Annotated in this window: 110 protein-coding genes and 5 pseudogenes (2 of these 115 only partly in view); 75 read left to right on the top strand and 40 right to left on the bottom strand. The window is 54.1% G+C overall.

Going from position 1 to position 114,692, the window contains the following annotated elements; all coding sequences use genetic code 11:
- The 18 genes from ACMVME_RS02460 to ACMVME_RS02375 form a co-directional block, all read left to right on the top strand.
- Positions 1-711 carry the 3' portion of a DUF4055 domain-containing protein gene (locus ACMVME_RS02460; RefSeq protein ID WP_414743358.1) on the top strand. 678 nt of this gene lie to the left of the window's left edge, so 711 of the gene's 1,389 nt are visible here — the last part of the coding sequence; its start codon lies beyond the left edge, outside the window; the stop codon is at positions 709-711.
- Between the two features lies 1 nt (position 712).
- Positions 713-1,810 carry a phage minor head protein gene (locus ACMVME_RS02455; RefSeq protein ID WP_414743357.1) on the top strand — a complete coding sequence of 366 codons (1,098 nt, stop codon included), beginning with the start codon at positions 713-715 and terminating at the stop codon, positions 1,808-1,810.
- 80 nt (positions 1,811-1,890) lie between these two features.
- Positions 1,891-2,667 (top strand): hypothetical protein, encoded by a 777-nt coding sequence (locus tag ACMVME_RS02450; RefSeq protein WP_414743356.1) that lies wholly within the window; start codon positions 1,891-1,893, stop codon positions 2,665-2,667.
- An 11-nt stretch (positions 2,668-2,678) separates the two neighbouring features.
- Positions 2,679-3,632, top strand: coding sequence for a major capsid protein (locus ACMVME_RS02445; protein WP_176261238.1), 954 nt, complete (start codon positions 2,679-2,681; stop codon positions 3,630-3,632).
- A 53-nt stretch (positions 3,633-3,685) separates the two neighbouring features.
- Positions 3,686-3,913, top strand: a complete 228-nt coding sequence (locus tag ACMVME_RS02440; RefSeq protein ID WP_079230969.1) for an Ig-like domain-containing protein — start codon at positions 3,686-3,688, stop codon at positions 3,911-3,913.
- Positions 3,914-3,949: 36 nt separating this feature from the next.
- Positions 3,950-4,432 (top strand): DnaT-like ssDNA-binding protein, encoded by a 483-nt coding sequence (locus tag ACMVME_RS02435; protein WP_232947137.1) that lies wholly within the window; start codon positions 3,950-3,952, stop codon positions 4,430-4,432.
- A gap of 1 nt (position 4,433) precedes the next feature.
- On the top strand, positions 4,434-4,694 hold the full coding sequence (locus ACMVME_RS02430; RefSeq protein ID WP_044856976.1) for a hypothetical protein: 261 nt from the start codon (positions 4,434-4,436) through the stop codon (positions 4,692-4,694).
- 3 nt (positions 4,695-4,697) lie between these two features.
- Positions 4,698-5,048, top strand: coding sequence for a hypothetical protein (locus ACMVME_RS02425; protein ID WP_279256170.1), 351 nt, complete (start codon positions 4,698-4,700; stop codon positions 5,046-5,048).
- 1 nt (position 5,049) lies between these two features.
- Complete coding sequence (locus ACMVME_RS02420) at positions 5,050-5,634, top strand: hypothetical protein (RefSeq protein WP_410379002.1); 585 nt, start codon at positions 5,050-5,052, stop codon at positions 5,632-5,634.
- Positions 5,631-6,041 carry a DUF4128 domain-containing protein gene (locus tag ACMVME_RS02415; protein ID WP_044856973.1) on the top strand — a complete coding sequence of 137 codons (411 nt, stop codon included), beginning with the start codon at positions 5,631-5,633 and terminating at the stop codon, positions 6,039-6,041. The genes ACMVME_RS02420 and ACMVME_RS02415 overlap by 4 nt, the downstream gene beginning before the upstream one ends.
- A 69-nt stretch (positions 6,042-6,110) precedes the next feature.
- Positions 6,111-6,782: a phage tail protein gene (locus ACMVME_RS02410; protein ID WP_414743355.1), complete on the top strand. Its 672-nt coding sequence runs from the start codon at positions 6,111-6,113 to the stop codon at positions 6,780-6,782.
- A 61-nt stretch (positions 6,783-6,843) separates the two neighbouring features.
- Positions 6,844-7,155, top strand: coding sequence for a phage tail assembly chaperone (locus ACMVME_RS02405; protein WP_044856971.1), 312 nt, complete (start codon positions 6,844-6,846; stop codon positions 7,153-7,155).
- A complete protein-coding gene (locus tag ACMVME_RS02400; protein ID WP_079230976.1) occupies positions 7,152-7,466 on the top strand; it encodes a DUF1799 domain-containing protein in 315 nt (104 codons plus the stop codon). The genes ACMVME_RS02405 and ACMVME_RS02400 overlap by 4 nt, the downstream gene beginning before the upstream one ends.
- Complete coding sequence (locus tag ACMVME_RS02395) at positions 7,463-10,375, top strand: phage tail tape measure protein (protein WP_414743354.1); 2,913 nt, start codon at positions 7,463-7,465, stop codon at positions 10,373-10,375. Before ACMVME_RS02400 ends, ACMVME_RS02395 begins: the two co-directional genes overlap by 4 nt.
- A gap of 76 nt (positions 10,376-10,451) precedes the next feature.
- Positions 10,452-10,805: a hypothetical protein gene (locus ACMVME_RS02390; protein ID WP_210870750.1), complete on the top strand. Its 354-nt coding sequence runs from the start codon at positions 10,452-10,454 to the stop codon at positions 10,803-10,805.
- Between the two features lie 54 nt (positions 10,806-10,859).
- Positions 10,860-11,207, top strand: coding sequence for a phage tail protein (locus ACMVME_RS02385; protein ID WP_363358827.1), 348 nt, complete (start codon positions 10,860-10,862; stop codon positions 11,205-11,207).
- The gene (locus ACMVME_RS02380; protein WP_414743353.1) at positions 11,204-11,959 is read left to right on the top strand and encodes a phage minor tail protein L; all 756 of its coding nucleotides are present in this window, start codon (positions 11,204-11,206) and stop codon (positions 11,957-11,959) included. The genes ACMVME_RS02385 and ACMVME_RS02380 overlap by 4 nt, the downstream gene beginning before the upstream one ends.
- Position 11,960: 1 nt before the next feature.
- Complete coding sequence (locus ACMVME_RS02375) at positions 11,961-12,671, top strand: C40 family peptidase (protein WP_414743352.1); 711 nt, start codon at positions 11,961-11,963, stop codon at positions 12,669-12,671.
- A gap of 19 nt (positions 12,672-12,690) precedes the next feature.
- On the opposite strand, the gene ACMVME_RS02370 is transcribed toward ACMVME_RS02375, so the two are convergent.
- Positions 12,691-12,879 (bottom strand): hypothetical protein, encoded by a 189-nt coding sequence (locus ACMVME_RS02370; protein ID WP_050861240.1) that lies wholly within the window; start codon positions 12,877-12,879, stop codon positions 12,691-12,693.
- A 146-nt stretch (positions 12,880-13,025) separates the two neighbouring features.
- On the opposite strand from ACMVME_RS02370, the gene ACMVME_RS02365 reads away from it, so the two are divergent.
- Genes ACMVME_RS02365 through ACMVME_RS02355 form a run of 3 tightly spaced genes read left to right on the top strand, consistent with a single transcriptional unit; the run spans position 13,026 to position 18,437 of the window.
- Positions 13,026-13,652 (top strand): tail assembly protein, encoded by a 627-nt coding sequence (locus ACMVME_RS02365; protein ID WP_414743351.1) that lies wholly within the window; start codon positions 13,026-13,028, stop codon positions 13,650-13,652.
- 52 nt (positions 13,653-13,704) lie between these two features.
- Entirely contained in the window at positions 13,705-14,421 is a 717-nt protein-coding gene (locus tag ACMVME_RS02360; RefSeq protein WP_414743350.1) for a YnfC family lipoprotein, read from the top strand.
- A gap of 53 nt (positions 14,422-14,474) precedes the next feature.
- Positions 14,475-18,437, top strand: coding sequence for a DUF1983 domain-containing protein (locus ACMVME_RS02355; RefSeq protein ID WP_414743349.1), 3,963 nt, complete (start codon positions 14,475-14,477; stop codon positions 18,435-18,437).
- Positions 18,438-18,468: 31 nt separating this feature from the next.
- Here the strand turns inward: ACMVME_RS02355 and ACMVME_RS02350 are convergent, their stop codons facing one another.
- On the bottom strand, positions 18,469-18,738 hold the full coding sequence (locus ACMVME_RS02350; protein WP_176261259.1) for a hypothetical protein: 270 nt from the start codon (positions 18,736-18,738) through the stop codon (positions 18,469-18,471).
- Between the two features lie 125 nt (positions 18,739-18,863).
- Here ACMVME_RS02350 and ACMVME_RS02345 point away from each other — a divergent pair, with 125 nt between their 5' ends.
- The 5 genes and pseudogenes from ACMVME_RS02345 to ACMVME_RS02325 all read left to right on the top strand — a co-directional run bounded on the left by ACMVME_RS02345 (position 18,864) and on the right by ACMVME_RS02325 (position 23,465).
- Positions 18,864-20,186 carry a phage tail protein gene (locus ACMVME_RS02345; RefSeq protein ID WP_121340157.1) on the top strand — a complete coding sequence of 441 codons (1,323 nt, stop codon included), beginning with the start codon at positions 18,864-18,866 and terminating at the stop codon, positions 20,184-20,186.
- 196 nt (positions 20,187-20,382) lie between these two features.
- Positions 20,383-20,655 (top strand): hypothetical protein, encoded by a 273-nt coding sequence (locus ACMVME_RS02340; protein WP_121340158.1) that lies wholly within the window; start codon positions 20,383-20,385, stop codon positions 20,653-20,655.
- Positions 20,656-21,270: 615 nt separating this feature from the next.
- Positions 21,271-21,602, top strand: a pseudogene (locus tag ACMVME_RS02335) (recombinase family protein); the annotation flags it as partial.
- Positions 21,603-21,774: 172 nt separating this feature from the next.
- Positions 21,775-22,194: a translesion error-prone DNA polymerase V autoproteolytic subunit gene (locus ACMVME_RS02330; RefSeq protein ID WP_062935978.1), complete on the top strand. Its 420-nt coding sequence runs from the start codon at positions 21,775-21,777 to the stop codon at positions 22,192-22,194.
- A gap of 2 nt (positions 22,195-22,196) precedes the next feature.
- The gene (locus ACMVME_RS02325; protein WP_121340159.1) at positions 22,197-23,465 is read left to right on the top strand and encodes a Y-family DNA polymerase; all 1,269 of its coding nucleotides are present in this window, start codon (positions 22,197-22,199) and stop codon (positions 23,463-23,465) included.
- A 225-nt stretch (positions 23,466-23,690) separates the two neighbouring features.
- Here the strand turns inward: ACMVME_RS02325 and ACMVME_RS02320 are convergent, their stop codons facing one another.
- Both ACMVME_RS02320 and ACMVME_RS02315 read right to left on the bottom strand, forming a co-directional pair.
- Positions 23,691-24,734 (bottom strand): hypothetical protein, encoded by a 1,044-nt coding sequence (locus ACMVME_RS02320; protein ID WP_121340160.1) that lies wholly within the window; start codon positions 24,732-24,734, stop codon positions 23,691-23,693.
- 288 nt (positions 24,735-25,022) lie between these two features.
- Positions 25,023-25,694 carry an SOS response-associated peptidase gene (locus tag ACMVME_RS02315; RefSeq protein WP_121340161.1) on the bottom strand — a complete coding sequence of 224 codons (672 nt, stop codon included), beginning with the start codon at positions 25,692-25,694 and terminating at the stop codon, positions 25,023-25,025.
- Positions 25,695-26,043: 349 nt separating this feature from the next.
- Here ACMVME_RS02315 and ACMVME_RS02310 point away from each other — a divergent pair, with 349 nt between their 5' ends.
- The 3 genes and pseudogenes from ACMVME_RS02310 (at position 26,044) to ACMVME_RS02300 (ending at position 29,379) form a co-directional block, all read left to right on the top strand.
- Positions 26,044-26,331, top strand: a complete 288-nt coding sequence (locus ACMVME_RS02310; RefSeq protein WP_414743348.1) for a M3 family metallopeptidase — start codon at positions 26,044-26,046, stop codon at positions 26,329-26,331.
- Positions 26,332-26,416: 85 nt separating this feature from the next.
- Positions 26,417-26,669, top strand: a pseudogene (locus tag ACMVME_RS02305) (DUF4113 domain-containing protein); the annotation flags it as partial.
- Between the two features lie 313 nt (positions 26,670-26,982).
- Positions 26,983-29,379, top strand: coding sequence for an AAA family ATPase (locus tag ACMVME_RS02300; protein ID WP_068794578.1), 2,397 nt, complete (start codon positions 26,983-26,985; stop codon positions 29,377-29,379).
- A 218-nt stretch (positions 29,380-29,597) separates the two neighbouring features.
- On the opposite strand, the gene ACMVME_RS02295 is transcribed toward ACMVME_RS02300, so the two are convergent.
- The gene (locus ACMVME_RS02295; protein WP_068794579.1) at positions 29,598-30,104 is read right to left on the bottom strand and encodes an AAA family ATPase; all 507 of its coding nucleotides are present in this window, start codon (positions 30,102-30,104) and stop codon (positions 29,598-29,600) included.
- Positions 30,105-30,392: 288 nt separating this feature from the next.
- Positions 30,393-31,295 (bottom strand): LysR family transcriptional regulator, encoded by a 903-nt coding sequence (locus ACMVME_RS02290; RefSeq protein WP_040017377.1) that lies wholly within the window; start codon positions 31,293-31,295, stop codon positions 30,393-30,395.
- A 136-nt stretch (positions 31,296-31,431) separates the two neighbouring features.
- Between ACMVME_RS02290 and ACMVME_RS02285 the strand changes: the two genes are divergently transcribed.
- Positions 31,432-32,178, top strand: a complete 747-nt coding sequence (locus tag ACMVME_RS02285) for an SDR family oxidoreductase (protein WP_068794580.1) — start codon at positions 31,432-31,434, stop codon at positions 32,176-32,178.
- Between the two features lie 79 nt (positions 32,179-32,257).
- Entirely contained in the window at positions 32,258-32,932 is a 675-nt protein-coding gene (locus tag ACMVME_RS02280; RefSeq protein WP_251859098.1) for a glutathione S-transferase family protein, read from the top strand.
- A gap of 283 nt (positions 32,933-33,215) precedes the next feature.
- Here the strand turns inward: ACMVME_RS02280 and ACMVME_RS02275 are convergent, their stop codons facing one another.
- Both ACMVME_RS02275 and ACMVME_RS02270 read right to left on the bottom strand, forming a co-directional pair.
- Complete coding sequence (locus ACMVME_RS02275; protein WP_032681105.1) at positions 33,216-33,962, bottom strand: SDR family oxidoreductase; 747 nt, start codon at positions 33,960-33,962, stop codon at positions 33,216-33,218.
- Between the two features lie 172 nt (positions 33,963-34,134).
- Positions 34,135-34,311, bottom strand: a pseudogene (locus ACMVME_RS02270) (LysR family transcriptional regulator); the annotation flags it as partial.
- 225 nt (positions 34,312-34,536) lie between these two features.
- Here ACMVME_RS02270 and ACMVME_RS02265 point away from each other — a divergent pair.
- The 3 genes and pseudogenes from ACMVME_RS02265 to asd all read left to right on the top strand — a co-directional run bounded on the left by ACMVME_RS02265 (position 34,537) and on the right by asd (position 36,574).
- Positions 34,537-34,989 (top strand): cyclophilin-like fold protein, encoded by a 453-nt coding sequence (locus ACMVME_RS02265; RefSeq protein WP_068794582.1) that lies wholly within the window; start codon positions 34,537-34,539, stop codon positions 34,987-34,989.
- A 37-nt stretch (positions 34,990-35,026) separates the two neighbouring features.
- Positions 35,027-35,221 (top strand): annotated as a pseudogene (locus ACMVME_RS02260) (M3 family metallopeptidase); the annotation flags it as partial.
- Between the two features lie 234 nt (positions 35,222-35,455).
- A complete protein-coding gene (asd, locus tag ACMVME_RS02255; RefSeq protein WP_068794583.1) occupies positions 35,456-36,574 on the top strand; it encodes an aspartate-semialdehyde dehydrogenase in 1,119 nt (372 codons plus the stop codon).
- Positions 36,575-36,662: 88 nt separating this feature from the next.
- Here asd and iraP read toward each other — a convergent pair whose 3' ends face one another.
- The 3 genes from iraP to ACMVME_RS02240 all read right to left on the bottom strand — a co-directional run bounded on the left by iraP (position 36,663) and on the right by ACMVME_RS02240 (position 38,699).
- Positions 36,663-36,998, bottom strand: a complete 336-nt coding sequence (gene iraP / locus ACMVME_RS02250; protein ID WP_014169912.1) for an anti-adapter protein IraP — start codon at positions 36,996-36,998, stop codon at positions 36,663-36,665.
- 135 nt (positions 36,999-37,133) lie between these two features.
- Complete coding sequence (locus ACMVME_RS02245) at positions 37,134-38,039, bottom strand: alpha/beta fold hydrolase (RefSeq protein WP_014169913.1); 906 nt, start codon at positions 38,037-38,039, stop codon at positions 37,134-37,136.
- A 51-nt stretch (positions 38,040-38,090) separates the two neighbouring features.
- A complete protein-coding gene (locus ACMVME_RS02240; protein WP_074439227.1) occupies positions 38,091-38,699 on the bottom strand; it encodes a TetR/AcrR family transcriptional regulator in 609 nt (202 codons plus the stop codon).
- Positions 38,700-38,918: 219 nt separating this feature from the next.
- Between ACMVME_RS02240 and ACMVME_RS02235 the strand changes: the two genes are divergently transcribed.
- Positions 38,919-40,115, top strand: a complete 1,197-nt coding sequence (locus ACMVME_RS02235) for an MFS transporter (protein ID WP_068794585.1) — start codon at positions 38,919-38,921, stop codon at positions 40,113-40,115.
- A gap of 33 nt (positions 40,116-40,148) precedes the next feature.
- Here the strand turns inward: ACMVME_RS02235 and ACMVME_RS02230 are convergent, their stop codons facing one another.
- Positions 40,149-41,138 carry a 2-hydroxyacid dehydrogenase gene (locus ACMVME_RS02230; RefSeq protein ID WP_014169916.1) on the bottom strand — a complete coding sequence of 330 codons (990 nt, stop codon included), beginning with the start codon at positions 41,136-41,138 and terminating at the stop codon, positions 40,149-40,151.
- Positions 41,139-41,348: 210 nt separating this feature from the next.
- Here ACMVME_RS02230 and ACMVME_RS02225 point away from each other — a divergent pair, with 210 nt between their 5' ends.
- Genes ACMVME_RS02225 through ACMVME_RS02215 form a run of 3 tightly spaced genes read left to right on the top strand, consistent with a single transcriptional unit; the run spans position 41,349 to position 44,501 of the window.
- Positions 41,349-43,988, top strand: a complete 2,640-nt coding sequence (locus ACMVME_RS02225) for a YdbH family protein (RefSeq protein WP_068794586.1) — start codon at positions 41,349-41,351, stop codon at positions 43,986-43,988.
- Positions 43,985-44,176 (top strand): YnbE family lipoprotein, encoded by a 192-nt coding sequence (locus ACMVME_RS02220; RefSeq protein ID WP_014169918.1) that lies wholly within the window; start codon positions 43,985-43,987, stop codon positions 44,174-44,176. The genes ACMVME_RS02225 and ACMVME_RS02220 overlap by 4 nt, the downstream gene beginning before the upstream one ends.
- Before the next feature lie 7 nt (positions 44,177-44,183).
- A complete protein-coding gene (locus ACMVME_RS02215) occupies positions 44,184-44,501 on the top strand; it encodes a YdbL family protein (protein WP_014169919.1) in 318 nt (105 codons plus the stop codon).
- Here the strand turns inward: ACMVME_RS02215 and feaR are convergent, their stop codons facing one another.
- Entirely contained in the window at positions 44,502-45,410 is a 909-nt protein-coding gene (gene feaR / locus ACMVME_RS02210; protein ID WP_014169920.1) for a transcriptional regulator FeaR, read from the bottom strand.
- A gap of 241 nt (positions 45,411-45,651) precedes the next feature.
- Between feaR and ACMVME_RS02205 the strand changes: the two genes are divergently transcribed.
- Positions 45,652-47,151, top strand: a complete 1,500-nt coding sequence (locus ACMVME_RS02205) for an aldehyde dehydrogenase family protein (RefSeq protein WP_014169921.1) — start codon at positions 45,652-45,654, stop codon at positions 47,149-47,151.
- A gap of 41 nt (positions 47,152-47,192) precedes the next feature.
- Here ACMVME_RS02205 and ACMVME_RS02200 read toward each other — a convergent pair whose 3' ends face one another.
- From ACMVME_RS02200 to paaZ, 3 genes are all read right to left on the bottom strand, one after another.
- Complete coding sequence (locus ACMVME_RS02200) at positions 47,193-48,299, bottom strand: GGDEF domain-containing protein (protein ID WP_193162037.1); 1,107 nt, start codon at positions 48,297-48,299, stop codon at positions 47,193-47,195.
- 261 nt (positions 48,300-48,560) lie between these two features.
- Positions 48,561-50,837 carry a primary-amine oxidase gene (tynA, locus tag ACMVME_RS02195; protein WP_251859099.1) on the bottom strand — a complete coding sequence of 759 codons (2,277 nt, stop codon included), beginning with the start codon at positions 50,835-50,837 and terminating at the stop codon, positions 48,561-48,563.
- A 165-nt stretch (positions 50,838-51,002) separates the two neighbouring features.
- Positions 51,003-53,042, bottom strand: a complete 2,040-nt coding sequence (gene paaZ / locus ACMVME_RS02190) for a phenylacetic acid degradation bifunctional protein PaaZ (RefSeq protein ID WP_251859100.1) — start codon at positions 53,040-53,042, stop codon at positions 51,003-51,005.
- A 284-nt stretch (positions 53,043-53,326) separates the two neighbouring features.
- Between paaZ and paaA the strand changes: the two genes are divergently transcribed.
- The 13 genes from paaA to paaY all read left to right on the top strand — a co-directional run bounded on the left by paaA (position 53,327) and on the right by paaY (position 64,513).
- On the top strand, positions 53,327-54,256 hold the full coding sequence (gene paaA, locus ACMVME_RS02185) for a 1,2-phenylacetyl-CoA epoxidase subunit PaaA (protein ID WP_014169925.1): 930 nt from the start codon (positions 53,327-53,329) through the stop codon (positions 54,254-54,256).
- A gap of 11 nt (positions 54,257-54,267) precedes the next feature.
- A complete protein-coding gene (gene paaB / locus ACMVME_RS02180) occupies positions 54,268-54,555 on the top strand; it encodes a 1,2-phenylacetyl-CoA epoxidase subunit PaaB (protein WP_003857353.1) in 288 nt (95 codons plus the stop codon).
- A gap of 8 nt (positions 54,556-54,563) precedes the next feature.
- Complete coding sequence (paaC, locus tag ACMVME_RS02175) at positions 54,564-55,310, top strand: 1,2-phenylacetyl-CoA epoxidase subunit PaaC (RefSeq protein WP_025204284.1); 747 nt, start codon at positions 54,564-54,566, stop codon at positions 55,308-55,310.
- 14 nt (positions 55,311-55,324) lie between these two features.
- Positions 55,325-55,822, top strand: coding sequence for a 1,2-phenylacetyl-CoA epoxidase subunit PaaD (gene paaD, locus ACMVME_RS02170; protein ID WP_020884244.1), 498 nt, complete (start codon positions 55,325-55,327; stop codon positions 55,820-55,822).
- Positions 55,823-55,829: 7 nt separating this feature from the next.
- Entirely contained in the window at positions 55,830-56,900 is a 1,071-nt protein-coding gene (gene paaE / locus ACMVME_RS02165; protein ID WP_193162040.1) for a 1,2-phenylacetyl-CoA epoxidase subunit PaaE, read from the top strand.
- Positions 56,897-57,664, top strand: a complete 768-nt coding sequence (gene paaF, locus ACMVME_RS02160; protein ID WP_193162042.1) for a 2,3-dehydroadipyl-CoA hydratase PaaF — start codon at positions 56,897-56,899, stop codon at positions 57,662-57,664. Before paaE ends, paaF begins: the two co-directional genes overlap by 4 nt.
- A complete protein-coding gene (gene paaG / locus ACMVME_RS02155; protein ID WP_025204280.1) occupies positions 57,664-58,452 on the top strand; it encodes a 2-(1,2-epoxy-1,2-dihydrophenyl)acetyl-CoA isomerase PaaG in 789 nt (262 codons plus the stop codon). The genes paaF and paaG overlap by 1 nt, the downstream gene beginning before the upstream one ends.
- 1 nt (position 58,453) lies before the next feature.
- Positions 58,454-59,881, top strand: coding sequence for a 3-hydroxyacyl-CoA dehydrogenase PaaH (paaH, locus tag ACMVME_RS02150; RefSeq protein WP_251859101.1), 1,428 nt, complete (start codon positions 58,454-58,456; stop codon positions 59,879-59,881).
- Positions 59,871-60,293, top strand: a complete 423-nt coding sequence (gene paaI, locus ACMVME_RS02145; protein WP_020884240.1) for a hydroxyphenylacetyl-CoA thioesterase PaaI — start codon at positions 59,871-59,873, stop codon at positions 60,291-60,293. The genes paaH and paaI overlap by 11 nt, the downstream gene beginning before the upstream one ends.
- Positions 60,293-61,498 (top strand): 3-oxoadipyl-CoA thiolase, encoded by a 1,206-nt coding sequence (pcaF, locus tag ACMVME_RS02140; protein WP_078774003.1) that lies wholly within the window; start codon positions 60,293-60,295, stop codon positions 61,496-61,498. Before paaI ends, pcaF begins: the two co-directional genes overlap by 1 nt.
- Before the next feature lie 26 nt (positions 61,499-61,524).
- Positions 61,525-62,841 (top strand): phenylacetate--CoA ligase PaaK, encoded by a 1,317-nt coding sequence (paaK, locus tag ACMVME_RS02135; RefSeq protein WP_078774004.1) that lies wholly within the window; start codon positions 61,525-61,527, stop codon positions 62,839-62,841.
- A 130-nt stretch (positions 62,842-62,971) separates the two neighbouring features.
- A complete protein-coding gene (gene paaX, locus ACMVME_RS02130) occupies positions 62,972-63,907 on the top strand; it encodes a phenylacetic acid degradation operon negative regulatory protein PaaX (RefSeq protein ID WP_014169935.1) in 936 nt (311 codons plus the stop codon).
- A gap of 9 nt (positions 63,908-63,916) precedes the next feature.
- Positions 63,917-64,513, top strand: coding sequence for a phenylacetic acid degradation protein PaaY (gene paaY / locus ACMVME_RS02125; RefSeq protein ID WP_020884237.1), 597 nt, complete (start codon positions 63,917-63,919; stop codon positions 64,511-64,513).
- Positions 64,514-64,606: 93 nt separating this feature from the next.
- Here paaY and ACMVME_RS02120 read toward each other — a convergent pair whose 3' ends face one another.
- Entirely contained in the window at positions 64,607-65,545 is a 939-nt protein-coding gene (locus tag ACMVME_RS02120) for an omptin family outer membrane protease (protein ID WP_414743347.1), read from the bottom strand.
- Between the two features lie 193 nt (positions 65,546-65,738).
- Positions 65,739-66,644: a LysR family transcriptional regulator gene (locus ACMVME_RS02115; RefSeq protein ID WP_068794593.1), complete on the bottom strand. Its 906-nt coding sequence runs from the start codon at positions 66,642-66,644 to the stop codon at positions 65,739-65,741.
- Between the two features lie 149 nt (positions 66,645-66,793).
- Between ACMVME_RS02115 and ACMVME_RS02110 the strand changes: the two genes are divergently transcribed.
- Positions 66,794-67,081, top strand: a complete 288-nt coding sequence (locus ACMVME_RS02110) for a DUF1330 domain-containing protein (RefSeq protein WP_014169939.1) — start codon at positions 66,794-66,796, stop codon at positions 67,079-67,081.
- Here ACMVME_RS02110 and ACMVME_RS02105 read toward each other — a convergent pair.
- Entirely contained in the window at positions 67,078-68,472 is a 1,395-nt protein-coding gene (locus tag ACMVME_RS02105) for an amidohydrolase family protein (RefSeq protein WP_068794594.1), read from the bottom strand. The two genes, ACMVME_RS02110 and ACMVME_RS02105, sit on opposite strands and share 4 nt — an antisense overlap.
- Before the next feature lie 128 nt (positions 68,473-68,600).
- Between ACMVME_RS02105 and ACMVME_RS02100 the strand changes: the two genes are divergently transcribed.
- Complete coding sequence (locus tag ACMVME_RS02100; RefSeq protein ID WP_414743346.1) at positions 68,601-69,581, top strand: LysR family transcriptional regulator; 981 nt, start codon at positions 68,601-68,603, stop codon at positions 69,579-69,581.
- On the opposite strand, the gene ACMVME_RS02095 is transcribed toward ACMVME_RS02100, so the two are convergent.
- The 4 genes from ACMVME_RS02095 to ACMVME_RS02080 form a co-directional block, all read right to left on the bottom strand.
- Positions 69,504-72,563 carry an efflux RND transporter permease subunit gene (locus tag ACMVME_RS02095; RefSeq protein WP_068794596.1) on the bottom strand — a complete coding sequence of 1,020 codons (3,060 nt, stop codon included), beginning with the start codon at positions 72,561-72,563 and terminating at the stop codon, positions 69,504-69,506. The genes ACMVME_RS02100 and ACMVME_RS02095 overlap by 78 nt on opposite strands.
- Positions 72,560-73,669 carry an efflux RND transporter periplasmic adaptor subunit gene (locus tag ACMVME_RS02090; RefSeq protein ID WP_414743345.1) on the bottom strand — a complete coding sequence of 370 codons (1,110 nt, stop codon included), beginning with the start codon at positions 73,667-73,669 and terminating at the stop codon, positions 72,560-72,562. The genes ACMVME_RS02095 and ACMVME_RS02090 overlap by 4 nt, the downstream gene beginning before the upstream one ends.
- A 74-nt stretch (positions 73,670-73,743) precedes the next feature.
- Positions 73,744-74,358 (bottom strand): TetR/AcrR family transcriptional regulator, encoded by a 615-nt coding sequence (locus ACMVME_RS02085; protein WP_014169944.1) that lies wholly within the window; start codon positions 74,356-74,358, stop codon positions 73,744-73,746.
- A gap of 273 nt (positions 74,359-74,631) precedes the next feature.
- Entirely contained in the window at positions 74,632-75,450 is an 819-nt protein-coding gene (locus ACMVME_RS02080; RefSeq protein ID WP_032681083.1) for an SDR family NAD(P)-dependent oxidoreductase, read from the bottom strand.
- A gap of 96 nt (positions 75,451-75,546) precedes the next feature.
- Here ACMVME_RS02080 and ACMVME_RS02075 point away from each other — a divergent pair, with 96 nt between their 5' ends.
- A complete protein-coding gene (locus ACMVME_RS02075) occupies positions 75,547-75,915 on the top strand; it encodes a MerR family transcriptional regulator (protein ID WP_068794597.1) in 369 nt (122 codons plus the stop codon).
- A 36-nt stretch (positions 75,916-75,951) separates the two neighbouring features.
- Here the strand turns inward: ACMVME_RS02075 and ACMVME_RS02070 are convergent, their stop codons facing one another.
- Positions 75,952-76,887 (bottom strand): LysR family transcriptional regulator, encoded by a 936-nt coding sequence (locus ACMVME_RS02070; RefSeq protein ID WP_014169947.1) that lies wholly within the window; start codon positions 76,885-76,887, stop codon positions 75,952-75,954.
- A 99-nt stretch (positions 76,888-76,986) separates the two neighbouring features.
- Here ACMVME_RS02070 and ACMVME_RS02065 point away from each other — a divergent pair, with 99 nt between their 5' ends.
- The 3 genes from ACMVME_RS02065 (at position 76,987) to ACMVME_RS02055 (ending at position 79,431) form a co-directional block, all read left to right on the top strand.
- Complete coding sequence (locus tag ACMVME_RS02065) at positions 76,987-78,099, top strand: alkene reductase (RefSeq protein ID WP_251859102.1); 1,113 nt, start codon at positions 76,987-76,989, stop codon at positions 78,097-78,099.
- Entirely contained in the window at positions 78,096-78,818 is a 723-nt protein-coding gene (locus ACMVME_RS02060) for an SDR family oxidoreductase (RefSeq protein WP_251859103.1), read from the top strand. Before ACMVME_RS02065 ends, ACMVME_RS02060 begins: the two co-directional genes overlap by 4 nt.
- A gap of 73 nt (positions 78,819-78,891) precedes the next feature.
- Positions 78,892-79,431 carry an ester cyclase gene (locus ACMVME_RS02055; RefSeq protein WP_251859104.1) on the top strand — a complete coding sequence of 180 codons (540 nt, stop codon included), beginning with the start codon at positions 78,892-78,894 and terminating at the stop codon, positions 79,429-79,431.
- Between the two features lie 110 nt (positions 79,432-79,541).
- On the opposite strand, the gene ACMVME_RS02050 is transcribed toward ACMVME_RS02055, so the two are convergent.
- On the bottom strand, positions 79,542-80,009 hold the full coding sequence (locus ACMVME_RS02050) for a DUF1348 family protein (protein WP_014169951.1): 468 nt from the start codon (positions 80,007-80,009) through the stop codon (positions 79,542-79,544).
- Positions 80,010-80,112: 103 nt separating this feature from the next.
- On the opposite strand from ACMVME_RS02050, the gene ACMVME_RS02045 reads away from it, so the two are divergent.
- Positions 80,113-80,697, top strand: a complete 585-nt coding sequence (locus ACMVME_RS02045) for a TetR/AcrR family transcriptional regulator (protein WP_148575715.1) — start codon at positions 80,113-80,115, stop codon at positions 80,695-80,697.
- Between the two features lie 86 nt (positions 80,698-80,783).
- Here the strand turns inward: ACMVME_RS02045 and ACMVME_RS02040 are convergent, their stop codons facing one another.
- Entirely contained in the window at positions 80,784-81,554 is a 771-nt protein-coding gene (locus ACMVME_RS02040) for a hypothetical protein (protein ID WP_047744605.1), read from the bottom strand.
- 1 nt (position 81,555) lies between these two features.
- Positions 81,556-81,753, bottom strand: coding sequence for a hypothetical protein (locus ACMVME_RS02035; RefSeq protein ID WP_008502331.1), 198 nt, complete (start codon positions 81,751-81,753; stop codon positions 81,556-81,558).
- A gap of 263 nt (positions 81,754-82,016) precedes the next feature.
- Between ACMVME_RS02035 and ACMVME_RS02030 the strand changes: the two genes are divergently transcribed.
- Genes ACMVME_RS02030 through ACMVME_RS01995 form a run of 8 tightly spaced genes read left to right on the top strand, consistent with a single transcriptional unit; the run spans position 82,017 to position 87,891 of the window.
- A complete protein-coding gene (locus tag ACMVME_RS02030) occupies positions 82,017-82,451 on the top strand; it encodes a nuclear transport factor 2 family protein (protein ID WP_251859105.1) in 435 nt (144 codons plus the stop codon).
- Complete coding sequence (locus tag ACMVME_RS02025; RefSeq protein WP_047744606.1) at positions 82,448-83,167, top strand: SDR family NAD(P)-dependent oxidoreductase; 720 nt, start codon at positions 82,448-82,450, stop codon at positions 83,165-83,167. The genes ACMVME_RS02030 and ACMVME_RS02025 overlap by 4 nt, the downstream gene beginning before the upstream one ends.
- Complete coding sequence (locus ACMVME_RS02020; protein WP_251859106.1) at positions 83,164-84,423, top strand: NAD(P)/FAD-dependent oxidoreductase; 1,260 nt, start codon at positions 83,164-83,166, stop codon at positions 84,421-84,423. The genes ACMVME_RS02025 and ACMVME_RS02020 overlap by 4 nt, the downstream gene beginning before the upstream one ends.
- Position 84,424: 1 nt before the next feature.
- Positions 84,425-85,147 carry a DUF1365 domain-containing protein gene (locus tag ACMVME_RS02015; RefSeq protein ID WP_251859107.1) on the top strand — a complete coding sequence of 241 codons (723 nt, stop codon included), beginning with the start codon at positions 84,425-84,427 and terminating at the stop codon, positions 85,145-85,147.
- Entirely contained in the window at positions 85,144-86,364 is a 1,221-nt protein-coding gene (locus ACMVME_RS02010; protein WP_333051664.1) for a cyclopropane-fatty-acyl-phospholipid synthase family protein, read from the top strand. Before ACMVME_RS02015 ends, ACMVME_RS02010 begins: the two co-directional genes overlap by 4 nt.
- Positions 86,361-86,846, top strand: a complete 486-nt coding sequence (locus tag ACMVME_RS02005; RefSeq protein WP_333051662.1) for a DUF2878 domain-containing protein — start codon at positions 86,361-86,363, stop codon at positions 86,844-86,846. The genes ACMVME_RS02010 and ACMVME_RS02005 overlap by 4 nt, the downstream gene beginning before the upstream one ends.
- Positions 86,843-87,367, top strand: a complete 525-nt coding sequence (locus ACMVME_RS02000; protein ID WP_153852405.1) for a hypothetical protein — start codon at positions 86,843-86,845, stop codon at positions 87,365-87,367. The genes ACMVME_RS02005 and ACMVME_RS02000 overlap by 4 nt, the downstream gene beginning before the upstream one ends.
- A complete protein-coding gene (locus ACMVME_RS01995) occupies positions 87,364-87,891 on the top strand; it encodes a DUF3833 domain-containing protein (RefSeq protein ID WP_333051660.1) in 528 nt (175 codons plus the stop codon). The genes ACMVME_RS02000 and ACMVME_RS01995 overlap by 4 nt, the downstream gene beginning before the upstream one ends.
- A 2-nt stretch (positions 87,892-87,893) precedes the next feature.
- On the opposite strand, the gene ACMVME_RS01990 is transcribed toward ACMVME_RS01995, so the two are convergent.
- Together ACMVME_RS01990 and ACMVME_RS01985 are read right to left on the bottom strand one after the other, a co-directional pair.
- The gene (locus ACMVME_RS01990; protein ID WP_032681070.1) at positions 87,894-88,364 is read right to left on the bottom strand and encodes a DMT family transporter; all 471 of its coding nucleotides are present in this window, start codon (positions 88,362-88,364) and stop codon (positions 87,894-87,896) included.
- Positions 88,365-88,368: 4 nt separating this feature from the next.
- Complete coding sequence (locus ACMVME_RS01985) at positions 88,369-88,803, bottom strand: DMT family transporter (protein ID WP_025204258.1); 435 nt, start codon at positions 88,801-88,803, stop codon at positions 88,369-88,371.
- A 99-nt stretch (positions 88,804-88,902) separates the two neighbouring features.
- On the opposite strand from ACMVME_RS01985, the gene ACMVME_RS01980 reads away from it, so the two are divergent.
- Positions 88,903-89,835, top strand: a complete 933-nt coding sequence (locus ACMVME_RS01980) for a LysR family transcriptional regulator (protein ID WP_025204257.1) — start codon at positions 88,903-88,905, stop codon at positions 89,833-89,835.
- Positions 89,836-89,838: 3 nt separating this feature from the next.
- Here ACMVME_RS01980 and ACMVME_RS01975 read toward each other — a convergent pair whose 3' ends face one another.
- The gene (locus tag ACMVME_RS01975) at positions 89,839-90,867 is read right to left on the bottom strand and encodes a methionine synthase (RefSeq protein ID WP_025204256.1); all 1,029 of its coding nucleotides are present in this window, start codon (positions 90,865-90,867) and stop codon (positions 89,839-89,841) included.
- Between the two features lie 26 nt (positions 90,868-90,893).
- Positions 90,894-91,868, bottom strand: coding sequence for a DUF1852 domain-containing protein (locus tag ACMVME_RS01970; protein ID WP_068794608.1), 975 nt, complete (start codon positions 91,866-91,868; stop codon positions 90,894-90,896).
- Between the two features lie 171 nt (positions 91,869-92,039).
- Between ACMVME_RS01970 and ACMVME_RS01965 the strand changes: the two genes are divergently transcribed.
- Complete coding sequence (locus tag ACMVME_RS01965) at positions 92,040-92,579, top strand: DUF2058 domain-containing protein (protein WP_014169968.1); 540 nt, start codon at positions 92,040-92,042, stop codon at positions 92,577-92,579.
- Positions 92,580-92,586: 7 nt separating this feature from the next.
- Here ACMVME_RS01965 and ACMVME_RS01960 read toward each other — a convergent pair whose 3' ends face one another.
- A complete protein-coding gene (locus ACMVME_RS01960; protein WP_414743344.1) occupies positions 92,587-93,270 on the bottom strand; it encodes an RluA family pseudouridine synthase in 684 nt (227 codons plus the stop codon).
- A 96-nt stretch (positions 93,271-93,366) separates the two neighbouring features.
- Complete coding sequence (azoR, locus tag ACMVME_RS01955) at positions 93,367-93,972, bottom strand: FMN-dependent NADH-azoreductase (protein WP_017693462.1); 606 nt, start codon at positions 93,970-93,972, stop codon at positions 93,367-93,369.
- Positions 93,973-94,177: 205 nt separating this feature from the next.
- Here azoR and hrpA point away from each other — a divergent pair, with 205 nt between their 5' ends.
- Positions 94,178-98,080 (top strand): ATP-dependent RNA helicase HrpA, encoded by a 3,903-nt coding sequence (gene hrpA, locus ACMVME_RS01950; RefSeq protein WP_014169971.1) that lies wholly within the window; start codon positions 94,178-94,180, stop codon positions 98,078-98,080.
- 43 nt (positions 98,081-98,123) lie between these two features.
- Here the strand turns inward: hrpA and ACMVME_RS01945 are convergent, their stop codons facing one another.
- The 4 genes from ACMVME_RS01945 to ACMVME_RS01930 all read right to left on the bottom strand — a co-directional run bounded on the left by ACMVME_RS01945 (position 98,124) and on the right by ACMVME_RS01930 (position 103,014).
- A complete protein-coding gene (locus tag ACMVME_RS01945; RefSeq protein ID WP_044857164.1) occupies positions 98,124-98,783 on the bottom strand; it encodes an O-methyltransferase in 660 nt (219 codons plus the stop codon).
- Positions 98,784-98,871: 88 nt separating this feature from the next.
- Positions 98,872-100,251, bottom strand: coding sequence for an efflux transporter outer membrane subunit (locus ACMVME_RS01940; protein WP_032681064.1), 1,380 nt, complete (start codon positions 100,249-100,251; stop codon positions 98,872-98,874).
- Complete coding sequence (locus tag ACMVME_RS01935) at positions 100,248-101,330, bottom strand: HlyD family secretion protein (protein ID WP_014169974.1); 1,083 nt, start codon at positions 101,328-101,330, stop codon at positions 100,248-100,250. The genes ACMVME_RS01940 and ACMVME_RS01935 overlap by 4 nt, the downstream gene beginning before the upstream one ends.
- Positions 101,331-101,361: 31 nt before the next feature.
- Complete coding sequence (locus ACMVME_RS01930) at positions 101,362-103,014, bottom strand: MFS transporter (protein WP_020884212.1); 1,653 nt, start codon at positions 103,012-103,014, stop codon at positions 101,362-101,364.
- Between the two features lie 202 nt (positions 103,015-103,216).
- On the opposite strand from ACMVME_RS01930, the gene ACMVME_RS01925 reads away from it, so the two are divergent.
- On the top strand, positions 103,217-104,020 hold the full coding sequence (locus ACMVME_RS01925; protein ID WP_044866483.1) for a YdcF family protein: 804 nt from the start codon (positions 103,217-103,219) through the stop codon (positions 104,018-104,020).
- A 48-nt stretch (positions 104,021-104,068) separates the two neighbouring features.
- Here ACMVME_RS01925 and gap read toward each other — a convergent pair whose 3' ends face one another.
- A complete protein-coding gene (gene gap / locus ACMVME_RS01920; RefSeq protein WP_020884211.1) occupies positions 104,069-105,070 on the bottom strand; it encodes a type I glyceraldehyde-3-phosphate dehydrogenase in 1,002 nt (333 codons plus the stop codon).
- A 189-nt stretch (positions 105,071-105,259) separates the two neighbouring features.
- On the opposite strand from gap, the gene cybB reads away from it, so the two are divergent.
- Positions 105,260-105,790 carry a cytochrome b561 gene (gene cybB / locus ACMVME_RS01915; protein ID WP_025204247.1) on the top strand — a complete coding sequence of 177 codons (531 nt, stop codon included), beginning with the start codon at positions 105,260-105,262 and terminating at the stop codon, positions 105,788-105,790.
- Positions 105,791-105,838: 48 nt separating this feature from the next.
- Here cybB and ACMVME_RS01910 read toward each other — a convergent pair whose 3' ends face one another.
- Entirely contained in the window at positions 105,839-106,906 is a 1,068-nt protein-coding gene (locus tag ACMVME_RS01910) for an oxidoreductase (RefSeq protein WP_068794610.1), read from the bottom strand.
- 13 nt (positions 106,907-106,919) lie between these two features.
- Positions 106,920-107,663 (bottom strand): DeoR/GlpR family DNA-binding transcription regulator, encoded by a 744-nt coding sequence (locus ACMVME_RS01905; RefSeq protein WP_020884208.1) that lies wholly within the window; start codon positions 107,661-107,663, stop codon positions 106,920-106,922.
- A gap of 736 nt (positions 107,664-108,399) precedes the next feature.
- Here ACMVME_RS01905 and ACMVME_RS01900 point away from each other — a divergent pair.
- The 3 genes and pseudogenes from ACMVME_RS01900 to ACMVME_RS01890 form a co-directional block, all read left to right on the top strand.
- Positions 108,400-109,737, top strand: coding sequence for a TolC family outer membrane protein (locus tag ACMVME_RS01900; protein ID WP_063924974.1), 1,338 nt, complete (start codon positions 108,400-108,402; stop codon positions 109,735-109,737).
- A 120-nt stretch (positions 109,738-109,857) separates the two neighbouring features.
- A pseudogene (locus tag ACMVME_RS01895) lies at positions 109,858-112,671 on the top strand (Ig-like domain-containing protein); the annotation flags it as partial.
- Positions 112,663-114,692, top strand: partial view of an Ig-like domain-containing protein gene (locus tag ACMVME_RS01890; RefSeq protein ID WP_414743401.1) — the start only. 13,171 nt of this gene lie beyond the right edge of the window; 2,030 of the gene's 15,201 nt are visible here — the first part of the coding sequence; its start codon is at positions 112,663-112,665; its stop codon lies beyond the right edge, outside the window. The pseudogene ACMVME_RS01895 and the gene ACMVME_RS01890, both read left to right, overlap by 9 nt.

Here is a 114,692-nt window from a genome sequence, read left to right as displayed (position 1 = left end):
TGGGATGAAATCCCGTTCACGTTCGTCGGCGCTCAGAATAATGATCCCTCTATCGATGATTCTCCGCTGGCCGCGCTGGTTGAGATTAACCATGGCCATTACCGAAACAGCGCTGACTATGAAGACAGCGTGTGGTTCTGTGGCCAGGTGCAGCCGTATATGACCGGTCTTGATACCGGATGGCGGGATCATCTCGAGAAGAATGGCGTCAAAATAGGTTCCCGATCACCGCTTTTGCTTCCGAAAGACGGCTCGTTTGGCTATGCCCAGGCGCAGCCGAACACGCTGGCTAAAGAGGCCATGGACAGCAAACGCGATTACATGGTGCAGCTGGGCGCCCGCCTGATTGAGCAGAACGCCACAGCGAAGACTGCGACTCAGGCAAGTGGGGAACAAACATCCTCAACGTCGGTGCTTGGCATCTGCGTTTCAAACGTTTCTGAGGCCTATACGCTGGCGCTGGGATGGTGTGCGAAATACCTCGGCATCAAGGACGAACCGACGAGCTACACGATCAACCAGGAGTTCATCGCGAAGGTTGCTGAGTCTGGCATGGTGACGGCGATAGTTAACGCCTGGCAATCAGGAGCCATGCGCGATAGCGATATGGTTCGTGCGCTGCAGAAGCTTGACATCATCGACCCGGCAGACAGCTCTGACGAAGTGATTGATGCGCTTCGCAACCAGGCACCAACGATGACGGGAGGCTGAGATGCCAACCGTTAACGAAAGCCTGCGCGATGAATCGATAGCGCATTCTGTATGGTTAAGCCGCTACGCCACTGGCGTGGCAAACCGGATGGTGAAGCTGCTCAATGAGACGGATGCGGACCTTTCGGCGCGGCTGCTTGATGCGCTGGACAGATTGCCTCAGGAGAGTTTCACCGTTAATCGTCTGCAGAGTTTACTGGGCAGCGTGCGTGATCTTAACCATCAGGCGATAGCCACCATGCAGGCAGGGCTCGAAAGTGAACTGTTGGCGCTGGCAAAGAACGAGGCCAGTTATCAGCTGAGCCTGTTCGATTCCCTTCTTCCGTCACAGGTGCTGTCACGATACCCGCTTCAGGGAATCACTGCAGACATGGTGTATGCCGCAGCAATGGCGCAGCCTTTTCAGGGGCGGCTGCTGAGTGAGTGGGCGGAGAATCTGGAATCGGACAGGCTGGGGCGGATAGTGAATGCCGTTCGACGTGGGTATGTTGCCGGCGACACGGTAGAAACTATCGCGCGCAATGTCCGTGGCCACGCAAACAAAGACTACCGCGACGGCGCGCTGCAGATGAGCAGGGCAAACGCTGCCAGTATCGCCAAAACAGCCGTAAATCATCTTGCCGCGACCGCGCGCAACAGCTTCACCAGCGCTAACAGCGACATTGTGAAGGGCAAACAATGGCTTTCGACTCTGGACAATAAAACCAGCCACGACTGCATTATTCGTGACCAGTTGCGCTACACGCTGGATAACAAACCAATTGGGCACAAGGTGCCTTACCTGCAGGGACCCGGGAAGATTCATTTCTGCTGCCGTTCTACTGAAACCCTGATACTCAAGTCCTGGCGTGAACTCGGCATCGATATCGATGACATGGACGAGGGTACCCGCGCCAGTATGGACGGGCAGGTCCCGGCGAAAACCACGTATATGGAATGGCTGAGGCGTCAATCGGCGCAACGACAGGATCAGGTCCTGGGTGCCGAGCGAGGTCGTCTGTTCCGTGCCGGAGAAATCGACCTGGCTAATATGTTCACTGACAAAGGCGAGTGGATCAGCCTGGAGAGTCTCAAACAGCTTTCTGGCACCGAAACCTGACAACCAATCCTTTCTACACGCCCTGGCATCCGCCGGGGCTTTTTTATGGGCGAGGCCCGACAAAATCCCGAGGGGAAATTATGTTAATTCGAAACATGCTCATTAAATATTATTCGGCGGCTGGTGAAGAAGATAAATCAGGCGGCGGTGGCGGCGCTCCTGAAATCACTCCCGACATTCAGAAGCTGATTGATGAGCAGGTGTCGGCTCAGGTTACAGGGCTGAAAAACAAAAACACTGAACTGCTCGGAAAGCTCAAAGAGTCAACCGAGTCCCTCAAACGCTTTGACGGTATCGACCCTGACGCAGTGCGCGGCATCCTGCAACGTTTTTCCGACGACGAAGAGGCAAAGCTTATCGCTGGTGGAAAAATTGATGAGGTTCTGAATAAGCGCACTGAACGACTTCGCGCCGATTCGGATAAGCAGATCAAAGCAGCAAACGAACGTGCGGATAAAGCCGAAGCGTTCTCCAACAAATTCCGGGATCGCGTTCTTGGTGATGCTATTCGTGCCGCAGCGCTGAAAGCTGGCGCGCTGGCTGAAGCATCCGATGATCTGATCCTGCGTGCCAAGGGCACATTCCAGCTCAACGACGAAGGCGAGGCCGTAGCGGTTGATGCAAATGGCGATGTTCTGTTCGGCAAAGATGGCAAAACCCCACTGACCCCCCTCGAATGGGCGGAGTCTCTCAAAGAGACGGCCCCGCACCTGTTCCCGCGCGCTGAAGGTACTGACGCGGGCGGACACAAGCCCAGTGGCGGCGGCAGCCTGAAACGTTCCGAAATGAGCGCCAATGATAAAGCGGATTACATCCGCAAGCATGGCCAGCAGGCCTACCTGAAACTTCCGAAATAAGGGATTAACCCATGCCAACAACTGTTAATACAGACCTGATTATTTATGACGACCTGGCGCAGACTGCGTTTCTTGAACGTCGCCAGGATAACCTGGAAATTTTTAATCAGGCTTCTAACGGGGCAATCATCCTCGATAACGAACTGATCGAAGGTGACTTCCGTAAACGCGCCTTCTATAAAGTCGGCGGCTCTATCGAAGCGCGTAATGTCAACTCTACTGACCCGGTCACGGGTAAAAAAATCGGCGCGGGCGAGTCCGTGTCCGTAAAAGCACCATGGAAGTACGGTCCATACGAAACAACCGAAGAGGCGTTCAAGCGTCGCGGACGCGATGTCAGCGAATTCTCTGAGGTGATCGGTGTTGATGTGGCCGATGCTACGCTTGAAGGCTATATCAAATACGCTCTTCAGGGGCTGATCGCTGCAATCGGTGCTAACGCCGACATGGTTGTGACAGCAGACATTGCCACCGACGGCAAGAAAACGCTGACGCGTGGACTTCGCACCTATGGTGATAAGTTCAACCGTGTGTCTCTGTTCGTTATGCACTCCACCACGTACTTCGATATCGTTGATCAGGCCATCGACAACAAAATCTATGAAGAAGCTGGTGTGGTTGTGTATGGCGGTCAGCCGGGCACACTGGGCAAGCCGGTGCTTGTCACCGATACAATGCCTGTTGATGCCATTCTTGGTCTGGTATCTGGCGCTGTGTCAGTTATTGAGTCACAGGCTCCAGGCTTCCGCTCCTATGACATCAACGACCAGGAAAACCTTGCCATCGGCTATCGTGCTGAAGGTACGGTAAACGTCGAGTTGCTGGGTTATAGCTGGGACACCTCTAAAGGTGAAAACCCAGACCTGACGGCCATCGGTACGGAAGGTAACTGGAAGAAACACTTCACCAGCAACAAATCTACTGCTGGCGTGCTGATCAAACTGGGATCCGCAGTGGGGGAGTAACGCTGTCAGCGGATAAAACCTCCGCAACTGCTGACAGCACAGACGCGGTAACTGTGTCCCTGAAGTACACGCTGAACGGCTCCGGTGTATCCGGTAAAACCGTCGCGTGGACGTCCACTGGGGGCACGCTCAGCACGGCCAGTTCTCAAACCGGCTCTGCTGGTGGTGCAACGGTGAAACTCACGTCAGACGCTGCTGGGTCCTTCACGGTAACCGGCACGGTTGACGGCGTGGCGAAAACCACAGAAGAGATCACCTTCACTGCGCCTTCCGGTGAATAACTGATGGGGCGAAAGCCCCATAAACTGGATGACTCGATGATCAATACCGATATCACTTCCCCGGATGCCAACAGCTACGCCACTGAAGAAGATTTGATCGCTTTCGGCGCGCTACGCGGCATAGAACTGCCTGACAGTCTGATACCTCTGCTGATTAAAGCAATGGACTACCTCGAGGGGCTGGACTGGGTAGGTTACCGGGCAAACCCTCGGCAGCCGCTGGCGTGGCCGCGCGAGAATGTTGTCTTGGACGGCTACGACTTTCCCGCCGATGAGGTTCCACGTGAAGTTGTTACTGCGCAGTGCATGCTGGCAGTAGAGGCAATCGACGGCGATTTACTTTCCAGCTCTCGCGAGGCTGCTGTGAAAACTGAACGCGTGGAAGGTGCGGTCACTATGACCTATGCGGTCGCAGACGGAGAAGTTTTTACGCCATCTTATCCGGCTGTCATGGCGCTGCTTGGCGACCTTGCTGGTGGTCGTGGTTACGCCATTAACACTTTTGCGGAGCGTGCGTGAAATGGCTGACCTAAAGCTCGTTAATCTGAATGCCAGAAAAAATGCAGATCTTGAACATCACCGCACGGAAGTTGTAAGGCTACTTGAAGAAGCGCTCCAGGCAGCCAAAGAGGGCAGCTATCGGAGCATGGCTGTATTGCTCATCAAAGATGACGGTGCGGTTCTTGACGCCTGGCATAGCGGCGGTCTGCCCTATGTCATGGTGGGGGCTATTGAATCACTGAAGTGCGATTTCATTAATCTGCAAATTGAGAGGCGCTAACCAGTGGCTATCAACTATCAGCGCATGCAGGCCAGAACAACCCGCATGCTCAAGCAGAACGGCGTGGCGTATAACGTCACCCGTAAAGGTTCGATAACGGTTGTCGGCGGCGTCGAGTACAAATCTGAAGCGGTTCTGTTCTCTGCTGTGGGTGTGAAAACCGAATATGACCCGGGCGAAATTGATGGGACGGTAATCATAAATGGTGACGTTCAGATAGTTTTTACCGCAGAGCAGGAACTCAAAATCGGCGATGTGGTTGATATTGACGGCACAGCCCATCGTGTTGTCAAACCCAACCCGGTAAAGCCTGCTGCGCTGGTGCTCTGCTACAAAGCACAGCTGAGGGCTTAGCATGGGAGAAAATACAGCTTTCATCGCTGAAATTACGGCATTCGTCAATAAAGCGAAAGAGAACCAGGAAGCGGTGGCGCGCGCAGTCGGTATTAAAATCCTCAACCAGCTGGTGATGATGTCGCCTGTTGGTAACCCGGAGCTGTGGGAAATTAACCAGACCGCAGTTTCATATAACCAGGCTGTCTACGACCATAATGAGATGCAAAAAGCGGATCCCGCCAATCTAACTAAAACCGGACGACTCAGGAAAAAGGCACGGCTGGTGGATGGGATGGATGTCAAAGCACCACCGGGGTATACGGGCGGTCGTTTTCGCGGTAACTGGCAGGTGTCCTTTGATGCACCAACGACAGACGAGACTGGCCGGATTGATAAGACAGGTGATCTGACAAAAGCGGCCGGAAACTACACGCTGTCACTGTTTAAAGTTGGTATGAAGGCCATTTATTTCTGCAATAACGTGCCATATGCCTATCCGCTGGAAATGGGGCATTCCACACAGGCTCCTGGCGGCATGGTTCGCATAACTGCCGCTGAGTTTCAACGATTCTTTGAGGAAGCAGTAAGAGAGGTGCCCCGGTGATTCCTGATATTGCATCCGCACTGGCCGCCAGACTGGGTACCTGGGCCGATGCCGAAGGCGTTTCTGTTGCATGGGAGAACGTGCCGTTTACACCTCCTGCTAACGAGATGTACCTGGCTGTTCACGATATGCCCGTTACGCCGCGAACAATCGATCTCGGTCTGCGCTGCCGGACTTATTCAGGCGTCTACCAGATTAATGTTGTTGCGCCGGCCGGTTCCGGCCGTACCTCCGCCGTTGCTCTGGCGGGCAGAGTTGCGGAGTTGTTCCCCGAAGGGCTGGAAATCGAAGGCAATGACTTCACCTGCTGGATTAGCAGTCAACCTGGCATATTCCGCGGTATCCCTACACAAGTGTCCTACACCGTTCCTGTCAGCCTGAATTACAGGGCTGACATTATCAGCTGATTCCCTCTCTGATGCTCCACATCTGACCGGCTTAAGGCCGGTTTTCTTGTTTCTGAAGGAGAAACCATTATGGGCTTTGCACTGCCTAACGGCGCTCACGTTTATCTGGCGTCGGGCTACGGCCCGGCTATTACGTTCACCGGCGCGACGAATGCCGAGCATGTGGTGATCACTGTCAGTGACCCCGATGAACTTGCGGCTGGCGATATCGTTCATGTGAACTGCAACTGGTCGGGTATTGATAACGTAATCGCGAAAATTGAAGCGATTGCAGAAAGCGCTGTAACTCTGCGCAATATCAATACCACTAACAAAAACAAATATGCTGCTGGTGGCGGTACCGGCTCAATCCGCAAGGTGCTTGAGTGGACAGAATTGCCACAAATCACAGAAGTATCAAAAGCTGGTGGCGATCAGAACACCACGCAGATTCAGTTCCTCAGCGATGACAGACAGCGCAACCTGAACACCTACAAATCAGCAGTTTCCCAGACCTACACGATCGCTCATGACTCCACGCTTCCGGTATACCCACTGCTGCGTCAACTGGACGAAGACGAAGAGACGGTCGCGGCTTACATGTACGTGCCAAAGGCGAAAGAGAACCGATACTGGGCGGCAACAACGTCTTTCGACGATACGCCGGCAACGCAGGTGAACGAAGTTGAAACGGTTACCGTTGTGCTCAATCTGCAGTCGCCTGCGATGACGTTCTACAAAATTACCGACGCCGCGGCGTGAGCCGGGGATAACAATAATATGAGCCTCCTGTTTGGAGGCTTTTTTACGCTAAGGGGCAACGATGGCGACCAAATTCACTCTTCAGCCAAAACCAACTTTCAAGGCTAATGTCTCGATCCCGCGCGCAGGTGATGAGGATGGAGTCCTGACATTTACGTTTAATCACAAACCACTCAAAGAACTGGCAGACCTGGAGAAACTTGAAGGCAAAACAGCCACTGATTTTCTTATGGAAATCATTGCAGGCTGGGCGCTCCCTGATGCGTTCAACGCAGAGAACCTGTCGGTGCTGCTGGAGAATTACCCGGCGGCCATTAAGGCCATTCCGGAAACGTACTATCGCGAGCTGATGGGACACCGCGAAAAAAACTGATAGCGGTTGCCTCTGCGTTCTATACGCCTGAACCAACGGCGGCTGACCTGGCACCCTACGGGCTTACGCCGGACGATTACGATGACCAGTTCATTGACGTCTGGCCGGATGTCTGGCCCTCCTTCCTGGTATTTCAGGCCGTCAGTACACAATGGCGCACAGGTATGGGCGGTGCGTCCGGGCTGGATTACAACGTACTCCCCTGGATGATGCGCCTGCATAACGTTGACGATGAGGCAACCGCGCTTTCGGATATAAGGGTGATGGAAAGCGCTGCGCTAAGAATAATGCATAAAGAGAGGGCGGGATGAGCAACGACATCGCAACGATTTCGCTGCGTGTGAACACGAGCGAACTGGAGCGCGGTAACCGTGAACTGGATCGCTTTCAGGAAACTGCGACCGCGGCGGCCGGTAAAGCGGATGACCTGAACAGTACGTTCCGTACCGGGATTGATAACCAGAAAAAAAACAGCGAAAGCCTTAAGCAGCAGCGCCAGGAACTTCAGAACCTGCTGAATAAAATCAGCCCGGTCAACAAGGCACTGGATGAGCTGGACACCATTCAGGAGAGCCTGGCTAAATTCCGCAGTAAAGGTCTGGTGGGTGACGAAGATTTCACACGCTATAACAGCGTGCTTGAAACGACACGAACAAAACTGGCACAGGTCATGGAAGCTGAGACAGCTGAAGGGCGGGTCCGGATTGAACAGGCTCAGGCGGCGCAACGTGCAGCTGCAGCGAGTAAAACGTTTATAGACTCCCTGGAAGAGCAGGTTTCTGCAATCGGTAAAACCCGCGCAGAGTTGCTTGAACTGAAGGCTGCTCAACTAGGTGTGTCAGAACGCGCCGCGCCTATGATCGCCCGGTTGAAGGAGCAGGAGGAAGCGTGGAAATCGGGGGCTATCAGTGCGGGGCAATATCGCAACGCAATGCGATACCTGCCGATGCAAATGACGGATATCGTGACGTCACTGGCTTCGGGCATGCCCGTCTACATGGTAGCCATACAGCAGGGCGGCCAGTTGCGGGACTCGTTTGGTGGCGTTGCAAATGCGCTAAAAGCGATGTTATCCATGGTCACCCCGGTTCGTGTCGCGATTGGTGGTCTGGCAGGTGCTGTTCTGCTTGCTGCTAAAGCAGGCTCCGACTATTTCACAGCCTATGAAGAAATTAACAAAGCCATCATTCGGACCGGCAATATTGCCGGAACGTCTGCGCTCCAGGTTATGGCTTCATCTCAGACTATTGCCGCTTCTACTGGCGCTACGGTTGATACTGTCCAGGGGCTCATGACCGAACTGGTTGGCATGGGATCACTGACACAGCAGCAGCTTGAAAAGGCTACGAGCTCGATGGCTATGGCCGTTCAAACCGGTATTGTTTCGGCACAGGACATCACAAAAGCCTATAAAGACATTGAAAAAGACCCTGTCAAAGCACTGCAGAGCCTCAATGAGCAGTATAACTTTCTTACCGTTTCGCAACTTAAGCACATTGATGATTTGGTGAAGCAGAAAAATCAGACTGCTGCAGTAACTCAGGCAATGGATTTGTTTGGCGACACGATGGAGACGCGCGGGGAGCAGGCCTATGACTCTCTGACACCCTTTGGACGGCTGTGGCTCGATATCAAGGGGTGGGCATCTGAAGCGATGCAGAGTATCGGCCAATGGGTGGCAGAACTTGCATCAAACACGCTCAAGGAGTTCAACGCAATTTATTACAGCGTTGCGATAGTCTTTCAGAAGCTGAATCAGATTATTTCATCATCTATAGCGGCTGCGATTAATCTCGTTCCTGACTGGGCGAAAACGGATACCCTGCAGGGATGGCAGGACTATAACGAACAGATGGCCGGCGCTTATGGTGACAGCGTTTCTCAGCTTAAAAAAGACTGGGATGCAGCCGACATTAGCGCAGGTAAATACCTTGATACCACCCGCAAGATAAAAACCGCGACAACCCAGAAGGATCGGGAAGAAGTCGCTTTGTTTGGTAAAAAGACGAAAACCGGAAAGCAGGGCGCTGTATCCGCTGGTGATCGCACCGCGGACGCAGCTCAGGCTGAACTGCTTGCGCTTCAGGCTCAGTTACGTGCCCTGCAGCAGCATAAAGGTCTGAACGATACTATCAGCCAGCAGCGAAAAGACCTGTGGACTACTGAGGCTAAATTCCAGGTACTGGAAGAGGCATCACGGTCACGCTCCCTGACAAAGCAGGAAAAATCTCTCCTCGCTAGCAAAGACCAGGTTCTGCAACTGGCGAGGCAGAAAGCTCTGCTTGGTGACCAGATTACCGCGCAGGAACAACTCAACAAGCGCATGGATACATCGCAGAAATACGTCACGCAGATGGCTGAGAAACAGGCTGCGTTACTGGGTGGCGCCGGGATGAGCGATCGGATGGCTCAGCGTGAACTCGCGAAAAGTCAGCTCGCTGCAGGCTGGAAAAATTCAGGTGGCTCTCTGGAGGATGAGGGTTATCAGAAGCAGCTTAAAGCGGCGAATGATTACTATGACGCAGATGACAGGTTGCGTGGTGACTGGCTGATCGGTGCAAAAAAAGGCTGGGCTGAATTTGAAGACAGCGCGACCGATGTTTACTCGCAGGTGCAGACGATTACCAGCAATGCGTTCACCGGGATGGCCAGCACCCTTACGGACTTCTTTACTACTGGAAAAGCTAACTTCTCCGATTTCCTGTCTACCTTCCTGAAGGGCATCGCCCAGATGCTGACGCAACTGGCTCTGATCAATGGAATGAAGTCTGCCTTTGGTGGGAACTCATTTGGTTCATTTTTTGGATTTTCCGGTGGTGGCGCAGTCCCGGAATTTGATACTGGCGGCTATACAGGCGATGGTGGGAAATATCAGCCAAAAGGTGTCGTTCATGGCGGTGAGTTCGTCTTTACCAAAGAGGCTACCAGCGCGCTGGGGGTTGGTAACCTCTATTCACTTATGCGGAGTGCGCAGGGTTATGCAAATGGCGGTTATGTCGGTAATGCACCGATGTACGGGTTGCAATCGTCAGCTGCTGGAGGTGTGACAGTTCAAACATCGGTGGTCGTGCAGAATCAGGCCTCTCAGCAGAAGACTAATGGTAACAGCGACGCTATTTCGCGGGCATATAAACAGACCATTGACCAGTCTGTTCGCGCCGGGATTGCTAAGCAGCTTCAGCCCGGTGGTTTAATCTGGAATGCAACAAAATCACGTTAACTCAGCTTATCAGTTTTTTTGATCATACCATTAACCATGTTAGGATGTTTCTGATTGCAATTAAAGGAAACATAAAATGAATAAGGTAGTTGCTTTAGCTCTTGGGGCATTATTACTGTCAGGCTGTACTGTTCGTGTTGCTGATATGACCGTAGGAAGTACCAAAAACTACAACCTTAACGCAGCTAAGTTTGAGAAAGGTCAGCGTGTGACTGGTGAAGACAAAGCTCCAATTGTTATTTTCCCGCTGGGCATTCCAAGCGTTAAAACAGCAATGGATCGGGCTATTGAAAAAGATAAATGTTCCGTAGGCCTGAGTGATGTTGTTATTTATCAATTAAACCACGCATTTATCTTCGGCACATATGGTTTCCGTGTCGAAGGCACGCAGATTATTGATAAGTCTCAACTTGGTTGTGAAAACCGTTAATCTTCGACTTATACAGACAAGCCACCTTCGGGTGGCTTTTTTTATGGAGCAAACATGGGAGTTGAAACATTTACCTGGCGAACGCAGATACAAGCGGGGATGGAGGGAACTTTCAGCTACAAAACGCGCTCTGCAACCTTTGGCGACGGCTATGAGCAGATCGCCGGGGAAGGCATTAACCCTGAAAAGCAGTCATGGCCTGTCACACTGACGGGGAAAAAAGCGGACATGCTTCAGGCCCTGATATTCTTTCGTTCTCACGTCACAAAGTCATTTATCTGGACATCGCCAGTTGGCGAAACAGGGCTCTATCGGATTGAGGCCGAATCAATCAAATCACAGCCCTTATCCAGCAATGTTATGACCATTTCCGCAACATTCAAACAGGCTTACTCACCATGATTACCCAGGATTATCAACGCCTCGAACCAGGCGAAAAAATACGTCTTATTGAAGTGGACGGATCCACATTTGGCCTTGAGGACATTCTGCGCTTTCATGCGTATAACTTGCCGCATACCGAAGAAGAGATTGCGACTGCTGGTGGCGACGTATCAAAGCTTAAGGCGAAGAGCATCTGGTGGCAGGGCGAAGAGTATGGTGCCTGGCCATATAAGCTGGAGGGGCTGGAAGCTTCTACTGATGGCGGTAGCGCGCAGCCTACGCTAACCGTGGCCAACATTGACAGCTCTATCACTGCGCTCTGTCTTGCTTATGACGATATGCTGCAGGCCAAAGTCACTATTCATGACACTTTCACGCATTACCTCGATGCACGTAATTTCCCGGATGGAAATCCCACAGCAGACCCCCTGCAGGTGAGGAAACGCGTTTTCTATATCGACGGTAAAAATAGTGAGTTGCCCGGGGAGAGTGTTGAGTTTGTTCTTACCAGCCCTATGGATCTGCAGGGATTGATGATCCCGACGCGCCAGCTTCATTCTCTGTGTACCTGGTGCATCCGGAATAAATATCGCACCGGCGACGGCTGCGACTATGCTGGAACCCGCTATTTCGATAAAAACAACAACCCGGTGAGCGATCCGTCTCTGGATGAATGCAACGGCACGCTGACGGCCTGCAAACTTCGGTTCGGTGAAAATAACGAACTCTCGTTTGGTGGTTTCCCGGGCACGTCTTTGATCAGGAGCTGATATGCGGCAGAAAACCATCGATGCGATTATGTCACATGCTGCAGCTGAGTATCCTCGCGAATGTTGCGGCGTGGTGGCGCAGAAAAGCCGAGTTGAACGTTATTTTTCATGCCGCAATCTGGCTTCAGAACCAACAGAGCAGTTTCATCTTTCGCCCGAGGATTACGCTGAAGCTGAAGACTGGGGGACGATAACGGGAATCGTACATAGTCACCCCGACGCCACGACACAGCCAAGCGAACTGGACAAGGCTCAATGCGATGCAACTTTGCTCCCTTGGCATATTGTCAGTTGGCCGGAAGGAGACTTACGTACCATTACTCCTCGCGGTGAATTGCCCCTGCTCGGTCGCCCGTTTGTGCTCGGACACTATGACTGTTGGGGCCTAGTGATGAGCTATTTCCGGCAGGAACACGGGATTGAGCTTAAGGATTACCGGGTCGATTATCCCTGGTGGGAAAACGACTATCCGGACAACTTCTATCAGGATTGCTGGTATGAGTGCGGATTCCGGGAATTCAACGGGCCACCGAAACCTGGAGATATGGTGATCATGCAGGTTCAGGCCGATAAGTGGAATCACGCTGGAATTCTGCTGGATGGTAATATGTTGCTGCACCATCTATATGGTCATATGAGCCAGCGCGTGCCGTATGGCGGTTACTGGCGTGACCGTACTATGAAGATTTTACGATATGTGGAGTTTTTGTAACAGGTGCCTAAGGTGGTTATTACTTATTGGGAAGATTAGGCCATTTCATGAACGCAAATACCCACAGCATTATGAAATGCAGACCCGGCATCGACAGGAAGATAGCCATCGCCCAGCCAAAACCGGCTTTCTGTGCCATGCGAAAGCAAGGGAAAAAGGTAATTAGCCAAATAATAAATACCAGCCCGGCAAGTGGATTGTGTTCCATTCTACTATTCCTTGTTTCGTTGTAAGCCCTATTAGACTTAGGGGTACTGTCTAAATACCTGAATTTTTTCTATGAATCAATGCCTGTAAGGTGGCAATCATTTACATACAAACCCATCAGGTTGCATTCATTTTTACGGAGACATTATGTCCGTTGCAATGACTGAAACACTACGAACCATCAAACTTTATGGAGTACTGGGTGCCACTTTTGGCAGGGAGTACAAACTATCCGTCGCCTCACCCAAAGAAGCCATCCGTGCATTGTGTGTGATCGTCCCTGGTTTCGAGCGTTTTCTGAATACCAGCAAACAGCGCGGGCTAACGTATGCGGTTTTCAGCGGAAAACGGAATCTTTGTGATGACGAACTCAGCATGGATAAAGGTGCCGAAGATATTCGCATAGCGCCGGTGATCATCGGCAGTAAGCGAGCCGGGGTGTTTCAGACAATCCTCGGGGTTGCCCTTGTCGCTGTTGCTGCGTTCGTCACGGGAGGGGCTGCGATCGGGATTGGTGGTACCGCTTTCGCTGGTGGATGGGGAGCTGTGGCGGGGATTGGAGCATCAATGGCGATCGGTGGCGTAGTCCAGATGCTTTCTCCCCAGACAACCGGGCTAGCCAGTAAACAATCTGCTGATAACCAAGCCAGCTACGCCTTTGGTGGAGTAACAAACACGACAGCCCAGGGCAACCCGGTGCCACTCTTGTACGGCCGGCGCCGTATAGGTGGCGCGATCATATCCGCCGGTATCTATGTTGAAGATCAGCAGTAAGCATGCTGTAATGGGCTTACTTAATATGGGGTGACTTGAGCTTAGATTCAAAATGAAAAAAACATCTATTCTTTTCCTTTGTACTTCCTTATTTTCAGGCATGGCTTTGGCTGAGAACCATTACATACCTCTCCTCTATAATTTATCTACTATGTTTGATTTCAATCCAGTTAAAGGAGCTGTCAAATCCTTAGATACTGATGTTGAAGAAAATGGGAAAGTCACTTATAAAATTTCCATCAGACTGGATAAGAATGGGTGTGTTGAAAGCTTAGATCTTGATAACGTTTCTTCTGGTCATAAAACCAATCTAAAAAATAGCAACGGAAGTCTTGTTGGTCAGAGAGATGGTAAGCCTTTCTCAATACAGATCGATGAAAAATGTAATATTTTGAGTAAAAATGAAAATGGTGACGAGTTGCGATATAATCTTTACTCGAATGGTCTAATTAAAGACACCTATTTTTTGGGTAAGAAAATATCTGAGCATTTTTATGATGATGATTCTAATTTGATACGTTCTGAATTTTATAGTTCTGGAAAGATTCTATCAAAAAACGAAATATCTTATGTTGATAAAGACAGGAAGCCTCTTGATTATAAAATTATAAATACATCAGTTTACTCGGAAGGTTATACAGCAACGAATACTTGCCATTATAGCGAAAAGCTTGTTCCTGAAATATGTAAAGTAACAGTACAGAACGCTGGAAATCCTTTGCCGAAACCAGTATTTATGACTGCAAATACGAAAGTTGAATTCTACTAGATTAAACAAATTTCAAAAAGCCACCTCTGGGTGGCTTTTTTTATGGGCGCAATATGTCTATAGCAACCGCTATTAAAGGCCGCAAGGGCGGCAATTCAAGCTCAAGAACTCCTACAGAACAGCCAAACGATCTTCAGTCAGTAGCCAAGGCGAAAATCCTTCTCGCGTTGGGAGAGGGGGAGTTTGCTGGTGGTCTCACTGCGCGCGATATTTATCTCGATGGCACTGCACTTGAGAACGCAGATGGTTCCGAGAACTTCAGCGGTGTGGCTTGGGAGTTTCGTTCTGGAACTCTGGCGCAAAAATACATTCAGGGAATCCCCGGTACCGAAAACGAAATCAGCGTGGGAACTGAGGTATCGAGCGCTACTGCGTGGACGCGCACCTTTACCAATACTCAGCTTTCAGCGGTTCGCCTGCGTCTGAAATGGCCTTCGCTTTTCAAGCAGGAGGACGACGGCGATCTGGTCGGTTACTCGGTTAATTATGCGATTGACCTGCAGACGGACGGCGGCATATGGCAGACGGTACTCAATATCAGCGTGACCGGCAAAACGACTTCAGGTTACGAACGCAGTCACCGTATTGATTTACCACAGGCTGGCAGTACCTGGACAATCCGACTGCGTAAGATTACGTCTGATGCCAACAGCGCGAAGATCGGCGACACGATGATGCTGCAGAGCTTCACCGAGGTAATTGACGCCAAATTACGCTATCCAAACACAGCGCTGCTTTATATCGAATTCGATTCCAGCCAGTTTAACGGTTCTATCCCGCAGATCTCCTGCGAGCCTCGCGGCCGCGTTATCCGCGTTCCAGATACCTACGACCCCGAAACCCGCATATATAGTGGTATGTGGACTGGGACATTTAAATGGGCATGGACGGACAACCCTGCGTGGATTTTCTACGACCTGGTGGTTAGCGACCGTTTCGGGCTAGGGGATCGTCTCACCACAGCGAACATAGACAAATGGACACTCTACCAGGTTGCACAGTATTGCGATCAGATGGTGCCGGATGGCAAAGGCGGAAGTGGCACCGAACCGCGATATATCTGTAACGTGTACATTCAGGATCGTAACGACGCGTACACAGTTCTGCGTGATTTCGCTGCCATATTCCGTGGGATGACCTACTGGGGCGACGACCAGATTGTGGCGCTGGCTGACATGCCGCGAGATGTTGATTTTACATACACGCATGCAAACGTTATAGAGGGCCGGTTTACCTATTCGAGCAGCACTACAAAGAATCGTTATACCAATGCACTGGTGTCATGGTCCGATCCTGATAACGCTTATTCGGACGCTATGGAGCCTGTTTTTGAACAGGCGCTGGTAGCGCGTTATGGCTTTAACCAGCTTGAGATAACCGCTATTGGTTGTACCCGGCAATCAGAGGCGAACCGAAAAGGGCGCTGGGGTATTCTCACAAATAACAAAGATCGTGTTGTTACTTTTGATGTAGGAGAAGACGGTAACATTCCACAGCCTGGTTATGTGATCGCTGTTGCCGACCGTAATCTTTCCGGGCGCGACCTGGGCGGCCGTATCTCTGCGGTGAATGGTCGCGTGCTGACGCTGGACAGGGCGCCGGATGCTTCGGCAGCCGACAGGATGATTGTCAATCTTCCATCGGGTGTTTCACAGTCACGCACCATTCAGTCGATTACGGGCAATAAAGTGACCGTTACGACCGCTTACAGCGAAACGCCTGTGGCTGAGGCAGTATGGGTCATTGAGTCTGACGAGCTCTACGCACAGCAGTATCGCGTTATTACGGTAACTGATAATAATGACGGCACGTTCACAATCGTCGGTGCAAATCACGATCCGGATAAATTCGATCGCATTGATACCGGAGCCATCATTGACCAGCGGCCGGTGAGCGTGATCCCGCCAGGTAACCAGTCGCCGCCTGCGAACATCGTGATCAGCTCGTTTTCTGTGGTGCAGCAAAATATCAGCGTCGAAACGATGCGCGTAAGCTGGGACCAGGCGCAGAACGCTATCGCCTATGAAGCGCAATGGCGCCGCAACGACGGTAACTGGGTTAACGTGCCGCGCAGCTCCACCACGTCATTCGACGTCCCCGGGATTTATGCCGGGCGCTACCTGGTGCGCGTACGCGCAATCAATGCCGCAGAAATCTCATCAGGATGGGGCTATTCAGAAGAGAAAACGCTGACTGGTAAAGTAGGCAACCCACCGAAGCCGGTTGGCTTCATCGCTTCTGAAAACGTGGTATTCGGTATCGAGTTGAACTGGGGATTCCCGGCGAATACCGACGACACGCTGAAGACGGAAATTCAGTATAGTCTGACCGGTACCGAAGACGATGCGATGCTGCTAGCCGATGTGCCTTACCCGCAGCGCAAATATCAGCAGATGGGTCTTAAGGCTGGGCAGATTTTCTGGTACCGCGCGCAGCTGGTGGACCGCAGCGGAAACGAATCAGGGTACACAGAATGGGTGCGAGGGCAGGCCAGTATCGATGTCTCCGACATTACCGATGTGATCCTGGAGGAAATTAAAGACTCCGATACCTTCAAAGACCTGATCGAGAACGCGGTGGACAGCAATGAAAAAATTGCTGGCATGGCTGACGACATCAAACAGGCCAACGATGAACTTGAGCTGCAGGCGCAGGAAATCGCCAAAAACGCGCAGGACATTGGGCAGGTTCAGACCAGCGTTAATGAACTTTCGAGCACGGTTGGTGAAGTGTCGTCCTCTCTCTCTGAGCTTGAGCAGACTGTGGCGACGGCTGATACCGCGCTGGGCCACAGAATCGACAGCATCAGTGTGTCTATGGACGGGATGACGGGTGGGGTGAAAAACTCGGCCATCGCAATTATCCAGAACGGGCTGGCGCAGGTGGCCACACGTAAAAGGCTATCCGCAACGGTCGCCGGTAACAGCGCTCAGCTGGATCGTATTGATGAGGTCATCGTTAACGAGAAGGAGGCAACGGCACGTTCGCTGCTGAGCCTGCAGACGGACGTCAACGGCAACAAAGCATCTATTAATAGCCTGAATCAGACGTTTTCGGATTACCAGCAGGCTATGGCCACGCAGGTAAACAGCATCACGGCGACCGTCAATGGACACACTTCTGCGATCACCACCAACGCTGAGGCCATTGCGAACGTTAACGGCGACCTGAAAGCTATGTACAGCATCAAAGTCGGGTTATCCAGTAACGGTCAGTATTACGCAGCAGGGATGGGGATTGGGGTTGAGAATACCCCCGGTGGCATGCAGTCGCAGGTTGTTTTTCTGGCTGACCGTTTTGCTGTGACCCAGTACGCCGGGGCCACGGTTACGCTTCCGTTTGTTATTCAGAACGGGCAGACCATCATCCGGGAAACGCTCATTGGTGACGGGACAATCGGCAACCTCAAACTCGGCAACTACATCCAGTCGACAACCTGGGATGGAACCGGAAACGTTGGCTGGCACATCAACAAATCAGGTTATGCCGTGTTCAATAATGTCACCGTGCGTGGAACGGTTTACGCCACGAACGGGGAGTTTACCGGGAAAGTGACGGCAACCAGTGGTTCATTCAGGGGGACAGTGGAGGCTGAGAATTTTGTCGGTGATGTGGTTAACGCAGGTGTCGGTCTGGATAAATCCAAATCCGGCTCAGGAGGTGTAACGACCAATCTGACTTATACGGATACAACCGGAACCAGCAAGCCCAAGACAGTAATTGTATCAGCGGTTGTATTGATATATGGAGTATCTGGCGACGATGCCACTGCGCGGATATCAGTGACCATCGACGGAACCACAAAGGATTATCAGTGGGTAACCTGTTCAACCCGGAATACAACCAACGCTGTAGCGGTCCCGGTGATTTTTGCGAAAAGCGGTATTACGAAACAGGTAGTGACTGCATCAATAAGCGTAAATGATATGTCGGGAGGAACTAACGCATCGAAGAAAGAGATTCTATCGCCGGTGTTGCAGATTGCACGTGGTTCAGGTTCATTTTCCTCGTCATAAAAATAAAGCCCCTGATGGGGCTTTATTTATTTTACTTGAATGGTGCTTTAATTTTTTGGGCCGGGAGTTCTCTGTCTTTGTAAGAGACGCCACCAGTACATGGCTTAACGTGTGAGACATTATCGTAAGACGTGACAGTGGATGTATTCGCGTTAACACAGGCGTCAATCTGGCGTTTCTGTGCTGTTCCACCATCGCCATATCCAGGATTGGATGTGTGTCCCGCTTCTGAAGCTACAGACAGTGATGATATTGACAATAACGTCACGCCTATAAGCATCGATAAATAGTTCTTTTTCATTTTTACATTCCATTAATTAGTGGAATGCACATATTCACAAATAAACATTAATTATTCAGATCGTTTGTGCGAATCAATATTTAGTTATTGATCGTTTATAGCGATCAATTAATTAAGAGGTACCTATGCTTTATAATACTGGCACTATCGCTATTAACGGAAATACCGCAACCGGCACTGGCACAAACTGGACGGCACCGGCCAGCCAGGTTCGCGCTGGCCAGACGATTATCGTCATGTCTAACCCGGTCCAGATGTTCCAGATTTCAGCCGTGAACAGCGCCACGTCATTGACGGTTACGCCAGCTGCTTCCCCGGCGCTGAGCGGCCAGAAGTATGGAATCCTTGTGTCAGACAATATCTCGGTCGACGGCCTGGCACAGGCCATGTCACAGCTCATTAAAGAGTATGACGAGAACATTGGCGCGTGGGAGACGTTCGCCACCACCTCAGCAAACCAGAGCATCACCGTTACCATCAACGGCACCCCTGTAACGATCCCCGGCATCGGCAAACTGGCGCAGAAAGGGAGTAACGGTGCGCTTGCAATCGCTGACGGCGGGACCGGGGCAACGAAGCCAGAAGACGTTCGCACAAACCTCGGCTTAGGAAACAGCGCAACACGAGACGTTGATAATAAGTTTGCACCGTTAGCATCGAGCATAGATATTGCGCCAGTGATGGCTCAATACCATCGCGATTTCAGGCCCCTCGCTTCGTATGATTTGATTAGTCAATACCCGCTGGGTATGTCCTTTGGTATCCAGGCGGGTGGAAATGGATGGGGAGGTGGCAGCGGTGCAGATACATACACCAGCATGTTAACTCTTCGTGGCTGGCATGATGCGACCGGTGGTGGCTATACGGCATGGCAATTAGCTTCAACGTCTCAGGGGCTTAAGTATCGCCAGGGGACAGGGACTGTTGCGGGGCTTTCGAACGTTGGTTTTTCCACAACACACACCCTTTACTCAACGCAGAACACCACAAAGACCAGCGATGGCACGCTGAAGGCAGCATCGCCAGTGGTGAAGTTATTTGCTGACGGTTCTTTCGAAACTAACGACGAATCAGAAGGCGTTAAAGTCACCCGTCTGGGCATTGGGCAATACCTTGTCGAAGGATGTGAGGCTCTAAATTCGGACGCTGCCTGGGGCGGTATCGATGGTGGTTTTGATATTCCTACCGACCGTAACAAGCAGCCTCTGCTATGGCTTGATTATGAGGTTAATGCTGACGGTTCTGTGTTGGTGAAAACCTATCACCGCACACACCCGCAAGCGCCAGCGTTCGCCAGGAACGAACTGAAGGGTATTAGCAATGGCGATCCTGTCGATATTCCCCGCGACCAATTTGTCTCCGTTCGCGTCGAGATGCCTGCCGATTCTTTATACAAATCCAAAACACGTCGGGTAGAACAAGAAATGCATGCTGGAAGGAATGAATAAAGGTAAACTTAGTAAAACCTGCGTTGGTATGTTACCAACTAACGTTCCTACCGCCCGTATAGTAGGAATGACAGTACACTGATATCGAGGAACAAGGGTTTTTGCATACTTGGATTTATTGATTGTTACTGCTTAACCATATATAGGTCTGTAATCATAATTTTTTGTATTGCTACATTCATAGGAGAGCAAAAAGATGAAGACTCAAAAAGGAATTTATATAGAATTTCCGGATGGGAATTTCAATGTAACATCCAGAAACAATAAAGGGCATGCTTTTAAAATGGATGCGTCTGCACTTTATCTGACTTGGCAAAAGTCAGATAGTAGAGTTTTCATTAACTATGCAGGAACGCAAGCTGCAGAAAGTTATTCTAAACTTGAAGTTCCTTTAGATGTTGCTTATCTAAAAGAAATGGCTAAACAGATCAGGTTCTTGGCGAGGAAGCTTGAAAATAACGAGTTATAAATAAAATAGTTGTGTGGAATAAATGGAGAAAATATCCCTAATATCTCGAATATAAAATTTGGGAACAGAGTGTAATGAGATTGGGAGCCGATAGGTTCCCTATTGTCATTGAATATATGAAGTATATAAAATCGATGCAGGCTCTTTTAACTGCTTATGATGATTATTGCCAGTAATATACTGGGAGAATTAAATGTTGTGGTGTGTGCTTTAAAGTTACTTTATTTTCTAAACCGCATATTTTAAATGTGTTTGCCTTCGGTTTAATGGTTGTTTTTTTTATTTTTTTTTTGATGACCCAAGATTTCAACTTAATTTCGGATCTGAAAGTTGATTAATTTTAAGCTGTCCGGAGTTATTATGTTTTTTATCAGAAGTCAACGTGTGGTTAATACTGAAACTAATTATGCAAAGATAACTTGAAATGAAAAAAAACTGACTTTCTAGCAACATGTTATCGTACGCAAAGAATGTGAGCGAACTTTTGAATAAAGAACGAGCGGGGCGATGGCGCATAGGCTGCACTCAAAAAGCTGATGAAAATCCTCCGTGAAAAGATGCGTTAGTTGTGTAGGAATATGGTCTGGAGGTTCGCATTAGCGGAAATTAGAACAACTGATGGGCGAACTCCGTCAGCGTGGCATTCACTTCAAGAGCCTCACAGACAGCATGGATACATCCAGCCCAATGGGGCGTTTTATATTTCACATCATGTCAGCACTGGCGGAAATGGAAAGAGAGTTTATTGTGGAGCGAACCCGTGCGGTGTTAGAAGTGGCAAGAGAAAAGGGTGAATAGGCGGAAGGCGTGCAAAATTAACCCCAGATCAATGGTCTCAGGCTGGCAGATTGATCGCCAACGGAGTGGATCGGAAAAAGGTTGCAATCATTTACGATTTGGCTGTCTGCACCTTGTATAAAAGGTTTCCCGCTTCAAAGTCGTCTTAATTCTGCTCATTTAGACCCAGTGCTGTAAAATTTACAAAAGCAACAAATCGAATCGTGAGAGAAACTTAGAAACGAAGCGGTGAAGCTTTGTACAGCCATATGGAATCCGGTGTATTGCGAACCCTCAAAAAGAAAACTACTGTATATAAAAACAGTGTTTGAGGTACGCGTAATGGAATTTATCAGGCCTGCAGAATTGCGAGAAATTATCGCGCTTCCACTTTTCAGCGACTTAGTGCAATGCGGCTTTCCCAGCCCGGCAGCTGACTACGTAGAACAGCGTATCGATCTCAATGAGTTACTGGTTTCACACCCGAGCTCGACGTATTTCGTAAAAGCCGCAGGCGACTCAATGATCGAGGCCGGTATTAGCGACGGTGATCTGCTGGTGGTGGATAGCTCTCGTACTGCTGAACACGGAGATATCGTAATCGCCGCGGTAGAAGGGGAGTTCACAGTCAAGCGTTTGCAGCTCCGCCCGACCGTTCAACTCAATCCGATGAACAGCGCTTATTCGCCGATTATCGTCGGCAGCGAGGACACGCTCGATGTGTTCGGCGTCGTAACTTTCATCGTTAAATCGGCGAGCTGAACATGTTCGCGCTCTGTGATGTGAATTCGTTCTACGCATCATGCGAGACGGTGTTCAGGCCCGATTTAAGAGGCCGGCCGGTTGTTGTTCTCTCGAATAACGATGGCTGCGTGATAGCCCGAAGCGCTGAGGCCAAGGCGGCTGGAATTACTATGGGGGAGCCGTTCTTCAAGCAAAAGGATCTTTTCCGGCGCGCTGGCGTTGTCTGCTTCAGCAGCAACTATGAGCTGTATGCTGATATGTCGAACCGGGTAATGTCGACGCTTGAGGAAATGAGCCCCCGCGTCGAAATTTACAGTATCGATGAAGCTTTTTGTGACCTGACGGGCGTTAGGAACTGCCGGAACCTGACTGACTTCGGCAAAGAGATCCGCGCGACAGTTCTGAAGCGTACGCATCTGACTGTCGGGGTTGGCATTGCGCAGACAAAAACACTCGCAAAGCTGGCAAACCACGCCGCCAAGAAATGGCAGCACCAGACTGGCGGAGTAGTTGATTTATCGAACATCGACCGCCAGCGACGACTGCTTTCGCTGGTTCCAGTCGAGGACGTCTGGGGCGTTGGCCGCCGCATCAGTAAGAAGCTTAACGCCATGGGCATTAAAACAGCTATGGACCTCTCAGAACAAAGCACATGGATTATCCGTAAACACTTTAACGTAGTACTTGAGCGAACCGTCCGGGAGTTGCGCGGCGAGCCTTGTCTTGAGCTGGAAGAGTTTGCGCCAGCAAAGCAGGAAATCGTATGCAGCCGATCATTTGGCGAACGCGTCACCGAGTACGAACAGATGCGCCAGGCTATTTGTAGTTATGCGGCACGTGGTGCTGAAAAGCTACGCGGTGAGCATCAGTATTGCCGGTTTATCTCGGCGTTCGTTAAGACCTCTCCCTTTGCGTTGAATGAACCGTATTACGGTAATAGCGCATCAATGAAGCTTCTTACACCAACTCAGGATTCACGCGATATCATCAACGCTGCGGTAAAGTGCCTGGACAGAATCTGGAAGGATGGTCACCGGTACCAGAAGGCAGGAATCATGCTTGGGGACTTTTTCAGCCAAGGTGTAGCTCAGCTCAACCTGTTCGACGAGAACGCCCCGAGGGCAGGTAGCGAAAGGTTGATGGAGGTGCTGGATCATCTGAATGCGAAAGACGGTAAAGGAACGCTGTACTTTGCAGGCCAGGGCATTCAGCAACAGTGGCAGATGAAGCGAGAAATGCTGTCGCCTCGATATACGACGAGATATTCAGATCTGCTTAGAGTTCGATAAATTTTCCTGATTTCTTGGTCAGCTTTCTGTAAAAAGCAGGCGATCATTGCAGTAATTTAGTTAAGGAAAGTAATTTTTGATAATATTGAGCGAGAAAGGAGTCGGATAATTATTTTTTATCAAAATTATTCGAGTTCCATGATGATATTGTTGTGCTAATTGTTTATTTTTATTAATGAAGTGATTTTTAATAAAGCCACCCCGGAGGGTGGCGTTAATTAAATATTAATCGCTGCCAAATAACTCTTGATAATTTGAGCAGTACGAGTTAGGAATAAGGTACATAGATTGTAAATTATTATAGGTGCCCATGCTATCGTTTATTCCGAATTTGAAACCATAAAAGAAATCAGGGTTAATTGACTTTCTGACCTCTAGAGAGAAAAGATTTAAAGCGTGAGCTAAATTATAGTGTAGGCGAAATAATTCTCTTCTCCAACATTCGTATTTTGCATCCTTTTCATGAAATTTATCTTGATCTATTCTGATCTTCTTCCAACTCATATCCCTTCTCCAAAAACCATTTATGTTACTTGCAAAATTCATATCAGTTATATGTTCGCAAAGGTTATGCGCATGGTTAGCAAGCTCATTCATTGAGAAATCAAGATTGGGAAGTCGGCCTGGCATTTGTGTTGCAAGAACGGTTTGGCAGGCATCATAAAATCCATCTACAACTTCTGATTGCATAGCGTTAGCAATAAGGTTATCGCTAATGTTATACCAATCTTGAAGATACATTTGTCTTGTAACACGCTCAACAAGGTATTGCTCTGTTGAGAACTGATTACGAGTCGATTGTCCACATATATAATTTTTTTGCTCATTACTGAGCGTTAAAAAAAATCCCTCAAGGATCGTTGCACCAATCACCATCGCATTAATTAAACCATATTCACTTTTTATCTCGGCGATTGCCTTGTTTAAGTATGGTGGAATGCCGTTATATTTATCATTGATAACAAAATAAAACTCCCTGACGGTAGAAATAGTATTCCAATACAAGTAAAGCTTTTTGAAATCATCCTTCATTTTATCAAGGGATTTCTTTTCATTGTTAGGTAGATCCTCTGGGGCGTATACTTGATAGTAAATGCCAGAATCAGACACCCACCCATCATTACCTCTGTCACCTATGTTACCATGAGGTTTTACTTTATCGAATCCTGGGCGATAATACGACATAACTTTTGAAAACAAATTTTCATATTCTATTCCGTTGCTTTCATGAACTTTAAGCTTAAAACTCTGGATATACCCTTCTGACATATCTCTTCCCCTAACGTAAATTTATTTCCATGGCTAAAGAAGTGAAGGTTTGGGTTAAACATTCTCTCCATTTATTTGTCGTTTTACCTTCAGCACAGATTAAGCTGTGCCTAGCTTTGATACTATATCTTTACTAAGCAGTTATTGGGAGCAGATTTTCTGTGACTTTCTATACAATAAATGATGCTTCATATGGCTAATGAGAGTCAAGAAATCAACCTGACCTATAGTGTGTCGTAAACAACCGTTTTTCGCTCATTTCGGGCGTTCCTTGTCTATTTTGACCTTTTATCTTATTGCCTCGATTAGCTCCGGCCCTTGGTTCTTGACATTACCCACGTCACGCGTCACGGCGTGCCAGATAAATTTCTCAGCCGGCACTACACCGTCGGCGACTATCTCTTCAGCGTCTTTCCCGGTTATATCCTGGCGCATCCATTCGCGTGCTGCTTCCGGCGACAGCACTAGTGGCCGGCGGTCGTGAATATCGAGTAGGCCTTTGTCAGCTGCAGACGTTACGATTAGAAAACCCTCCGCTTCATCACCGCGTTCGAATGGCGTGCTGCCGATCGCCGCCATGAATATCGGCTGACCGTCGGCCCGGTGAATGAAGTAGGGCTGTTTCTTGTCGCCTTCCTTCTTCCATTCAAACCATCCATCCGCAAAGCAGATAGCCCGGCCATGTTGCCAGAGAGGCTTGAACATTCTGCTGGTGGCCGCCGTCTCGACGCGCGCGTTAATCAGTGGCGGCTTATCCCACCACCCGGGTGCGTATGACCACAGGACCGGATCAAGATGCAACTGCTCGTCTCGCTCGCTCAGCAGCAGAACTTTGGTACCTGGCGCCACGTTGTAACGTCCAATAGGCTCAGGGTCGTATGCGATGTCGCGATCGGCTTCATCGGCCAAGTACATCAGATATTCTTCACGGGTTTGGGCTTGTGCAAAACGTCCACACATAGAAACCTCCAGCTAGATATCAGACTGAAAGTATAGGGCAGGGAGAAAAAGAGGTGCGCACCGAAAGTCTATGATTTTGAAACATAGGCATGTTGATGGAAATCAGCGAGGCGGTAAAGCGGGGCGTTTCGAAACTGGAAGGAGCTACGCAAAGTTAAAGTGTTAGGCTATTTACGTTCCGAAGCGATTATCGTTCATAAATTGAGTGAAATACGAATGTTTAGAGTGGGTGAAGGGAAATTTTTGAGAGAGATTCTTCCCCAAAATGATACACAACCTACTGAATAGCATGGGGTTCTATTAGGAGTGAAAATGGAGCAAATCAATGCCTTGATTAAAGGTTAACTTATTGTATAGAAAGAACAAAAACGATATTTGGATAGTATGCTTCGCCCATATTTTCGGCGGCGGCTATGCGGCAGGGTATTACGCCTACCTGTGGACGCAAATGCTGGCAGACGATGGCTACCAGTGGTTTGTTGAGCAGGGCGGCTTAACCCGCGAAAACGGGCAGAAATTCCGCGAGGCGATTTTGTCGCGCGGGAATAGTAGTGATTTAGCTGAACTTTACCGCCAGTGGCGTGGGCACGATCCGAGGATTGAACCGATGCTGGAGAATCGTGGATTGAATGCTTAAGGGCTTTTTTAGTATGGGAACAGAACCGGGCGCGATGCCCGGTTTTTTTTGACCGATTTTTCTTCCCCAAAATCATTAACGCCACATAAAGAGCCTGGATAAAATCTGGAAGGATGACCATCGTTATCACAACGCCGGAATCATGTTGGGTGACTTCTTCAGCCAGGGGGGGCCCAGCTCAACCTTTTCGATGAGAACGCACCGTATGCTGGCAGCGAAAAGTTGATTGAGGTGCTCGATCACCTAAATGCGAAAGAGGGAAAGGCACGCTTTATTTTGCAGGGCAGGGCATATAGCAGTATTGGCAGATGAAACGTGAAATGCTGTCGCCGAGATAGACGACCAGATATTCAGATCTGCTAAGGGTCCGGTGATTTTCCCAATTTCCAGGGCCGTTATGTGCCAGAAGCGGACATAGCTAACGTTCTATGTTCTTCAACCAGGTGGGAGCAGGTCCCAGCTTCATTACCCAACCTCGACCTATGAACTTTTTGAGGGGCATTTAGATGGATGTTGAATTTCAGTTCATAAAATTATTCATCAAATGTATCAATAACCTATTCAAACATTCCTTAAACTCAGAGTAGACTAGATTAACAATCTGTTTCAATTGCAAATTGGCAACCTATAGCCAGCGCTAGGGGAGTGTTCATGTTTAGTCAGGTTGACATCGGTAGTTTCGGTAGTTTTACGGACCTCAGTTGGAAAAATAGCCTTAAAGATGCAGGCAACAACGTCCAGAATTTCAAGAGGCTCAACATCCTCTACGGACGGAACTACTCTGGTAAAACTACACTCTCGCGAATTTTCCGCGCTTTGGAAACGGGGCGCATTCCACACAACTACGTGGACCCAAATTTCACTATTCGTGGTGACAAAGGTGATGTGACACAGGTAGGCCTTGCCGGTCATGGCTACGATGTTCGGGTCTACAACCGGGATTTTGTGAGCGATAACCTAAGCTTCTTGGTCAATCAGACCGACGGCGAGATCAAGACGTTTGCTATTGTTGGTGAAAAGAACAAAGAAATCGAAGATGCCATTACCGCAATTCAAACTAGACTAGGCAGTGTTGAATCGAAGGCGGGCCTCCGACATGAGCTTGAAGCTAAAAAGAAAGAGCGAGATCGGACGAAAGACAATCATAAAACTGCGTCTGATGCTCTAGAGGGCAAACTTCGTTCTCATGCCAACAATAAGATTAAACAGAATCGCATCTACGGTCCTGCTGTCTACAACATAGAAAGCATCAAAAAAGACATTGGCTCAGTCAAAAAACCTAGCTTCATAGCTCTGACAACCGAAGAACAAGCAGCCAAGGTCAATCTCTTGAAGCAAGAGGCCCTACCTGATATTACCGATACAGTATCGATAAACCTCAACATCGAATCAATAAGCAAAGTAGCTGAAGAACAACTTTCAAGATTGATTAAGCCAACCCTGCCAATTCAGGAGTTGTTGAATGAGACGGCTCTCCAGATGTGGGTGAAGGAAGGTATACCGCTACACAAAGATAAGCGGGACACTTGCGCATTCTGCCGTCAGAATCTTCCTCATGACATCTGGCAGGTATTAGACTCTCACTTCAGTAAGGAATCCTCGGCTCTGGAGTCGAGTATCGATTCATGTCTGACTTCTATCGCCACCGAAATCCAAGCTATTCCTAACTTCTTGACTTTGACTGGCGATAAATTCTACGCAGAAGAAAAAATATTATTTGATACCAGCAAGATAGCACTTGCTGAACATCTGAAAGGCTACATGCAGGACCTCAAAGCTCTGCAGGCGGCGTTGGATAAGAGAAAGAACGCCATTTTTCAGCAGGTTCCCATGCCTGTCTATATTCATGATCCGACTGCAATTCAGCAATGCGTGGGCGACATCAATGATCTGATCGCCAAAAATAATGGCCGCACAATTTCGCTGGAGAACGATAAAAGCACAGCACGAGAATCTCTACGGCTTACCGATGTGGCGTCTTTTATCGCAGACATCACCTACGATACTGAATTAGCGCGTATTGCCAGTCTCAAGATAGATGCTGACACAGCCAACACTGCATTTACCGAAGCTGAAGCCGAAATTCTTGAACAAGAAACCGAAGTGACCCGTCTACAGGGTCAGCAGAAGGATGAACGCAAGGGCGCGGAGCGAGTGAATGAGTTGCTCAGCCACTTCTTTGGTCATGACGGCATCGAGCTTGAAGCCAAAGACAATGTTGAGAATACTTCGGTTAAGTTTGAAGTCAGCAGAGATGGCAAATCTGCCTACAACTTGAGCGAAGGCGAATGCAGCCTGATTGCTTTCTGCTACTTCATAGCCAAGTTGGAAGAGCCAGAAAGCAAAGGTAAGGATCTGATCATTTATATAGATGACCCGATTTCCAGCCTAGACGGAAATCACATTTTCTTCATGTTCAGCTTGATTGAAAGCCTGATTGCGAAACCCATCAAGAATGCAGATGGAACAAACAGCTATCGCTACAAGCAGCTTTTTATATCCACTCACAACCTAGATTTCTTGAAATATCTAAAGAAAATATCACTTCCTAATGAGAGGAATCACGGTGGATGCCAACATTTCATTGTTGAGAGAAATGGAGGGGCAAGTCAGATTTCCCTGATGCCTTCATATCTGCGAGACTACATCACTGAATTCAACTACCTGTTTCATCAGATTTACAAGTGCCGTAATCAAGGTGGAGCGAATGAATCTCATGAACCATACTATGGATTTGGTAACAACCTCCGCAAGTTCCTTGAGGCATTTCTGTTCTTTAAGTTCCCGCACCATGATGACAAGAACGATGCCTTTGAACGGATCAAGAAATTCTTTGGCGAAGAGGATCCGACAGCGATAGCTCTTGTGAATAGACTTAACAACGAGTTTTCACATCTCGAATCAATCCCTGATCGCGGATTCAAACCTGTGGAGATTCCAGAAATTTCCAAGGTGGCAAACTACGTATTGGATAAGATTTATGCGTCAGATCCGCATCAATACAACTCCTTGTTAAAAAGCATTGGCGAACCACCAAGGTCACCTTAGGAAAAAAGAGTATAAAGAGTTTTTTACGGTGAGCGAGGCGCTATTCGGATCTGGAATGCGCCTCTCAAACACGCCGGAAGAGTACTCACTGATGTATGGACAATCGGAACACTCAAAAGAGTGTGGCGCTAAACAGGTATGAATAGTAAATGTCCGCTCCTCGCTCACAGCGGACCTTGCGGCTCTTATGCCGGTCCGCTTTGTGCCGAAAGGTAAATTTAGCTGTATTCAATGATATCAAACCCTTCATCAGCCGTTGGCTCTGCGAAAAAGCGCGTTATGGTTTCAAATTGTTGATCTGAGGCTGTAAATTCATGCATTCCTTCTGCATTACGGGCGCGCAAGCGGGATTTACATACTTCATCAGTAACTTTCAAATAATGCAGCCTGTTACTGGCATCTGACTCCTTAATGATGCTCATCATCCATTCACGATTGGTTTGTGTGTTTGCCGGAAAATCCAGAACTACGGATAAACCCGCTTTGAGTAGCGACACCAGGTGAGGCTTCATAGCGTTTCTGAGTCTTGAGGAATACTGCACATAATCAGCTATGGATTGCATTTCATTGGCAAAGAGGGCAGCCAGCCAATAATCTTCACTGACAATTATGGTGCCGGATAATGCACCTAACTTTGCTGACAATGTGGATTTGCCTGATGCAATTTTCCCACATAACAAGTGCAAAGTGGGTTTTTCTGACGTTGTGACTGTAGCGATATCCATTATTTACCTCACTGGATTGTTACCGGTAAGGCCCGCCTTACCGGCGGGAAAATGGCGAACGTTATCCCACCTGAGTCAGACAGGTGATAATAATCATTGAATGGAATAGGACAGAGTGTGTTTTCATTGTCATTCAAGTTAACAGGGCCTGAATGCAAAATCAGCAATTTTTTCCCTTATACATTGAATGTCCAATCCAGTGAGTTTGGCCGCTCTGTGCCAAGAGCGGAAGTTATTTACACCTTGCTATGCAATTTACGGCCAGCCGGTCAGTTCGTCATCTCAGATTCATTTCAATGGGTTGTAAACTTTGAAGCCGGGATTTTTTTCAAAAATCTCAGCAACAAAATCCATGAACACAATCGCGCGTTTTGGTAAAAGTCGATTTGCAACATAAACAGCCTGAATGGGAACGGGAGATGCAGTGTAATCCGCCAGTAATAATTGTAAGTTGCCATTTGCCAGCCCCTCCTCGAACAACCATTCTGGGCCCTGTGCGATCCCAACCCCAGCATTGACAAATTTCTGCACTGCTTCAGGTGAATTGACCCTGAGCCGGCCAGAAACAGGCACATCCATATCCCGAAATCTCCAGGTAGCGCCCGTTGATAACAGGGTATAGATCAAACAATCATGTTTTTTTAAATCCTCCGGGGTGTCAGGAATCCCATGTTCAGCCAGGTACTTGTGACTGGCAACACAGACTCGCTCATACATGCCAAGTCTGCGGGCACGCATTGCACTGTCCTCAAGGTGACCAATGCGGATTGCCAGCTCAGCGCCTTCATCAACGAGATTGATATAGCGGTCATTAATCTGTAGATCGAGTGTTAGCTCAGGGTAGCGTTCTAAAAAATCGGGTATGCGCGGAATCAAAAATGTGTGAGCCAGTGCAGTGGGACAAGCAACGCGCAGTAACCCTGTGGGCGTCACATTTTCTCTGAAAGAAGACTCTGACTCTTCGACCGCTTCCAGAATACGCCTTGCTTCCAGATAATAACGTTCTCCTTCAGGAGTCAGGGAAAGCTTGCGGGTTGATCGGTGGAGTAATCTGGTCTGCAAATGCTCTTCGAGGGTTGCAACATGGCGACTCACGTTCGGTTGCCCTAAGCCTAAATCCCTGCCTGCTGCAGAAAAGCTGCCTGTCTCCGCAGTGCGGACAAAGCATGTCATCAAAAGTAATCTGTCCATCCTAAACCTATTTATGCTTTTAACGCATGGAACATATTCATAAATACAATCTTATCACCCTTAAAGCATGAGTATAGAGTGGCGATCAAATCGGTCATTTGCCGATCAGCTGTTAAAACTCACGGGAGATATGTTCATGTCCAGATTACAAGGTAAACGCGCACTCATCACGGGTGGAACAAGTGGTATTGGTCTTGCAACCGCGAAGCTGTTTGTCGCAGAAGGTGCACGCGTAATGGTTACTGGTATTAACCCTGATTCTGTCGCAAAGGCGAAACTCGAGCTGGGTAAAGATGTGGTCGTCGTGAGCGCGGATTCTGCAGATGTGAATGCACAGAAAGCGCTGGCTCAGACGGTTCAGGAACATTTTGGTGAGCTGGATATTGCTTTCCTGAATGCGGGTATATCAATGTATATGCCAATTGAGGCATGGACAGAAGAAATGTTCGACCGCATTTATGATATCAACGTTAAAGGTCCTTATTTCCTGATGCAGGCGCTGTTGCCAGTGTTCGCAAACTCTGCATCAGTGGTCTTTAATACATCTATAAATGCGCACACGGGCCCGGTGAACTCTTCAGTTTATGGCTCCACCAAAGCCGCATTACTCAACATGTCGAAAACACTGTCTAACGAGTTACTTTCTCGCGGGATCCGTATCAACGCGGTGAGTCCAGGCCCGGTTGACACGCCGCTTTACGATAAGGCGGGGATCCCCGTGGAATATCATGATCAAGTGATGAAAGATATCGTTGCAACCATCCCTGCCGGTCGTTTTGGTAAGCCTCAGGAAGTCGCGCAAGCGGTGCTTTACTTTGCCTCCGATGCGTCTGCCTGGACCGTGGGTTCAGAAATCATCATCGACGGCGGCGTTTCAATCTAAGCCACCAAAATAAGATTTACAATTCATCAAGCCCGCCACCTTTTATGGCGGCGGGCTATTATTTTATCTGGAGGTTGAGATGTCTACCCATGACCTGACACTGATTAGCCACCCATTGTGTCCCTTTGTGCAGCGTTCAGCGATCGTTCTTCTCGAAAAAAATGTGCCATTTGACCGTGTAAATGTAGATCTGTCGGCGAAGCCTGACTGGTTTCTTGCTCTGTCACCCACCGGCAAGGTACCGCTACTTAAAGTGCATCATGCAGAGGGCGAAGATGCCATTATTTTTGAGAGCATTGTGATCTGCGAGTATCTTAATGAAACGCAAGATGGTGATTCGCTGTATGCTGACGATGCATTAGAAAGGGCTAGACAGCGAGCATGGATCGAGTTCTCTACATTAATGCTTGGAAATGCCTGGCAATTTTTAAATACGACTGATCAGGCCATGGCAGACAGCAAACGCGCTGTGCTCCGTGAGCAACTTGAATATATTGAATCTGAATTGAATTCAGGGCCTTATTTCTCGGGTTCCAAATTCAGTATGGTTGATGCGATCTACGCTCCTGTTTTCCGTTACTTCTCCATCATTGATGCATCAGTATCTGAGGCGATTTTTGAGGGACTTCCGCGGATTTCCGCATGGAAAACTGCACTTGCGAAAAGGGAAAGCGTAAATGCCGCTGTATCACCAGATTATGCAGAACTTTTCCAAAATCATCTTCGTCAGCATTCTGCAATTCTCGCTGCCTGAAGATATTTTTTGAGAAACCGTGACCTGCTCTTCTCCCTGTTGATTATCAGATGCCAATGATAGTCCCAGCTCCCGGTTGTTACGACAAATGCGAACTTCCGCTTTTCGCTCACAACAGACCTTCAGCCTAGCCATCTTGTCCGCTTCGTGCCAGAAGCGGACATTTCTCGCTGTTAGGTGCAGGAAAAATCGTTTTTTTAGGCTTAGGAAAAGGCATAGGGGTATGCCGAATCTGAAAGCCTAAATCCTGATAGTTTTTCTCCAGTTGCCGCCACTAAACTAATTACAATTCCTGAGCCGTTGGTCTGAAAATAATTTCACTCACACCAACATCTTCTGGTTCATTAATTGCGAAGGCTACCATGCGTGCAAAGGTTTCTGCTGGCACGCCAACATTTTCAACGTAATCCTGGTTTGCAGCCTTAACATCTTTATCCGTTATATGCTCCAAAAGTTCTGTTTTAACAGCACCGGGGGAGACTAACGTGACGCGAATGTTATGTGCCGCCATTTCCTGGCGCAAACCATCGGTTAATGCACGAACAGCAAATTTTGTCGCCGAATAGACAGCAGAACTCTGGAAGACAAGGTGTGCAGCAACAGATGCGGTGTTAATGATATGACCTGTTTTTTGTGATTTCATATAAGGCAACACCGCAGCAATCCCGTGTAGAACCCCGCGCAGATTGACATCAATCATCTGATTCCATTCATCGACATTTCCCTGTTCAAGGCGGGAAAGTGGCATCAGGCCGGCATTATTGATAAGAACATCTACACGACCGAATTTGTTGACCGCAGTCTCAATGAGGTTGTTTACGTCATCAAGTTTCGTCACATCGGTTGCGACGGCGATGGCTTCTTTATTCTGCTTTTGGAGCTCACTCGCAATGGCCTCTATGCGGTCTATTCTCCGCGCAGCCATCACAACCTTTGCTCCTTTTTCAGCAAGATAACGTGCAGCCGCTTCACCCATACCGCTTGATGCGCCCGTGATTACAATTACTTTGCCTATGATGTTATCTGTCATTTTTACTCTTCCTGAATAGGAGATGGGCTGTTGTCACCACTATCAGACTGAGATCAGGTTCAATCTCTTCAGACTTCAGTGACACATTCCTGAACAGGGATAATCTTAGCAGCAGAGCATTAATTCGATAATGCGTATAAATTTATATTGATTATGAGTACAGCTCATTAATTGGAGATACGTTACGGGTAGTTCGTGTGAGCAGTAGGATCTGCAGCCGATATTCCCGCGTCGATATTGCCTGGTTGAGAGCCGGTTGCGCCCCCCCTGGTTTAGCCTCCGCACGGGTTAGACTCCCTTCGTGGGTGACGGTAATGAAATAAAGGAGGTCATTCAGATTACGTTTCATCAGTGAAATACTCACAAAACATAACTATAGCTTATAAGCCCATTAAGCAATCATTAGCTAGTCAGCATACATCTATCGTGTAGAATTTCCAGTAAGAGAGGAGTCCGGAGAAAAGCATACGGTTCTGAACCCATTTGATAAATTGACTTCTTTTTAAAAGCTTATCTAAAATAATCATTGATGCTGCACCTGAAAGGTGCAGCACATTTGCGGGAGAGAATCTGGATGAAAAAAATATTATTCCTGTTATTTATTATCATCGCGAGCTTTTTATTCCCGGTTCGTGCCAGTAATTCTTTGCAGCCAGACAAGGAAGAAGCCGTGACCGTTAAAATGACTATCAATCAGCAAACTTTTTACGTTGAACTTAAGAATAATCCAGCCGCTAAGGCATTTATTGAACAGCTTCCCCTGACTCTAACGATGGAGGAACTTAACGGGAACGAGAAATTTGCTGATCTGCCCCGTCCCTTACCGACCCGCCAGGTCAAACCTGGAACCATTAATCAGGGCGATCTCATGTTATACGGCCATCGTACCCTGGTACTTTTTTATGAGACCTTTCAGACAAACTACGGATACACACCCGTTGGCAGAATAATAGCGCCAGAAAATCTTGGTAAAATTGCAGATGAAAAAAAAGTAATAGCAACGTTTACCACAGATAAAAAAGGTTGACCTGTATTATCAAACACTGAATCTGGATTACCTATAGACGCAAATGCTGGCAGACGATGGCTATCAGTGGCTTGTCGAGCAGGGCGGCTTAACCCGCGATAACGGGCAGACATTCCGCGAGGTGATTCTGTCGCGCGGGAGCAGTAGTGATTGAGCTGAACTTTACCGGAACTGGCGCGGCCACGATCCCAGGATTGAACCGATGCTGGAGAATCGCGGGTTGAGTGCGTAGCGCTGATTCAGATCAGCCACAAAACCGGGCGTGATGCCCGGTTTTTGTTTGATTATGTCTTATCCACAACTTTAATTATTTATGCCGTGTAAAAGGTATAAAAGTTGCTGATGCCGTATGAAACATTTTAATAATGGCCGAATATGATGTAATTCGTAATGACCATTAATGTGGGATGAGATATAACATGTTTTGAAAAATTAACATTCTCATAACGTCATTAAGGTTAAGCAAATGAAGCAGGTTGGTATTGTTGGTTGGCGAGGAATGGTGGGCTCTGTTTTGTTACAAAGAATGATCGAAGAGAACGACTTCGACAATATTTCCGCGCATTTTTACAGTACTTCCAGTGCAGGTGCCGCTGGTCCCGTCATTGGTGGCGTCAACCACACACTCAAAGATGCTAATTCTATTAGCGCCCTGGCCGAAATGGATATCATCATAACCTGTCAGGGCGGGGATTATACCAAAGCAATTTATCCTGCGTTGATTAGCCATGGCTGGCAAGGCTACTGGATTGACGCGGCCTCAGCGCTCCGGATGGATGAAAAAGCCTGCATTATTCTCGACCCGGTTAACCGCACAAATATCGATCGTGCCATCAAAGAGGGAATTAAACTTTTTGTTGGGGGAAACTGTTCCATTACGCTGAGTCTTATGGGACTGTCAGGGTTAATTAAAGCTGACCTGATAGAATGGATGAGTGTGATGACCTATCAGTCTGCATCCGGAGCGGGTGCTAAATATGTCCGGGAATTAATTGCTCAAAGCGCTTATATCAGTAAACATTTATCTTCTGATGAGCTGGAATCCTCAGGTTCAGTGCTTCCTTTAGTCAATAAAGTGAGTGAATTAATTAACAGTGCTAACATGCCCATCCAGAATTTCGGCGCGCCTTTAATGGGCAGTATTATTCCATGGATTGACAGCGATTTAGGGGATGGTAATAGCAGAGAAGAATGGAAGGGTGAGGCAGAAACGAACAAAATTCTTGGTCTCTCTCCGGGTACGATTGCAGTAAATGGCTTGTGTATTCGGGTCGGTGTGATCCGTTGCCATAGTGCTGCAATAACCCTGAAGCTCAAGCGTGAAGTCAGCGAAGAAGAATTTGCAGAGCTTGTGACGCATTCCCATCCATGGGTTAACTATGTGCCCAATAATAAGGATGACAGTGTCAGTAAATTGACTCCCGCTAACATTAGCGGTTCGCTGCAGGTGGGTATTGGCCGTTACAAGAAAATGTCGCTTAACAATGACCCTATATACTCGGTTTTGACGGTCGGCGATCAGCTGTTGTGGGGCGCTGCGGAACCCTTGCGACGGATGTTGAATATTCTGCTTGGTAAAGTCTAATCACGCTCACACGGTCATGGCGCGCTGCGCGTAAGGCGTGGGTTTAACGAGAAGCTGGAGACTGAACTCCAGCCTCTAGGAATGGGTTTCAATCTGAGGCCGTTTCGCCTGGGGCTTCCTTTAACGACTCGATACTTATCTCTGAGTCATTAGTTTCGAGTAGCTGGGTTAATAAAATCAGGTTATTGAATTCGTTCAGTAACATTTCAGCGTCGGATTTGAGCGGCGTATCTGCTGCTTCGAGTGCCGCGTTGATCGCTTTTCTGACATTCTCGAGCATTTCGTTCATACCGCCATTTTTACCAATGGTCAGTAACAACGCGCCTATCAACAAAGACTGTGCTTCTACTTTGGCCGCCAGCTCTTTAGCTTCAGCGTCCATTTTGGAAATTTTTGCGATAACACTGAGTATCAAGTTTTTCATAATGCCCCCTTATTTTCTTTGCGAGATTAACTCCTTAATAAATTTTGAGCGAGGTTTATTTTATGGCGACAGCAATTGTCTTTGTTGATGAAGCAGGGCACGGTGCCAGCAGTGATCAACACCGTGCGCTTCCTGTTAACGGAAGAAGTCTGCCAGGGCCTCACTCAGGGCCTGAGGTTGTTCATCCGGAATGAAATGACCGCAATGAGCAAGCGTAATGCCACTCACCGTCTCTGCAAACTGGCGAAGCGGGGCAGCCATATCGGCAATCGAACCCTGATCGGCACTGACAGCCAGCAGCGGCACCCGAAGTTTTTGCGTTTCAGCCAGCGTCCGGTTCTGAACAGCGGAGACCGCCGCTTCTCTGTAAGGGGCCAGCCCGGCACGCAGCGCCCCGTTTTGCTGCATCAGGCGGACATACCGGGCGATATCCGCATCGCTAAAGGCCATCGGACTGGCGGTTTTTCGCCGCAGGAACCATTCGAGGTAAATCTCTTCACGCCCGCTAATTAAGGCTTCCGGCAGGTCGGGGAGAAGATGAAACGCGAAGTGCCAGGTTTTCCAGGCTTTTTCTGGCGTCGCGGGCAGGGCGTCCGGCAAAGTAATACCCGGGATACCGGCATCAAGCAGAGCCAACTTGATTACCTGCTGTTCATAACGCAGGGCATACGGCCAGGCAACCCATGCACCTACATCGTGGGCGGCCAGGTAATGCCTTGTGATCCCAAGTGCCTGCACCAGCCCAAAAACCGAACTGGCCAGCGTGAGGGTATCGTAGCCAGACTGTGGCTTATCGGAGTCGCCCTGGCCCGGGAGGTCGAGTGCGATGATATCGTAACGATCGGCTAAAAGAGCCATCACCTTATGCCAGGCAAACCCGCTTTGCGGGAAGCCTGCAAGCAGCACGATTGTTTCACCTTGCGTCTGTCCGCCTCTGACATAGTGCAGGCGAACCCCATCGACCGTTGAGTAATAGTGCGCAAAACCGGGCAAGCCCGCGACAGGCTGCGACCACGGAAGGGGGATTGAATTCTCAGACATGACTACCTCCAGCTATTTAGGAAATGATCATTTCCTTTATGGGTAAATTTTTTAGGCGAGTAGCGCCATCACCGTCTCTACCAGCCGTTCGCGCGCCGGTAATTCTCCGGCTTTGCCCGCCACACGCATGCCCAGGACCAGGCACAGCAAAACGCCGCTCAACGCCTGCGCGTCGTGTCGCGAATTAACTGAACCGTCCTGCATACCCTGTTCGATCAGCTGGAGGATCGTGTGCTGATTTCGTGCAAGCGCGCTCTGCACCAGCCCGGCAATTTCGCCGTCAAACTGGCTGAGTTCAAGGGTGCTGCCGACCACCAGGCAGCCGCGGCGCCCTTCGACAGCGCTGGCCGATTCAAGATAAAAGTTCAGCAGCTCGGCTATTTTGGCCCGGCCATCAGGTTGTCGCGCCAGACGCTCGCGCAACGATTGATTACGCAGGGAGGTATAACGTGCGAATACCTGCAGGAACAGGCCACGTTTATCGTGAAAGGCTTTATAAATACTGCCCGCAGTGAGCTGCATCGCCTCGCTCAGGTCACTTATCGACGCGCTGTGGTAACCCTTTTCTCTGAATACCGGCATCGCCAGATCCAGGGCCGCATCGAGATCAAATTGCCGAGGACGTCCGCGCTCGCGTGCGTTCTGTAGCTTCTCAGACATTGTGTTCATCATTTAGGAAACAATCGATTCCTAAATACTCCCATAAATGGGCGTATCTGGAAAGCGTGAAGTTCTATAAAAAGAGTTTGCCGCGGCAGAAGAGTGGAGAGGTCATTTTAGCTTCAACACGCTCCGGTATACTGCATCGTGATTTTAACAGGGCGTCGAACGTACAGGCCGTCGCTAACAGAGCCAGCCAATATGCAAAAGGCAGGAAGTATGTCTCTTCGTTCACTGCGGGCGTTGTGCCTGACAAGTTTTTTCATTGCTGATGTTCGCGATGGCCTCGGGCCCTTTCTCGGCATCTTCCTGACGGAACGTCACTGGACCCCGGATGATATCGGCATCCTGATGACCGCCGGGGGGCTGGCGGGATTACTGGCAACGCTGCCGGCGGGATTTATTACGGATACCTCCCGCAATAAGCGTTCGGTTCTGGCACTGCTTTGTATCGCCATTACGCTGAGTACGCTGCTGCTCTGGTTTAGTCAGCAGAGCGGCGTCGTCGCCGTCTCGCAAATTATCACCGGTATCTGCGCGGCGTTTGTGGGGCCACTGATTGCGGGTATTACGCTGGGTCTGACGGGCCCGAACGGGTTTAGCGCGCAGATGGGGAAGAACGAGGCGTTCAACCACGCCGGCAATTTCCTGACGGCGGTGATTGCGGGCGGCATTGCCTGGTTCTGGGGCGTCGGGGGCATTTTCCTGCTGATGACCTGTACGACGCTTCTGACGTTGTGCGCGCTGCTTGCCATTCGTCATACAGATATCGACAACGATGCGGCGCGGGGGCTGACCTCTTCAGACCGTCAACCGGTCCCCGGCGTCGCGGTGCTGATTAAAAACCGGGCGCTGTTGATAACCGGGCTGACGCTGCTGCTGTTCCATCTGGCCAATGCCGCACTGCTGCCGATGCTGAGCATGAGGGTTGCTGCGGCACCGGCAACCATCAATCCCGGATTATTTGCAGCGGCCACCGTCATCATTTCTCAGGCGGTGATGATCCCCGTCGCCATTGGGGTGGCAGGTCGAATTGAGCGCTACGGTTACTGGCGTTTCATCATGCTGGCCCTGCTGATCATGCCCGTTCGGGCGGCGCTGGCAGCCTCCACAGACGCCCCGTTGATGATGATCCCGGTACAAATTCTTGATGGTCTGGCCGCGGGGATCCTGGGCGTTGTCGTGCCGTCGTTTATCGTGGTGCTGTTGCGCGGGAGTGGGCACGTGAATGCCGGGCAGAGCGTGGTCATGCTGATGCAGGGTGTCGGGGCAGCAATGAGCCCGGCGTTAACCGGCACGATTGCTGGTCATTACTCTTTTGCGACGGCCTTTAGCGTGCTCAGCGCCATTGCGCTGCTGGCTGTCCTGCTCTGGTGGCGCTTTGCTCACCGGTGCTGGAAACCAGACCGGGCGTAGCTGGCCGGGCAGAGCCGCACCCGGCACATAGGTTTACACGATAGCGTTAGGGCACTCTTCACCCTTTTCCAGCTGCTGCAAGTTCCCCAGCGTGGTTTCTGAAATGCTGATCAGCGCTTCGGCAGTCAGAAACGCCTGGTGTCCGGTGAACAGGACGTTATGGCAGGCAGACAGACGGCGGAATACGTCGTCCTGGATCACGTCATTAGATTTGTCTTCAAAGAACAGATCGCGCTCATTCTCATACACGTCCATCCCCAGCGCGCCAATCTTCTGGGTCTTCAGCGCTTCAATAGCGGCCTGGGAATCAATCAACCCGCCGCGGCTGGTGTTGATGATCATCACGCCATCTTTCATCTGGTCAAACGCCGCCTGGTTGAGCAGGTGGTAGTTTTCCGGCGTCAGCGGACAGTGCAGGGAGATAACGTCAGACTGTGAAAACAGCGTCGGCAGGTCGACATATTCCACGCCCAGATCCAGCGCGGCAGCGCTTGGGTACGGATCAAACGCCAGCAGACGCATACCAAACCCTTTCAGAATGCGCAGGGCGGCGACGCCAATCTTACCGGTACCGATAACGCCCGCGGTTTTACCGTACATGGTAAAGCCGGTCAGTCCTTCCAGAGAGAAGTTGGCATCACGGGTACGCTGATAAGCACGGTGAATACGACGGTTCAGCGACATCATCATACCGATGGCATGTTCCGCGACCGCTTCCGGAGAATATGCCGGCACGCGGACCACCTTCAGCCCCAGCTCTTTTGCGGCATCAAGATCCACGTTGTTGAAGCCAGCGCAGCGCAGGGCGATATATTTCACGCCCTGTTTTTTCAACTCTTCCAGCACCGGACGGCTGCCATCATCATTCACAAAAATGCAAACGCCTTCACAGCCGTGCGCCGTTTTGGCGGTTTTTTCGGACAGCAGAAAGTCGAAAAATTCAAGCTCAAACCCGTAAGCCTCGTTAACATGTTGCAGATACTTTTTGTCGTACTGCTTTGTGCTATATACCGCGAGTTTCATAAGACTTTCTCCAGTGATTTTGCATTCACGTTAGCATGATTAAAATTATCTTACAATTTCTGAAATATTATTGAATTCAATAAGTTCTATCAATTATTTTAGAGCATCTATCCTTAAATTTGGCATTCTCTTCAACTGACTGGCTAAACATGCGACAATGATCGGCACTGTCGGCTTAATTCTTTCGCTAAATCAGGATATTAACTGCCCATGAGGGGTACATACAAAGCCGCAATTGCGCTCTTACTGCTGTTCATTCTGGTGCCGCTGACGCTGCTGATGACCCTTGCCCAGTGGGTACCAACCCTTGCCGGGATCTGGCTTCCTGTCGGGACACGCATCGCCTTTGAACAAAGTCCCAGACTCACGCGTCATGCCCTGATCATCCCCGATCTTCGCTATCTTGTGGATGACTGCGAAATTGCCCGAGTCGATAACGCGACCCTGTCGCACCCCAGCCGCTGGAAACTGGATGTCGGCGCGCTCGAACTGAACTCCGTTTGCCTCAATAAAATTCCCCAGTCCGCACCGTCCACGGTCGCGCCCAAAACGCTGGCGCAGTGGCAGGCGGTGTTACCGAATACCTGGCTTACTGTCCATCGTCTGACGCTCTCGCCCTGGCAGCAGTGGCAGGGAGAACTTCAGGCGTCGCTGACGCCCGCGCGTCAGGAGATTGCCTACAAAGGTGAGCAGGTTAGCATTAAAGGGATGCTCCGCCGTCAGACCCTCTCTGTTACCCAGTTCGATGTACAACTTCCCGACCAGCCACAGCCGATAAAACTGGTGGGACAATTCACCCTGCCGCTGGTGCCGGACGGCGTGCCGGTTAAAGGCCATGCGGTTGCGACCTTTAACGTGCCACAGTTAACCTCGCTGGTCGATGCCGATCTCGACTGGGAAGCCAATCAGGGGCAACTGGTGGTCATGGCGCGGGATAACCCCGATCCGCTGCTCGATCTGCCGTGGCAAATAACCGCGGAACAGCTGAATATCAGTGACGGACGCTGGAACTGGAACCTTTCCGGCATGCCGCTGAGCGGGCGCGTTGGCCTTCGTGTCGATAACTGGCAGGCGGGGCTTGAGAAAGCGACCCTGACCGGGCGTCTGAATGTGCTCACTCAAGGGGATGCGGGGAAGGGTAACGCGGTGCTGAATATCGGACCGGGCAGGCTCAGTATGGAACAAAGCGACATGCCGCTTCATCTGAGCGGCGAGGCGAAACATAACGACCTGGTGCTCTATGCCAGACTGCCGGCAAAACTGACCGGAAGCCTGTATGAACCGCAGCTCTCCTTTGAGCCGGGCGCGCTGCTGCGCTCACGTGGTCGCATTATCGATTCACTGGATATTGATGAAATTCGCTGGCCGCTGGCGGGCGTTAAGCTGACCCAAAAGGGGGTCGATGGACGCCTGCAGGCCATTTTGCGGGCGCACGAGAACGAGATGGGTGATTTTGAACTGCATCTGGATGGCCAGGCCAGTGACTTTTTACCCGACAACGGCTTGTGGCAGTGGCGCTACTGGGGCAAAGGGGGCTTCACCCCAATGAATGCGCGCTGGGATGTTGCCGGAAAAGGCGAATGGCGCGACAACCTTATTGAGCTGACCGCGCTTTCAACCGGTTTTGACCAGCTCAAGTACGGTGCCATGGAGGTCAGTAAACCCCGTCTGGTGCTGGATAACCCGGTGCGCTGGTATCGCGATCCTGACAAGCCGACGTTCAGCGGAGCGCTGTCGCTGAATGCCGGGCAAACCCGTTTCAGCGGCGGCAGTGTATTGCCGCCGTCGGTGCTGACCTTCAGCGTAGACGGAACAGACCCGACACTGTTCCAGTTCAAGGGCGATCTGCATGCCGATGCTATCGGTCCGGTACAGGTGAACGGACGCTGGGACGGGGAACGCCTTCGCGGGCAGGCCTGGTGGCCGAAACAATCGCTCACCGTGTTCCAGCCGTTGATCCCGCCAGACTGGAAAATGACGCTGCGTGACGGCGAACTGTATGCGCAGGTGGCCTTCTCGGCGGCCGCGGGTCAGGGCTTTGAGGCGGGCGGTCACGGCGTACTGAAAGCCGGTAGCGCCTGGATGCCAGACAACCAGATCAACGGCGTCGACTTTGTCCTGCCGTTCCGGTTTAGTGAGGGCACCTGGTCGCTGGGAACGCGCGGCCCGGTAACCTTGCGGATTGGCGAGGTGGTAAACCTGGTGACCGCGCGGAATATCACGGCGGACCTGCAGGGTGACTACCCCTGGAGTGAGGCGAACCCGCTTTTGCTCACCAATGTGAAGGTGGAAACCCTCGGCGGAAAAATCACCATGCAGCAGTTGAGGATGCCGCAACACGATCCGGCGCTGTTGCGGGTAGACAATATCTCCTCCAGCGAGCTGATCAGTGCCGTTAATCCGAAGCAGTTTGCGATGTCTGGCCCGGTGAGCGGGGCGCTGCCGTTCTGGCTGGACAATGAAAAATGGATCATCAAAGATGGCTGGCTGACCAACCCCGGCCCGATGACGCTGCGTATCGATAAAGACACGGCGGACGCCATCGTAAAAGATAATATGGTGGCGGGAGCCGCAATTAACTGGCTGCGCTATATGGAAATTTCTCGCTCGTGGACAAGAATCAATTTAGATAATCTGGGTGAATTAACCATGCAGGCGACCCTTAAGGGAACCAGCCGGGTAGAGGGTAAAAGCAGCTACGTTAATCTGAACTATACCCATGAAGAGAATGTCTTTACCCTCTGGCGTAGCCTGCGTTTTGGAGACAACCTGCAAACCTGGTTTGAGCAACACGCGGCAATACCTGGTATCCGCAGTTCGACTGGCAAGGAAAGTGAGGAACAACAATGAAAAAGATGGCTGGTGTGCTCACCGTTGCCGTTGCCGCGCTACTGACCGGCTGTACGCCGCGCATTGAAGTCGCCGCGCCGAAGGAGCCGATTACCATCAATATGAATGTCAAAATCGAACATGAGATCCACATTAAGGTCGATAAAGACGTTGAAACCCTGCTGAAATCACGCAGCGATCTGTTCTGAGGATGCCATGAAACGATTAGCTCTGATGTTACTGGCGCTCGGTATGAACGTGCAGGCGGCAACGCTGACCTTAAATGACGCCCGGACGCAGGGGCGCGTGGGGGAAACCCTGAGCGGTTATCTTGCGCCAATCAAACAGGATGCGGAAACCCTGGCGCTGGTCAATCGCATTAACGCCGCGCGTACGGAAAGCTATCAGAAGCTGGCTGACAGCAACAATCTGCCGGTGGATGAAGTGGCGAAAATGGCAGGGCAAAAGCTGGTTGCCCGCGCCCAGCCGGGCGAGTACGTGAAAGGCATCAACGGGAAATGGCTGAAGAAGTAGTTAGCGAAAGCGCTTACGATATTCGCCAGGCGAGACGCCAAAACGCTGCTTAAAGGCGGTTGAAAAATGGCTGTGGTCGGAAAAGCCCCAGCTGTAGCCAATGCCCGCCAGCTTTTCATCATCGCTGGCGGAGCGCAACACTTGTGCGCACAGGTCGAGACGGCGGTTTTTAATGTACTGGGCGACCACCAGCCCCTTATCAGCAAACATGCGGTAGAGGCTTCGCACCGACATCCCGCTCTGTGCGGCAATCCATTCTGGTCGCAGTGATTCAGACTGAATATGATCGTCAATCAATGACAGCACATTGCGGAACAGGCGTTCTTTACGTGGCTGAGCCACGTCGCGCTGCTGGAACGCGGGGCGAAGCAGACAGATCATCGCTTCCAGCGCCGCTTCACTCTCCCGGTCACTCAGATCGGCATTCCCCATACTTTCCATCAGCAGGTGGTGGCTTAACTGAACGGTGGGCAGCGTGCGCGAAAGGGTGAGCGCGCAGCTTACCTCCTGAAAACGACACTGTTGCTCAATAATCTGGCGCGGAACCAGCAGCGAAATCTGGCGGGATTTTTCATGCCAGGCAATGGAGCACGGGCGGGAAGCATCAAGCAGCGTGATATCGCCGGTCTTCAGCACCGCGCGGCGGTCGTCCTGTTCAATCTCCGCGCTGCCCTCCAGCTGAAATACGGTGTAGAACCAGGCATCGTTACTGTCGTTAATCTCATGGCGGGATCGGAACAGGTTAACGCCACCTGCGGTTACGGTGCTTAACTTCAGGCTACGGGCATAGCTGGTTTCCAGCTCGCCGACGAATTCCCCCTCCAGCGGACGCGCATTAAAACGCCCGCAGACCTGGTTAATTTGTGCCAGCCACTGTTGATACTGTTCCTCTTCGCTTGCACACGCCATCGCTTATCTCGCTGCACCGTCAATGTTTTTGCATTGTTGCATTTGTGTTGCATTTTGTCAGAGCTATGAGGCTGACTATAGGAAAGAACACTCACCGGTAACAGCGTTATAAGACGGAATTATCATGATTTGCGGAGCCTGTCACAGGTGGCAAAGCGAATGTCACAGAGACAAAAGCGAGAATCCAAAACCCCTCTTAGACTGCATTAACACCCTGCGAATAAAAACGAAGGAGTACCCTATGTCTGAATCTCAGGTAGCCGTTCAGCCTGCCGTACAGCAGTTTTTAGACCGACATCATGGCCTGTGGATTGAAGGGCGTCAGGCCGCGTCGGACAGTGAAAAGCGGCTCAATGTCTATAATCCGGCAACGGGCGACGTCATCGCCTCCACCGCCGATGCCAGCGTTGATGATGTCGACCGCGCCGTGATGTCCGGCTGGCGTGCGTTTGTTGCCCGTAGCTGGGCCGGAAAATTACCGGCAGAGCGTGAGCGTATCCTGCTGCATTTCGCCGATCTGGTTGAGCAGCACAGCGAAGAGCTGGCCCAGCTTGAGACGCTGGAGCAGGGGAAATCCATTCATATCTCCCGCGCCTTTGAAGTGGGCTGCACCCTGAACTGGATGCGCTATACCGCAGGGCTTACCACGAAAATTGCCGGTAAAACCCTCGACCTCTCCATCCCCTTACCGCAGGGGGCCCGCTATCAGGCGTGGACGCGCAAAGAGCCGGTTGGCGTGGTGGCCGGGATTGTGCCGTGGAACTTCCCGCTGATGATCGGAATGTGGAAAGTCATGCCTGCGCTGGCGGCGGGGTGTTCCATTGTCATTAAGCCTTCAGAAACCACGCCGCTCACCATGCTGCGCGTGGCGGAACTGGCAAGTGAAGCGGGCATCCCCGACGGGGTGTTTAATGTGGTCACGGGAAGCGGTGCGGTGTGCGGTGCCGCGCTGACCTCACATCCGCATATTGCCAAAGTGAGCTTTACTGGCTCAACGGCGACAGGCAAGCAAATTGCCCGCGCGGCGGCGGATACGCTCACGGGGGTGACGCTGGAGCTGGGGGGTAAAAACCCGGCTATCGTGCTGAAAGATGCTGACCCGGCCTGGGTAATTGAAGGTCTGATGACCGGCAGCTTCCTGAATCAGGGGCAGGTTTGTGCGGCGAGCTCCCGTATCTATATTGAAGCGCCGCTGTTTGACACGCTGGTCAGCGGGTTTGAACAGGCGGTGAAATCCCTGAGCGTCGGGCCGGGCATGTCGCCGGAGGCGTTCATCAACCCGCTGGTCTCGCGCGCGCACTGCGATAAAGTGCAGACCTTCCTCGACGAGGCAAAATCGCGCAATGCGGAGTTGATCACCGGTAACCGGGGGCCGGATGGCAAAGGTTATTACGTGTCGCCGACGCTGGTGGTGAACCCGGATGCCGCGCTGCGACTCACCCGCGAAGAAGTGTTCGGCCCGGTGGTCAACCTGGTGCGCGTCGCGGATGGCGAAGAAGCGCTGGCGCTGGCCAACGACACCGAATATGGGCTGACGGCCAGCGTCTGGACGCAAAATATCAGCAAGGCGCTGGAATACACCGACCGGCTGCAGGCGGGAACCGTCTGGGTGAACAGCCATACGCTGATCGACGCCAACCTGCCGTTTGGTGGCATGAAGCAGTCCGGCACCGGGCGCGATTTCGGCCCGGACTGGCTGGATGGCTGGTGTGAAACCAAATCGGTATGTGTGCGATATTAAAACAAAGCGTGTCGGGCTGGCGCAACGGCCACCCGACACGGCTATCGTGACCAGCGGTCCCGTCCGGCCGCTTTCGCCCGGTACAGCGCCTCATCGGCGCGGGCGATAATCTCCGTCCCCGCCAGACCCTCTGCCATTCCTGCAATGCCCATGCTTACGGTGACGCGATCGCTGATTTTTGAGGCATCGTGCGCTATTGCCTCCGCGCGCAGGCCGTCCTGAATACGCATGGCAACTTTTTCGGCTGTGTTTTCCGGGCAATCAAAGAGGATCACCACAAACTCTTCACCGCCGTAGCGAGACACGACATCGTCCGGTGTTCGCACCGACTGCCGGAGTACCTGCGCCACGCGGGTCAAACATTCGTCACCGGCCTGATGACCATAGGTGTCGTTGTAAAGTTTGAAATAATCTATATCCAGCATAATCAGCGAGAAGGCTTTTTTCTGCTCAACGGCATTCTCCAGTACCACTTCCATCTTGCGACGGTTGGCGGTCTGGGTTAACGGATCCTGATGCGCCAGCGCTTCCAGCCGCGAAATCAACAGTTGGTTTTGCTGGTTACGTCGCCAGGCTTCATCAAACCAGCTTATCAGGATGAAACGCCCGCAGAGCAAAATCAGCGTAAAGACGGTCCAGACGGCGGCAAAGTGAAGGTTGACACCATCATTGAGTACCCAGCTTGCGACCGGTAGCGTGACCCAGAGCGGGATCACGAAGGAGAGTAACCCATGGGGGTAAAAGTAGAGCGCCGTCAACCCGGCGAGTAACAGAATCGCGCACAGGGGCCAGACGTGAGGCAGCAACAGATCGGTGATAAACCAGAAACAGGATATCGACCAGATGACGCTACAGAAAAAGAGCACCACGCTGATGCCGGCAATACGTCGCCAGGCCATGATGATTAACGCAGCTGACAGAATAATAATGCCGAACATCGAGGCATCGATAAACTTCAGCAGAGGCAGCGACCGGAGGTAGAGGGGGTCGTCGGGCTTAAGCGAGACGTGGCGTAGCAGGATCATCACGGCGAAGCTGATGTTGACGAATGCCAGCCACGGCAGGTTCATCGCCAGCCCGTGCATAACCATCGCCTGACGCGTCGGCCAGGCAGCCCGCTCTGGCGTCGTTTTTTTTCTTTTTTCCATAAATGCTCTTTATCCTTTTCTGTGAGCAAGTGAGACAGGAACGGGCGGAGGAACCGTCCGTACATATCGCCGTTACGGTGTCACAATATTAAACCATAAGAGCTAACCCATACAGCCAAGTATGGCATCGCGTTGGGCGCTGTCACGACGGAACTTAAGACTAGCCAGCAGAAGGTGTTAAAGAATGGCTGGAGTAAGATAACGATAAGCAGGACGAGACAGTCAGCAAATAAAAAACCGGGCATTACGCCCGGTCTGTTTTTATTTCTGCGCGTCTTTTTTCCTGCCGAGTGTCGGCGTTTCGTCGAAGAAGTTCCACGGTTTGAGCAGGGTATGCACCCATTCCGTTGGCATGATTGGCCACTCTTCGGCACGGGCGACGTGGGTTGTGCCGGTGGTCATCCAGACGACGTCATCCTGATCGTTTAGCGACTCGTTATCTTTGCTGTATTTGCCAAGCCCCGTATCGTGGGTTGAGCGGTTTGGGAATTTGCCCTCCGGGTACATCTCATCCGGATGGTAACGCGTCACCCACAGCTGTTTATCCATAAAGCTCAGGCGGTGATAGATCCACTCGTCCGGGGCGAACTTCGCGCCGGTCGCCACCGGGTGCGTCCCCCCGGCGTAAGGGATTATCTGATACGAAATTGGGTTCCCCATGCGGTTCTCTTTGCTGGTGTTGCTCAGCAGACGAATGGTGCCCGGGTCAAATTTCTGCGCCGCCTGCTGCTCGGTATCAATAGCGTACTGATTGATCTGCATGGTGCTGGTTCGCGGGCCGCCAGCGGTGTTCGGTTTCACCTGTGGATCCATTGCCACCAGCGTGTTGTTGATGCCATCCACATCCATATCGAGACGGAAGTTATAGATGTGCTGGTGGGTGGTCCCGACGATGTTGTGATCAATTAATGTGCCGTATCGGGTATCGTCTTTGGCAGTAGGGTCATGCATCGTTTTCGCCTGTACGCCTTTCACCGCCTCAATCCCCGTTGCACCGGCATCAATCCCGATGGTGCCATTTTCGTGGAATACCCAGTCGAAAATATAGTCGTAGTTGCCAACGGTGCTCACCCAGCGAACCACCAGCTCGCGCCGCTCGGTACTGACGTTAGGCTGACCCATCTCCTGGTGTTTATATTCCGGTCCTGCGTAGCGTTCAAAAATGGCGATGGCGCGGGGGATCTCCATCGGCGCACCGGTATAATCGGCAATGGTTTCATTGATCATCACGGCGTTGGACGGCACGTCTTTGCCGCGCACCAGCGGAGAGGTCAGGGTGCCCATGCCGTAATCGCCGGAATCCAGATAGGCTTTGAAGTACCAGCCCACGTCAGGGTCACCGTAAGGGACGATCATCCCGCCCAGGGAGCCCTGATACATAATCTGGCGTTTTTTGCCGTTATCATTGTAGGTGACGGTCGAAATCATTGGGCCCACGCGGGAATCCAGACTCAGATGGAAATCCCAGTTCTGCCAGTGAATCATATCGCCGGTGATGGTGTAGTTTTTGCCTTCCGGCTCAATGATGTCGAGCGGCTTTTTCGGCGTGTTGATGCGGTCACGTCCATCATACGGACGCGGCGTCATCGGCACCGGCACAACGGCACCTTCTTCAATCTTCTGAATCTTCTTCTGCTCAAGGTCGACCACTGCCACCAGGTTCTCAATCGGGTGCGCCCAGTAGTTGCCGTCGCCCACGTCCAGATAGCTCACCACTTTCAGCAACCGGTCTTCCTGTTTCAGGCCATCTTTGCCGTCAAAATAGCCGACGGTCAGTGGCGTGGTGATCACTTTCTTCGTATCGGTAATGCCGCGCTTTTTCAGAACCTCGGCAAACTCTGCACTCTCGTTGATGATCTGCTGAACGGTCGCAAAATCATCCAGCAGCACCATGCCGTGGGCATCTTTAATGGCGTCCCAGCGCAGGATCTTTTTATCCTTCAGGTCCACCAGACTTTCAATAACGTGTTTCCCGTCCAGCATGGTGATGTTCGCCTGGCGGGGAGAGTCCACCGCCGTGCCGTTGAGCACAAAGTCCCACACTTTGGCTTTCTCGGGTTCGGCCAGGGCTATCTGGGTGAAGCGGGTGTTCGGTTTAAAATCCGCAGAGCCTCTCACAATCTCCACGGCTTGCTTAATTTCGTCAGCCGTTAGCGCGTTTAACGGGTGAGGGCGTTTTTCAACCTGGAAGGTCTGGTCGAGACCCGACTGGAAAACGTCGTTGATGAAGGTCTCGGAGATGAACGCTTTTTTGCCTTTCATGACCACCGGCACCTGCAGCGTGAGGGTTTTGCCGTTCACAATAGCGGTTTTCGCGCCGGGCTTGACCTTCACATATGCCCCGTCCTTCGCAAGGGTGAACATCTGTGCGTAATCATCCCACTGCACATCGGCGCCAAACGCCTGCAGCGTTTTGTCCATCGGGACCATATGCGCCTCACTGCCGTGTGCGAAAACAGGTGATTGCCAGGCGCAACACAGCGCAACGGCCATAGCCAGTGCCGTTCTACGGGCAGAAAAAGAAGAATTGCTTCCCATCGTAGACCTCATCTTGTTGTGTTTATTGTGTTGTGACAGCCTTATCCTGACAGGCGCCCGAGAAAAGCGTTTGCCTGCATCTGCCAGGTTATTTGTTGGTCTTGCCAGGTTAAAAAAAGACCGGGGCAATATCACACCCCGGTCAACGTGCGAGAGAGGAACGTGTCAGAAGTCGCCGTGCTGGCGCGCCACCAGCGTCAGGATGGAGTAGAGCGCGACCGCCTGCTGGTGCTGGTTAAAGATCTCAACGGCCCATTCGACCACGCCGGTTGGCTTCTCATCGGCGGTCCGTTGTTTCTTGAGCGTTTTACGCTTACAGGTGAGGCGCACCTGAATGGTATCGCCCGGCTTAACCGGTTCGATAAAGCGCAGGTTTTCCATGCCGTAGTTGGCAATCACCGGCCCAACGCCGGCATCAACAAACAGACCCGCCGCGGCAGAGATCAGGAAGTAACCGTGTACCACCCGTTCGCCAAAGATGGATTCTGCCGCGCCGATTTTGTCCATATGGGCGTAGAAGTGATCGCCGCTCAGGCAGGCAAAGTTAACGATATCGGCTTCCGTCAGGGTGCGGCGCGGGGTCAGCAGGCTGTCGCCCGGCTGCAGTTCTTCAAAGTATTTCCGGAACGGATGAACGCGATCTTCATGAACCGCAGCACCCCGTACCCACTGTTTGCCGATGGTGGCAAGCATGGTCGGGCTGCCCTGAATGGCGGTGCGCTGCAGATAGTGCTTCACCGCACGCAGTCCTCCCAGCTCTTCACCGCCACCTGCGCGGCCAGGACCGCCGTGCACCAGCTGCGGCAGCGGAGAGCCGTGTCCGGTGGACTCCCTGGCGGATTCGGCGTTAAGGATCTGAATTCGTCCGTGCGCCCGCGCCGCGCCGGCAATAAACTGGCGGGCGATAGCCGGGTCGGCGGTGACCAGCGTACCGGCCAGACTCCCGCCACCCGCCCGTGCCAGCTGCATCGCGTGGTCTGAATTGCGGGAGGGCATCAGCGTGGCGACCGGCCCGAAGGCTTCGGTGCAATGCACGGCGGGGGTTTCATCTGGCTGTGGGCAGAAAAGCAGCGTCGGCGGGAAGAATGCCCCCGCAGCCTGCAGATCCGCTTTTCCGCCGAGTCTGACCTGGCAACCCGCCGCAATCAACAGATCGACTTTCTCCTGCACGTCCGCGCGTTGCTCGCCGTTCACCAGCGCGCCCATCTTCACCCCGTCCTCTGCCGGGTTGCCGACAACCACGTTTTGCAGCCGCGCGATCAGCGCCTGGCTGACGGCATCCATCCGATCCTGAGGCACAATTATGCGGCGGATGGCGGTACATTTTTGCCCTGCCTTGGCTGTCATTTCGCGTACCACTTCGCGAATAAACAGCGCGAATTCTGGCTTTTCCGGCGTCACATCCTCACCCAAAACGCAGCAGTTGAGGGAGTCGGCTTCCATGGTAAAGGGAATGGAATTCGCCACGATATTCGGGTGAATGCGCAGGCTCTGGCCGGTGCTGGCGGAGCCGGTAAAGGTCACCACATCCTGGCTGTCGAGATGATTCAGCAGATCGCCCGCGCCGCCGCAGACAAGGCTGATAGCGCCGTCCGGCACCAGACCGCTCTCCACAATCGCTTTCACCATCGCCTGCGCGACCTGCGCGGTGGCGGTGGCGGGTTTGATAATGGCAGGCATCCCCGCAAGCCAGGTGGGCGCCAGTTTTTCCAGCATTCCCCAGCACGGGAAATTAAAGGCGTTGATATGGACCGCCACGCCCGATTTTGACGTCAGTACGTGACGCGCAGCAAAGCCGCCTTCCTTCGACAACGGGATCAGCTCATCTTCCGGCCAGAGTGTGTCATCAGGCAGCTCGCGGCTCCCGAGGCTGGCATAGGTGAACAGCGTCCCGATCCCACCCTCAATATCCACCCAGCTGTCCGCTCGGGTCGCCCCGGTCTGGGCAGACAGGGCATAGAACGTCTCTTTCTCACTAAGCAGATGTTTCGCCACCGCCTTCAGCATGGCGGCACGGTCGATAAAGGTCATGGCGCGCAGGGCTTCGCCGCCACGCGCGATCGCATAGCGACGTGCATCCGCCATGTCCAGCCCTTCGCTGGTCACGGACCACAGCGCTTCGCCACTGATGGCGTGATGGATAGTACGTTCGCGGCCCCGGCCAGACTGCCAGGCACCGGACAAGAAGCTGGCTAACTGCTGCATCGCTTATCTCCAAGTGTTACGTAATTTCACTATCAATAGTTTAATCATGAATCATAAAAAGCAAGCTGAGTTTTAATGAATTGTTAACATTGTGATCCAGCGTAATGAAGTGGAAGGCCGGAAGCCCTGTTGTGCAGGCCTTGTGCAAAAAGCCTTGCGAGCACCATCACAAAATGGGGAAACATTTCTTGGGTTTGTATTTAACCTTTGTGTAACTTTTAAGAAATGAAGTGATTCAGTATTTCACTTTAAGTGGTAAATAATCGAATCATAAAGGTGATGACGTGACGCAAGAACAACGCTTTGAGCAGCGCATAGCGCAGGAGACGGCGATTGAGCCTCAGGACTGGATGCCTGATGCCTATCGTAAGACGTTGATCCGCCAGATTGGTCAGCACGCGCACTCCGAAATTGTCGGCATGCTGCCGGAAGGAAACTGGATCACCCGCGCGCCGACGCTGCGCCGCAAAGCGATCCTGCTGGCGAAAGTGCAGGACGAAGCCGGGCACGGTTTGTACCTCTACAGCGCGGCCGAGACGCTGGGCTGCGCGCGGGAAGACATCTACCAGAAGATGCTCGACGGCAAGATGAAATACTCCTCCATCTTCAACTACCCGACCCTGAGCTGGGCGGATATCGGGGTGATCGGCTGGCTGGTGGACGGTGCGGCGATCGTCAACCAGGTGGCGCTGTGCCGTACCTCATATGGCCCCTATGCCCGCGCGATGGTGAAAATCTGTAAAGAAGAGAGTTTCCACCAGCGTCAGGGCTTTGAAGCCTGTATGGCGCTTGCGCAGGGGAGTGACGCCCAACGCCAGATGCTGCAGGACGCCATTAACCGCTTCTGGTGGCCCGCTCTGATGATGTTCGGCCCAAACGATGACAACTCGCCGAACAGCGCCCGCAGCCTCGCCTGGAAAATCAAACGCTTCGGCAATGACGAACTTCGCCAGCGCTTTGTCGACAACACGGTTCCGCAGGTAGAAATGCTGGGCATGACGGTCCCGGATCCTGACCTGCGTTTTGACGAAGAGAGCGGTCACTACCGCTTTGGCGAGATCGACTGGCACGAGTTTGATGAGGTCATTAACGGGCGCGGTATCTGCAACCACGAACGTCTGGCTGCCAAACGTAAAGCCTGGGAAGACGGGGCGTGGGTGCGTGAAGCCGCACTGGCGCACGCGGAAAAACAACACGCCCGCAAAGTGGCTTAAGAGGAAACACGATGAGCAATGTCTACTGGCCGCTGTACGAAGTGTTCGTACGCAGCAAACAAGGGTTGTCCCACCGTCATGTGGGAAGTCTTCATGCCGCCGACGATCGCATGGCGCTGGAAAATGCGCGTGATGCCTATACCCGTCGCAGTGAAGGCTGCTCTATCTGGGTGGTGAAGGCGAGCGAGATTGTCGCCTCTCAGCCGGAAGAGAGCGGCGAGTTCTTCGACCCGGCGGAAAGTAAGGTTTACCGCCATCCTACGTTTTACACCATCCCTGATGGCATCGAGCACATGTGAGGTCAGGGATGAAAACATTATCCGCATATGCCCTGCGTCTGGGCGACAACGGTCTGGTGCTCTCCCAGCGTCTGGGCGCCTGGTGTGGTCACGCGCCGGAGCTGGAAATCGATCTCGCGCTCGCCAACATCGGTCTCGACTTGCTGGGGCAGGCGCGCAATTTCCTGACCTATGCCGCAGAGCTGGAAGGTCAGGGCGATGAAGACACCCTGGCGTTTGGGCGTGATGAACGCCAGTTTCACAACGTGTTGCTGGTGGAACAGCCTAACGGCAGTTTCGCCGACACGCTCGCGCGCCAGTACTTTATGGATGCCTGGAACGTAGCCCTGTATGAACGCCTGACCCACAGCAGCGACAGCCAGCTTGCCGCCATCGCCGCGAAAGCCATTAAAGAGGCGCGCTACCACCTGCGCTTCAGTCGTGGCTGGCTGGTGCGTCTGGGTGACGGAACGGAAACATCTTCACAGCGTATGCAGCAGGCGGTCGACACCCTGTGGCGGTTTACGGCCGAGCTGTTTGAAGCCGATGACGTCGAGCTGGCGTTGATTGCCTCCGGCGTCGCGGTTGATCCGCGCGAGCTTCGTCAGCCGTGGGAGCAGGAAGTGTTTTCCGGTTTGCAGGAGGCCACCCTGAGCGTGCCGTCGGAAGTGGCGTATCGCACGGGGGGCAAGCGCGGGCTGCATACCGAACATCTCGGCCCAATGCTCGCAGAAATGCAGTATCTCCAGCGCGCCCATCCGGGTCAGCAGTGGTAAGTACGGAGGTGAAGATGCAGCGTTTTGCCGGGATTGCACCCGCGGAGATCCCTCAAATCTGGTCGCTGTTAAGCCAGATCCCGGACCCGGAAGTGCCGGTGTTAACCATCACCGATTTAGGCATGGTGCGTAGCGTATCGGCGCAGGGCGAAGGCTGGGTCATTGGCTTTACGCCAACCTATTCAGGCTGCCCGGCGACGGAACATTTGCTTGGCGCGATTCGCGAGGCGATGACCGCACACGGCTTTACGCCAGTGCATATTGTGCTTCAGCTCGAACCGGCCTGGACCACCGACTGGATGACGGCGGATGCGCGTGAACGCCTGCGCGCATATGGCATCAGCCCACCGGTGGGCCACAGCTGCCACGCGCATGCCCCGGCCGAGGTGAGTTGCCCACGCTGTGCCAGCACACATACCTCGCTTATCAGTGAATTTGGTTCGACGGCCTGCAAAGCGCTTTATCGCTGCAACGACTGCCGTGAGCCTTTCGACTATTTCAAATGTATTTGAGGTTGCCATGACAACGTTTCATTCATTAACAGTGGCAAAAGTGGAACCCGAAACCCGCGACGCGGTGACCATCACTTTCGCGGTACCGCAGGCGTTGCAGGACGCCTATCGCTTTCGTCCCGGACAACACCTGACCCTGAAAGCGAAGCTGGGTGAGGATGAGCTGCGTCGCTGCTACTCTATCTGCCGCAGTACCGCGCCGGGTGAGATCAGCGTAGCGGTGAAAGCCATCGAGGGCGGACGTTTTTCCCGCTATGCCCGGGATGAGATCAAACAGGGCATGGTGCTGGAGGTCATGGTGCCGCAGGGCCAGTTTGGTTACCAGCCGCGCGCCGACCGGGAAGGGCACTATCTGGCCATTGCCGCGGGTTCAGGCATTACCCCAATGCTGGCCATCTTATCCGCCACGCTCGCCACCGAGCCGAACAGTCATTTCACCCTGATCTACGGCAATCGCAGCAGCCAGAGCATGATGTTTCGCGAGGCGCTTGCCGATCTGAAAGACAAATACCCGCAGCGTCTGCAGCTGGTCGCCATCTTCAGCCAGGAGGTGCTCGACAGCGATCTGCTGCATGGACGTATCGACGGTGAGAAGCTGCAGGCGCTGGCGAAAACCCTGATCAACTTCCGCCAGTACGATGAAGCTTTTATTTGTGGCCCGTCCGCCATGATGGACGACGCGGAAGCGGCGCTGAAAGCGCTGGGGATGCCAGAGAAATCGATTCACCTTGAGCGTTTTAATACGCCAGGCTCGACCGGCAAACGCACGGTCAGCGTGCAGGCTGAAGGGCAGAAAGTCACCGTGCGTCAGGACGGTCGTGACCGGGAAATTACCCTCACGGCAAACGATGAAAGCATTCTTGATGCCGCCCTGCGTCAGGGCACCGACCTGCCGTATGCCTGCAAGGGCGGCGTATGCGCGACCTGCAAATGCAAAGTGCTGCGTGGCAAAGTTGATATGGCGACGAACTACAGCCTTGAGCCAGACGAACTCGCGGCCGGGTATGTGCTGAGCTGTCAGTCGCTGCCGTTAACCGCTGACGTGATCGTCGATTTCGACTCCAGGGGGATGGCATGAGCGAACTGATGGTCACCCGTCATGGTCGTGTCCTGAAGCTGACGCTTAACCGTCCGGCGGCACGCAACGCGCTGAATAACGCCCTGTTAGAGCAGATTGCTGACGCGCTCGACGCCGCTGCGGCCGATCGCGATCTCTCCGTTTGCGTGATTTACGGCAACGCACGCTGCTTTGCTGCCGGCGCAGATCTCAACGAAATGGCGGAGAAAGACCTGCCTGCCACCCTGAACGATATCCGTCCCCAGCTGTGGGCCCGGATCAACGCCTTCAACAAACCCCTGATTGCCGCCGTCAACGGCTTCGCGCTGGGCGCGGGCTGCGAGCTTGCGCTGCTGTGCGACGTGGTGATTGCCGGGGATAACGCCCGTTTTGGTCTGCCGGAAATTACGCTCGGGATCATGCCCGGGGCGGGCGGTACACAGCGCCTGATTCGTAGCGTGGGCAAATCGCTGGCCAGCAAAATGGTGCTGACCGGGGAGAGCATTACCGCGCAGCAGGCGCAGCGCGCCGGGCTGGTCAGCGATGTGTTCCCGGCTTCATTGACGCTGGAATATGCCCTGAAACAGGCGGCGCTGATGGCACGACACTCACCGCTGGCGCTCCAGGCGGCGAAGCAGGCGCTGCGCCAGTCTCAGGAGGTTTCCCTGCAGGCCGGACTGGTCCAGGAGCGACAGCTGTTTACGCTGCTTTCAGCGACCGAAGACCGGCGAGAAGGCATCGACGCATTCTTACAGAAACGTACCCCCGACTTTAAAGGACGCTAATCGTGGAATTTATTCTCAGTCATGTAGAACAAGGCGTGATGACCCTGACGCTGAACCGTCCGGAGCGTCTGAACAGCTTTAACGACGTGATGCATCAGCAACTCGCTGAGTGCCTGAAGCAGGCCGAGCGCGATGACACCATCCGCTGTCTGCTTATTACCGGGGCGGGGCGCGGCTTCTGCGCGGGTCAGGATCTTAATGACCGCAACGTCGACCCTAACGGTCCGGCGCCGGATCTGGGAATGTCCGTGGAGACGTTCTACAACCCGCTGGTTCGCCGTCTTGCGACGTTGCCGAAACCGGTGATTTGCGCGGTCAACGGCGTGGCCGCCGGGGCCGGGGCCACGCTGGCACTGGGGTGTGACATGGTCATTGCCGCCCGTTCTGCCACCTTTGTGATGGCCTTCAGCAAGCTCGGATTAGTGCCGGACTGCGGGGGAACATGGTTCCTGCCGCGCGTCGCCGGGCGCGCCCGCGCAATGGGGCTGGCGTTACTCGGAGACAAACTCAGCGCCGAACAGGCACACGCCTGGGGGATGATCTGGCAGGTGGTGGATGACGAACACCTCTCCGCCACGGCCCAGCAGATGGCGCTGCACTTTGCTTCTCAGCCCACCTTTGGTCTGGGGCTGATTAAGCAGGCGATTAACGCGGCAGAGACCAACACCCTCGACGCCCAGCTTGACCTGGAGCGCGATTATCAACGTCTGGCCGGTCGCAGCGACGACTACCGGGAAGGGGTCAGCGCCTTCCTTGCCAAACGCGCACCGACATTCACGGGGAAATAAGATGGCGATCACGGTTCGTACTGTCGCCGTCATTGGAAGCGGCACGATGGGCGCGGGAATTGCGGAAGTCGCGGCGAGTCATGGGCATCAGGTTCTGATGTATGACATTGCCTCAGACGCGATTTCGCGCGCGATTGACGGGATCCGCCAGCGTCTCGCCTCCCGGGTGACTCGCGGAAAACTTTCCGCCGATGCTGGCAGCCAGATTCTTGCCAGGCTGTTGCCGGTAACGGATATCGAAGCGCTCGCCGCGGCAGATCTGGTGATTGAAGCCGCGTCTGAGCGTATCGACGTCAAAAAAGCGCTGTTTGCGCAACTGGCTCAGATTTGCCCGCCGCAGACCTTGCTGACCAGCAATACCTCCTCCATTTCTGTTACGGCGATTGCGGCGGATGTTCACCATCCGGAGCGCGTCGCGGGGCTGCATTTCTTTAATCCTGCACCGGTCATGAAGCTGGTCGAGGTGGTGAGCGGGCTGGCGACATCGCCCGAAGTGGCCGATGCGCTGTGCGAGCTGGCGCTGAACTGGGGGAAACAGCCCGTCCGCTGCCAGTCAACGCCAGGGTTCATCGTCAACCGCGTTGCGCGTCCGTTCTATTCTGAAGCCTGGCGCGCCCTGGAAGAGCAGGTCGCCGCGCCAGAAGTGATTGATGCCGCGCTGCGCGACGGCGGCGGTTTCCCGATGGGACCGCTGGAGTTGACCGACATGATTGGTCAGGACGTCAACTTTGCGGTGACCTGTTCCGTGTTCAATGCCTTCTGGCAGGAACGTCGTTTCCTGCCGTCGCTGGTGCAGCAGGAACTGGTGCTGGCGGGGCGGCTGGGCAAAAAAAGCGGGAAGGGCGTTTACGACTGGCACGGTGAGATACCGGCTGTGCCGTGGCTTGATGCAGTAAACGACAGCTTTACCCCCCTGCGTGTGCAGCGAAGAGGTGACGGTGTCACGGAAATAGATGAGCTCCTGTTGATTGAAACCCAGGGGGAGACCGCTCAGGCGCTGGCCCGGCGTTTTCACTGTCCGGTCGTGGTGATTGACCGCATTGAACGCGACGTGGCGGTGATCGCAGCCGCATCGGATAACCCGCATACCGCCACGCAAAAAGCCGTCTGGTACCTGCAACAGCAGGGACACCGGGTACTGCGCATTGCCGATTACCCCGGTCTGCTGGTCTGGCGGACGGTGGCGATGATCGCCAACGAAGCGCTGGATGCGCTGCAAAAAGGGGTGGCCAGCGAGAAGGATATCGACACCGCCATGCGCCTCGGCGTGAATTACCCGAACGGGCCCATTGCCTGGGGTGAGCGTCTGGGCTGGCAACGGCTGTTAACGCTGCTGGAGAATTTGCAACGCCATTACGGCGAAGAACGCTATCGCCCTTGTTCACTGCTGCGCCAGCGTGCGCTTCTGGAGAGTAGCTATGAGTCATAACGCCTGGCATAACGCCCGCACTATGTATGAACAGGACGCCTGCGCCCAGGCGCTGGGGATCGACATCATCGACATGGACGATGGCTACGCGGTAGTGACGATGACCATCACCCCGCAGATGCTCAACGGCCACAAAACCTGCCACGGAGGACAGCTGTTTTCACTGGCCGATACCGCTTTTGCCTACGCCTGCAACAGCCAGGGGCTGGCGGCAGTGGCGTCAGGCTGTTCAATCGATTTTCTGCGCCCGGGGTTTGCCGGCGACACGCTGACCGCCACCGCGCGGGTTAAGCATCAGGGCAAACTGACCGGCGTGTATGACATTGAAATTCAGAACCAACAACAGAAAACCGTTGCCCTGTTTCGCGGAAAATCTCACCGCATCGGCGGCAGTGTGACAGGAGAAGCCTGATGCGTGACGCTTTTATTTGTGATGGCGTTCGAACCCCGGTGGGGCGCTATGGCGGGGCGCTGGCCAGCGTTCGCGCCGACGATCTCGGCGCGGTGCCGCTGCGTGCGCTGCTGGCCCGTTATCCGCAGCTCGACCTCGAGCGGATTGATGATGTGATCTTCGGCTGCGCCAACCAGGCGGGGGAAGATAACCGCAACGTGGCGCGTATGTCGCTGCTGCTGGCCGGACTGCCTCAGACGGTCTCGGGCACCACGCTGAACCGCCTGTGCGGTTCGGGTCTGGACGCGATTGGCTTTGCCGCACGGGCGATCAGGGCGGGTGATGGCGACATGCTGCTTGCAGGCGGCGTCGAGTCAATGTCCCGGGCGCCGTTTGTGATGGGTAAAGCCACGGCGGCGTTCCAGCGTCAGGCGGAGATTTTCGACACCACCCTCGGCTGGCGATTTGTGAATCCGCTCATGCATCAGCAATTCGGAACTGACAGCATGCCGGAAACGGCAGAGAATGTAGCTGAATTGTTAAATGTCAGCCGGGCCGATCAGGATGCTTTCGCGCTGCGCAGCCAGCAGCGTACTGCTCAGGCGCAGCAGAACGGCATTCTGGCGCAGGAGATTGTGCCGGTGCAGGTGCCCGGCAAAAAAGGAACGGTTACGGAAGTTTCGGTAGATGAGCATCCCCGTGCTGATACCACGCTTGAACAACTTGCCGCGCTGAAAACACCGTTTCGCAGGAACGGTGTCGTGACGGCGGGTAACGCCTCCGGTGTAAACGATGGCGCTGCGGCGTTGATCATCGCCAGCGAGTCGATGGCGCACGCGCAAGGGCTTGTGCCGCGCACGCGGATCGTGGCGATGGCTACCGCTGGCGTGGAGCCACGTCTGATGGGCTTAGGACCGGTGCCAGCCACCCGCAAAGTGCTGGAACGTGCCGGGCTCAGCATCAACGATATGGACGTGATTGAGCTTAACGAAGCTTTCGCTTCTCAGGCGCTAGGCGTGTTACGTCAGCTGGGATTGCCGGATGACGCTGAACACGTTAACCCGAACGGAGGGGCCATTGCGTTGGGCCACCCGTTGGGCATGAGCGGTGCCAGACTGGCGTTGGCCGCGAGCAATGAATTGCATCGACGCAACGGGCGCTATGCGCTGTGTACGATGTGCATCGGTGTGGGTCAGGGCATTGCCATGATCCTTGAGCGTGTTTGAGCGAATAACAGTGTGAGTACCCTACAATGACAAATACAACAAAGCTTGATCCGATCGAAACGGCCTCCATTGACGAATTACAGGCGCTGCAAACCGAGCGTCTGAAATGGACGCTGCATCACGCCTATAACAACGTTCCGATGTACAAACGCAAGTTTGACGCCGCGGGCGTTCACCCTGACGATTTTAAAACGCTGGAAGACATCCGTAAGTTTCCGTGCACCACCAAGCAGGACCTGCGTGATAACTATCCGTTCGATACCTTTGCCGTACCGATGGAACAGGTGGTGCGTATTCACGCCTCTTCCGGCACCACCGGAAAGCCGACCGTCGTCGGTTATACCCAACATGACATCGACAACTGGGCTAATCTGGTGGCCCGTTCTCTGCGCGCCGCGGGCGGCAGTGCGAAAGACAAAATTCATGTGGCCTATGGATATGGCCTGTTTACCGGAGGGCTGGGCGCGCACTATGGCGCAGAGCGTTTAGGGGCGACTGTTATCCCGATGTCCGGCGGCCAGACGGAGAAACAGGCGCAACTGATCCGCGATTTCCAGCCGGACATGATCATGGTGACGCCATCCTACTGCCTCAATCTGATCGAAGAGCTGGAGCGCCAGATGGGAGGCGATGCCAGCGCCTGCTCCCTGCGTGTGGGGGTGTTTGGCGCAGAGCCGTGGACGCAGGCCATGCGCCGCGAAATCGAGAAACGTCTGGGGATCACCGCGCTGGATATCTATGGGCTTTCCGAGGTCATGGGGCCAGGCGTGGCGATGGAGTGTATCGAAACCGCCGACGGTCCGACCATCTGGGAAGACCATTTCTATCCGGAGATCGTCAACCCGAACGACGGCACGTCGCTTAATGATGGCGAGCAGGGCGAACTGCTGTTCACCACGCTGACCAAGGAGGCGCTGCCGGTGATTCGTTATCGCACCCGCGACCTGACGCGCCTGCTTCCTGGGACCGCACGCACCATGCGTCGTATGGACAGGATCAGCGGTCGCAGTGACGATATGCTCATCATCCGCGGCGTCAACGTCTTCCCGTCCCAGCTGGAAGAGGAGATCGTGAAGTTCGAACACCTCTCCCCGCACTATCAGCTGGAGGTCAACCGCCGCGGCCATCTTGATTCACTTTCCGTGAAGGTGGAGCTCAAAGAGAGCAGTCTGACCCTGACCCACGAGCAGCGCTGCCAGGTGTGCCATCAGCTGCGCCATCGGATTAAATCGATGGTCGGGATCTCCACCGACGTGATGATTGTCAACTGCGGCAGTATCCCGCGCTCAGAGGGCAAAGCCTGTCGGGTGTTTGATTTGCGTAAAGTTGCGGCTAACGGTTGAGTTTCCCTCACCCCCTCATCCTAACCTTCTCCCCGGAGGGGAGAAGGGACGTTGTCCCCCTCTCACTTTGGGAGAGGGCCGGGGTGAGGGGAATATGCTATGATTCATCCAGACCAAAAATAACAACAGAATGAATCACATGAATAAACTCGATGCCTTTATCCAGCACGCGGTTAGCTCGGTTCCCGTTAGCGGAACGTCGCTTATCTCCTCATTATACGGTGACGCGCTTTCACATCGCGGCGGCGAGATTTGGCTTGGCAGCCTCGCCGCCTTACTGGAAGGCATGGGGTTTGGCGAGCGCTTTGTGCGCACTGCGCTGTTTCGTCTTAACAAAGAGGGCTGGCTGGATGTGTCGCGCATCGGACGACGCAGCTTTTACCGGCTGAGCGACAAAGGGCTGCGTTTGACCCGCCGCGCGGAGAGTAAAATCTACCGTGCTGAACTCCCCGCGTGGGACGGCAAGTGGCTGTTGCTGCTCTCGGAAGGCCTGGATAAAACCACCCTTGCTGACGTCAAAAAGCAGCTGATTTGGCAGGGTTTTGGCACCCTGGCTCCCAGCCTGATGGCCTCCCCGTCGCAGCATCTGGCGGATGTGCAGTCGCTTTTACACGACGCAGGCGTGGCGGAAAACGTCATCTTCTTCGAGGCCCATTCGCCGCTGGCGCTGTCCCGCGCGGCGCTGCGTGCCCGGGTCGAGGAGTGCTGGCAGTTGACCGAACAGAACGCGATGTACGAGACGTTTATCCACTCGTTCCGTCCTCTTCTGCCGCTGCTGAAAGAGGCCGCGCCGGACGAATTAACGCCGGAACGCTGCTTCCAGATCCAGCTGTTGCTGATCCATTTTTACCGTCGCGTGGTGCTGAAAGACCCGCTGTTGCCGGAGGAGTTATTGCCTGCACACTGGGCCGGACAAAGTGCGCGACAGCTGTGCATTAATATTTATCAGCGTGTGGCACCGGGGGCGCTGGCGTTTGTCAGCGAGAAAGGTGAAACCTCCGTCGGCGAACTGCCTGTGCCCGGCACGCTCTACTATCAACGCTTTGGTGGTCTTACTATCGTATAAGGAGTGGAGATGCCCGTTTATCAAATTGACGGTCTGACGCCGGTGGTGCCTGATGAGAGCTACGTTCACCCGACGGCGGTGCTCATCGGCGACGTGATCCTGGGCAAAGGCGTGTATGTTGGCCCGAATGCCAGCCTGCGCGGCGATTTTGGCCGGATTGTGGTGAAAGACGGCGCGAACATTCAGGATAACTGCGTCATGCACGGTTTCCCGGAGCAGGACACGGTGGTGGAAGAGGACGGCCATATCGGCCACAGCGCGATTCTGCACGGCTGTATTATCCGACGTAACGCTCTGGTAGGGATGAACGCAGTGGTTATGGACGGCGCGGTGATTGGCGAAAACAGCATTGTCGGCGCGGCGGCCTTTGTGAAAGCGAAAGCGGAGATGCCCGCCAACCACCTGATCATTGGCAGTCCGGCAAAAGCGATACGTGTGCTGAGTGAGCAGGAAATTGCCTGGAAGAAGCAGGGCACGCGTGAGTATCAGGTGCTGGTGGATCGCTGCAAGCTGACCCTGCATCAGGTCGAACCCCTGCGCGAAGTGGAGCCCGGTCGAAAACGTCTGGAGTTTGACGAGGATCTGCGACCAAAATCGGCGTCATGAAGGGGCGCACCTGCTGATGTCAAAGCAGCGCATCGAAAAAGGCCCCGTCAGGGGCCTGTGAATGTTTACGCTGGCCTGATGCGTTGCGCGAAATCAGAACCGGTATTGCAGACCGGCGGTAACGGTATAGTTTTTGTTGGAAATGCCCGCCGCATCACCGCCAATTGACCCGGATTCGCCCGTGTTTGTATCAATAATCTGCGTGCCGCCTTTGCCCTCTTTGTAATGGCTATACGCGAACTCGGCAAAAACTTTGGCGTGTGGCGTGACGTAATATCCTGCATCCACTGACGCACCATAATAGCGAGAGTCTGAGGTTTTCTCGCGGAAGGTCAGGTCGCGCATATAGTGCTCGTCGTTATCATGAGCGCGCACCCAGTCACTGAATTTAAACAGGCCATTAAATTCGAAATTATTAATACGATACTGCCCCACAAGCCCAATATAAGGCATTGAGAAGCGCTGGCTATAACCAATACCGCGTTCGCCCGCCGGGAAATTCCCCGTGTTGGTACCGTTATCATAATTATAAGAGCCACCGGTGGCCGTCCAGCTAAAACGGGTTTCCTGATAACCGGCAGTCACGCCCGCTTTATAGCTTTCGCCCTGCAATATCCAGCCTTTTACATTGAGATCGTATTCATTGGCATAATTGACGTTAGTTGCCGGATGCGTCGAATGATCTGTCCAGCTGGATTGTCTTTCGTTCATCCAGTCATAGTCATCCATATGACCCGAGCCGGATGCCAGCGAGGTCCAGCCGCGTGCGTTCAGGGTCAGGAAAGGGTACGCATCCCAGGAAATATCGCCTTTCAGGATAGCGACGTTTTTAATTTTCCAGTCCAGCTGGCTGATTTTTCTGCCTGTGACGTCGTCATACACCATTTCATGGGATTTCCCGCTGAGCATCCCGCCCGAGGCTGAAACGGTGACGCTGTCAGGTGAGAAATTCGGCGTAAATTGCGTTTCCCCTGCGTATACTGTGCCTGAAAAGGCGGCCATCATCGTCAGTAAAAGCGTATTTCTTGTCATTTTTATGTCCCTAATTAAAATTTAATAAATACCTTGCAATTAAATTTTAAAAGCCACACAAATAACAATCAACTGCCAGTTTTAGTCATTATTCGCATTTGCGTTGTGTATTCCTTTCACAAGAAACGTCCCTCACCGAGATAATATTGCCGTCCCGCCTCCGACAATTAGCGTGAATATCTTTAGCAGGATATTAATCAAAGTACGGTTTTAAAATGACTTCCGTCCAGTGCATAAAAGCTCTGACACGCTGCGATAAATTACGCCGATGGGCGACCACAAAAGCGGCATTAAGCGGTTCAGGAGGCAAATGGGGAAGCACTTCAACCAGCGCGCCGCGCTGGATATGGGGCGCCAGCGCGGAATACCCGCCCTGAATTAAGCCCAGACCCGCCAGCCCGGCTTCATGATAGGCCGGTACGCTGTTGACCCGCGCGGCGCCGGGTAACATCACGGACCGGTAGCCATCACCGTCCGGGTACTGCCAGCCATCAGGCCTGGCACCAAAATTTCGCATGTAATGCACCATACGGTGTCCCTGACGAAGCAGGTCGTCAATCGTCTCGGGCACCCCGACGCGCTCCAGGTAGCGTGGGCTGGCGGCGTTAATCATCCGTAGCTGACCGAGCGGTCGGGCAATGAGGGTCTCATCAACAATGGGCCCAAAACGAATCACGCAGTCAAAGCCTTCCTGAACCAGATCGACTCGCCGGTCTGTGCTTGAAAGTTCTATTTCAAGTTCAGGATGCGCGTCCAGCAGTTGTGGCAGGGCGGGAATCACTACGCTTTGGGCCAACACTGCTGGCATATCGACGCGTAAACGTCCCCGCAGTGACATGCCGCCAGGCGCGAACATGGACTGCAGATCTTCTGCATCTGCTAACAAATCCCGGGCGCGGGAATAAAAAGCCCGACCGTCTTCGGTCAGCTGTACCGCGCGGGTAGTCCGGTGCAACAGCGTCGTCCCGAGGTCATGCTCAAGCTCACGTACGACCGTTGAAACGCGGCCTTTCTTAATGCCCAGGCTCTCCGCCGCCTGAGTAAAGCTCTGCATTTCTGCGACGCGTGCAAAAATAGTCAGTGCATGCAGGTTTTTCATTGTTCACCTTCCGGGTAACAGTGCGTTATTTTTTGGGTGGTTTATTCCCTTATTGATGACTAATAGAGTGTCTTCATACCGCGTAACGCTGTCAAACAGGTTGATGCGCTTTACACCACCGGCAACAGTCCTCAGGAAGGATAAAGAAGATGAATAAAGGTTATTTAATCGCCCACGTGACCGTCACAGATCCTGCTGCCTATGCAGAATATGCGAACGCTGCCGGGGAAGCGCTGCAGGGGTTCAACCCCCGGGTCATCGTCTGGTCCGGGGAATATGAAAACCTGGAAGGGGAAGCGCATGAACGCCATGTCGTTTTAGAGTTTGATTCGTATGCTGAGGCCAAACGTTTTTATAACAGTCCCGGGTACGTGGCCGCCAGAAAGCTGCGCGCGGGGGCGGCAACCGGGACATTTGTTGTGGTTGAAGGGGCTTAATCCTGCGCCAGCGGCAGGAAGGCGTCAGCAAATATGTCCGGCTCATACCCGGCTGAGGTAAAGAGATGATGACGTGATTCATCAATGGCCTCGCGAAGGCGGGTGATGTCGACCCCCAGCACGTTGCCGTCTTGCTTCACGATTCGTCCGGCAATCATGACGGTATGGATGTTGCTGCGCTCTGCCGCATGGACCACCGTGCCAAATGCATTGCCGGACGGATAGAGGTTGAGATCGCCGGCGTTAATAAGCACCAGGTCGGCCTGTTTACCCGGCGTCAGGCTGCCGATGCTCTCCTGTAACCCTGCACAGGCCGCACCATCGACGGTGGCTGCTTTCAGGAGCTGTTGGGTATGAAGCGTATTTACGGTGTGCGCTGAACCACAGCAGTGCTGCTGATGCATGCCCATGACGCGCTGGAGGTAAAAAGCCACGCGCATTTCCATAAACATGTCGCCGCTGTACGACGTTTCATTGTCAACGCTGAGGCCGGGGCTGATGCCGTGGCGCAGCGCGGACTGAAGGGCAAACATGCCGTCTTCAATCCCATAGTGCGCATCGGAACGGGGGCAGACGTTCACGCGTACGCCCGCATCCCGCAGGATTTTCCATCCGTCGTCCGGCAGTGCGGTGCAATGATTAAAAATATTGTCCGGTCCCAGAAGTCCCTGCTGATGCAGCGCCTCAAGCTGCGACGCCATTTCACCCCCAAAGAATTCGGTCACGATTGGCAACCCCAGCCTGCGGGCCTCCAGCCATCTCTCCGGCTCCAGCTGGGCCATGACCGCCAGCGAAACAAGACTTTCAGGGTTATTCTGGAAATACTTTTCTTGCAGGCGCTGCCAGTTACCGGGCCAGTGCGCGCGGTCCCATTCTCCGGACACCGGTGCACCGGAAGCGTGTACGGCGCGGATCCCCGCATCCAGCAGGGCCTCAACGGCCGCGTCCGAATGCGCAGCGGTGCGGCTGTTATGGGAATTATCAATCACCGTGGTGATACCGGCATCAATACACCCCAGGGCGGTGAGCAGGTTGCCGATATAAATATCGGCAGGGCGATAATACCTGGCGAATGAGAAGTGCGTGGCGTTGCAGTAATCTTCAAGCGTTTTGGCGTCGGGGTTAATGCGGCGCAGTTGTCCCTCCCAGGCATGGCGATGGGTATCCACCAGGCCCGGCATGGCAATCATATGTGTGGCATTTATTATGCAGGCGCCTTCTGCTGCCAGATTTTCACCAATGGCGACGATCTTTGCGCCTTCGATAAGGATATCGCCGCGTTCAAAATTACCCACCCTGTCATCCATGCTGAGCAGGGTTGCGCCCTTAATCAACGTGGCGGGTGGAGTTATGCTTTGATTGTTAATCATATTTCTCAGGTAATCGCTCATCTTCTTGTCCTTTGTCTCTTCATGGGTGAGAAATTACGCCACCCGATTACGGCGAAAAAGATGCTTAACGTGTTTTCATTATTCATAATCTACGAAGAATAATGTGAGCGACGGTCGGGGGAGAAAAAATGGATCGTATTCAGGCAATGCAGATCTTCATGCGGGTAGCGCAGGCCGGAAGCTTTGTCCGCGCAGCCGAAACGCTTTCTCTGCCTTCGTCAACGGTCACCAGCAGCATAAAAAATCTGGAGAATTACCTCCAGGTGCGCCTGCTTAACAGAACGACAAGGCGGGTGAGCCTCACCGCTGAAGGTGTGCATTATCTGGCGCAATGCCAGGAAATACTGGCGTTAATCGAGCATGCGGAAACGAGCCTGACGGCGTCAGTCCGGCGCCCGCAGGGACGCTTGCGGGTGGATATGCCGGGCGGGATCGCGGATTTCATCGTGATGCCTCACCTGAAAGATTTTTACCGGCTTTATCCGGATATCTACCTGATGCTGGGCGTCAACGATCGGCAGGTTGATCTGGTGCAGGAGGGGGTGGACTGTGTGATCCGAACGGGGGATCTGAATAGCTCGACTCTTGTTGCCCGTCCTCTGGGCCGGTTTCGCTGGGTGACCTGTGCCTCACCGGACTATCTCAGGAAGTTCGGTACTCCCCGCTCGCCAGACGACTTATCACAGCATCGGGCGATACACTACTTTTCCGATCAGACCCGACGGGCGGATGCGTTACGCTTTGTCCGCGGGACAGAGACCGTCTCCATCCCTGTCCGCGGCGAAGCGGCCGTAAATGCCACCGGGCTTTATATCAACATGTGCCTTGAAGGTTTCGGGCTGGCGCAGCTGGCTGAGAGTATTGTCTCAGCGCATCTGCGGGAGGGAAGGCTGGTTGAGGTTCTGGCTGACTGGCAACCGCCTTCGGCGCCCGTCACGTTGCTTTATCCCCATCAGCGTTTTCTCTCTCCCGCAGTGCGTGCCTTTGCAGACTGGATTGCCGGACTTATCCCGGACGCCAGCCCGGCACCGTCAGGCGGCGGGCTTGATCCGAAACCAGATCGCATACATCGCTGGCAGGAAGACGAGGGTAATAATGGTTCCCCCTAGCGTTCCGCCAATCAGCGTGTAGGCCAGCGTTCCCCAGAACACGGAGTGCGTCAGGGGAATGAACGCCAGCACGGCGGCCATGGCCGTCAGTAAGACCGGCCTCGCGCGCTGTACGGTCGCCTCAACCACGGCATGGAACGGATCGAGACCGTCCTTCTGGTTGTGATCGATTTGACCAATGAGAATCAGCGTGTTTCGCATCAGGATCCCCGAAAGCGCGATCAGGCCGACGAGGGCATTGATGCCAAATGGCTGATTGAAAAGCAGCAGTGTAGGAACCACACCAATAAGCCCCAGCGGTGCGGTCAGGAATACCATGACCATGGCCGAGAGTGAACGCACCTGCAGAATGATTATCAGCAGCGTCAGGGCAATCATGATGGGGAACAGCGGGGCCATGGCCTGGGTGGCTTTGCCGGATTCCTCAATCGATCCCGCCATTTCGATGCGATAGCCAGGTGGAAGCGAATCAACAATGGGTTGCAGCTGTTTCATGATGGCGGTTGACACATCCGGGGGCTGAAGGTTTTCGGCAATGTCTCCCCGCACGGTAATCGTGGGCGTACGATCGCGGCGGCGCAACAGCGGATCTTCCATTCGGATCTCAATCTCCCCGATTTGTGACAGCGGAACGCGTTGTCCGGCGTTACCCACCAGGGTAAAGCCCTCTATCTTCGCCGGATCAAGACGGATATCACCCGCGGCGCGGCCCGTAACCTGTACCGAGCGAATATCTTCCCGCACGGAGGTGATGGGAACGCCCGACAGCAGGAACTGAAGCTGCTGGGCAACGGCGTTCGACGTTAAGCCGGTAGCCTGCAGGCGGTTCTGATCGAGGGTGAAATGCAGGGTCGGTACGCGTGAACCCCAGTCGGTATTGACGGTTCTCATCATCGGACTGGCCTGCAGCACACCTTTGACGTTATCTGCAATGTCACGCAGTTTATTGACATCCGGTCCCATTACTCGCCAGGCGACCGGGAAGGGAGAATAAGGCCCGAACACCAGCTGCGTGACCCGCACGCGTGCCTCCGGAGCCAGCCCGCGGGCTACCGCTTCGCGAAGGCGGAACTTAAGCGCCTCGCGTGACTTCTCGCTGTCCGTCATGACGACAACCTTCGTGAAAGAGGGATCGGGCAACTCAGGGGCCATCGCCAGATAAAAGCGCGGCGAACCCTGGCCAATGTAGGCGGTGACGATGCTGGCTTCAGGCTGTTTGCGCAGCCACGCTTCGATTTTCGCGGTGGCGGCGCTGGTTTGCTCAATCGATGTGCCATACGGCATCTGCACTTCCACCAGCACCTCGGGGCGGTCGGACGTCGGGAAAAACTGTTTCTTAACCAGCCCCATCCCCAGTACTGCGAGGGTGAAGATGGCCACGACGGACGCGGCGACGATCCATTTTCGGGCGATCACGCGGCTCAGCGTATGACGAAAACGGTTATAGCGCGGGGTGTCATAGATGGCGGCATGACCGCCTTCGACTTTTGCGATGTCCGGCAGGATTTTGACGCCCAGATAAGGGGTGAACACCACCGCCACAAACCACGAAGCTATCAGGGCGAGGCCGACTACCCAGAACATATTGCTGGTGTACTCCCCGGCGGTTGACTGCGCAAAACCATTCGGCATAAACCCGATGGCTGTCACCAGGGTTCCGGCCAGCATTGGCGCGGCGGTATGGCTCCAGGCGTAGGCGGAGGCTTTGATTCTGTCGTAGCCTTCCTCCATTTTTACCACCATCATTTCGATGGCGATAATGGCATCATCAACCAGTAAGCCGAGGGCGAGAATAAGGGAGCCCAGGGTAACGCGGTCGAAGTTTATACCGGAGGCTTCCATCACGACAAAAACGACCGCCAGCGTCAGCGGCACTGCCGCCGCGACAACGATGCCCACGCGCCACCCCATACTGACAAAACATACCACCATCACCACCAGCAGGGCGACGAAGAACTTGATCATGAACTCATCGACCGACGAGCGGATATTCACCGACTGATCGGTGACTTTCGTTAAGGTCATCCCCAGAGGCATATTCGCATTGATGTTTGCCGTTTCAGCATCCAGCGCTTTACCCAGCGCCAGGCCGTTCCAGCCTTCACGCATGACAATACCGAGCAGGAGGGTGGGTTCTTGCTGGTTACGGATCTGCAGGGTCGGTGGGTCCTCATAGCCCCGTTCAACCGTTGCCACGTCGGACAGCCGGAGCGTTTTGCCCTGCGCGATCAGGGGCGTATCGCGGATCTTCTGCAATTTATCGAAAGCGCCGTCGAGGCGGATAAAGATTTGCGCCCCGCGCGTTTCAATCGAGCCCGCCGCGGTTAATGCGTTCTGGCTGTTGAGCGTGGTGAAAATATCCTGCGGCGAGAGTCCCAGTGTTGCCAGACGGTCATGCGAGAAGGAGATGTAAATCCGCTCGGCCTGTTCCCCGATGATGTTCACTTTCTTTACGCCCGGAACGTGCAAAAGCTGCTGGCGCAGGGCTTCGGCGTCACGCACTAACAGACGCTGTGGTTCGCCTTTCGCTTTCAGTGCAAAAAGGGCAAAGGTGACATCGGAAAACTCGTCATTGATCATCGGCCCCATGACGCCTGCCGGAAGGTTTTTGGTTTCATCCCCCAGTTTCTTTCGCGCCTGGTAAAATTCCTCCTGAACCTGAGAAGGCGGGGTTTTGTCCTGCAATGACAACGTGATAAACGCCATACCGGGGCGGGTATACGTTTCCGTGCGGTCATACCATTTGAGTTCCTGCAGACGTTTTTCCAGCGGCTCGGCGACCTGATCCTGGATTTCCTGTGCGGTTGCACCGGGCCAGACGGTGATAACCGTCATTTGCTTAACCGTGAAGGGGGGATCTTCCGCGCGGCCAAGGCCAAAAAACGAGAAAATACCGGCAAGGGTAACCAGAATAATCAAGAACAGCGTGACCGAGCGCTCGCGTACCGCAAGCGCTGACAGGTTGAAACGACCTCCACTCATGGTGTCATCCCCGCCTGAGTGGCATCGCGCTGTTCCGCCAGCCGGACCGCTTCGCCTTCGTGCAGAAGATGGACGCCTAACGCAACAATCTTCTCTCCGGGCTGCACGCCGCCGGTCACTCTGGCGATATCATCCCCTACGCTAAGCACCCTGACAGGCTGCCAGACGACTTTTGTCGGCTGAGCGGAAATACGCCAGACGCCAGGCCCTTTCCCCGCATCGTAGAGAGACGCCAGGGGAACCTGCATCACGCGGCTGTCGCCTTTGCCGTGTTCGATGCTCAGCGTCACGGTCGCCCCCAGCGGCGCGTTCGCCAGCGCGCCATCCAGCACGTATCGGGCCTCAAAGGTACGGGTGGTCGCATCGGCTGAATCAGACAGCAGGCGCAGCTTCGCGCTAACGGGCTGCTTTTCGTTACCGTAGAGCGTTGCCAGAGCTGTACTTCCCACGGCAGGGCGCAGGGTTTCCGGCAACTGGACCAGCGCCTCGCGCTGCCCTGCACGGGCCAGACGGATCACCGCCTGCCCGGCGCTGACCACCTGTCCAGGCTCGGCAAGCGTCTCCATCACCACGCCGTCTGAATCGGCAAGTAGCACGGCATAACCGGTGGCGTTTTGCGCCACGCCTGCCTGTGCCCGGGCAGCGCTGAGCTCCGCTCTGGCGCTGTCGGCTGCGGCTTTAATCTGGTCGTACTCTGACGCCGACACTGCACCGGATGCCACAAGGCCGCGATAACGCGCCTCATCGCTGGACGCTTTACGTGCGCGCGCCTGGGCAGCATCCACCGCTCGCTGATGGGCCTGCGCCTGTAATTTCAGATCAACAGGATCCAGACGCATTAAAGGCTGGCCCTGCTTAACGGTTTGACCCGTATCGACAAGACGTTCGAGAATTTTGCCCTGCACCCTGAAGCCTAAATCACTTTGCGTTCTTGCCACCACCACGCCGGTAAAGGCGCGTGACGTCTCGTTCGCAGGGATCACGGACGCAAACCTGACAAGCGGTGGCTGCGTGCGCGGATCGTCACTGGCGTGGTTATCGCCGCATGCCACCAGGGCAAACGGCAGGAGGCATACGGCAAGGCGGGCTGAATGAAGCCTGAGCATGGGAACCCTTATTACATTAACAGGACGGTATCCGCATTCTCATTCTAGTGACCAATAAAGTCAATGGTCACTAATCAGGGGGCCAGGCTTCGCAAAATCAGAGAGGAGAGGACAACCGCCGCGGTCGGGGCGGCTTCAAGGTTGTACTGCAGCTGAACAGGGTTAATGAAAGGGCACATCACCATATAGATCGCCAGTGTAGCTTCGTCCAGAGGGGTTTTTCTCTCGAACTCACCGGCTTTTCTGCCCTCGACAACAATGCTCTCAATCAGTTTCAGCAGACGTTCGGAATACCTTTCGGTTGAAGGCCACTTGTCCCGCGCGGCAACGGCGGCGATGTCGTAGAGTTTACGCTCATGGAAAAACAGTTCACTTCCCGCCTCGGTGAGCGCCCTGAACAGACGACGCAGCTTTTCGCTTGCGGATGGCGCATCAGCGATGGCTGCATTGACCGCCGCCATGATCATATCAAGGCGGTTCGCGCAGATGACCTCGCCGATTGCCTGCTTGGAATCAAAAAACTTATAGATATAGGCTTTTGAAAAACCGATGGCTTTGGCAAGTTCAGCGACGGTGGTTTTTTCATAGCCGTAATGGCCGAAATGCTCATACGCAGCTTCGACGATTTGCTCTCGGACCGTGTGATCGAGTGGACCACGTGTGGATGGGGTGTTCATGTCTTTAGTCATTATTTCAGCTTAGCGTGACAGGCTCCGATTGACAACGTGTGACCATTTGGTAATTAGGTCACATGGTTGAGTGGGCAGATGGCACATGCACAGTCGTCTGTGGAACCCGAGGGATAATACTCGTTAGCCCTGAGCCGTTAAGACTGCATCATCAACCAGGTCGGCTAAGTGTATCACTGTTTTTCGCGGGATATTGTCAGTCTTTGCGAGAGGTTGCGCGCGTTTCAGTGCAATTGCGCGGCACTGAAACGTCACGCTTTGGCCTGAACGGGATTATGCGTCTGAGCGCGTCCCCTGACCGGCAGGCTTAGGTCGTAATACTTTTTCAGCAATGATCGCCAGACGTCGGCGGGTGACAAACCGGTGTAACTGGCCCAGCAGCCAGTTACCGCAGCCGGGGATCAGCGTGTTGCGTTGCGTATCCACGGCCCGTAACGCCAGCGCGACCACGTTCTGCGCTGGCATTCTTTTGCCCACTGACGCTTCCTCGGCGTTCACCACCTCAAAAAAGGCGGTATCCGTTGCGCCGGGGCAAAGCGCCAGCACGCGGATGCCGTGAGCGCGGTATTCTCCCCACAGCGCGTTCGAAAAGGAGAGTAAAAATGCCTTTGTTGCCCCATAAATTGCCATATACGGATCCGGTTGCATGGCAGCGGTCGAGGCCACGTTAATCATCACGCCTGAACCTTTACGCAGCATGGCGGGCAGCAGGGCGTGCGCGAGTGCCACGGGGGCGACGCAGTTGACGTTGATCTCTTCACGCTGGCGCGCCAGAGATAGCTTTTCAAATCGCCCGTAGGTGGCAAACCCCGCGCTATTAATCAAAATATCGGGATAAAGCCGTAACGCTTCCAGCCGTTCCACAATGTGGGTAATGGCCTCAGGCAGCGTTAAGTCCTGCACGATAACGGTGAGTGATACGCCGTGCGTTTTGTGTAGCTCAGCCGCAAGCGCCTGCAGCGTTGCCTCGGAGCGGGCAACCAGGATCAACCCCACGCCACGGGCCGCGAGCTGGCGGGCGAACTCCCGTCCTATGCCCGAGGATGCACCGGTAACCAGTGCTGTTTTTCCTGTATAATCAAAAGAATTCATAACATAAATCCCGTTTTCCCTGTCTGTGCGGCACAGGATAAACCGTGTACTCAGGTACACGGTCAAGCGTGATTTTTACAAGGTGAGAACGACGCGATGAGGATCGGCGAGCTGTGTGCCAGAACTGGGTTATCGAAAGAGACGGTGCGTTATTATGAAAGGGCGGGCTTGCTGGAAAAAATTCCGCAGCCAAACGGCAGTAATAACTACAAAGCCTACTCGGCTGTGGATTTACAACGGCTGAAGCTGATCGGGCATGCCAAAATGCTGGGGTTTACCCTGGCTGAAATCGCCGATGTTCTGGCGGTCTGGGTTGATGACCGCTTTACCGCGGAGGAAAAAAAGGCCGCTTTGCGGCGCAAACTGGCGCAACTGGCGGAGAAAGAAGCGGCGCTGAATGAACTTCGGACCCGCTTGACCGATGCCCTTCATAAAGTCGGTCAGCCGTGTGTTGATGTATTTTAAACGGCTGACGCGGGCCGTTTAACGCAACAGGCGGCTTCACGACGTCATCAGCTCACCGCGTTCAGTCTTTTTAAGCCAGTCGATAAAAAACTGGCTAAATGCGGTGACCTGAAGCGGCTGGAGTTTCCGTTGCGGATAGACAAACTGTAGCCCGACATCTTTGCGATCAAACCGGCTAAAGCCGGTGAAGCTTCCGGCAAGCAACACTTTCAGCCTTCCTTTCTCGACATCGTCCTTCACGTCCCACCACGATTTGCCCGCAATGCCAGCCCCGTCGAGGGCCCACTGACGAAGCAGTGCCCCGTCATCACAGACCATGGCAGGCTCTACGCGAACGACGCGCTCTTTCCCCTCAACCTCAAACCGCCATTCATTCATCACCACCCCTTGCGACTCCAGCGCCAGACAGCGGTGGTCCGTCAGCGCGTCACAGGAGGCAGGGATACCCTGGTCGTTAAGATACGCTGCTGATGCGACCAGCACCCGGTGATTGGGACGGATATTTCTGACCACCAGGCTGCTGTCCGGCAGGTTGCCGAAGCGAATGCTCATATCCAGCCGGTTAGCGACCAGATCCTCTACGTGTTCTCTTAAGTAAATGAAAAATTTGATTTCCGGATGCAGGCGGGAAAATGCCATGACGGCGGGGCTGAGATACTGCCTGCCAAAGTCAGAGGGGGCGGAAAGACGAATGTTGCCGCTGAGCACGCCCTCTTTTTGTGCCAGTAACGACTCGGCATGATGCATCTCTTCCAGCACGCGCAGTGCAGCATGGTAAAACTCTTCGCCCGCCCGGGTGAGGGAGATAGCCCGCGTGGAACGGTGAAACAGGCGCGTCTGGTAGCGTTCTTCAATCGCTTTGAGGCGGGCGGTCATGGTGGCCGGGGAAAGTGACAGGCGGCGGCCAGCGGCGGAAAGCCCGCCAGCCTCGGCCACTTCAACCAGCAGCGCCATATCTTCGAGTTTACCCATTATTCATATTTTCCGAAAAGTGCATCTGATTTTAGTGTAATTATCAAAATCAGATGCCACCTGTAAAGTGATTTCATCGTAACCACAAGGGACGTCCAGATGAACCAGACCTCACTTTTTGAACGCTACAGGTTAGGGGATCTCAACCTGAAAAATCGCATCGTCATGGCGCCAATGACCCGTGCCCGCGCTCTTCAGCCGGGAAATATTCCCTCGACGCTGATGGCTGAATATTACCGACAGCGGGCCAGCGCGGGCTTAATCATCACCGAAGCCACGCAGATTTCGCCTCAGGGCCAGGGCTATTCATGGACTCCGGGGATCCATACGCCAGAGCAGGTTGCGGGATGGCAACTCACTACCGGCGCGGTCCATCAGGCGGGAGGGGGGATTTTTTCCCAGCTCTGGCACGTGGGGCGGATGTCTCATGCCCGTTTTCACGAAGACGGACTGCCCGTCGCGCCCTCCGCGCTGGCACCCGATGCGAAAGTATGGGTGGTGAATGAACATGGCGAAGGTCAAATGGTTGACTGCCCGACGCCACGCGTGCTGTCGCGAAAAGAGATCGTGCGCGTCGTCGAACAGTACCGACAGGCGGCGCTCAATGCCGTTCAGGCCGGGTTTGATGGCGTGGAGGTGCACGGCGGAAACGGCTATCTGATTGATCAGTTCCTGAGAGCCACGTCAAACATTCGCACGGATGAGTATGGCGGCAGTCTCGTGAACCGGATCCGCTTCGCGCAGGAGGTGCTCGATGCTATTGCGCAGGCCATTGGCGCTGAGCGCACCGGTATCCGGCTTTCGCCGTTTATTACACAGCGGGGAATGAACGATCCGCAGGTCATCGAAGCCATTCTCGCCCTCGCGGCCTGGTGCCAGCAACGAGGCATTGCGTTTATTCACCTGGCGGAAGCCGACTGGCATGATGCGCCACAGGTTCCGGAAAGTTTCCGCAAAAAACTGCGCGAAACATTCCGTGGCACCCTGATCGTGGCAGGAAATTATACCCCCGAAAAGGCGGAAAAAATCCTCGCAGCAGGGTATGCCGATTTGATTGCGTTTGGACGCCCGTTTATTGCCAACCCCGATTTACCACAGCGGCTGGCGCATCACTGGCCGCTGAATGACGTCAGCGATCCCGCCACGCTCTTTGGTGGTACAGCGGTGGGGTATACCGATTACCCCACTTACAACCTGAGTGAGGAAAAATGATGACCCGTAAAACGTTAATTATTGGCGGCGCGTCCGGTATTGGTTTTGCTGTAGCCCGTGCCCTGGCAGCACGCGGCGACGCCATTATTCTCGCGGGACGCAATAAAGAGAAACTGAACGCTGCCCGCGCGCGGCTCAGTCCATCTCCCGCCTCTGTTGAGACCCTCGTCCTCGATATTAGCAATGAAGCAGAGGTGATCGCGTTAAGCGAAACGCTGGGTGAGGTCGACAATATTATTGTCACGGCCGGCTCTCAGGCACCTGGAGGGCCGCTTTCCAGCCTCGACCCTGGCGCGGCGAAACTGGCTTTTGATACCAAATTTTGGGGCAGTATGCATGTCGCCAGGTATCTGAGCGGGAATATTTCGCCCCGCGGTACGCTGACGCTGACCAGCGGATTTGTTGCACGCCGCGTGGTAGCTGGTGCCATAGTCAAAACCACCATGAACGCCGCCATCGAGGCGGCAACAAAAGTGCTGGCAAAAGAGCTTTCACCGCGTCGCGTAAACGTCATCAGCCCGGGTCTGACCGATACCGAAGCCCACGCCGGGATGGATGCGGCTGCGCGGGAAAAAATGCTGACTGTTGCAGCGCAAACGCTGCCCGCTAAAGCGTGGGGACGAGCGGAAGACGTTGCTCAGGGCTATCTCTTTGCCATCGATAATGCCTTTGTTACGGGCTCGGTGATTGATATTGAGGGCGGGGCATTAATTAACTGACCCCGCGTTGATCCGAATTTATTCCGGCAGTGAACATGCTGGCGGAAAACGTAATCACAGGTTGTAAGCGTTTATGCAATATTCAACATATGCACGTCCAGCTGTGCTGGCGTTAATTCTGGCTGGCGTATCCGGCGTGGCTTATTCGGCCCAGAGCGACCGGGTGAAACCGAATCTTCTTATCGTGGATAACACGCTGTCGCAAACGCAATTAACGGCGAGCGAACATGCGGCCGTTACGTATGCCACGTTCTGGGATACCGGGAAAGAGTCTCTGGCGCGGGAAGCGCTGGCGGTTAATTTTGTGGATAAAACCCCACCGGAAGGCCGTAAAAAGGGGCCAGAGGGCGCCATTATGGCCTCGAGGGCATTTCGCACCGCGGTGCCGGATTTACGCTGCGAGGTGGAACAAATGATCGTTACGGGTAATCGTGTCGTGTCCCATTTGCATTTCCACGGTCATTTCAGCGGGACATTTGGCAAAATAAAAGGGCAGGGTCAGAACGTGGATTTTATCGCGACGGATATCTATGAGATCGGCAACGGTAAAATAGTGTCCAACTGGCATATTGAAGATAACCTGACGCTGATGAAACAGTTGGGTGTGATTTAAATAATAGTCTGCCTCATTTTCATGGTGTAAAAGATAAGCCCGCCCGGGTAACCGAAAGGTTACCCGGAGCGTATGACCCCCGTAATGGCGAAGCATGATCCTGACGAAACCTACAGCCCCAGGTCGCTCAGTGAAGGGTGGTCATCAGGACGTCTGCCCAGCGGCCAGTGAAACAGGCGCTCAGACGCTTTTATCGGCATATCGTTGATGCAGGCGAAGCGGCGCTTCATCAGACCATCCGGCTCGAATTCCCAGTTTTCATTACCGTAAGAGCGATACCAGTTGCCTGAATCATCATGCCATTCATAGGCATAGCGCACGGCGATACGGTTTTCCGTAAATGCCCACAGCTCTTTGATCAGACGATAATCCAGCTCTTTTTTCCATTTGCGCTCCAGGAATGCCTGCGCTTCCTGACGGTTAGTGGCAAACTCCGCGCGGTTTCGCCACTGGGTATCCAGCGAATAGGCAAGTGCGATTTTGGCCGGGTCGCGACTGTTCCAGCCATCTTCTGCCAGTCTGACTTTTTCGATGGCACTTTCACGCGTAAAAGGCGGTAAAGGGGGGCGTGTGTTCATTTCGGCTACCTCTGGTTGGTATTAGGTAGACAGGTCTGTCTACTGGTGTTAATCTAGGCCTGAAAAATAACGCTGTCAACCTGTCAATTGAGGCCGTCGATCTGTGAATACAGTCAACTTGAATAACGATAAAACAATCAGTGTGAGGGAAAAAATCTTGCTGACCGCGCACGATCTGTTTTATTCCAGCGGATTTAAAGCAACGGGCGTGGATACCATTATCAAGCAGGCTAAAGTCACGAAAGTGACGTTTTATCGCCATTTTCCGGGAAAAAGTTTACTGATTGTTGCCTATCTCCACTATCGACACGGAATATGGATTGACTGGTTTGAAAGCACGCTGCGTCGACATCTTGCTGCGGGTAAAACCCCGGCCAGTGCATTATCTGACACGCTGTATGAATGGTTTATTTCGCCGTTATTCCATGGGTGCGCCTTTATTAATGCCAGCGCAGAAGCAAAATCTGAAGAAAATGAACGCGAAATAAAAGATATTTGCCGCAATCATAAAACCGAAACAAAGGCAAAAATAGCGTCCCTGACCGGCATAACCGATGAGAAAACCGTTAATGAAATCATGATGCTGATCGACGGCGCGATTATTCATGCGCAAATGGGGATCGCAGCGGATGAGGTCATAAGCTCATTGAAAAAGGGAGTAGAACGGCTAACAGAAAACGCCGCCTGAACCGGGGCACGATCGGCCGTCGACGAAATACGCTTAGCATGGAAGGGCTGGCGCTGAGCCTGGCAGTGAATGCCAGGCTCCTGCCTTTAGTCATCATCTTCTGCCCGTTCCGCCATCGCCAGCGAGCTGGCACTGGCCGGATCAAACAGGGAAATACTCTCGATCTGATTCAGCATGATCACCTTTCTGAAGTCCATTGCGCTTCCGGGTTCTGAATCCAGAGTGATGTCGTGGCGGGCATACCATTTGCTGTAATTATTTTCGATGCAAATTCGCATTGTCTTTTCATCGCGGTAGCCGCTTAGCATGGGGATCAGCACGATATTGGCGGTTTTTTCATACTCGAGCGTTGCGGTGTGGATCATGCCGACATAAATCCGTCTCGAGCGCAGCGTCACCTGCGCCAGCTCCCCTTGCTCCATACACTGATACAGCAGTTGTTCGATACCGCTCGACTGCGCGAGACGTTTGTAGAGCTTCTTCCTGCCTTCACCGTCCAGCCTGGCGCTGCCTGCCCAGTTAGAACGATAAAGACAAAACAGGATGGCGAAGGCCAGCATGACGACAACCGGCGCCTGAATACCTAAAAAGCTCCAGTTCATAAAATCTATTTGCCAGTCGGCATAGGTCTGCGCCGTGAAGTGGAAGGTGTTGTCGGCGGCAGAAAGTGCATAGAGCAACAGCCAGAGCAGCCCCGTGGCGATCACCCCTTGCAGAACGAAGATACAGCCATACAGGGCAACGAGAAAATAGACATCCCAGCCGAAAGATCGCTTGATTTTAAAACGGGTCGACAGGTCACGGCTGGTGTACCAGTACCCACAGACCATCAGCACCATAAAGATAGCCGTTCCCATATCAGGCCCTCTTCAGCGCGTTAACATGACGCAGGAAATCCTGTCGCACCTCGTTGCTCTTGTAGTTCACCGAGGCGTTCCCGTCCTGGTCGATGATGATGCGATCGCCATCCTCCACGGCTTCGATAATTTCCTGCTGGCTCATCACCTGGAGCAATGATTCCGGACTGGAGAAAAGTGACAGAAAGAAACGTTTCATCGCGGGGTTTCCTCATCCTTATGATTAAAAAGGATAAGTCTGGAAGAAGAAGGGGAAATTCGCCTTAAGGTAAAACTGAAAAGCAAAACGGGAAACAGGTGCGTCAGAAAATGTTCTGAAAAAAGCATCGGCAATACAGGTGTAACTTTTTGAAAAATAATATAAATAAAAAATAGTTTTACACAAACTTGGACAAATAACGTTAATTGTGTAAGTTTTAATTATGCGATTACGCCACGTTGTTTACCGCCAGGATGTGACCCATGAGCACTTTGCCCTCTGTCGTGAGTCGGTTTGTTGAGTACTACACCGCACTGGATAGCCAGCCGCCCTCAGCGCTGGTCGGGCTTTATCATTCGGATGCCACGCTTATCGATCCGTTCGGCGAGCATGACGGGATTTTCGCGCTCCAGCGCTATTTCACCCATCTGCTGGCCAATGTTGAAAATTGCCGTTTTACCATTGATCCTCCGCTGTTCGGTGACCGCCGTTTCGTTGTCACGTGGATTATGCACTGGTCGCATCCGCGCATTGCCGGAGGCGAGCTGCTCGACCTGCCGGGATGTTCGGTGGTGGAGACCGAACACGGGTTGATTACTCGCCAGCGTGACTATTACGACGCCGGAGAGATGATCTACGAACACCTTCCGCTGCTCGGTTGGGCAGTGCGCGGCGTGAAGCGGAGGGTGAACGCATGAGCACGGTTCTGATTACCGGAGCAAGTTCGGGCATCGGCGCCGGGCTGGCGAAATCCTTCGCTGCTGACGGCCACACGGTAATCGCCTGCGGGCGCGATCCGGCGCGTCTGGACGCCCTGCATCAGCACAGCCCCACTATCACGGTTCGCCTGTTCGATATGACAGACAGGGACGCCTGTCGCCAGGCGCTGACGGGCTGCTATGCCGACCTGGTTATTCTCTGCGCCGGTACCTGCGAATACCTTGAGCAGGGCGTGGTGGATGCAGCGCTGGTAGAGCGGGTGATGACCACCAATTTCCTCGGGCCGGTGAACTGTCTGGCCGCGTTACAGCCGCAGCTGGTTTCAGGCAACCGCGTGGTGCTGGTCAGCTCCATGGCGCACTGGCTGACGTTCCCGCGCGCAGAGGCTTACGGCGCGTCCAAAGCGGCGCTGAGCTGGTTTGCCGACAGTCTGCGGCTCGACTGGGAGCCGAAAGGGATCGCCGTGACGGTGGTATTTCCGGGCTTCGTTGATACGCCGCTGACCCGAAAAAATGACTTTGCCATGCCGGGCAGGGTGAGCGTTGAGGAGGCCGTGCAGGCCATTCGGACCGGGCTGGCGAAAGGGAAAATGCAAATTGCGTTTCCGGTGGGGTTTGGCCTTATCTTGCGGTTGCTCTCAGGGCTTCCCGCGTTTCTTCAGCGCACACTGCTGCGCAGGATGGTGCGTTCATGAAGATTGCCATTATCGGCAGCGGCATCGCCGGGTTGACCTGTGCCTGGCGTCTTGCCGGTCATCATGAGGTGACGCTGTTCGAAGCGGGGGCCACTCCCGGCGGGCATACCGCGACGGTTGACGTGCCGACGCCACAGGGTGCTTTCGCCATCGATACCGGTTTTATCGTCTACAACGACCGTACCTACCCGCGATTTATGGGCCTGCTGAGCGAGCTGGGTATCAGCGGGCAAAAGACGCAGATGAGCTTTTCGGTGCATAACCCGCAAACCGGGCTGGAGTACAACGGACACACCCTGACCTCGTTATTTGCCCAGCGACGAAACCTGGTGAACCCGTCGTTCTGGCGGCTGCTCGGGGAGATTGTCCGCTTTAATCGCCTGGCGAAACAGGCGCTGGAGAGCGAGCCAGACCCGCACGCGACGCTGCAGACGTTTCTGGACAGGCTCCGCTTTACGCCGTTTTTCGCACGTCACTACATTCTGCCGATGGGGGCGGCCATCTGGTCATTGTCGTTGCAGGAGATGAAACGTTTTCCGTTGCCGCTCTTTTTGCGTTTCTTTGACAATCACGGCCTGCTGGATGTGACGCATCGTCCGCAGTGGTACGTCGTGCCCGGAGGTTCCCGGGAATACATCCGCGCCATGCTGGATAAACTCGGTGACCGCCTGACGCTGCACCTCAACGCCCCGGTGCAGCGGGTGATTCGTCAGCAGAATGGGGTAACGATCCAGCTCGACAACGCGAGCCACAGCGTTGATCAGGTGATTTTTGCCTGTCACTCCGGGCAGGCGTTGGCGATGCTTGACGCGCCGAGCGCGGCTGAGCAGGACGTGCTGGGCGATATCGGCTGGCAGCGTAATGAGGTGGTGCTTCACAGCGATCCGCGCTGGCTACCGGTACGTCAGCGTGCCTGGGCGAGCTGGAACTACCGTCTGAGCCAGCAGGATCAGGCCAGCGCCTGCGTCACCTACAACATGAATATTTTGCAGGGGTTGCCTGCGGGTAGCCCGCTGTTCTGCGTCACCCTTAATCCGGACATCCCCGTGGATGAACGCTTCGTTCTGAAACGCTTTGTCTATGAACACCCGCTGTTTAACCCCAAAAGCTGGCGTGCACAGGCGCGTCGCGGTGAGATTAACAGCCACCAGCGTAGCTGGTTCTGCGGTGCTTACTGGTACAACGGCTTTCATGAAGATGGCGTGCGCAGTGCGCTGGACGTGGTGAATGCGATAGCCGCCGGGGAGGGGAACTGAAATGAACAGCAGCCTCTATCACGGTGTCTTACGCCATCGTCGCTTCCGGCCGAAAGCGCACCAGTTCCGCTACAGCGTCTTTATGGCCTGGCTCGATCTCGATGAGCTGGAGACGTTGCCCGCGGTCGGGGTCCGTCGCAATCGTGTTGCCGCCGCTTCGTTCCATGATGCGGATTATCCGCTGGGCACGCCGCTTAAAGAGAACGTCCTCACCAGGCTTGAAAGCCTGACCGGAGAACGGCCGCAGGGGCGGGTTATGCTCCTGACGCAGCTGCGCTACTTCGGATTCCATTTTAATCCGGTCAACTTTTACTACTGCTATGACCGGGCGGAGACGCTGCGCTGGGTGCTGGCGGAAGTTCGCAATACCCCTTGGAATGAGCGTCATTACTACGCGGTGAATGGGCAGGATGCGCGTCCCACAGAAAAAGCGTTTCATGTTTCCCCTTTTAACCCGATGGACATGGTTTACCACTGGCGCTTTAACCCGCCTGACGACTCGTTGCATATGCACATTGAAAACCATCAGGAAGCGAAGGTGTTTGACGCCACGCTGGCGCTACGCCGGGAGCCGCTTACCCGGGCGGCACTGCGGTCGCTGCTGCTGCGCATTCCACTGATGACCCTCAAAACCGTTTTCGCTATTTACTGGCAGGCGCTGCGGCTGTGGCTCAAGCGCGTGCCGCTGTATAACCATCCCGTCAGCAGGAGTGAACGCTCATGACCGATCCCGTCTTTGCGCTTGAACCCGATATCCCGCGCAACGTCCGCATCGCGCGCTGGCTGCTGTTTCGTCTGTTAAGCGGTATCCGCGGCGGCTCGCTGACCCTGCGTGAGGGTGCGCAGACGTTCCATTTCGGCGAGACATCCGCTGCGCTGCATGCTGACGTTCAGATCCTGAGCCCGGGCGTGTACTGGCGTGTCTTAAGGGGGGGCAGCCTCGCCGCCGCTGAGGCCTGGATGGATGGCGAATGGGAAACCACACAGCTCACGCCATTGCTTGAGATCCTGGCGCTTAACGGGCAGGTGCTTGGCCGGCTGGAAAAGGGATTTCGCCTGTTCAGCAGGCCGCTTGAACGGCTTCGTCACTGGACGCGGCGAAACTCACGCGCCCAGGCCCGCGAAAATATTGCCGCGCATTACGATCTGGGTAACACCTTCTATGCCCATTTTCTGGACAACGAGTTGCTTTACTCCAGTGCGCTGTTCACCGCAGATGAGCAGGATCTCACGACGGCTCAACAGGCCAAAATGGCTCGCCTGTGCGATCAGCTGGCGCTGAACGCCAATGATCACCTGCTGGAAATTGGCACCGGCTGGGGCGCGATGGCGGAATATGCCGCCCGTCATTATGGCTGTCGGGTGACCACCACGACGCTGTCGCAGGAGCAATATCTCTGGGCGAAAGAACGGATTGTCCGCGCCGGGTTGCAGGATCGCGTTGAGGTACTGCTGTGCGATTACCGCGACCTCACCGGGGAGTACGACAAGCTGGTCTCGATAGAGATGATTGAGGCCGTGGGGAAGCGCTATCTGCCAACCTTCTTCCGCACCTGTCAGGCCAGGCTGCGACCGGGAGGTCGTATGGCAATACAGGCCATCACCATTCAGGACCAGCGCTATCGCGACTACAGCAAAAGCGTCGATTTTATCCAGCGCTACATTTTTCCCGGCGGTTTTTTACCAAGCATCACCGCCATGAATGAGCTTATGACGCGCCACACCGATTTCGTGATGCGCAATCTCTTTGATATGGGGCCCGACTATGCCCGCACGCTGGCTCTCTGGCGCCAGCGCTTCGTGCATGCATGGCAGGAGATTGAAAAGCTCGGGTTCGATGAGCGGTTTCGTCGGATGTGGCTGTACTACCTCGGCTACTGCGAAGCCGGGTTTAACGCCCGCACCATCAGCGTGGTGCAACTGACCGCCGAGCGCGTATGAAACATTATTTGCAGGTCTTTCTGCTGGCTATCGCGTTCGATTTTTACTGGGCGCTGGTGGTGCTCTTTCGCGAGCAGGGCCTGATTATCTGGATCGTGCTGGCGGTTGTGGCCTGCCTGCTGTTGCCGTCCGCGTACCGACTTTACGCCATTGCGCTGGCCGCGGCAGGGAGCCTGCTGGATACGCTCTGGGCGTTGACGGGCCTGCTTGCGTTTACGGGTGAGTCACTGATGCCGCTGTGGATGGTGGCACTGTGGCTGATGTTCGCCACCGTCTGGACTCAGCTGACGCGCACAACAACATTACCCGGCTGGCTGCTGACCCTGCTGGCAACCGTGGGCGGGCCTGTCGCCTATCTGATTGGCGAACGGCTTGGCGCCATTACTTTTCTGGAGCCAACCTTTATTGTCATCAGCTGGATGTCACCGGGCTGGCTGGTATTGATGCTGTTTTTCCATCTGCTGGTGGGGAGACAAAAATGAGAGCTGCGGCACTGCTTCTCTTACTGATAATCCTGTCCCCCGTGGCTCAGGCTGCCGACTGGCTGACCTGGCGCAAGGTCGGTGACGCCACGCTGACCTGGGGGCCGTTCACCGTCTATACCTCACAGCTTCGCACGCCGGAGGGGCGTTACAGCGGGGAGAACGGAGATCGGGCGCTGATCATCACTTACGCGCGTGAAATCGACCGTGACGACCTGGTTGAGGCAACGCGCGATCAGTGGCAGGCTCAGGGGATCCTCGAGCAGGAACCCCAAAGCGAAGCCTGGCTGCGTATGCTCCAGTCGCTCTGGCCCGATGTTGGGCCGGGCAGCCAGCTGGCGTTTGTGGTCACCGACAGGCAGGGGCAGTTCTGGTACCGCGCTTCGGCGGCGCAGAAAAACTTTATTCCACTGGGACCACGTCAGTCCGCCGCGTTCAGCACGCGCTTTCTGGCAATCTGGCTCAGTCCCCGCACGCAATATCCCGCGCTGCGTCAGCAGCTGACAGGAGGGCAACAATGAAACGTATACTGGTCATCGCGCTGGCGGTAACGATGCTGCTGGCCGGCTGCAGTACAGAGGTGATGGAATACCGTCAGCAGCAGCCGAAGCTGGATATCTTCCGCTATTTTCAGGGGAAAACCGAAGCGTGGGGCATGGTGCAGGATCGCAGCGGTAAACAGTTGCGCCGGTTTCACGTTGAGATTGCCGGGGACGTTATCGGCGATACGATGACGCTCAATGAACATTTCGTCTATGACGACGGCGAAAAGCAGCAGCGGGTATGGCATATCCGACGGATGGGGGGCGATCGCTACGAAGGCACGGCAGGGGATATCGAAGGGGTGGCCACCGGGCAGGCGGCGGGAAACGCCTTCAACTGGCATTACAGCATGCAGGTGAAAGCCAATGGCAGCACCTGGCTGCTGCACTTTGACGACTGGATGTACCTGCAGGATGAAACCCATCTGTTCAATAAAACAGATCTGAAGAAACTGGGCGTCACCGTCGCCACGGTGACGCTGTTCTTTACCCGCAAGGCGTGACGTTACTCGCTCCCGGGCGCCGGTTCGGCGGGGGTTTTGCTGCTGAGGTAGATGAAGATCAGCGCAATGGCCAGGCAGACGATGGCCCCGAGACGGCTCAGCGAAAACGGAATGACGGCGTTACCCAGCCAGCCAAAGCTGTCAATCAACATACTCATGGTGAGCTGGCCGAAGATCACCGCGACCGTGGCAACGGCGGTACCGATACGTTGTACCGCCAGTACCATTATCACAATGTAGGGCACGCCGAACAGGGCACCGAGCAACTGCCATTTGGGCACGTCCATCAGGGTAACGGCCTGTTTGGGTTCAAAGAAGAAGATCAGCAGGGCGGTGACCAGCGCACCAACGGAAAACGTCAGAAACGCGCTTTTAAAGACGCCCACGCTGCTTCCCAGCTGTCCGTTGATGGCGGCCTGGATGCTCAGCGTCGCACCGCCACACACTGCCAACATAATCATAATCAGTGTCATTTTGTTACCCCTGTGCAACCAGAACCAGCGCGGCAATGATGAAAAGCAGCGCGATGATGCGTTTACCGTTAATCTTTCTGGGCGTGGTGCCCAGCAACCCATAGTGGTCAATGATAAGACTCTTAAAGACCTGACCTGCCAGAATGCCAATCATCGTCAGGGCAATGCCGATGGCCGGCGTGGCGAGGGTCAAAATGACGACGTAAACGGGCCCGAGTACGCCGCCGAGCAGTTGCCATGCGGGCTGTGCGAAAAACGACGGGCTGTTACGCGGGCTGAAAAACAGCATCAGCAGAAACGTCAGCGCGGCACCTGTACCGAAAATACTGAACGTGGCCCATAAATCGCCGACTTCCCCACCCAGTGGCCCCAGCAAGCCAGCCTCTACGGAGAGGCCCATGCCGCCGAGAATAACCAGTAAAATTAACATCCATTGCATATTCATTATCTCTACGTTCTGAAGGCGAAACAGACTAGCCCTGAACATCGATGAGAAAAATGCCATAATGCAGGAAACACCTTTGCAGGAAATGCACTAATGGTTGATGCCGGAAATATGAATATCCGCTCGCTGCGGGTTTTTATTGCGGTTTACGAAGCGCAAAACTTTTCTGTGGTCGCCCGTCGGGAGGGGATGTCTGCCTCGCAGGTTTCACGCGTTATCCATCAGCTTGAGGACGCGCTCGGCCAGCAGCTTTTCTATCGTAATACCCGGGCGGTGATCCCAACGGAAAGCGGCCACCTTTTTATCCGCTACGCCAGAGCGATGGTGGAAAGCCTGGAGGAGGCGCGTCGGGAGCTGGATGAGCGTTCGACGGAGCCTTCCGGCACGCTGCGCATTAATGGCCCGGTGTACTTTGGGCAGCGGCACGTTGCCCCTGGCCTGCCTGCACTGGCGGCGCGGTATCCCCGGCTGAATATAGAGCTGACGCTGACCGATGACTTTATCGACCCGCACAAAGATGCCGCCGACGTTATCTTTCGCATCGGCATGCTGACGGATTCAACCTTTCACGCGCGGGTTTTTGGCCAGCAGCGTTACCATCTGGCCGCGTCGCCAGACTATTTGCGAAAACACGGTGTGCCAGACGGGCCGGATGACCTCAGTCGTCACCGGTGCCTGGTCTACCGCGGGTCGTCAGGTCCCAATCGCTGGCTGGTGCGAGGTCAGGGGGACGCCTGGGTGCATTACCCCGTGGTGCCGCTGATGACCTCCAATAATGCGGAGTCGCTGCTCATTGCCGCGCTGGGCGGGATGGGGATCGTGCTGTTTCCGGACTGGCTGATTGGCGACAGACTGCAGAAGGGGGAACTGGTCGCACTCCTCGCGGAACGGGAGTGCGCCATAAATACCGAGCCGTTGAACATTGCGGCGATCTATCCTCACGCCCGTCATCCGCCCCTGAACGTCAGGGCGGTGATTGATCATTACGTGGCGCTTTTCGGCACCCCGCCTTACTGGCAGACGTAGCGATTACGCGCCGAGTTCTTTACGGATAATGTCGGCGCCGGCGCTCAGGGCGTTGAGTTTTCCGTTGGCTACCTGACGTGAGAGCGGGGCCATCCCGCAGTTTGTTGATGGCCACAGCTTGTCGGCATCGACAAACTGCAGCGCTTTACGCAGCGTATCGGCCACTTCCTCTGGTGTCTCAATGGTATTGGTCGCCACGTCAATGGCACCCACCATCACCTTTTTACCGCGGATCAGTTCCAGCAGGTCCATCGGTACGCGGGAGTTGTGGCACTCCAGCGAGATGATGTCGATATTGGACGTCTGCAGTTTAGGGAAGGCTTCTTCATACTGCCGCCATTCTGAACCGAGCGTTTTTTTCCAGTCGGTATTGGCTTTAATGCCATACCCGTAGCAGATATGGACCGCGGTCTGGCAGCGCAGACCTTCGATGGCGCGTTCCAGCGCGGCAATTCCCCAGTCGTTCACCTCATCAAAAAACACGTTAAAGGCCGGTTCATCAAACTGGATGATATCAACGCCTGCCGCTTCTAACTCCCTCGCTTCCTGGTTGAGAATTTTGGCAAATTCCCAGGCCAGCTTTTCACGGCTTTTATAGTGAGCGTCATAGAGGGTGTCGATCATGGTCATCGGGCCGGGCAGAGCCCACTTGATCGGTTTATCCGTGAGCTGGCGTAAATACTTTGCATCATCAACGAACACCGGTTTTTGACGCGCGACGGCATCCACCACGGTCGGCACGCTCGCGTCATAGCGGTTACGAATTCGCACGGTCTGGCGGTTCTCAAAATCAACGCCGCTGAGGTGTTCAATAAAGGTGGTAACGAAGTGCTGACGAGTCTGTTCCCCGTCGCTGACAATATCAATGCCCGCACGGATCTGCTCATCCAGAGATAAACGCAGCGCATCCTGTTTACCGGCAAGTAATTCCTGATCCTGCAATTTCCATGGCGACCAGAGCGTTTCGGGTTGCGCAAGCCAGGTTGGCTTAGGCAAACTGCCAGCCGTTGAAGTCGGGAGCAATGTTTTCATAGTAGAAGACCTTTATTATCGATTAATTAAAGCGTGTTGTGACCTGACCACTGCTCAAGAAGAGGTTTATAGGGCTTGATGAAATACGCTTCCGTAAATTTGCCCTGTTCAATTGCCAGCCGTCTGCGTTCTTCGCGGTCATAAACAATTTTTGTTAATGAATGATCCTCATGATTCAGATCGGGCTGGTAGCATTCTCCGGCGGTTGAGTTCGCATTGTAAATTTCAGGACGATAAATTTTCTGGAAAGTCTCCATGGTGCTGATGGTGCTAATCAACTCCAGGTTGGTGTAATCCCGTAATAAATCGCCGGTGAAATAAAACGCAAACGGCGCTGCGCTATTCTCAGGCATAAAGTAACGAACCTGCAGACCCATTTTCCCGAAGTACTGCTCGGTTAAGGATGTACCGTCCGGACGATACTCGATGCCCAGCACCGGGTGCTGGTTGCCCGTGCGGCGGTAGGTGTCTTTGCTGGAGACGCTCAGGCAGATCACCGGTGCCTTTTTGAAGTTCTCTTTGTATTCAGGTGAGTTAACGAAATGCCGGAAAATAGTGCCGTGCAGCTCACCAAAATTATCCGGGATAGCGAAGCGGGACTGATTTTTATTGTGCTCCGGCAGCAAGACGCTGAAATCATAATCGCGGACATAGGACGAGAAATTATTTCCAACGATACCGTCGATGCGCTCATGGGTCTTTTTATCAACGATCGTTGTCTGCAATATTTCGATAGCCGGGAAGGGCTTCTCAGCGCCGATATGCAAATCCACAGAAATAATGTCCAGTTCGAGCGCATAGCGATCGGCTTTTGGGTTGTCCCAGCGCGCTAACGCGTTAAAACGGTTATTCATCATCACCAGCGTATTACGCAGGTTTTGCTGGCGTTTTTCGCCACGGGCCAGGTTGGCGAAGTTGGTGGTGGTACGCGTATTTTCTGAAGGGTTATAATTTTCATCAAAGCAACTACGCTTAAGGCTAAATGTAAAAGCATTACTCATCGTCGTTATACATCCTAAGTTCTTGTTGCTAAGAAGTTACCAATGCATAATTTATGCCTGAGCCCGTGACGGAGGGGAAGTGACTTAATTTCACTGCAACATGAGCTATCTTCATGAACAGCGCCTTTCCAGGTATAATCCCCAAAATTTCAATACGGTTTAGAAACGATCATGACAAAACTCACCCTACAAGAGCAGATGCTGAAAGCAGGCTTAGTCAGCAGCAAGAAGATGGCTAAAGTTCAGCGCACGGCCAAGAAATCGCGCGTTCAGGCCCGTGAAGCAAGGGAAGCAGTAGAAGAGAATAAAAAAGCGCAGCTCGAGCGTGACAAGCAGCTGAGCGAGCAGCAGAAGCAGGCGACGCTGGCGAAAGAGTTTAAAGCGCAGGTCAAGCAGCTGATCGAAATGAACCGCATCACCGTGACCAGAGGCACCATCGCCTTTAACTTTACCGACGGCAATCTCATCAAAAAAATCGAGGTCGACAAGCAGACGCAGGCCCAGCTGATCAATGGCCGCCTGGCGATTGCGCGTCTGGTGATTAATGCCAATGGCGACTGCGACTATGCGATTATCCCGGCAGTGGTGGCCGATAAAATCGCCCAGCGCGATGCCGAGAGTATCGTGTTAAACAGCGCCCTGAGTCAGGAAGAGCAGGATGAAGACGATCCGTACGCAGATTTCAAAATTCCTGACGATTTGATGTGGTAAGCAGCGCTTAAAACGGTGCGGCGTGACGGGCGTTAATTGCCTCTGCGCTCACCGGATGCGCAAAATCCAGCTCGCTGGCGTGCAGCATCAGCCGCGGTATCTGTTCGGTGCCCGGCAGTGCAAGACCACCATACAGATCGCAGCCTAAAATAGGGTAGCCCAACTGCTGGCAGTGAATACGCAGCTGGTGGGTTCGCCCGGTCTCCGGGGTCAGTCTGACCCGCGTCAACGGCAGTGCCGCATCATAAAACCGGTCCATCACCTGATAGCGTGAGCGTGCGGGCTTGCCGGTAATCGCACAAATCGACATCAGCGGGAACAGCGCCGGATCTTTAGCAATCGGGGCATCAATCACTCCCTCGTCGTTTTCCACATGCCCGCAAAGCAGGGCGCTGTATACCTTTCGCACGGCGCGCTGGCTGAACTGGTGACAGAGAGCGGCGTTAATCGCTTTATTGCGCGCAATCACCATCAGCCCGGATGTACCGAAATCCAGACGATGCGCCAGCGTGCAGCCGGGAAACGTCTGTACCAGTCGATAATGCACTGAATCGCGATTTTGCGGATTTTTGCCTGAAAGGCTGAGCAGACCGGAAGGCTTATTAATCAGGACCAGATGTTCGTCCTGCCAGAGGATCTCGATCTCGTCGTGACACGGTGGGGCAATAAAAGAATCTATAATCGCAGACATCAGACGGCCCGACAGAAGAGTGGGTGCGGATGATAGCGAATTTTTAGCGGCGGGGACAGAAAGAAACCCTCCCACCAGGCGGTGAGAGGGGGATGATTAAGCGGCTACGAGGCTGTCGATAGCGGCTTTCGCGTCAGTCTGCGCTTTGGTCGCAACTTCCGGGCCGTAGGCAATACCTTCAGCAAACACGAAATTCACGTCGGTGATACCGATGAAGCCCAGGAACAGAGTCAGGTACGGTGCAACCAGGTCAGTTGGGGTGTCTTTGTGAATACCACCACGGCTGGTCAGTACAATCGCACGCTTACCTTTCACCAGACCTTCAGGACCGTTTTCAGTGTAACGGAAGGTTACGCCGGCACGGGCAACCAGGTCGAAGTAGTTCTTCAACTGAGTAGGGATGTTGAAGTTGTACATTGGCGCGTTGATCACGATAACGTCGTGCGCCTGCAGTTCAGCAATCAGCTCGTCAGAGAGGGCCAGGGCTTCCTGCTGACGTGGCGTCAGGGGAGCGTCGCTTGGACGCAGCGCGCCAACCAGTTCGCCATCCAGCACAGGAATCGGGTTTGCAGCCAGGTCACGCACGGTGATTTCATCAGCAGAATGCTGTTCACGCCACTGTTCAACGAAGTAGTCAGAGAGCTGACCAGACTGTGAGTACCCTGCCAGAATACTGGATTTCAATACTAATACTTTGCTCATGGGTGATTCCTGTTTTTGCATTTGATTGAAGGGGGTTGCCCCGTTGCTTGTTGACACTCTATTCACAATCCTGTCGCAGGGATAGCGCAATATATCGAAGTCTATGTTCGAATTTTTTGAATAAGGCACTCAAAGCGCCAATGTGATACTCTATAGCAATCATTAAAAAGAGATTTTACCCGGCAGTGCACTGCCCGTTAACGCTATGACAGAACAACAAAAATTAACCTTCCCGATGCTCCTGCAACAGCTTGATTCACTGATGCTGCGTGATAAACAGCGGTTTGCCCGCCGTCTGCACGGGGTGAAGAAGGTTAAAAATCCTGATGCACAACAGGCCATTTATCAGGAGATGGCGAAAGAGATTGAACAGGCGGCAGGGAAAGTCGTGCTGCGCGAAGCCGCACGTCCGGAGATTACCTACCCGGAAAACCTGCCGGTCAGTCAGAAAAAGCAGGACATTCTTGACGCCGTGCGCGACCACCAGGTGGTGATTGTCGCAGGGGAAACCGGTTCAGGGAAAACCACTCAGCTGCCGAAAATTTGTATGGAGCTGGGGCGTGGGGTGAAAGGGCTGATTGGTCACACCCAGCCGCGTCGTCTGGCGGCGCGTACCGTGGCGAACCGTATTGCCGAAGAGCTGCAAACGCAGCCCGGCGGCTGCATTGGGTATAAGGTGCGATTCAGCGACCACGTTAGCGATAACACCATGGTTAAGCTGATGACTGACGGTATTCTGCTGGCGGAAATCCAGCAGGATCGTCTGCTGATGCAGTACGACACGATCATTATCGATGAAGCGCACGAACGCAGCCTGAATATCGACTTCCTGCTCGGGTATCTGAAAGAACTGTTACCGCGTCGCCCGGACCTGAAAATTATCATCACCTCCGCCACCATCGATCCGGAGCGTTTCTCAAAGCATTTCAACAATGCGCCGATTATCGAGGTCTCTGGCCGAACGTATCCGGTGGAGGTGCGCTATCGCCCGATAGTGGAAGACGCGGACGATACCGAGCGCGACCAGCTGCAGGCCATCTTTGATGCCGTCGACGAGCTGGGAAATGAAAGCGCGGGCGACATTCTGATTTTCCTGAGCGGCGAACGGGAAATTCGCGATACCGCTGACGCCCTCAGCAAGCGCGATCTTCGCCATACCGAAATTCTGCCGCTGTATGCGCGCCTGTCAAACAGCGAACAAAACCGCGTGTTCCAGCCGCACAGCGGACGTCGTATTGTGCTGGCCACCAACGTGGCGGAAACCTCGCTTACCGTGCCGGGCATCAAATATGTGATTGACCCGGGTACGGCGCGTATCAGCCGCTACAGCTACCGCACCAAAGTGCAGCGCCTGCCAATTGAGCCGGTTTCTCAGGCTTCCGCTAATCAGCGTAAAGGGCGCTGCGGCCGTGTGTCGGAAGGGATCTGTATTCGCCTCTATTCCGAGGACGATTTCCTGTCGCGACCGGAGTTTACTGACCCGGAAATTCTGCGCACCAACCTGGCGTCGGTCATCCTGCAGATGACTGCGCTAGGGCTTGGCGACATCGCCGCGTTCCCGTTTGTCGAAGCGCCGGACAAGCGCAACATTCAGGACGGCGTGCGCCTGCTGGAAGAGCTGGGTGCCATCACCACCGACGAGCAGGCTAGCGCCTACAAACTGACGCCGCTGGGCCGTCAGCTCAGCCAGCTGCCGGTTGACCCGCGTCTGGCGCGCATGGTGCTGGAAGCACAGAAACACGGCTGTGTGCGTGAAGCGATGATTATTACCTCCGCGCTCTCGATTCAGGATCCGCGCGAGCGTCCGATGGACAAGCAGCAGGCGTCTGATGAAAAACACCGTCGGTTCCACGATAAAGAGTCCGACTTCCTCGCCTTTGTGAACCTGTGGAACTACCTCGGCGAGCAGCAGAAAGCGCTGTCGTCGAACCAGTTCCGCCGCCAGTGCCGCGTCGATTTCCTCAATTATCTGCGCGTGCGCGAGTGGCAGGATATCTACACGCAGCTGCGTCAGGTGGTGAAAGAGCTGGGCATTCCGGTTAACAGTGAACCGGCGGAGTACCGCGAAATTCACATTGCGTTGCTGACCGGGCTGCTCTCCCATATCGGGATGAAGGATGCCGACAAGCAGGAGTATACCGGGGCGCGTAACGCCCGTTTCTCCATCTTCCCGGGGTCCGGTTTATTCAAGAAACCGCCTAAATGGACCATGGTGGCCGAACTGGTGGAAACGAGCCGCCTGTGGGGCCGCATTGCGGCGCGCATTGATCCCGAATGGGTTGAACCTGTTGCCCAGCACCTGCTGAAGCGCTCATACAGTGAACCGCACTGGGAGCGCGCGCAGGGCGCGGTGATGGCGACCGAAAAAGTGACCGTTTACGGTCTGCCGGTGGTTGGCGCGCGCAAGGTTAACTACAGCCAGATAGATCCCGCGTTGTGCCGCGAGTTGTTTATTCGTCACGCGCTGGTGGAGGGCGACTGGCAGACGCGTCATGCGTTCTTCCGTGAAAACCTCAAACTGCGTGCCGAAGTGGAAGAGCTTGAGCATAAATCCCGTCGCCGCGACATTCTGGTCGACGACGAGGCGCTGTTTGAGTTTTACGACCAGCGTATCAGCCACGATGTGATTTCTGCCCGCCACTTCGACAGCTGGTGGAAGAAGGCCAGCAAAGAGACCCCGGACCTGCTCAACTTTGAAAAGAGCATGTTGATCAAAGAGGGGGCGGAGTCGGTCAGCAAACTCGATTACCCGAACTTCTGGCATCAGGGCTCTCTCAAGCTGCGTCTGACCTATCAGTTTGAGCCGGGCGCGGATGCGGATGGCGTCACCGTACACATTCCGCTGCCGTTGTTAAACCAGGTCGAAGAGAGCGGATTCGAGTGGCAAATTCCGGGGCTGCGTCGCGAGCTGGTGATTGCGCTGATCAAATCGCTGCCAAAACCGGTGCGTCGTAACTTTGTGCCTGCGCCAAACTATGCCGAAGCGTTTTTAGGCCGCGTAACGCCGCTGGAGTTGCCGCTGCTGGATTCGCTGGAGCGTGAGCTCAGGCGCATGACGGGCGTAACCGTCGACCGCGACGACTGGCACTGGGACCAGGTGCCCGATCACCTGAAAATCAGCTTCCGCGTGGTGGACGACAAAAACAAAAAGCTGCAGGAAGGCCGATCGCTGACCGAACTGAAAGAGGCGCTGAAAGGTAAAGTCCAGGAGACGCTTTCTGCGGTGGCTGATGACGGTATCGAGCAGAGCGGATTGCACATCTGGAGCTTTGGAGAGCTTCCGGAAAGCTATGAGCAAAAACGCGGCAACTACAGGGTGAAGGCCTGGCCTGCACTGGTGGATGAGCGTGACAGCGTGGCCATCAAACTCTTTGATAATCCACAGGAACAACAGCAGATGATGTGGCGTGGTCTGCGTCGTTTGCTGCTGCTTAATATTCCGTCACCGATTAAATATCTGCACGAGAAGTTACCGAACAAAGCCAAGCTTGGCCTCTACTTTAACCCGTACGGTAAAGTGCTGGATCTGATTGACGACTGCATCTCCTGTGGCGTGGACAAGCTTATCCACGAGGCGGGCGGTCCGGTCTGGTCAGAAGCGGAGTTTGCGGTACTGCACGAGAAAGTCAGGGCAGAACTGAACGACACCGTGGTCGACATTGCGAAACAGGTCGAGCAGATCCTCACCACCGTGTTCAATATCAACAAACGCCTGAAAGGGCGCGTGGATATGACCATGGCGCTGGGGCTGTCGGACGTGAAAGCGCAAATGGCCGGGTTAGTGTACCGTGGATTCGTTACCGGCAACGGCTTCAAACGCCTTGGCGATACGTTGCGTTATCTGCAGGCGATCGAAAAACGTCTGGAGAAAATGGCTATCGATCCGCATCGTGACCGCGCGCAGATGCTGAAAGTGGAAAGCGTGCAGAAGGCATGGCAGCAGTGGCTCAACAAATTGCCGCCAGCGCGCCGTGACGATGAAGACGTGCAGGCGATCCGCTGGATGATCGAAGAGCTGCGCGTCAGCTTCTTTGCCCAGCAGCTCGGTACGCCGTATCCCATTTCGGATAAGCGTATTTTGCAGGCAATGGAGCAGATTTCGGCGTAACGTCGGGTGTTCGCCCTCTCTCTGTGAGAGAGGGCATCTGCGTTTAGCGATTCACCACGGCCAGGGTAAAGCCATCCCATCCTTTACTGCCCACCGTTTGTAGCGCGGTCGCCGTCAGGCGCGGGTTATCCCCGATCATCTCAATAAATCGTCTGACGCCCTGTACGCGGGCATCGTCGCTTTGCGCGTTAATCACTTCGCCGTCCCGAACCACATTATCCCCGACGATCAGCGTTCCCGGACGCGAGTAGTACAGTGCCCACTCCAGATACCCCGGATTGTTTGGCTTATCGGCATCGATAAAGATCAGGTCGAACGGCGGAATATCACCGATGTGTTCAAGAGAGTGCAGCGCCTGGCCTTCAATGAGCTCAATCCGATCGCTGAGCCCCGCCAGCTGGATATTCTGCCGTGCAACGCGGGCATGGATGGGGTCCGCTTCGAGGGTGATCAACTTCCCGTCAGGTGGCAGCGCACGCGCCATCCAGATAGTGCTGTAGGCGCCCAGCGTGCCGATTTCAAGGATCCGCCGTGCCTGCGTCATGCGGACAAAAAGCGCCAGCAGCTGCCCCTGATTGGCCGCGACATCATGTTCGGGTAAACCAGCACGCTGGTTGTTTTCCAGCACCCGCTGGAGGATATCATCCTCGGGAATGAGTGAAGAGATCATGTAATTATCGACTGCAGACCACTGTTGTTGCATAAATTGACTCCTGAGTGGCAAACACCGGGTTGCGCTGCGATCCGGTTTTCGCCCCCTCCATGCCGGAGAGGGCCTGTGGGGTATCAGGTCACGCGTTGCTCCAGCCTCCGCCCAGTGCTCTGTACAAATCAACCTGCGCCAGCAGCAGATTATTTTTGACCTGCACGACGCTGGTTTGTACCGAGAACAGCGTGCGCTGGGCATCCAGCACATCCAGGTACGACGAATAGCCGTTGCGATAGCGGTTTTGCGCTATGCGCAGCGTCTCTTGCGCCACATCTTGTTGGGCAAGCAGCTCCGTCAGTTGTTCCTGATAGCGCGTGATGGCATCAAGACTGTTATTGACCTCGGCAAAGGCGTTACGGACGGTTTTTTCATAACTGTAAAGCGCCTGGTTGCGCTGGGACTGCGAAATATCCACCTGTGCGTTCAGCGCCTGGCGGTTGAGCAGCGGAGCAAGAATGCTGCCGCCGACGCTCCAGAGCTGCAGCGGGTTGTCGAGTAAGCCGGAGAGCGTGCGATCCTGTATCGATCCGGTTGCGGTCAGGTTGATCGACGGCAGCAGGCTGGCGCGTGAGGCAGCCAGCGAGGCATCAGCCGCAACCAGTTGCTTTTCAGCCTGCACAATATCCGGACGGCGATTAAGCAGCGAGGAGGGCAGTTGCGAGGGCAATGTCAGGGGCGTCAGGGCCGCAAAGCTTTCACTGCGCGCGACCTCGCCCGGGTTGCTCCCCAACAGCAGGCTCAGGGCGTTCTCCTGCTGTGCAATCTGATGCTGCAGCAGGGGAACCTGCGCCCGCGTGGATCGCAGTTCGGAGTCGGACTGCATCAGCTCCAGGCGTGAACTGTAGCCCGTTTCAAACTGGCGTTTAGCGAGAGTGAATGCCTCTTCCCGGGACTTCAGCGTGGAGCGGGTAACGCGAAGCTGTTCATCGAGGGACAGCAGGGTGATATAGCCGGAGGCGACCGAGGACGCCACGGTAAGATCTGCCGCCGCCGCCGCGGCTTTCTGCGCGTCCAGCGAGGCTTCAGCCGCATTCGCGGTGCTGCGGTTTACGCCCCAGATATCGACATCATAGCTGGCGGTGAGGCTGCCTTTATACAGACTGCTGTAGATCGGCAGACCGGTGGCAGCAGATTGTGTCCGCGCGCGGGTGCCCGTGACGCCAGCATCCAGCGACGGAAACAGGCTGCCGTCGGCCGCGTAGACCCGCGCCTGATACTCGTTAATCCGTTCGCGGGCAATCAGCACGTCGCTGTTGTTCTTAAGCGCCTGGTCCACATAGCGGTTCAGATTATTGTCGTGGAAATTACGCCACCAGAGCTGTTCTGCAGGGCTTGCCGGGCCTGCTGTTGCTCGCCATTGCGTGGGGATGTGCAGCGACGGCTGCGCCGGTTTCACGTCAACCGACTGGCAACCGGCCAGCACGGTCATGATCATCAGAACGGCTATCGGGCGAAGGGTCATTGCTTCGCCTCCCGCGTATCAATGGTCACCTGCACCGACATGCCCGGACGCAGAAGCTGATAGGCTTCCTGGTCACCCAATACTTCAATTCGCACCGGAATACGCTGGGCAATTTTGACAAAGTTACCCGTGGCGTTATCCGGCGTGATGGCGCTGAACTCAACGCCGGTTGCCGGAGAGATGCTCTCCACGCGGCCCTGATAGGCCTTATCATTTAACGCATCGACGGTGAATTTCACCGGCTGACCCACCCGAAGCTCCGCCAGCTGCGTCTCTTTAATATTGGCGATCACCCAGTGCTGAGGCGGCACGAGGGTGGTGAGGTGGGTTCCGGCGGTAACGTAAGCGCCCAGACGAACGGCGATCTGACCAAGCTGGCCGTCGCGAGGCGCCACAATGCGCGTGTTTTGCAGGTCAATTTGCGCCAGCTCCAGCGCCGCTTTGGCGTTTTCCACATCCGCCTCCAGCGCGCCGCGATTGACGATCACCGTTTGCAGATCCTGGCGCGACATTTCCAGCGTGGCTTTCGCCTGATCAATGTCGGCGCTACCCTGGGCTGCGCTTGCCAGCGCGGCGTCGCGCTCACGGATAGACAGTGAACCATCCGCCGTCAGGTCCTTCACGCGCTTCAAATCCGCCTGGGATTTCAGACTCTGGGCGCGGGCATTTTTCAGAGCCGCTTCGTTTTTGGCGATCACCGCTTCGGCGCTTTTGCGCTGTTGCAGGTTGTTGTTCAGGGCGGCAATCTTCATCGCCAGCTGTGCCTCGGCCTGATGCACCCGCTGGCGGTAGATTCGGTCATCAATCTGCAGCAGCAGCTCGCCCTTTTTGACCCGGTCGAAATCCTGCACCTTCACCTCAGTGATATAGCCGTTAACCTGCGGGCTGATAAAGGTCGTCTGTCCGCGCACGTAGGCATTATCAGTAAACTGCGAGTGGCGGGTAAACGGGGGTAGCTGCCAGGCGTAGAGGATCACCAGTACGCCGACAATACCGATTGCCGCCGCGGTGAAAACCGAAACGATACGAACATTTTTACGGGTGTTGGCCTGCTCTTTAGCGGCATCCTGCTGACTCATAACATCTCCAGAGAAATCATCTTCATATTCATTACTTGTTGCCTGTTGCCTTCTTCAGGGCCATACGGGCAGTCAGGCGCAGGCGCAGCAAGCGCCATAAAATCCAGACCAGGGTGGCGGCGGCAATGCTCGCCGTCAGTAAATAAGTATCGTTATAAGCCAGAATATTTGCTTCAAGCGATGAAACCGTTTGCAGCTGGGTGATGGCCTGGGTACCCAGCAGCGAGCTGTCGCCAATCAGGCTCCGGTACAGGCTGGTGTAAGCCTGAATACGGTCATTCACCAGCGGGTTCAGGGTTGTGAGCTGATCGGCCAGCATGCTGGAGTGGTATTTCTCGCGCCAGGTCTGGAAGGTCCCCAGGATGGCAGAGCCGAGCAGGCCGCCGAGGTTCTGGCTCATGCCAAACATCACCGAGAAGCTCACCAGGTTGCGCGGATCGGCGATTACCCCGCCAATGGCGGCCAGCATGGCGGGCGCGAGGAAGAAGGCGCTGCCGAAGCCCAGCAGGAACTGGCTGAGCATCAGCTGGTCCGGGCGGGTCAGGTTGTTCGACTGGCTGTCCAGCAGGGAGGCAACAATCATAAGCGCCAGCGAGGTAATGATCGGCCACGCCAGTTTTGTGGGCTTGATGGTCAAACAGCTGGTCACAATCCCGCAGACAATACCGGCAAAAATAGACCACGCCAGGTGGGTCATCTGCTCATTCTGCAAGCCGACATACTGTAGCCAGCCGATAACGCCGGTGTTTTGCTCCGCCAGCACGATGCGGATCAGCAGCATAATGAGCCCGAGACGCACGATGCTGCCGCTCGACAGCCAGCGGGTATTCAGCAACGGGTTAGAACGGTTATGTTCAAACACGATCGCAGACACGATTAATACCAGCGCTAATGCCAGCGACCAGCCGATCCACGGCGCTTCAAACCACCAGTAAAGACGGCCTAAGGAGAGCACCGCGCAGAGCAGCGCCATCCCCGGGGCCAGTAAAAAGAAGGTGATGAAGTCTTTTTTCTCGAAGACCTTGCGCCGGTCGCCAGGAGGCAATTTCAACGCTATCACGCAGGCCAGTGAAATGAGCGCCAGCCCGAGCTCAAAGAAGTAAAGCCCGCGCCACTCGTCAAGCTGCAGCAGCTCGGTCGAAAAGAGGCGGGCGAGGGGGATGGCGAGCGATGACCCGGTAATCCCGATGGTCAGTGCCTTCAGACGGTGTTTCGCGGGCCAGGCCTGTATCTGGTAGTAAATACCGAGGGAGCTGAGCGCGGCGGCCACCATCCCGTGCGCGGCACGCACCATCAGCGCGGAGCTGAGATCGTTTACAAACAGGTGGAAAAAGGTGACCAGCACATACAGCACCAGAAAACCTTCCGTGAAGGCGCGCAAACCATACTGCTGGCGGAATTTCACCAGCAGCAGGTTGATGGAGATGTTGGTCATCACATACACCGCCGGGAGCCAGGCGATTTCTGTCGACCAGGCCCCGAAGGTTCCCTGCAGATTTTGCAGATTGGCGGTGACCACCGCATTACCCAGCGCCCCCGTCAGGCACACCAGCAGACCGACAACCCCGTAGGCAATCCGTTTTGGCGTGCTGTGTTCTGGCGTGGAGGGCGAACCCAACAGGGCGGGTTTCTCATGAGGCTGCCACTCGCGAGGAGCATAAGGGTCGCGTTCGGGCAGGCGCATAACGTCTTTTACCTTAGAAAAAATTGAATAATGAGTGGGCTAACGATTCTACGTTTGCCGCAAATGATAATTCAAGTGAATATGATTTTCGCAGGTTAATCAAATGTTGAAGAACAGGTTAAGGAAAAAGAGCGGCCCGGAAGGCCGTTGTTTTGTCGATCTGAAGTCGTTAATCTGAACCAGAGCAACTGAGGACATCACCATGGTTCAGACGCATTTTCCCCTTCTGCCGGAGTCAACCCTGGCGGCAATCAACACGGTCGGCCAGTGGCTGGCACAGGATGATTTGGGCGATACCCGCGACGTGGCGGCGGTTGACAGGGTTATTCTGGCCGGAAACGCGGTGATGCCGACCATCGACGCTGCCTGCCGTATTGCCGCTGAACACGACGTTCCGTTACTGATTAGCGGAGGGATTGGCCATTCGACCGCGTTTTTGTATGCGGCCATCGCTCAGCATCCGCGTTATCACACTGTCCCGGTAACGGGGCGAGCGGAAGCAAGCATTCTGGCCGATATTGCCCGCCAGTTCTGGCAGATCCCTGATGCGCACGTGTGGGTTGACGATCAATCAACCAACTGCGGAGAAAACGCGCGTTTTAGCTGGAACATGCTCAAACAGCATCATCAGACGTCCGGGCGCGTGCTGGTCGTGCAGGATCCGACCATGCAACGCCGCACGATGGCAACCTTTGCCCGCGTGTGCCGTGACGAGTCTGCTTCGCCGCAGTGGGTCAGCCACCCGGGCTATACACCGGTGCTGAAAAATGGCGAAAACGGGCTGGTGTTCAGCGGGGAGAGCGCTGGCCTCTGGCCGGTAGAGCGTTATCTCTCGCTCATTTTAGGCGAGCTTCCGCGACTCTGTGATGACATGAACGGCTATGGCCCGGCCGGGCGTGATTTTATTGCACACGTTGAATTCCCCGACGAGGTGACTGCAGCGTGGGCACGGTTAAAGCAGGATCCTGTGCTTACGGATGCCCTGAATCACCGGTCGCTTCTCTGAGCAGAGGCCGTTCGCGGTATTCCCCTCTCCGCGGAGAGGGGACAGGCATTACAGCGAGGCGAATTTGTCCAGCGTGCGCACCAGCTGGGTGACGAAACCGTATTCGTTGTCATACCAGGCGACGGTTTTCACCAGTTGCAGATCGCCAGCCTCTGAAACTTCGGTCTGTGTGGCGTCAAAGACAGAACCAAAGTGAGAGCCAATCACATCAGACGAAACAATCTCTTCATCGGTATAACCAAAAGATTTATTCCCCTGCGTCGCTTTTTTCAGCGCGGCGTTGATCTCCTCAACGGTGACCTTTTTACCCAGAATCGAGACCAGCTCGGTCACTGAACCGGTTTTCACCGGTACGCGCTGGGCGTGGCCTTTCAGCTTGCCGCTGAGGGCCGGAATCACCAGACCGATGGCTTTGGCCGCCCCGGTGGTGTGCGGAATAATATTCTCCGCCGCGGCGCGTGAGGCGCGAAGATCTTTCCCGCGCGGGCCATCCACCAGCGCCTGCGTGCCGGTATAGGCGTGAATGGTTGTCATGGTGCCCACTTTTATTTCAAACGCATCGTGCAGGGCTTTTGCCAGTGGGGCGAGGCAGTTGGTGGTACAGGAAGCAACGGAAATAATCGTATCACTGGCGTCAATGGTATCGTCATTCACGTTATACACGATGGTTTTCATCTCACCGGCAGGGGCAGAGATCAGCACTTTTTTGGCACCGGCCTCGAGGTGTGCCTGTGATTTTTCTGCCGACGTGTAGAAGCCGGTGCATTCCACGACGATATCGACGCCCGCGGCTTTCCACGGGATATGTTTTGCCTCTTTTTCGGCGTACACGGCGATAGTTTTTCCATCAACAATCAGGGCGTCTTCGGTGAAATCTACGCTCCACGGGAAGCCACCGTAGTTGGAATCATGCCTGAGCAGATAAGCCAGTACTTTGGGAGAAGTAAGATCGTTGATGGCGACGACGGTGTTGCTGTCCTGGGTTTCAAGAAGGCGACGCAGGACAAGGCGTCCTATGCGTCCAAATCCGTTAATGCCAATTTTACTCATGGTGTACTCCTGTGAACGCGTCTTTGCGACAGTTTGAACTCATCCAGGCTTAGACCATCACGGACAGGGCGGCAATTGAAGAAGCTTCATGCGAGGGGAAGTATTTGAAAAACCATACAGAAAAATTAATGAATTTTTAAGGAAAGGGGATTATGTTGGCGCGATATCGGTTATTTATCAGGAAATCTCATGCGTACTAAATATACAAGCCTGCAAATTGCTATCCACTGGCTGGTGTTTTTGTTAATCATCGTCGCCTACTGCGCGATGGAGTTCAAAGGCTTCTTCCCACGCACCGCCCGGCCGGTAATCAACATGATCCACGTTTCGTGCGGCATCTCTGTGCTGGTGTTGATGGTGACGCGTTTAGTGGTTCGCCTTAAATTCCGCGCACCGCCGATTGAACCGAAGCCAAAACCGATGGTGACCGGGCTGTCCCATCTTGGTCATCTGGTGGTGTATCTGCTGTTCATCGCGTTGCCGCTGATTGGTATTGTCATGATGTATAACCGCGGTACTGACTGGTTAGCCTTTGGTCTGGTGATGCCGCACGCGGCAGAATCGAATTTTGATCTGGTCGACGTTCTGAAAGAGTGGCACGAGACGCTGGCCAACGTGGGGTACGTTGTGATTGGTCTGCACGCGATGGCGGCGCTGATGCATCACTATTTCTGGAAAGACAACACCCTCCTGCGCATGATGCCAAAAAAACGCCAGTAATCCATAACCGCGAGCCCTGCAGCAGTCTGCAGGGCTTTTTTTTGCGTTTTATTGCAGTTGAGCGCGCTCTTCCGGGGTTAACTCCAGCGCCTGAGTGGTGCCCGTCTCTGAGGATTTCACGGCCGCTTCCAGTACCGCCATCACCGCCAGCGCCTCGACCGGATGAACCGGATTGGTGATTTTTCCGAGTAGCGCATCACGCACGTTGATGTAGTACTGACGCTGATCGCCTTTCGGCGTGGTAACGGTCTGCGGCTCACCGTTTACACCAAAGAACACCATGCTGTCACTGTCCTCGCCCCAGCCCTCACTGCCGGGGATCACGCCCGCCAGCAACTGCGCTTCCTGTTGGTCGATTCGGGCTTTCACCACGCTGCCTTTATCGCCGTGAACGGTAAAACGTGCCGTTCCGCCAGCCACCAGCATGCTGCAGTGCAGGATCACTTTATGTTGCGGATAATCTAAGACCACGTGTGCCCAGTCGTTAATTTCCGCGCCGTCACGCAGCGTGGCGATATTACCCTGTACCGACTGTGGCAGTCCAAAGAGCTGCAGCGTCTGGTCAATAAGGTGCGGCCCCAGATCAAACCACAGACCGCTACCGGGCACGTTTTGCTCTCTCCAGCGCACGCGCACTTCCGGGCGGAAACGGTCAATGTGCGACTCAAGGTGTTTGACCCTGCCAAGGGTTCCTTGCTCAATAACCTGCTTAATGCCGAGGAAGTCGCTGTCCCAGCGGCGGTTATGGAAGACGGAGAGCAGCCGTTGCTTCTCTTGCGCCAGGGCAATCAGGTCGCGGGCTTCCTGCATGTCGAGCGTGAACGGTTTATCCACGACCACATGTTTGCCTGAATTCAGGGCAAGCGTTGCCAGCGGCGCGTGGGTGGCGTTAGGGGAGGCAATCACCACCAGATCGACATCTGGATGCTGAATTGCCTCTTCCGGGGTTGCCACCACCTGAACATCAGGAAGATCGCGTTTAACCTTCTCTTCATCACGAGACGAAACCACCGCCAGCTTAAGGCCGTCCACGGACTGGATCAGCGGGGCATGGAAGGTCTTGCCTACAAATCCATACCCGATCAGCGCAATGTTGATTGTCTTCTCTTTACTCATGACCTTCTCCACGTTATTTCGCGCAAACCGTAATGTGCATTGCGCCAGGGTCCCCAAGCTCAGGCCAGGGACGATCTAAAAAGAGGTGCTGGATGTTGGATAATCCGCTGACCAGATACGGTTCACAGCGGTTTAGTTTCAGATGGTCGGCGACAATCCAGCGCTCATGGCTGGCCGCGAGCATCGCCCGTTTGACCTCGGCATCGGCCTCTTTTCCGGCGCTCAGACCGAGTTCAGCATGGATAGCACAGGCTCCCAGAATGGCGATATCCGCGCGGTAGCGTGACAGCAGGGAGAGGGTGGCGCTGCCGGCAAACAGTCGCTGCTTGTGATCCCATTTTCCGCCGAGCAGGATCAGTTCGATATCGTCACGGTCGCTGAAGTGCCACGCGATATCCAGCGAGGTGGTGATGATTGTCAGCGGTCCCTTCAGGAACGAGGCGACAGCCATTACCGTGCTCCCCGCATCCAGAAACAGCGTCGAACCTGGCGGAACAGCCTGCGCCACCTGTTTACCAAGACGTTGTTTGGTTTCCGGCAGCAGTGTATTGCGCCCCTGACGATTCATGGCCGACAGATTCAGGGCAATTGCCCCGCCGTGGTTCTTTTGCGCCAGCCCCTGTTTCTCGAGATCGGTCAGATCCCGGCGGATGGTGTCCGCTGAGACCTGCAGTTTGTCCGCCAGTTCCGTAATGCTGGCCTGCCCGTGCTCACTAATGATATCAAGCACATATTTTTGTCTGGCCGTTTTGTGCATGGGTGAATCCCGCAAAATGTCGCAATAAGTTGCATATTACAGCATTTTACCGCAGAGGGAAGGGTGTTGATCGAAAGTGAGTATCAATGTCCGGTATTGTTCACATTGGTTATTATTAAAATGTTATTAATACGGTGTGAGTGATTCATTCCAAATGTTAACAGCAATGTTATTGTTGTGTTTTATTAAACACACTGGCGGATATAACCATTGTGATACTAATATGCAACCATTAATGCTTTAATGAAATTAATAAATAGCAATAAATTCTGTGTATATTTATATACACAGATATTAATGTTGTATATGGCATTATGGTTACTTAAACTGACATTTCTTTGAAAATCTTTGTGTCTGACGCATGCTGAAATTAACGCAAAAATGTGCATCCGGCGATTCTAAAATTTTACTTAAATAACAAAGACTTTATTTGTTTCATTTGAAAGCCCCTTTTTAAGGTTTTGTCCAGAAACCCCATCTTTTTTCTTATCTGTAACACCACATTAACATTGTGGGTGTAGTTGCCTATAGCGCATTTTGTTATGCTGCAAACCAGTTAAAGAAATAAGTAAATTCTTATTGTCATAAGAATATGGTCGGCTCTCATCTCCAATGGAAATGGGGTTGGGGAGCGTTTGTCCAATATTTATTCGGACCCAGGTAAGATATTTGTCGAATTATTTATACCCCTTTAGGGGTAAATATTTAAGCGTCATTCAGAGTCAGGGAGATAAAAATGACTATCATGCGAAATAATATGTTGCTGAGATTTCCAGTCGCCCTGGCATTAATTTCGCTAGCCTTTAATACGGCCTCTGCGAATAGCCGCCAGGTGGGGATTGCTCCGATTGCCGCGACAACATTAAAAGAGAGTATTCTTTTTGCCATCGATCGCGATCCGTCGATTAGCCAGCAGGCCGCGCAACTGGGAATAGGTCAGGCACAAATAGATGAAGCACGCAGCGGCTGGATGCCACAAATATCGTTAAACGGTAGCACCGGCCATAGCCAGACCACCGATTCCAGCGGCTCGCTGCGCAATTCTGCGGCCTGGGGATTGAGTCTGACGCAGCTGGTATACGATTTTGGCAAGACCAACAACAGCATCGACCAGTCCACGGCGCAGCGCGATAGCTATCGTTACCAGTTGATGAGCACCTTGTCTGCGGTGGCGGAAAAAACGGCGCTCAGCTACGTAGAAGTCAAACGCTATTCCGATCTGTTACAGGCCGCCAAAGAGAACGTTCAGGCGCTTAAAAACGTTGAACAACTGGCCAAACTCCGCGCCGACGCAGGCGTCAGCTCAACCTCTGACGAGCTTCAGACGCGCACGCGCATTGCCGGTATGCAGGCCACGGTCGAGCAGTATAACGCGGCGTTAAACAGCGCCCGCGCACGGCTTGCGGTGTTGACTGGCATGGAGGCCGAGCGCTATTCACCTGTACCGGCGAAGCTTGCCGTTGAGCAAGATTCGCTTAATCGCATTGATTACTCGGCCATTCCCGCGGTCATGGCCGCGCAGAATATGGAGCGTTCAGCTCAGTATGGCGTGGCAACGGCAAAGTCTCAGCACTGGCCGACGTTAAGCCTGAAAGGAGGCCGCACCCGCTACGAGTCCGACAACCGTTCTTACTGGGATGACCAGATTCAGCTCAATATTGACGCACCGCTATACCAGGGTGGCGCCGTTTCAGCCCGCGTTCGCCAGGCCGAAGGGGCAAGGGCCATGGCATCGTCTCAGGTTGACCAGGCGCGGTTCGATGTCCTGCAAAAAGCCTCTGTCGCGCAGGCTGACTGGACCGGCGCGCAGGGAAGAATGCAGGCAGGGAAGCTGCAGCTGGAAAGCGCATTACGCGCCCGGGATGTTTACAGAAATGAATATACCCTGAGCAAGCGGAGCATTAACGATTTGCTCAGCGTTGAACAGGATGTCTGGCAAGCCACCTCAGCCAAAATAATGGCTGAATATGATGGCTGGAGTTCGGCGATTAATTACGCATCTGCCGTTGATAATTTGATGCCGCTGATCGGAATAGAGAAAAACGCTGCCGCAAAATTACCTGATTTGAGTTAAAAAACACGCGTCTTTTTGTGCGAAATAAGTAAGAAAATAATGGGTGCTTTTTCCCAGGGATAGCTACATCCATTTGGTGGACATATCCACAGGAATCCGGACACCTGCAAGGAGAGGAAAATGAGTAACGTAAAAATTGTTGATGTCATCATTCGCAAAACGGCCGAGAAAACGAAATTAACCGGAGAGGGTAATTTGTCGGTTTCTATTTCTTCGCCGAGTGTGATTGAAATTCAGGGTTCTGCTCAGGATGTTGTGCGTTATGTTCGCCAGGGTAAAGACCTGCTTATTTATATGAAAGACGGCAGCGTTATTCGCTGCAATAACTATTTTGTTGAAGATCCACAGACCCATAATCAATCAGAACTGGTCTTCAACGATCAGCAGGAACTGACGCATATTTCTTTTGCCGATGCCGGGGAAGCGTCTGGCGTTGCTGTTACCGAGTTAACCGCGCAGGCTACGCCGGTTGCCAGCATTGAGCCTTTCCTTGAGCAGGGAAGCGTTCTCAATGACGCGCCATGGGGATGGATTGCAGGCGCTGCGTTGGGCGGCGGTGCCATTGGCGCACTGCTGGCGCACGGGGGTGACGGCGAAACCAAAACCAAAGTCATCGACAACACCAAAGATGTTGAAAGCGCGACGCCGACCTTTTTGCTGACGGACAACGCGGGTGATAAGCAGGGTGTGCTGAGTGGAAAAGCGATCACGGACGACAACACCCCAACCTTTAGCGGTACCGGGCAGCCGGGGGCGACCATTCAGGTTAAAGACAGCAGCGGAAGCACCATTGCCAGCACCATGGTCGGGAAAGAGGGTACCTGGACCGTAAAACTCCCGACTCAGGCTGACGGCGAACATACCTGGTCTGTCGTGCAAATCGACGGGAGCAAAACGACGCAGGCGGGCAGCATTACCGTCACAATCTCTACCGCTGACGCCAGCATCACGCTGGGGACAACGGCCGGTGACAACGTGATCAATGCCAGCGAACACTCCGCTGGCTTTACGCTGTCCGGCACCAGCAAAAATCTGGCGCAGGGAACCGGGCTTACCGTCACGCTGAACGGCAAAACCTACACGGCGGAAGTGGGGGCCGGCGGCGCATGGAGCGTGAACGTGCCTGCCGCGGATGCGCAGGCGCTGGGTGACGGCACCTGGACGGTGAACGTCAGCGGTAAAGACGCCGCGGGCAATACCGTGAGCGGCAGCCAGACGATAGGTGTGGATACCAACGCGCCAGCGCTTTCTGTTGATACGATTGCGCAGGACAACATCATCAACGCGGCTGAGCACAACCAGGCGCTGACGCTCACCGGTAAAACCGATGCGGAAGCCGGCCAGATTGTGACGGTAACGCTCAACGGGAAAAATCATACCGCCACGGTAGGGAGCGACGGCACGTGGTCCGTTACGCTGCCCGCCAGCGAGGTGCAATCGCTGGCGAATGGCGACCATACGCTAACGGTGAACGTCAGCGATAAAGCGGGGAACGGATCTTCCACAACCGTCGATTTCACCGTGGACACCGCCGCCCCGGTCGTGACGATTAACACCGTTGCTGACGACAATATCCTCAATACCAGCGAGCAGGGCCAGGCGCAGATTATTTCCGGTACGGCGAGCGGCGCCGCAGCAGGGGATGTCGTGAGCGTAACCGTTGGCGGTCAGACCTTCACCGGTGTGGTGCAGGCGGACGGCAGCTGGAGCGTGGGTGTGCCTGCGTCCGTGGTGGGCTTGCTGGGAGAAGGAAACCACAACATTACGGTTTCCGTTACCGATGCCGCGGGCAATACCGGCAGTGCCACACACGGCATTACGCTGAGCGGTAACCCACCGGAATTTACCGTTCATGCCATCAGCCAGGATAACGTTCTCAATGCTCAGGAGGCTATGCAGCCGCTGAGCCTGACCGGCACCAGCACGCTGCCAGACGGCAGCGCCATCACCGTGACGCTGAACAACGTCAATTATCAAACCGTTGTCGAGAACGGGAGCTGGTCAGTTCAGGTACCGGTTTCCGACGTCCTGCAACTGGCGAACACGCTGTACACCGTCAGCGTCAGCGGTACCGACAGCGTGGGCAACAGCGGCTCAGCAGAGGCCACACTGCTGGTTGATACCGTGTTGCCACAGGTGGTCATCAATACCTTTGCCGGCGACAACCGGGTGAATAACGCCGAAGTGGCCGCCGATCAAACGATCAGCGGTCGTGTCACGGGTGCAGCGGCAGGGGATACGGTGTCTGTTTCCGTTGGCGGCAAGCATTACAGCGCCACCGTGGGTAGCGATCTGACCTGGAACCTCACTATCCCGTCTGCGGATCTCAAGGCATTCGGCGACGGCGACCTGACCATTACCGCGTCAGTCACCAACAGCCACGGCAATACGGGCAGCGGCGAGCGCGATATCAATATCAACGCGGCGCTGCCGGGTCTGCGCGTTAACACCCTTTCCGGTGATGACGTGATCAATGCCATTGAGCAGCATCAGGATCTTACCGTGACCGGCTCCAGCAGCCATCTGGCCGCAGGCACGCAGATCACCGTCACCATCAATAACGTCGACTATGTCACCGTGGTCAACGCCACCGGTGGCTGGCAGATTGGTGTCCCGGCGAGCGACCTCCAGTCCTGGACGCCGGGCCATATCGCGGTGCACGTCAGTGCAGAAGATGCGTGGGGCAATGCCGTTGCCGCTGAACATCCGATCGAACTCGACCTGAACGCCGTGGCGGTGACTGTTGATGTCATCTCCGGTGATGACCGGCTGAACGCGGCGGAAAAAGGCAGCGATCTCACGCTCTCTGGCCAGACGCAGGGCGTGGAAGCCGGGCAGACTGTGGTGGTGAAATTCGCCGATCGGACCTATACCGCGCAGGTGCAGCAGGACGGCTCCTGGAGCCTGACCGTACCGGCCAGCGCCATGGAAATGTTGATTGACGGCCGCGCGCAGGTGAGCGTCAGCGTGACGAACGTTAACGGCAACAGCGCCGATGCGTCGCGCATGGTGACGGTCGATACGCTGCCTCCGGACATCACGATCAATAATCTGACCGATGACAACATCATCAGTGCCGCCGAAGCACAGCAGGATATCGTGTTAAGCGGTAGCAGCACGGCGGAAGCGGGCCAGACGGTCACCGTCGCGCTGAACGGTAAAACCTACCAGACTACCGTTCAACATGACGGTAGCTGGCAACTGACAGTACCTGCTGCGGACGTCGGCGCACTGGCCGATGGCACCGTCACGGTAACGGCAACCGTGAGCGATGTGGCAGGTAACAGCAGCAGTACGGATCGCGTCGGGCTGGTGGATGCCACCGTACCGCAGGTGACCATTAACGATTTTGTCACCGATACCAATACCATAAACCAGCTTGCCCATACCCAGGCGCAGGTCCTCAGCGGCTCCGTGACCGGAGCGGCAGCGGGTGATTGGGTCACGGTGACCATCAATAACGTGGATTACACCACCGTGGTGGATGCGGCGGGCAACTGGAGCCTCGGCCTGCCTGCGTCTGTGGTACAGGGCCTGGCGGACGGAACCTGGACGATAACGGTCTCTGTGACCGATCAATCTGGCAACACCGGCAGCAGCACGCTGGAGGTGGTGGTTAATACCGTGACGCCGCAGATAGGTATTCACACTCTGGCGGCGGACGACGTGATTAACGCCACCGAAAAAGGCGAAAATCTGCTGCTTTCCGGGACCAGCAACCAGCCAGAAGGCACCTCGATCACCGTGGCCCTGAATGGCATTCACTACACCGCCATTACGGATGCCAGCGGTAACTGGCGTGTTACCGTACCGGCCTCGGCAGTAAGCGCGCTGGGCGAGGCGCACTATACGGTGACGGCGAGCGTCACGGACAGTGTGGGTAACAGCGCGTCGGCCACGCACGATGTGCTGGTAGACAGCTCGCTGCCGGTGGTCACGCTCAACACGCTGGCGGGCGATAACATCATCAACGCGGCGGAACTGGCGGCAGGCCAGACCCTGACGGGGAAAGTCGCCAACGCGGCGGCAGGCGACATTGTCACCCTTACCCTGGGCGGCCAGACGTATACCGTTGCGGTGCAGGACGATCTTACCTGGAGCCTGCCGTTAACCCAGAGCCAGTTAACCGCGCTCGGTAACGGTGAGTTGACGGTTACGGCCAGCGTGACGAATGCGCACGGAAACACCGGTTCTGCCGCGCTGGACTTCACCATCGACGCCCAGTTGCCTGGTCTGCGTATTGATACCGTGGCGGGCGACGATGTTATCAATATCATCGAGCACGGGCAGAATCTCATTGTTTCCGGTACCAGCACCGATCTGGCAGCGGGCAGCACCGTTACCGTGACCATTAACAACATTGAGTACGTCGCCACGGTCCTGGCCGACGGAACCTGGAAAGCGGCTGTGCCTGCGGCGGATGTCAGCCAGTGGCCGGACGGTCCTCTCAACATTACAGCCCGCGCACAGGATGCTTCCGCCAACCCGGTGAATATCGGGACCGTGGTGGATGTCGATCTCGCCCCGGTCGCGATAAGCGTTAACAGCGTGACCCCTGATAACGTGCTGAACGCGGCGGAGAAGGGACACGATCTGGCGCTCTCCGGCACCACGTCTGGGGTCGAAGCCGGTCAGACGGTGACGGTCACCTTTGGTGGCAAAAACTACACCACCACCGTGGATGCGAATGGCAACTGGGCTTACACCGTTCCGGCTGCGGATGTAAGCGGCCTGAAAGAGGGCGATGCCCGCGTTCAGGTGAGCGTGAGCAACGTGAATGGCAACCCGGCGTCTTCGTCACACGAATTCAGCGTCGATACCACTGCGCCGACGGTCACCATCAATACGGTCAGTCACGACAACATGCTCAATGCGGCAGAGGCGGCACAGGATCTCACCCTGAGCGGCACCTCGACTGCCGAAGCGGGGCAGACGGTCACGGTGACCTTTAATGG

The sequence above is a fragment of the Enterobacter cloacae complex sp. 2024EL-00711 genome (assembly GCF_047529885.1).
GTDB classification, from domain to species: Bacteria; Pseudomonadota; Gammaproteobacteria; order Enterobacterales; family Enterobacteriaceae; genus Enterobacter; species Enterobacter ludwigii.
Note: the sequence above shows the minus strand (reverse complement) of the source record. Positions and strands in the feature narration are given on the sequence as shown.

Coding starts and splice junctions, on each gene's coding strand:
- ACMVME_RS02455 (WP_414743357.1), top strand. CDS start 713: ATGCCAACCGTTAACGAAAGCCTGCGCGATGAATCGATAGCGCATTCT.
- ACMVME_RS02450 (WP_414743356.1), top strand. CDS start 1,891: ATGTTAATTCGAAACATGCTCATTAAATATTATTCGGCGGCTGGTGAA.
- ACMVME_RS02445 (WP_176261238.1), top strand. CDS start 2,679: ATGCCAACAACTGTTAATACAGACCTGATTATTTATGACGACCTGGCG.
- ACMVME_RS02435 (WP_232947137.1), top strand. CDS start 3,950: ATGATCAATACCGATATCACTTCCCCGGATGCCAACAGCTACGCCACT.
- ACMVME_RS02430 (WP_044856976.1), top strand. CDS start 4,434: ATGGCTGACCTAAAGCTCGTTAATCTGAATGCCAGAAAAAATGCAGAT.
- ACMVME_RS02420 (WP_410379002.1), top strand. CDS start 5,050: ATGGGAGAAAATACAGCTTTCATCGCTGAAATTACGGCATTCGTCAAT.
- ACMVME_RS02410 (WP_414743355.1), top strand. CDS start 6,111: ATGGGCTTTGCACTGCCTAACGGCGCTCACGTTTATCTGGCGTCGGGC.
- ACMVME_RS02405 (WP_044856971.1), top strand. CDS start 6,844: ATGGCGACCAAATTCACTCTTCAGCCAAAACCAACTTTCAAGGCTAAT.
- ACMVME_RS02395 (WP_414743354.1), top strand. CDS start 7,463: ATGAGCAACGACATCGCAACGATTTCGCTGCGTGTGAACACGAGCGAA.
- ACMVME_RS02390 (WP_210870750.1), top strand. CDS start 10,452: ATGAATAAGGTAGTTGCTTTAGCTCTTGGGGCATTATTACTGTCAGGC.
- ACMVME_RS02385 (WP_363358827.1), top strand. CDS start 10,860: ATGGGAGTTGAAACATTTACCTGGCGAACGCAGATACAAGCGGGGATG.
- ACMVME_RS02380 (WP_414743353.1), top strand. CDS start 11,204: ATGATTACCCAGGATTATCAACGCCTCGAACCAGGCGAAAAAATACGT.
- ACMVME_RS02375 (WP_414743352.1), top strand. CDS start 11,961: ATGCGGCAGAAAACCATCGATGCGATTATGTCACATGCTGCAGCTGAG.
- ACMVME_RS02370 (WP_050861240.1), bottom strand. CDS start 12,879: ATGGAACACAATCCACTTGCCGGGCTGGTATTTATTATTTGGCTAATT.
- ACMVME_RS02365 (WP_414743351.1), top strand. CDS start 13,026: ATGTCCGTTGCAATGACTGAAACACTACGAACCATCAAACTTTATGGA.
- ACMVME_RS02360 (WP_414743350.1), top strand. CDS start 13,705: ATGAAAAAAACATCTATTCTTTTCCTTTGTACTTCCTTATTTTCAGGC.
- ACMVME_RS02355 (WP_414743349.1), top strand. CDS start 14,475: ATGTCTATAGCAACCGCTATTAAAGGCCGCAAGGGCGGCAATTCAAGC.
- ACMVME_RS02350 (WP_176261259.1), bottom strand. CDS start 18,738: ATGAAAAAGAACTATTTATCGATGCTTATAGGCGTGACGTTATTGTCA.
- ACMVME_RS02345 (WP_121340157.1), top strand. CDS start 18,864: ATGCTTTATAATACTGGCACTATCGCTATTAACGGAAATACCGCAACC.
- ACMVME_RS02340 (WP_121340158.1), top strand. CDS start 20,383: ATGAAGACTCAAAAAGGAATTTATATAGAATTTCCGGATGGGAATTTC.
- ACMVME_RS02330 (WP_062935978.1), top strand. CDS start 21,775: ATGGAATTTATCAGGCCTGCAGAATTGCGAGAAATTATCGCGCTTCCA.
- ACMVME_RS02325 (WP_121340159.1), top strand. CDS start 22,197: ATGTTCGCGCTCTGTGATGTGAATTCGTTCTACGCATCATGCGAGACG.
- ACMVME_RS02320 (WP_121340160.1), bottom strand. CDS start 24,734: ATGTCAGAAGGGTATATCCAGAGTTTTAAGCTTAAAGTTCATGAAAGC.
- ACMVME_RS02315 (WP_121340161.1), bottom strand. CDS start 25,694: ATGTGTGGACGTTTTGCACAAGCCCAAACCCGTGAAGAATATCTGATG.
- ACMVME_RS02300 (WP_068794578.1), top strand. CDS start 26,983: ATGTTTAGTCAGGTTGACATCGGTAGTTTCGGTAGTTTTACGGACCTC.
- ACMVME_RS02295 (WP_068794579.1), bottom strand. CDS start 30,104: ATGGATATCGCTACAGTCACAACGTCAGAAAAACCCACTTTGCACTTG.
- ACMVME_RS02290 (WP_040017377.1), bottom strand. CDS start 31,295: ATGGACAGATTACTTTTGATGACATGCTTTGTCCGCACTGCGGAGACA.
- ACMVME_RS02285 (WP_068794580.1), top strand. CDS start 31,432: ATGTCCAGATTACAAGGTAAACGCGCACTCATCACGGGTGGAACAAGT.
- ACMVME_RS02280 (WP_251859098.1), top strand. CDS start 32,258: ATGTCTACCCATGACCTGACACTGATTAGCCACCCATTGTGTCCCTTT.
- ACMVME_RS02275 (WP_032681105.1), bottom strand. CDS start 33,962: ATGACAGATAACATCATAGGCAAAGTAATTGTAATCACGGGCGCATCA.
- ACMVME_RS02265 (WP_068794582.1), top strand. CDS start 34,537: ATGAAAAAAATATTATTCCTGTTATTTATTATCATCGCGAGCTTTTTA.
- asd (WP_068794583.1), top strand. CDS start 35,456: ATGAAGCAGGTTGGTATTGTTGGTTGGCGAGGAATGGTGGGCTCTGTT.
- iraP (WP_014169912.1), bottom strand. CDS start 36,998: ATGAAAAACTTGATACTCAGTGTTATCGCAAAAATTTCCAAAATGGAC.
- ACMVME_RS02245 (WP_014169913.1), bottom strand. CDS start 38,039: ATGTCTGAGAATTCAATCCCCCTTCCGTGGTCGCAGCCTGTCGCGGGC.
- ACMVME_RS02240 (WP_074439227.1), bottom strand. CDS start 38,699: ATGTCTGAGAAGCTACAGAACGCACGCGAGCGCGGACGTCCTCGGCAA.
- ACMVME_RS02235 (WP_068794585.1), top strand. CDS start 38,919: ATGTCTCTTCGTTCACTGCGGGCGTTGTGCCTGACAAGTTTTTTCATT.
- ACMVME_RS02230 (WP_014169916.1), bottom strand. CDS start 41,138: ATGAAACTCGCGGTATATAGCACAAAGCAGTACGACAAAAAGTATCTG.
- ACMVME_RS02225 (WP_068794586.1), top strand. CDS start 41,349: ATGAGGGGTACATACAAAGCCGCAATTGCGCTCTTACTGCTGTTCATT.
- ACMVME_RS02220 (WP_014169918.1), top strand. CDS start 43,985: ATGAAAAAGATGGCTGGTGTGCTCACCGTTGCCGTTGCCGCGCTACTG.
- ACMVME_RS02215 (WP_014169919.1), top strand. CDS start 44,184: ATGAAACGATTAGCTCTGATGTTACTGGCGCTCGGTATGAACGTGCAG.
- feaR (WP_014169920.1), bottom strand. CDS start 45,410: ATGGCGTGTGCAAGCGAAGAGGAACAGTATCAACAGTGGCTGGCACAA.
- ACMVME_RS02205 (WP_014169921.1), top strand. CDS start 45,652: ATGTCTGAATCTCAGGTAGCCGTTCAGCCTGCCGTACAGCAGTTTTTA.
- ACMVME_RS02200 (WP_193162037.1), bottom strand. CDS start 48,299: ATGGAAAAAAGAAAAAAAACGACGCCAGAGCGGGCTGCCTGGCCGACG.
- tynA (WP_251859099.1), bottom strand. CDS start 50,837: ATGGGAAGCAATTCTTCTTTTTCTGCCCGTAGAACGGCACTGGCTATG.
- paaZ (WP_251859100.1), bottom strand. CDS start 53,042: ATGCAGCAGTTAGCCAGCTTCTTGTCCGGTGCCTGGCAGTCTGGCCGG.
- paaB (WP_003857353.1), top strand. CDS start 54,268: ATGAGCAATGTCTACTGGCCGCTGTACGAAGTGTTCGTACGCAGCAAA.
- paaC (WP_025204284.1), top strand. CDS start 54,564: ATGAAAACATTATCCGCATATGCCCTGCGTCTGGGCGACAACGGTCTG.
- paaD (WP_020884244.1), top strand. CDS start 55,325: ATGCAGCGTTTTGCCGGGATTGCACCCGCGGAGATCCCTCAAATCTGG.
- paaE (WP_193162040.1), top strand. CDS start 55,830: ATGACAACGTTTCATTCATTAACAGTGGCAAAAGTGGAACCCGAAACC.
- paaF (WP_193162042.1), top strand. CDS start 56,897: ATGAGCGAACTGATGGTCACCCGTCATGGTCGTGTCCTGAAGCTGACG.
- paaH (WP_251859101.1), top strand. CDS start 58,454: ATGGCGATCACGGTTCGTACTGTCGCCGTCATTGGAAGCGGCACGATG.
- paaI (WP_020884240.1), top strand. CDS start 59,871: ATGAGTCATAACGCCTGGCATAACGCCCGCACTATGTATGAACAGGAC.
- pcaF (WP_078774003.1), top strand. CDS start 60,293: ATGCGTGACGCTTTTATTTGTGATGGCGTTCGAACCCCGGTGGGGCGC.
- paaK (WP_078774004.1), top strand. CDS start 61,525: ATGACAAATACAACAAAGCTTGATCCGATCGAAACGGCCTCCATTGAC.
- paaX (WP_014169935.1), top strand. CDS start 62,972: ATGAATCACATGAATAAACTCGATGCCTTTATCCAGCACGCGGTTAGC.
- paaY (WP_020884237.1), top strand. CDS start 63,917: ATGCCCGTTTATCAAATTGACGGTCTGACGCCGGTGGTGCCTGATGAG.
- ACMVME_RS02120 (WP_414743347.1), bottom strand. CDS start 65,545: ATGACAAGAAATACGCTTTTACTGACGATGATGGCCGCCTTTTCAGGC.
- ACMVME_RS02115 (WP_068794593.1), bottom strand. CDS start 66,644: ATGAAAAACCTGCATGCACTGACTATTTTTGCACGCGTCGCAGAAATG.
- ACMVME_RS02110 (WP_014169939.1), top strand. CDS start 66,794: ATGAATAAAGGTTATTTAATCGCCCACGTGACCGTCACAGATCCTGCT.
- ACMVME_RS02105 (WP_068794594.1), bottom strand. CDS start 68,472: ATGAGCGATTACCTGAGAAATATGATTAACAATCAAAGCATAACTCCA.
- ACMVME_RS02100 (WP_414743346.1), top strand. CDS start 68,601: ATGGATCGTATTCAGGCAATGCAGATCTTCATGCGGGTAGCGCAGGCC.
- ACMVME_RS02095 (WP_068794596.1), bottom strand. CDS start 72,563: ATGAGTGGAGGTCGTTTCAACCTGTCAGCGCTTGCGGTACGCGAGCGC.
- ACMVME_RS02090 (WP_414743345.1), bottom strand. CDS start 73,669: ATGCTCAGGCTTCATTCAGCCCGCCTTGCCGTATGCCTCCTGCCGTTT.
- ACMVME_RS02085 (WP_014169944.1), bottom strand. CDS start 74,358: ATGACTAAAGACATGAACACCCCATCCACACGTGGTCCACTCGATCAC.
- ACMVME_RS02080 (WP_032681083.1), bottom strand. CDS start 75,450: ATGAATTCTTTTGATTATACAGGAAAAACAGCACTGGTTACCGGTGCA.
- ACMVME_RS02075 (WP_068794597.1), top strand. CDS start 75,547: ATGAGGATCGGCGAGCTGTGTGCCAGAACTGGGTTATCGAAAGAGACG.
- ACMVME_RS02070 (WP_014169947.1), bottom strand. CDS start 76,887: ATGGGTAAACTCGAAGATATGGCGCTGCTGGTTGAAGTGGCCGAGGCT.
- ACMVME_RS02065 (WP_251859102.1), top strand. CDS start 76,987: ATGAACCAGACCTCACTTTTTGAACGCTACAGGTTAGGGGATCTCAAC.
- ACMVME_RS02060 (WP_251859103.1), top strand. CDS start 78,096: ATGATGACCCGTAAAACGTTAATTATTGGCGGCGCGTCCGGTATTGGT.
- ACMVME_RS02055 (WP_251859104.1), top strand. CDS start 78,892: ATGCAATATTCAACATATGCACGTCCAGCTGTGCTGGCGTTAATTCTG.
- ACMVME_RS02050 (WP_014169951.1), bottom strand. CDS start 80,009: ATGAACACACGCCCCCCTTTACCGCCTTTTACGCGTGAAAGTGCCATC.
- ACMVME_RS02040 (WP_047744605.1), bottom strand. CDS start 81,554: ATGGGAACGGCTATCTTTATGGTGCTGATGGTCTGTGGGTACTGGTAC.
- ACMVME_RS02035 (WP_008502331.1), bottom strand. CDS start 81,753: ATGAAACGTTTCTTTCTGTCACTTTTCTCCAGTCCGGAATCATTGCTC.
- ACMVME_RS02030 (WP_251859105.1), top strand. CDS start 82,017: ATGAGCACTTTGCCCTCTGTCGTGAGTCGGTTTGTTGAGTACTACACC.
- ACMVME_RS02025 (WP_047744606.1), top strand. CDS start 82,448: ATGAGCACGGTTCTGATTACCGGAGCAAGTTCGGGCATCGGCGCCGGG.
- ACMVME_RS02020 (WP_251859106.1), top strand. CDS start 83,164: ATGAAGATTGCCATTATCGGCAGCGGCATCGCCGGGTTGACCTGTGCC.
- ACMVME_RS02015 (WP_251859107.1), top strand. CDS start 84,425: ATGAACAGCAGCCTCTATCACGGTGTCTTACGCCATCGTCGCTTCCGG.
- ACMVME_RS02010 (WP_333051664.1), top strand. CDS start 85,144: ATGACCGATCCCGTCTTTGCGCTTGAACCCGATATCCCGCGCAACGTC.
- ACMVME_RS02005 (WP_333051662.1), top strand. CDS start 86,361: ATGAAACATTATTTGCAGGTCTTTCTGCTGGCTATCGCGTTCGATTTT.
- ACMVME_RS02000 (WP_153852405.1), top strand. CDS start 86,843: ATGAGAGCTGCGGCACTGCTTCTCTTACTGATAATCCTGTCCCCCGTG.
- ACMVME_RS01995 (WP_333051660.1), top strand. CDS start 87,364: ATGAAACGTATACTGGTCATCGCGCTGGCGGTAACGATGCTGCTGGCC.
- ACMVME_RS01990 (WP_032681070.1), bottom strand. CDS start 88,364: ATGACACTGATTATGATTATGTTGGCAGTGTGTGGCGGTGCGACGCTG.
- ACMVME_RS01985 (WP_025204258.1), bottom strand. CDS start 88,803: ATGCAATGGATGTTAATTTTACTGGTTATTCTCGGCGGCATGGGCCTC.
- ACMVME_RS01980 (WP_025204257.1), top strand. CDS start 88,903: ATGGTTGATGCCGGAAATATGAATATCCGCTCGCTGCGGGTTTTTATT.
- ACMVME_RS01975 (WP_025204256.1), bottom strand. CDS start 90,867: ATGAAAACATTGCTCCCGACTTCAACGGCTGGCAGTTTGCCTAAGCCA.
- ACMVME_RS01970 (WP_068794608.1), bottom strand. CDS start 91,868: ATGAGTAATGCTTTTACATTTAGCCTTAAGCGTAGTTGCTTTGATGAA.
- ACMVME_RS01965 (WP_014169968.1), top strand. CDS start 92,040: ATGACAAAACTCACCCTACAAGAGCAGATGCTGAAAGCAGGCTTAGTC.
- ACMVME_RS01960 (WP_414743344.1), bottom strand. CDS start 93,270: ATGTCTGCGATTATAGATTCTTTTATTGCCCCACCGTGTCACGACGAG.
- azoR (WP_017693462.1), bottom strand. CDS start 93,972: ATGAGCAAAGTATTAGTATTGAAATCCAGTATTCTGGCAGGGTACTCA.
- hrpA (WP_014169971.1), top strand. CDS start 94,178: ATGACAGAACAACAAAAATTAACCTTCCCGATGCTCCTGCAACAGCTT.
- ACMVME_RS01945 (WP_044857164.1), bottom strand. CDS start 98,783: ATGCAACAACAGTGGTCTGCAGTCGATAATTACATGATCTCTTCACTC.
- ACMVME_RS01940 (WP_032681064.1), bottom strand. CDS start 100,251: ATGACCCTTCGCCCGATAGCCGTTCTGATGATCATGACCGTGCTGGCC.
- ACMVME_RS01935 (WP_014169974.1), bottom strand. CDS start 101,330: ATGAGTCAGCAGGATGCCGCTAAAGAGCAGGCCAACACCCGTAAAAAT.
- ACMVME_RS01930 (WP_020884212.1), bottom strand. CDS start 103,014: ATGCGCCTGCCCGAACGCGACCCTTATGCTCCTCGCGAGTGGCAGCCT.
- ACMVME_RS01925 (WP_044866483.1), top strand. CDS start 103,217: ATGGTTCAGACGCATTTTCCCCTTCTGCCGGAGTCAACCCTGGCGGCA.
- gap (WP_020884211.1), bottom strand. CDS start 105,070: ATGAGTAAAATTGGCATTAACGGATTTGGACGCATAGGACGCCTTGTC.
- cybB (WP_025204247.1), top strand. CDS start 105,260: ATGCGTACTAAATATACAAGCCTGCAAATTGCTATCCACTGGCTGGTG.
- ACMVME_RS01910 (WP_068794610.1), bottom strand. CDS start 106,906: ATGAGTAAAGAGAAGACAATCAACATTGCGCTGATCGGGTATGGATTT.
- ACMVME_RS01905 (WP_020884208.1), bottom strand. CDS start 107,663: ATGCACAAAACGGCCAGACAAAAATATGTGCTTGATATCATTAGTGAG.
- ACMVME_RS01900 (WP_063924974.1), top strand. CDS start 108,400: ATGACTATCATGCGAAATAATATGTTGCTGAGATTTCCAGTCGCCCTG.